Origin of the sequence: Hymenobacter sp. 15J16-1T3B (genome assembly GCF_020711235.1) — a bacterium.
In the GTDB taxonomy this organism is placed as follows: Bacteria; Bacteroidota; Bacteroidia; order Cytophagales; family Hymenobacteraceae; genus Solirubrum.
Genome location: NZ_JAJFAV010000008.1, coordinates 54,272 through 169,614, shown reverse-complemented (window position 1 = coordinate 169,614; position 115,343 = coordinate 54,272). Strand labels below are relative to the sequence as shown.

General features: G+C 66.3%; 78 protein-coding genes (2 of these 78 running past the window's edge). 50 read left to right on the top strand and 28 right to left on the bottom strand.

Annotation, left to right across the window (positions count from 1 at the left end):
- The 5 genes from LJ737_RS15110 to LJ737_RS15090 form a co-directional block, all read right to left on the bottom strand.
- A protein-coding gene (locus LJ737_RS15110; protein WP_227767160.1) for a quinone-dependent dihydroorotate dehydrogenase crosses the window boundary here: on the bottom strand, positions 1–589 show its 5' portion. 446 nt of this gene lie to the left of the window's left edge; 589 of the gene's 1,035 nt are visible here — the first part of the coding sequence; its start codon is at positions 587–589; its stop codon lies off the left edge, out of view.
- Positions 590–957: 368 nt separating this feature from the next.
- Positions 958–2,001 carry a LacI family DNA-binding transcriptional regulator gene (locus LJ737_RS15105; RefSeq protein WP_227767159.1) on the bottom strand — a complete coding sequence of 348 codons (1,044 nt, stop codon included), beginning with the start codon at positions 1,999–2,001 and terminating at the stop codon, positions 958–960.
- A gap of 613 nt (positions 2,002–2,614) precedes the next feature.
- A complete protein-coding gene (locus LJ737_RS15100) occupies positions 2,615–3,352 on the bottom strand; it encodes an SDR family NAD(P)-dependent oxidoreductase (protein WP_227767157.1) in 738 nt (245 codons plus the stop codon).
- A gap of 184 nt (positions 3,353–3,536) precedes the next feature.
- Positions 3,537–4,853, bottom strand: a complete 1,317-nt coding sequence (locus LJ737_RS15095; protein ID WP_227767155.1) for a family 1 glycosylhydrolase — start codon at positions 4,851–4,853, stop codon at positions 3,537–3,539.
- A 431-nt stretch (positions 4,854–5,284) separates the two neighbouring features.
- Entirely contained in the window at positions 5,285–6,211 is a 927-nt protein-coding gene (locus LJ737_RS15090; RefSeq protein WP_227767153.1) for a pirin family protein, read from the bottom strand.
- A gap of 501 nt (positions 6,212–6,712) precedes the next feature.
- Here LJ737_RS15090 and LJ737_RS15085 point away from each other — a divergent pair.
- Positions 6,713–8,161: a carbohydrate-binding protein gene (locus LJ737_RS15085; protein WP_227767150.1), complete on the top strand. Its 1,449-nt coding sequence runs from the start codon at positions 6,713–6,715 to the stop codon at positions 8,159–8,161.
- 100 nt (positions 8,162–8,261) lie between these two features.
- Here LJ737_RS15085 and LJ737_RS15080 read toward each other — a convergent pair whose 3' ends face one another.
- Positions 8,262–9,440, bottom strand: coding sequence for a LacI family DNA-binding transcriptional regulator (locus tag LJ737_RS15080; protein WP_227767148.1), 1,179 nt, complete (start codon positions 9,438–9,440; stop codon positions 8,262–8,264).
- 340 nt (positions 9,441–9,780) lie between these two features.
- Here LJ737_RS15080 and uxuA point away from each other — a divergent pair, with 340 nt between their 5' ends.
- The 34 genes from uxuA (at position 9,781) to LJ737_RS14910 (ending at position 68,180) form a co-directional block, all read left to right on the top strand.
- Positions 9,781–11,046, top strand: coding sequence for a mannonate dehydratase (gene uxuA, locus LJ737_RS15075; RefSeq protein WP_227767145.1), 1,266 nt, complete (start codon positions 9,781–9,783; stop codon positions 11,044–11,046).
- A 91-nt stretch (positions 11,047–11,137) separates the two neighbouring features.
- Positions 11,138–13,261, top strand: a complete 2,124-nt coding sequence (locus LJ737_RS15070; RefSeq protein WP_227767144.1) for an alpha-glucuronidase family glycosyl hydrolase — start codon at positions 11,138–11,140, stop codon at positions 13,259–13,261.
- Between the two features lie 41 nt (positions 13,262–13,302).
- A complete protein-coding gene (locus tag LJ737_RS15065; RefSeq protein ID WP_227767142.1) occupies positions 13,303–14,139 on the top strand; it encodes an SDR family NAD(P)-dependent oxidoreductase in 837 nt (278 codons plus the stop codon).
- A gap of 55 nt (positions 14,140–14,194) precedes the next feature.
- Complete coding sequence (locus LJ737_RS15060; protein ID WP_227767141.1) at positions 14,195–17,353, top strand: SusC/RagA family TonB-linked outer membrane protein; 3,159 nt, start codon at positions 14,195–14,197, stop codon at positions 17,351–17,353.
- Between the two features lie 42 nt (positions 17,354–17,395).
- Positions 17,396–19,168 carry a RagB/SusD family nutrient uptake outer membrane protein gene (locus LJ737_RS15055; RefSeq protein ID WP_227767139.1) on the top strand — a complete coding sequence of 591 codons (1,773 nt, stop codon included), beginning with the start codon at positions 17,396–17,398 and terminating at the stop codon, positions 19,166–19,168.
- Positions 19,169–19,237: 69 nt separating this feature from the next.
- Entirely contained in the window at positions 19,238–21,187 is a 1,950-nt protein-coding gene (locus LJ737_RS15050) for a sialate O-acetylesterase (RefSeq protein ID WP_227767137.1), read from the top strand.
- Between the two features lie 462 nt (positions 21,188–21,649).
- On the top strand, positions 21,650–23,851 hold the full coding sequence (locus LJ737_RS15045) for a glycoside hydrolase family 3 N-terminal domain-containing protein (protein WP_227767135.1): 2,202 nt from the start codon (positions 21,650–21,652) through the stop codon (positions 23,849–23,851).
- A 98-nt stretch (positions 23,852–23,949) separates the two neighbouring features.
- Positions 23,950–25,845 carry an endo-1,4-beta-xylanase gene (locus tag LJ737_RS15040; protein WP_227767133.1) on the top strand — a complete coding sequence of 632 codons (1,896 nt, stop codon included), beginning with the start codon at positions 23,950–23,952 and terminating at the stop codon, positions 25,843–25,845.
- A gap of 128 nt (positions 25,846–25,973) precedes the next feature.
- Positions 25,974–27,509, top strand: a complete 1,536-nt coding sequence (locus LJ737_RS15035; protein ID WP_227767131.1) for an alpha-N-arabinofuranosidase — start codon at positions 25,974–25,976, stop codon at positions 27,507–27,509.
- 167 nt (positions 27,510–27,676) lie between these two features.
- Positions 27,677–28,780 (top strand): endo-1,4-beta-xylanase, encoded by a 1,104-nt coding sequence (locus tag LJ737_RS15030; RefSeq protein WP_227767129.1) that lies wholly within the window; start codon positions 27,677–27,679, stop codon positions 28,778–28,780.
- 234 nt (positions 28,781–29,014) lie between these two features.
- Entirely contained in the window at positions 29,015–31,654 is a 2,640-nt protein-coding gene (locus tag LJ737_RS15025) for a glycosyl hydrolase 115 family protein (protein ID WP_227767127.1), read from the top strand.
- A 171-nt stretch (positions 31,655–31,825) separates the two neighbouring features.
- On the top strand, positions 31,826–33,397 hold the full coding sequence (locus LJ737_RS15020) for a GH39 family glycosyl hydrolase (protein WP_227767125.1): 1,572 nt from the start codon (positions 31,826–31,828) through the stop codon (positions 33,395–33,397).
- A 471-nt stretch (positions 33,398–33,868) separates the two neighbouring features.
- Entirely contained in the window at positions 33,869–38,257 is a 4,389-nt protein-coding gene (locus LJ737_RS15015; protein ID WP_227767124.1) for a carbohydrate-binding protein, read from the top strand.
- 84 nt (positions 38,258–38,341) lie between these two features.
- Positions 38,342–40,243: a cellulase family glycosylhydrolase gene (locus LJ737_RS15010; RefSeq protein ID WP_227767121.1), complete on the top strand. Its 1,902-nt coding sequence runs from the start codon at positions 38,342–38,344 to the stop codon at positions 40,241–40,243.
- A gap of 218 nt (positions 40,244–40,461) precedes the next feature.
- Positions 40,462–42,537, top strand: a complete 2,076-nt coding sequence (locus tag LJ737_RS15005; protein WP_227767119.1) for a 7TM diverse intracellular signaling domain-containing protein — start codon at positions 40,462–40,464, stop codon at positions 42,535–42,537.
- A 516-nt stretch (positions 42,538–43,053) separates the two neighbouring features.
- Positions 43,054–46,158, top strand: a complete 3,105-nt coding sequence (locus LJ737_RS15000; protein WP_227767117.1) for a SusC/RagA family TonB-linked outer membrane protein — start codon at positions 43,054–43,056, stop codon at positions 46,156–46,158.
- 78 nt (positions 46,159–46,236) lie between these two features.
- A complete protein-coding gene (locus LJ737_RS14995; protein ID WP_227767115.1) occupies positions 46,237–47,718 on the top strand; it encodes a RagB/SusD family nutrient uptake outer membrane protein in 1,482 nt (493 codons plus the stop codon).
- Between the two features lie 21 nt (positions 47,719–47,739).
- On the top strand, positions 47,740–49,035 hold the full coding sequence (locus LJ737_RS14990) for a PKD domain-containing protein (RefSeq protein WP_227767113.1): 1,296 nt from the start codon (positions 47,740–47,742) through the stop codon (positions 49,033–49,035).
- A 36-nt stretch (positions 49,036–49,071) separates the two neighbouring features.
- On the top strand, positions 49,072–49,950 hold the full coding sequence (locus tag LJ737_RS14985; RefSeq protein ID WP_227767111.1) for a glycoside hydrolase family 16 protein: 879 nt from the start codon (positions 49,072–49,074) through the stop codon (positions 49,948–49,950).
- Positions 49,951–50,023: 73 nt separating this feature from the next.
- The gene (locus tag LJ737_RS14980; RefSeq protein WP_227767109.1) at positions 50,024–50,824 is read left to right on the top strand and encodes a sugar-binding protein; all 801 of its coding nucleotides are present in this window, start codon (positions 50,024–50,026) and stop codon (positions 50,822–50,824) included.
- A 13-nt stretch (positions 50,825–50,837) separates the two neighbouring features.
- Entirely contained in the window at positions 50,838–51,704 is an 867-nt protein-coding gene (locus tag LJ737_RS14975) for a glycoside hydrolase family 16 protein (protein ID WP_227767107.1), read from the top strand.
- A gap of 51 nt (positions 51,705–51,755) precedes the next feature.
- The gene (locus LJ737_RS14970) at positions 51,756–53,078 is read left to right on the top strand and encodes a sugar MFS transporter (RefSeq protein ID WP_227767106.1); all 1,323 of its coding nucleotides are present in this window, start codon (positions 51,756–51,758) and stop codon (positions 53,076–53,078) included.
- Between the two features lie 4 nt (positions 53,079–53,082).
- Positions 53,083–53,544, top strand: a complete 462-nt coding sequence (locus LJ737_RS14965) for a helix-turn-helix domain-containing protein (protein WP_227767104.1) — start codon at positions 53,083–53,085, stop codon at positions 53,542–53,544.
- A gap of 80 nt (positions 53,545–53,624) precedes the next feature.
- On the top strand, positions 53,625–56,015 hold the full coding sequence (locus LJ737_RS14960; RefSeq protein ID WP_227767101.1) for a glycoside hydrolase family 3 N-terminal domain-containing protein: 2,391 nt from the start codon (positions 53,625–53,627) through the stop codon (positions 56,013–56,015).
- A gap of 411 nt (positions 56,016–56,426) precedes the next feature.
- Positions 56,427–57,824, top strand: a complete 1,398-nt coding sequence (locus LJ737_RS14955) for an exopolysaccharide biosynthesis polyprenyl glycosylphosphotransferase (RefSeq protein WP_227767099.1) — start codon at positions 56,427–56,429, stop codon at positions 57,822–57,824.
- Between the two features lie 234 nt (positions 57,825–58,058).
- Complete coding sequence (locus LJ737_RS14950; RefSeq protein ID WP_227767097.1) at positions 58,059–58,832, top strand: WecB/TagA/CpsF family glycosyltransferase; 774 nt, start codon at positions 58,059–58,061, stop codon at positions 58,830–58,832.
- Between the two features lie 186 nt (positions 58,833–59,018).
- On the top strand, positions 59,019–59,909 hold the full coding sequence (gene rfbF / locus LJ737_RS14945) for a glucose-1-phosphate cytidylyltransferase (RefSeq protein ID WP_317206655.1): 891 nt from the start codon (positions 59,019–59,021) through the stop codon (positions 59,907–59,909).
- Between the two features lie 98 nt (positions 59,910–60,007).
- Positions 60,008–61,105, top strand: coding sequence for an NAD-dependent epimerase/dehydratase family protein (locus LJ737_RS14940; protein ID WP_227767095.1), 1,098 nt, complete (start codon positions 60,008–60,010; stop codon positions 61,103–61,105).
- 109 nt (positions 61,106–61,214) lie between these two features.
- Entirely contained in the window at positions 61,215–61,757 is a 543-nt protein-coding gene (gene rfbC / locus LJ737_RS14935) for a dTDP-4-dehydrorhamnose 3,5-epimerase (RefSeq protein WP_227767092.1), read from the top strand.
- Positions 61,758–61,814: 57 nt separating this feature from the next.
- On the top strand, positions 61,815–63,086 hold the full coding sequence (locus LJ737_RS14930) for a class I SAM-dependent methyltransferase (protein ID WP_227767090.1): 1,272 nt from the start codon (positions 61,815–61,817) through the stop codon (positions 63,084–63,086).
- A complete protein-coding gene (locus LJ737_RS14925) occupies positions 63,052–64,410 on the top strand; it encodes a DUF4910 domain-containing protein (RefSeq protein ID WP_227767089.1) in 1,359 nt (452 codons plus the stop codon). The genes LJ737_RS14930 and LJ737_RS14925 overlap by 35 nt, the downstream gene beginning before the upstream one ends.
- A 37-nt stretch (positions 64,411–64,447) precedes the next feature.
- A complete protein-coding gene (locus LJ737_RS14920; protein ID WP_227767086.1) occupies positions 64,448–65,680 on the top strand; it encodes a class I SAM-dependent methyltransferase in 1,233 nt (410 codons plus the stop codon).
- 65 nt (positions 65,681–65,745) lie between these two features.
- A complete protein-coding gene (locus tag LJ737_RS14915) occupies positions 65,746–66,666 on the top strand; it encodes a hypothetical protein (RefSeq protein ID WP_227767084.1) in 921 nt (306 codons plus the stop codon).
- Between the two features lie 137 nt (positions 66,667–66,803).
- Positions 66,804–68,180, top strand: a complete 1,377-nt coding sequence (locus tag LJ737_RS14910) for a glutamate-1-semialdehyde 2,1-aminomutase (protein WP_227767082.1) — start codon at positions 66,804–66,806, stop codon at positions 68,178–68,180.
- Positions 68,181–68,582: 402 nt separating this feature from the next.
- On the opposite strand, the gene LJ737_RS14905 is transcribed toward LJ737_RS14910, so the two are convergent.
- The 19 genes from LJ737_RS14905 to LJ737_RS14815 all read right to left on the bottom strand — a co-directional run bounded on the left by LJ737_RS14905 (position 68,583) and on the right by LJ737_RS14815 (position 95,824).
- On the bottom strand, positions 68,583–69,866 hold the full coding sequence (locus LJ737_RS14905; RefSeq protein ID WP_227767080.1) for a UDP-glucose dehydrogenase family protein: 1,284 nt from the start codon (positions 69,864–69,866) through the stop codon (positions 68,583–68,585).
- Positions 69,863–70,981 (bottom strand): NAD-dependent epimerase/dehydratase family protein, encoded by a 1,119-nt coding sequence (locus LJ737_RS14900; RefSeq protein WP_227767079.1) that lies wholly within the window; start codon positions 70,979–70,981, stop codon positions 69,863–69,865. The genes LJ737_RS14905 and LJ737_RS14900 overlap by 4 nt, the downstream gene beginning before the upstream one ends.
- A gap of 130 nt (positions 70,982–71,111) precedes the next feature.
- Positions 71,112–72,443: an NAD(P)H-dependent oxidoreductase gene (locus tag LJ737_RS14895; protein WP_227767077.1), complete on the bottom strand. Its 1,332-nt coding sequence runs from the start codon at positions 72,441–72,443 to the stop codon at positions 71,112–71,114.
- Between the two features lie 58 nt (positions 72,444–72,501).
- Positions 72,502–74,508, bottom strand: a complete 2,007-nt coding sequence (locus LJ737_RS14890) for a glycosyltransferase family 2 protein (protein WP_227767075.1) — start codon at positions 74,506–74,508, stop codon at positions 72,502–72,504.
- Positions 74,509–74,568: 60 nt separating this feature from the next.
- A complete protein-coding gene (locus LJ737_RS14885; protein ID WP_227767073.1) occupies positions 74,569–75,816 on the bottom strand; it encodes a glycosyltransferase family 61 protein in 1,248 nt (415 codons plus the stop codon).
- 39 nt (positions 75,817–75,855) lie between these two features.
- Positions 75,856–76,818 carry a GDP-L-fucose synthase family protein gene (locus LJ737_RS14880; RefSeq protein ID WP_227767071.1) on the bottom strand — a complete coding sequence of 321 codons (963 nt, stop codon included), beginning with the start codon at positions 76,816–76,818 and terminating at the stop codon, positions 75,856–75,858.
- A 121-nt stretch (positions 76,819–76,939) separates the two neighbouring features.
- The gene (gene gmd, locus LJ737_RS14875) at positions 76,940–78,052 is read right to left on the bottom strand and encodes a GDP-mannose 4,6-dehydratase (RefSeq protein WP_227767069.1); all 1,113 of its coding nucleotides are present in this window, start codon (positions 78,050–78,052) and stop codon (positions 76,940–76,942) included.
- A 300-nt stretch (positions 78,053–78,352) separates the two neighbouring features.
- Entirely contained in the window at positions 78,353–81,391 is a 3,039-nt protein-coding gene (locus tag LJ737_RS14870; RefSeq protein ID WP_227767066.1) for an Ig-like domain-containing protein, read from the bottom strand.
- Positions 81,392–82,158: 767 nt separating this feature from the next.
- Positions 82,159–83,367, bottom strand: a complete 1,209-nt coding sequence (locus LJ737_RS14865; RefSeq protein ID WP_227767064.1) for a hypothetical protein — start codon at positions 83,365–83,367, stop codon at positions 82,159–82,161.
- Positions 83,368–83,393: 26 nt separating this feature from the next.
- Entirely contained in the window at positions 83,394–84,293 is a 900-nt protein-coding gene (locus LJ737_RS14860) for an O-fucosyltransferase family protein (RefSeq protein ID WP_227767062.1), read from the bottom strand.
- A gap of 184 nt (positions 84,294–84,477) precedes the next feature.
- Entirely contained in the window at positions 84,478–85,317 is an 840-nt protein-coding gene (locus tag LJ737_RS14855; protein WP_227767059.1) for a glycosyltransferase family 2 protein, read from the bottom strand.
- Between the two features lie 35 nt (positions 85,318–85,352).
- Positions 85,353–86,657 (bottom strand): glycosyltransferase family 4 protein, encoded by a 1,305-nt coding sequence (locus LJ737_RS14850; RefSeq protein WP_227767056.1) that lies wholly within the window; start codon positions 86,655–86,657, stop codon positions 85,353–85,355.
- Positions 86,654–87,703 carry a nucleotide-diphospho-sugar transferase gene (locus LJ737_RS14845; protein WP_227767052.1) on the bottom strand — a complete coding sequence of 350 codons (1,050 nt, stop codon included), beginning with the start codon at positions 87,701–87,703 and terminating at the stop codon, positions 86,654–86,656. Before LJ737_RS14845 ends, LJ737_RS14850 begins: the two co-directional genes overlap by 4 nt.
- Before the next feature lie 21 nt (positions 87,704–87,724).
- Positions 87,725–88,405, bottom strand: coding sequence for an acyltransferase (locus LJ737_RS27145; protein WP_317206654.1), 681 nt, complete (start codon positions 88,403–88,405; stop codon positions 87,725–87,727).
- 12 nt (positions 88,406–88,417) lie between these two features.
- The gene (locus LJ737_RS14835) at positions 88,418–89,611 is read right to left on the bottom strand and encodes a glycosyltransferase family 4 protein (protein ID WP_227767050.1); all 1,194 of its coding nucleotides are present in this window, start codon (positions 89,609–89,611) and stop codon (positions 88,418–88,420) included.
- A 34-nt stretch (positions 89,612–89,645) separates the two neighbouring features.
- The gene (locus LJ737_RS14830) at positions 89,646–90,935 is read right to left on the bottom strand and encodes an O-antigen ligase family protein (protein WP_227767047.1); all 1,290 of its coding nucleotides are present in this window, start codon (positions 90,933–90,935) and stop codon (positions 89,646–89,648) included.
- Positions 90,932–92,512 carry a lipopolysaccharide biosynthesis protein gene (locus LJ737_RS14825; RefSeq protein ID WP_227767043.1) on the bottom strand — a complete coding sequence of 527 codons (1,581 nt, stop codon included), beginning with the start codon at positions 92,510–92,512 and terminating at the stop codon, positions 90,932–90,934. The genes LJ737_RS14830 and LJ737_RS14825 overlap by 4 nt, the downstream gene beginning before the upstream one ends.
- Before the next feature lie 80 nt (positions 92,513–92,592).
- Positions 92,593–94,971, bottom strand: a complete 2,379-nt coding sequence (locus tag LJ737_RS14820) for a polysaccharide biosynthesis tyrosine autokinase (RefSeq protein WP_227767042.1) — start codon at positions 94,969–94,971, stop codon at positions 92,593–92,595.
- A gap of 58 nt (positions 94,972–95,029) precedes the next feature.
- A complete protein-coding gene (locus tag LJ737_RS14815; RefSeq protein WP_227767040.1) occupies positions 95,030–95,824 on the bottom strand; it encodes a polysaccharide biosynthesis/export family protein in 795 nt (264 codons plus the stop codon).
- A 305-nt stretch (positions 95,825–96,129) separates the two neighbouring features.
- Here LJ737_RS14815 and LJ737_RS14810 point away from each other — a divergent pair, with 305 nt between their 5' ends.
- The 8 genes from LJ737_RS14810 to LJ737_RS14775 all read left to right on the top strand — a co-directional run bounded on the left by LJ737_RS14810 (position 96,130) and on the right by LJ737_RS14775 (position 103,367).
- A complete protein-coding gene (locus LJ737_RS14810) occupies positions 96,130–96,807 on the top strand; it encodes a response regulator (RefSeq protein WP_227767037.1) in 678 nt (225 codons plus the stop codon).
- Positions 96,808–96,907: 100 nt separating this feature from the next.
- Positions 96,908–98,293 carry a HAMP domain-containing sensor histidine kinase gene (locus LJ737_RS14805; RefSeq protein WP_227767035.1) on the top strand — a complete coding sequence of 462 codons (1,386 nt, stop codon included), beginning with the start codon at positions 96,908–96,910 and terminating at the stop codon, positions 98,291–98,293.
- A gap of 219 nt (positions 98,294–98,512) precedes the next feature.
- The gene (locus tag LJ737_RS14800) at positions 98,513–100,126 is read left to right on the top strand and encodes a SulP family inorganic anion transporter (RefSeq protein ID WP_317206653.1); all 1,614 of its coding nucleotides are present in this window, start codon (positions 98,513–98,515) and stop codon (positions 100,124–100,126) included.
- Positions 100,127–100,233: 107 nt separating this feature from the next.
- Positions 100,234–101,040: a carbonate dehydratase gene (can, locus tag LJ737_RS14795; RefSeq protein WP_227767032.1), complete on the top strand. Its 807-nt coding sequence runs from the start codon at positions 100,234–100,236 to the stop codon at positions 101,038–101,040.
- Positions 101,041–101,183: 143 nt separating this feature from the next.
- A complete protein-coding gene (locus LJ737_RS14790) occupies positions 101,184–102,248 on the top strand; it encodes a winged helix DNA-binding domain-containing protein (protein ID WP_227767028.1) in 1,065 nt (354 codons plus the stop codon).
- A gap of 157 nt (positions 102,249–102,405) precedes the next feature.
- Positions 102,406–102,546 carry a hypothetical protein gene (locus LJ737_RS14785; protein ID WP_227767026.1) on the top strand — a complete coding sequence of 47 codons (141 nt, stop codon included), beginning with the start codon at positions 102,406–102,408 and terminating at the stop codon, positions 102,544–102,546.
- A gap of 12 nt (positions 102,547–102,558) precedes the next feature.
- Entirely contained in the window at positions 102,559–102,666 is a 108-nt protein-coding gene (locus LJ737_RS14780) for a zinc-binding dehydrogenase (protein WP_227767024.1), read from the top strand.
- 125 nt (positions 102,667–102,791) lie between these two features.
- A complete protein-coding gene (locus tag LJ737_RS14775) occupies positions 102,792–103,367 on the top strand; it encodes a hypothetical protein (RefSeq protein WP_227767022.1) in 576 nt (191 codons plus the stop codon).
- Positions 103,368–103,429: 62 nt separating this feature from the next.
- On the opposite strand, the gene LJ737_RS14770 is transcribed toward LJ737_RS14775, so the two are convergent.
- The gene (locus LJ737_RS14770; protein ID WP_227767020.1) at positions 103,430–104,788 is read right to left on the bottom strand and encodes a T9SS type A sorting domain-containing protein; all 1,359 of its coding nucleotides are present in this window, start codon (positions 104,786–104,788) and stop codon (positions 103,430–103,432) included.
- Positions 104,789–105,017: 229 nt separating this feature from the next.
- Between LJ737_RS14770 and LJ737_RS14765 the strand changes: the two genes are divergently transcribed.
- The 4 genes from LJ737_RS14765 (at position 105,018) to LJ737_RS14750 (ending at position 109,534) form a co-directional block, all read left to right on the top strand.
- Complete coding sequence (locus LJ737_RS14765; protein ID WP_227767017.1) at positions 105,018–107,582, top strand: type IA DNA topoisomerase; 2,565 nt, start codon at positions 105,018–105,020, stop codon at positions 107,580–107,582.
- A 64-nt stretch (positions 107,583–107,646) separates the two neighbouring features.
- Complete coding sequence (locus tag LJ737_RS14760; protein WP_227767016.1) at positions 107,647–107,982, top strand: hypothetical protein; 336 nt, start codon at positions 107,647–107,649, stop codon at positions 107,980–107,982.
- Between the two features lie 131 nt (positions 107,983–108,113).
- On the top strand, positions 108,114–109,226 hold the full coding sequence (locus tag LJ737_RS14755; RefSeq protein WP_227767014.1) for a transglutaminase domain-containing protein: 1,113 nt from the start codon (positions 108,114–108,116) through the stop codon (positions 109,224–109,226).
- A 77-nt stretch (positions 109,227–109,303) separates the two neighbouring features.
- Entirely contained in the window at positions 109,304–109,534 is a 231-nt protein-coding gene (locus LJ737_RS14750; RefSeq protein ID WP_227767012.1) for a DUF2905 family protein, read from the top strand.
- Between the two features lie 37 nt (positions 109,535–109,571).
- Here LJ737_RS14750 and LJ737_RS14745 read toward each other — a convergent pair whose 3' ends face one another.
- On the bottom strand, positions 109,572–111,434 hold the full coding sequence (locus LJ737_RS14745; protein WP_227767010.1) for a prolipoprotein diacylglyceryl transferase family protein: 1,863 nt from the start codon (positions 111,432–111,434) through the stop codon (positions 109,572–109,574).
- A gap of 165 nt (positions 111,435–111,599) precedes the next feature.
- A complete protein-coding gene (locus LJ737_RS14740; protein WP_227767009.1) occupies positions 111,600–113,096 on the bottom strand; it encodes an SDR family oxidoreductase in 1,497 nt (498 codons plus the stop codon).
- A 183-nt stretch (positions 113,097–113,279) separates the two neighbouring features.
- On the opposite strand from LJ737_RS14740, the gene LJ737_RS14735 reads away from it, so the two are divergent.
- The 3 genes from LJ737_RS14735 to LJ737_RS14725 form a co-directional block, all read left to right on the top strand.
- On the top strand, positions 113,280–113,498 hold the full coding sequence (locus tag LJ737_RS14735) for a hypothetical protein (protein WP_227767007.1): 219 nt from the start codon (positions 113,280–113,282) through the stop codon (positions 113,496–113,498).
- 337 nt (positions 113,499–113,835) lie between these two features.
- A complete protein-coding gene (locus LJ737_RS14730; RefSeq protein WP_227767006.1) occupies positions 113,836–113,985 on the top strand; it encodes a hypothetical protein in 150 nt (49 codons plus the stop codon).
- A gap of 49 nt (positions 113,986–114,034) precedes the next feature.
- On the top strand, positions 114,035–115,343 hold the 5' portion of the coding sequence (locus tag LJ737_RS14725; RefSeq protein ID WP_227767004.1) for an ArnT family glycosyltransferase. The gene runs 365 nt beyond the window's last position; only the first 1,309 of its 1,674 coding nucleotides appear in the window; its start codon is at positions 114,035–114,037; its stop codon lies beyond the right edge, outside the window.

Here is a 115,343-nt window from a genome sequence, read left to right as displayed (position 1 = left end):
TCAGGGGCTCTTTCTCCTGCAGCTGGCGCAGGTTGGGCGTGTTGGGCGACGACACGTTGACCACGAAGTAGTCGACTTGCTCCGCCAGCGCCTCAAAACAAGCCACGTAGTCCTCGGCGGCCCGTTCGTTGGGCGTGTCTTTGTTCTTGCCAATGTTGCCGCCGATGATGAGCTGCCGGTTCTGGCGCCTGGCCAGCCGCGCCGCCACAGCCGCCGCGCCGTCGTTGTTGAAGCCCATGCGGTTGACCAATGCCTCGTCCTGCGGCAGGCGGAACAAGCGCGGCTGCGGGTTGCCGGCCTGGGGCCGGGGCGTTACCGTGCCAATTTCCACAAACCCGAAGCCCAGCGTCGCCAGCTCATCCGTCAGGGCCGCGTTCTTATCAAACCCCGCCGCCAAACCCACCGGGTTGGGGAACTTGAGCCCGAACACCTCCCGGACCAAGCTCGGGTGCTGCACCTCGTAGAGGCTGCGTAGCAGGGCTTTGGTTCCCGGCACGCGGGCCGCCCGCCGCAGGTTGTCGAACACAAAGTGGTGGGCGCGCTCGGCGTCGAGGGTAAACAGTGCTGGTTTGACGAGTGCCTTGTACATGGGTGACGGTAGCCGGCCCTGCCCGCGCAGTGTAGGCGGCCGTAGGGGGGACATAGCCCCCGGGTGAGCCGGGTGAAGTTGCGGGTGAAGGTAGCCGGGTTTTCTGGTGTTGGGCAGAATGAGGTGGACAAGGGCGCGGGCTGGGCGGCAGGCGAGGAGCCAAACGAGCTGCTCGGGTTGGCCGCGCCCTACTCTGGCGAAGTTGGAAAAGCGCAGGGAACGACGAGGCGGCTAATGGGCGCAATAGCTGCTACATCCTGGCGCCAGCAGCTCGGTCTTTCACTGCTTGGGCCCGCCCGTGTGGCATGCGCATTTGCGGCCGGCCACGGGTTCGAGCTCCGCTGCGCGAGCGTGGCACCCGACGCGGGCTACTCGCGCGGCTTGCGCAAGGACGACTCGCGCACCAGCAATTGGGGCTTGAGCACCACGTTGCGGGGCTGCGGCTGGCGGTGCTCGGCGGTGGTGTGCAGCATTTGCTGCAGCAGGCGCACGGCCGATATGCCCATGGTTTCGCAGCCTTGGTCCACGGAAGTCAGGTTGGGTTCGGTGAGCGTGGTGAAAGTTTCGTTGCTGAAGCCGGCCACGGCCACGTCCTGGGGCACGCGCAGCCCGGCCGCTTTGGCCACGCGCATGGCGCCCACCGCCGCCAGGTCGTTGGAGGCAAACACGGCGTCGGGCGGCGCCGGCAGCTCGCGCAGCAGTTGCTGCATGGCCGCCGTGCCCCCGGCCTGCGACTGTTCGCAGTGCACGATGAGCTGCTCGTCGAGGGGCAGGCCGTGGGCCTGCAGGGCGTCGCGGTAGCCTTGGTGGCGGTTTTTGTGGATGTTCATGTGCAGCGGCCCGGTGAAGTGCGCAATCCGCCGGCAGCCCTGCTCGATGAGGTGCGAAGTAACCTGGTAGGCCCCGGCGTGGTCGTCGAGCACCACGGCCGAAACGTTGGTGCCGCGGAAGTCTTCCACCACGCGGTCGAAAAACACCAGCGGCACGCCTTGCTGGCGCAGCTCCTCGAAGTGGCTGAAGTCCTGGGTGGTGTTGGCCAGCGACACCAGGATGCCCTCTACCTGGTTGTGGCGCAGCAGCTCGATGTTCTTGCGTTCCTGCTGCGCATCCTCGTTGGATTGGCAGATCATCACCGTGAAGCCGGCCCGGCTGGCCTCGGTGGCAATGCCGTGGACCACCTGCGGGAAGAAGTGGCCGGTGATGTGCGGCACCAGCACGCCCAAGGTGTTGCTGCGGCCCCGGCGCAGGGCGGCGGCCAGCTGGTTGGGTTGGTAGTTGAGCGCGCGGGCCAGTTCGCGCACCCGCACTTTGGTTGCCTCGCTCACCTCGCTGTGGTCGGCCAACGCGCGCGACACGGTGGAGGGCGAGAGGTTGAGTTGTTTGGCCAGTTCGGTCAGGGAAACCCGCTGCATCGTCGTCGTTCGTTAAATCAGGACCGCCCGGACCCGGAGGCGGCGCCGAAGAAAGTGCGGCGGCCGCGGCCCGGGGCAAGTTACCGCCCGGCGCCCGATTCTCGGCAAGCCGAGCGTTGGAGGCCCCGGAAGAGAGCCGGCCCAGCGGCGCAGGGTCTAGTGTCGGTCTGTCGATTACACCGTGCCGAAGAACAGCACGGCGAAACGGACTTCTCCGGGCAGCCTGCCGCTGCGGGGCCGAAATGCGCTGCGCATCATCCTCGCGCAGTTCCTAGCTACTCATGCCGAACCAGGGGCCAGCCCAGCGCACCCAAAACGCTGGTCCGAGGCGCAGCTGAACCGCAAGTCGACGTAATCCAGAATCTGGCTCGTGCGCCGCCCCAACAGAAAAGCGCAGCCCCGCCGCCCGTTCATCCGGGCCGTGGTGGCTGCGCTTTTCTGGTTGTTGCTGGTTTACCGCACTGGCAGTTGGCGGCTAGGTCTGCGTTGGTGGTGCAAGGCTTGAGGATGGTCCTTGACTCGGTCGACCTGCGGTTTGCGGCGCGTGCACCCGCTGCAGGTGGCATTCTGGGTATCTACCTCGACTCCTATGCGGGCTAGTCAGGCAGACCGGCTAGAGCCGGTCCAGCCGGCCGCCGTCCACGCGCACTTCCGCGCCTTGCACAAAGGCCGCGTCGTCGGAGGCGAGGTAGGCCACGGTGGCGGCCACGTCCTCGGGGCGGCCCACGTCAGCCTTGTCGATGGTTTCCACGCCGCTTTTCACGTTGGGGTTGTCCCAGAGCATGGGCGTGTCGATGGCGCCGGGCATGACCACGTTGACGCGGATGCCCTTGGGCTTGCCTTCCAGCGCGGCGGTGCGCGTGAGCGAGTTCACGCCCGCCTTGGCCGCCGCGTAGGGCGCCACCAGCGGAGAGGTTTCGATGGCGTGAATGCTCGACACGTTGACGATGGTGCTGCCGGGCTTCATGCGCAAAAAGCCCTGCTTGATGAAGTAGAAGGCCCCGAGCAAATCCACGCTGAGCACGCGCAGCCAGTCGTCGCCGGTCAGCTCCTCAATGGTTTTAAAGAGCATCAAGCCGGCGTTGTTCACGATGATGTCGAGCCGGCCGAAACGCTCCAGCGTGCCCTTCACGGTGGCTTCCACCTGCGCCTCCACCGACACGTCGCACACGCTGCCCCACACCTCGGGCGCGCCGGCTTGCTTGACCTGCTCGGCGCCATCCGCGAGCTGCTTTTCGTTGCGCCCCACGAGTACGAGGCGGGCGCCTTCCGAGGCCAACCGCTTGGAAATGGCCAGCCCGATGCCGCTGGCACCGCCGGTAACAATGGCAACTTTATCCTGAAAACGCATCTGTGGGCAAAGGTGAAATGGTGAAGTTGTGAAGTGGTGACATGCGCGGAAAGCGGCCGGTCTGAGGCGTAACCGAACCAAGGTGCTTACAACGGCCCCGCTGGCCGTGGGGGCACAGAGTAGGCTTATTTCTCTGTAAAAGCCATGAAGGCTGACCTGTGCTGGGCGCAGAACCACGCCCAGCCTACGCTTCGGTGGAGGCAGTATTGGCCGCCACGGTCGATTTGTCGTGCTGCTGGGCTTCGGCCTGGTCCTGCTTGTGCTGGGCCCATTGCTGATTGGCCTCGTGCGGCATCACGATGGGCATCTGCAGGCACACGCTCTGGGCGGGCAGCACCTGGCACCAGTCCTGGATGAGCTGCTTGTAGGCCTCGCCCACGGGGCGGATGTTGCGGTCCAGGTCGTAGAGGCCCAGCGGGTTGACGATGCCGCGGTCCTCGCGCAGGGCCGAGTCCCAGTCGACCTGGTCGGTGAGCGAGTACCAGGTGAAGCCCACGATGGGCACCCCGTCGTTGCGCACGCGCAGCACGTTGGCCCATTCTTTCCAGAGCCAGTTCACGGCCTCGTCGCCGCAGGGGCCCTGCCAAAGGTTGGTTTCGGTGTGCATCACGGGCAGGCGGTACCGGTCGTGGTACTGGCGGGTGATGACGTGGTAGCCGAAGACTTCGCCCGCGGCGGTGGTGCTCCCGTCGGCGCGCACGCGGTGCTCGTTGGTTTTGTAGTAGTCGTTACCCATGATGCACTGGTGGCGGCGGTGATTCTTGAGGAAGAAGTGGTACTCCTCGCGCGTCATGCCGTTGTCGAGCAGGTACTCGTACATCTCCGAGTCCACGCGCCGGCCGTAGTTGAGGTCCAGCGAGAGGAAGCGGCGGGCGTTCATCAGCTCGGCGGGCTTGATGGCCGCCGGGTTTTCGGCGTGGAAGTACTCTGACGACTCGCTCTGGATAAACAGCGCGTCGGGCCGCACGTCGCCGATGACGTGCATGGCCAGCACGTTGGCCTTTACGATGTGCTTGAGCGCCGTCACGAAGCCCTGGTCGGTGGTCAGCTGCTCGTTCCACCAGCCGTACAGGGCCGAAAACTGCGCGCAGATGAACATTTCGTTGACCGGGGTGTAGAGCTGCACCCAGGGAAACCGCTCGGCAAACGCCCGGGCGTAGTCGGCAAACAGCTGCGGGAAGTCCGGGTTCTGGAAGTTGCCAACCCAGTCGGGCACGCCGAAGTGGCAGAGGTCGACGATGGGGGAAATGTTGCGGCGGCCCAGGTCGTGGAAGGTTTCGTCGGCGAAGCTCCAGTCGTACTTGCCCGGGCCCAGCCAGGTGGTGTGAATGGGCGGGCCGTAGCGCAGAAAGTGAATACCCAGCTCCTCAACCAGGTCGAAATCCTTCTGCCAGAACTCGTAGTGGCGGCACTTGGCCATTTCATCGATGCGCACCCGGCCGTTCTGAATGGTCGGGTTGCTGTTTTCGATGCCGGTGGCGAATAAAAACTGCGGAATCATGCGGGGAAGCGCGGGCGCGTCGGCCGAGGGGCCGGGCGGCGCGGCCGGGTCCGGATAAATACTGCGTTCGGCCGCGGCGCGTTGCCGGGCCGGCCCGGCAGATGCGAAAAAGCCCGCCGCGGCGCCCCACGCAGGAGCGCCGCGGCGGGCTCAACGGCAAGGCCCGCGGCGCGCCGGCGCGGCACTCAGCCGCCGAAGCGTTCCAGCAGCCACATCAGCACCAGGGCCACCAAGACCACGATGATGACGTATTTCGAGTTGGCCGGCGGCAGCATCCGGCGCGGGCGGGTGGGGCGTTCCATGACGACAGGAAAAGTGGAAGTGAATACTACTCTATACGGGCGGGCCGCCGCGCAGATAACGCGCCGCTGCGCCCCCTTAAGCTGCAACGCGGCCGGCGCGCGAGAAATTTCACCCGCCCGCGGCCGGCCTTACGACAGGGCCTGCGGGGCGGGCGCCGGGCCGCCCGAGCCCGCCGGCCGGCTACGGTCCTGGGGCAGGGGCACAAACTCGGCGTTGTCGTTGGGCGGCAACTCGATGCGGCCGGCCTGCCAGTCGGCTTTGGCCTGCTCGATGCGCTCCTTGCGCGAGGACACGAAATTCCACCAGATAAACCGCTCCCCCAGCGGCTCGCCGCCCAGCAGCATCAGCGTCGAGGCTTCCAGCGCCACGATGACTGGGTCGATGCTAGGCGTGAAGACCAGCAGCTGCCCCGGGCCGTAGCGGTGCCCGCCGACTTCCACCAGGCCCTTGGCCACGTAGGCGCCGCGCTCGGGGTAGCCGCGCGGCAGCCCGAAGCGGGCGCCGGGCTGCAGCAGCACGTGCAGGTAAAACAGCGGGGAGTGCGTGCGCACCGCGTTGCCGAGGCCGTAGGCGTCGCCGGCAATCAGGCGCATCCACACGCCGGTATCGGTGAAGACGGGCAACTCGTGGGGTTGGTAGTTCACGAAGCTCGGGGCGCTTTCCTCGGCCGCTTCGGGCAGGGCCACCCAGGTCTGAATCATTTCCAGCTGTCCGCCGGCCAGCGTGGCCGGGTCCTCAAACCGCTCGGAGTGCGCAATGCCGCGGCCGGCCGTCATCCAGTTTACCTCGCCCGGCCGGATGATTTGCTCCACGCCCAGACTGTCGCGGTGCGTGACCTGCCCGCCGAACAGGTAGCTCACCGTGGAAAGGCCGATGTGGGGGTGGGGCAGCACGTCGAGGTCGTGCACTTGCTCGGGCGCTACCTGCACCGGGCCGGCGTGGTCCATAAAGATGAACGGTCCCAGCATCCGGCGCAGCCGGTAGGGCAAGATGCGGCGCACGTTGAAGCCGGGGCTGATGGCCGCTTGGCGGGCGTCGATAACGAGGTCGAGCATGGAGAACAGGGAAAAGCTTCCGAAACAGGGTGCGGCGGCACTTCGAACCGCTTAAGCAATGGCCGCCGCAAGCACTACCGCCCCGGGTGCGGCTGGTTTGGCGCGGCGTGGGTTTCCGCCGGGGTACCAAGTATAGCAAGTGGCGGCCGAAGCGTCACAAGTGACGGGTCGGCGGGGCAGGCAAGGAAAAATGTAGCCAGTCCGAGGCCGTTTTTCACGTGTTTTTTATCCGCACGCCGGGGCGGCTGGCTATGGTTCGGGGGCCGGTTGCGCGGCCGTTCCGCGTGTGCGCTACGTGTACGCTAGCCGGGCTGACAAGCGTACAAAGGCGTTTTTTGGGGGCAGGGTGCGCGCCGTCAGGACTTGCATTTTAGGGAAGGAAGTATAAACATTAGGGTACTGCAGCCGCGGATTTTTCCCGATTCCGCCGCCTCGGCTACCGCCGCCCGGCCTCGCCGCCGCTCCGTTCCCGACCCAACCATTCCCAACCCAAAACACCTTATGAAAAACCTGTTTACCTCCCTGCTGGGCGCAGGGGCTGCGGCCTTGCTGTGCCTGGCCGCGCCCACCCACGCCCAGGCCCAAACCTACCAGCTCGTGTGGGCCGACGAGTTCAACGGCAGCATCAGCCCGGACTGGGTATTCGAAACCGGCGGGGGCGGCTGGGGCAACAACGAAAAGCAGTACTACCAGCGCGCCAACGCCACCGTCACCAGCACGGAACTGCAGATTACGGCCCGCAAGCAGAGCGTGGGCGGCATGCCCTATACCTCGGCCCGCATGAAAACGCAGGGCACCAAGCAGTTCACCTTCGGCAAGATCGAGGCGCGCATGAAGCTGCCGCTGGGGCAGGGGCTGTGGCCGGCGTTCTGGATGCTGGGCGCCAACATCGGCTCAGTGGGCTGGCCGGCCTGCGGCGAAATCGACGTGATGGAGCACATCAACGCCGAAAACAAGGTGTACGGCACCGTGCACTGGGACAGCAACGGCCACGCTGAGTACGGCGGCAACACCATCACCACGCCCGAGGCTTACCACGTGTACGCGGTGGAGTGGGACGCCAGCTACATCCGCTGGTTTGTCGACGGGGTGAAGTACCACGAAATCCTGATTCAGGGCGGCACGGGCAGCACCGAGGAGTTTCAGCGGCCGTTTTTCCTGCTGCTGAACCTGGCCGTGGCCGGCAACTGGCCCGGGCAGACGGTGGACGAGAGCAAGCTGCCCGCCACCATGGCGGTGGACTACGTGCGGGTGTACCAGAAAACGACTTCCGCGCCCAGCTCCGTCACCCTGCAGGCCGAAAGCTACTCGGCCATGAACGGCGTGCAGGTGGAAGCCTGCTCCGAGGGCGGCCAGAACGTGGGCTACATCGACCAGGGCGACTGGATGGCCTACAACAACGTCAATTTTCCCACCTCCGGCAGCTACTTGATCGAGTACCGCGTGGCCAGCCCCTCGGGCGGCACCCTCTCCTCGGATTTGAACGCGGGCGCCATTCAGCTGGGCAACACGGCCATTCCGGCCACTGGCGGCTGGCAGAATTGGACCACCGTGTCGCGCACTGTCAACGTCAACGCCGGCACCTACAACTTCGGCGTCTTTGCCCAAACCGGCGGCTGGAACCTGAACTGGGTGCGCATCACGCGCAGCGGTGCCGCCCGCGCCACCGCGGACGCGTCGGCCCCGGCCGCTACCAGCCGCTTGGACGAGCACGCGGCGCCGCTGGAGCTGTACCCGAACCCGGTGCAACACACGCTCAACGTGAAGCTGCCGGGTGGCCAGCCCCAGCAGCTTACCGTCACCAACCTGCTCGGCCGGGTGCTGCTGCGGCGGCAGGCGGGCCCCGAAACCGCCGCGCAGCTCGACGTGAGTCCGCTGCCCAAAGGCGTGTACCTGCTGCTGGTGGAAGGCGCGGGCTCGGTGCGCACCCAGCGCTTCGTGAAGGAGTAACCAGGCGGTGCAACAAAAACGAAGGCCCGGCGTGCAGCACGCCGGGCCTTCGTGGGTTTATACCAGGATGAGTTGCGGCCCGCGGTACCCGGCCGGGCGCTCAGATGCCCAGGGCAAACACGCCGCCCTGGCCTTTGAGCGAGGATTTGCGGATGACCAGGTCGCCGCTGACGACGAAGGTGCGGGGCTGAAACTTCTCTTTCTGCTGCACCTGCTCCAGAAACAGGCGTGCTGCCTGTTGGCCCAGGCGGTAAGGGTGCAGGTTGACGGTGGTCAGGGCCGGCTCGATCATGGCCGCCAGAAACTCGTCGCCGTAGCCGACCACGGCAATGTCCTCGGGAATGCGCAGGCCGCGCTGCTTCAGGGCCTGCATGATGTCGAAGGCGTTGCGGTAGTTGATGCAGAAAATAGCGTCGGGCGGCTCGGGCAGGGCCAGCCACTGATCCAGGGCGGCCAGGGCGGCTTCGGGCTGGAAGTTGCTGTGCACCTGCAGGGCGGGTTCCACCGGCAGCTTGTAGTGGTGCAGGGCGTTGAGGTAGCCGCCCAAGCGCTGCCGGCTGATGAGCAAGGACTCGGGGCCGGCCAGGATGGCAATGCGCCGGCAGCCCTCCTGAATCAGGTGCTCCACGATGGCGAAGGCGCCGCCCCAGTCGTCGAGCACCACCTGGGCGCTGTTTACCTCGTCGCACACGCGGTCGAAGTGCACGATGGGAATACCCTTGCTGGCGTGCTGCTTCACGTGGTCGAAGTTTTCCGTCTCGCGGGCGTGGCAGATCAGCAGCCCGTCGACGCGCGAGGCCAGTAGCGCCTGCACGTTGCTCACTTCCATTTCGTACGACTCCTTCGACTGGCAAATCATCACGCGGTAGCCGGCTTCGGCCGCCACCTGCTGAATGCCGCTCACGCAAGTGGCAAAAAACGGCCGCTCGATGTCGGGGATGACCACGCCGATGGTGTGGGTGGCGCTGCTCTTCAGGCTCTGGGCCAGCAGGTTGGGCTGGTAATCGAGTTGCCGAGCCACTTCCAAAATGGCCTGCCGGGTGTTGGTGTTGATGTCGGCGTGCCCGTTGAGCGCGCGCGACACGGTGCTGGGGGCCACGCCGAGCACTTTGGCCACGTCGCTGATGGTGGTCTGGTGGCTGCGGCGCTCGGGCGTGCGGGGCAGCTTCTGGTCAATAAAGTGGTAGTCGCAGAGCTTGCAGAAGTAACGCTGCCGGCCGCGAATAAAGCCGGCGCGCTGCACTCCGTCGGGGGAGTTGCATTTGCTGCACTTCATCATAGCGTGTGGGGACTGGGAATGGGATTTTTTGAAAATCCGGGTCGGAGAGGGCGAGAACAAGGCCTCGTACGGCCTTTGATTATTTGAAGATAATCCTAGGAAATTTTTTTCGGTGGCCCGTTCTCAAATATACCTATCGGAACCGTTTTCGAAAACGTTTCCGGTATTTTTATTTCGAAATCAGGGAGTTGAGGCGGTTTACGGGCTGGCTTTTCCGAAAGTCGTTCACCTATCTTCGACCAGAAGTCAGCACTCACCCACCCCGGCAACATTCCCACACACGTTGCGGTGGAACGATGGGTAGGTAGCTGGATAATTGTACTTTCTCCCCAGCACGCGTATGCTTCCCACCATGCGCTGGTTCGGTCCGTCCGACCCGGTCCCCTTGTCCCACATCCGCCAGGCGGGCTGCGCCGGCGTCGTCACAGCCCTGCACCAGATTCCGGTGGGGGAGGTGTGGCCGGTCGAGGCTATTCGGGCCCGGCAGCAGCTCATCGAAGCCGACAATAGTGAGTACTCACCGCTGCACTGGCTGGTGGTGGAAAGCCTGCCGGTGCACGAGGCCATCAAGAAGGGCCTGCCGGCGCGGGAACAGTACATTGAGAATTACAAAACCTCGTTGCGCAACCTGGCCGCCTGCGGCCTGCGTACCGTCTGCTACAACTTCATGCCGGTGCTCGACTGGTCGCGCACCAACCTGAGCTTCGAGATACCGGACGGCTCGCGGGCCCTGCGCTTCGTGTGGCAGGACTTTGCCGTGTTCGACCTCTGCATCCTGCACCGCCCCGGCGCCGCGGCCGATTACGAACCCGACGTGGCCACGGCCGCCCGCGACCAGTACGCCCGCATGAGCGAGCCGGAGCGCCAGCACTTGACCAACACCGTGCTGCTGGGCCTGCCCGGCTCGGAAGAAGCCTTCGAGCTGGCCGGGTTCCAGCAGCTGCTCGACGAGTACGCCGCCATCGACGCGGACACGCTGCGCGCCCACCTGCACTATTTCATCCAGCAAGTGGGCCCGGTGGCTGCTGAAGTGGGCGTAAACCTCTGCATTCACCCCGACGACCCGCCGTACCCACTGCTGGGCCTGCCCCGGGTGGTGAGCACCGAAGCCGACCTGGCCGTCCTCATGGCCGCCTACGACCACCCCAGCAACGGCATCACCTACTGCACCGGCTCCTTGGGCGTGCGCCCCGACAACGACTTGCCGGGCATCGTGCGCCGGCTCGGGCACCGCATCCACTTTGTGCATTTGCGGGCCACCAAGCGCGAGCAGAACCCGCGCAACTTCCACGAGGCCGACCACCTCACCGGCGACGTGGATATGTACGCCGTGGTGCGCGAGCTGGTGCTGCAGGAGCAGCGCCGGCAGCGCAAGGGCTTCGGGCAGCCCCAGTTGCCCATGCGCCCCGACCACGGCCACCAGATGCTCGACGACCTGCAGAAGAAAACCTACCCCGGCTACTCCGCCATCGGCCGCCTGCGCGGCCTCGCGGAGCTGCGCGGCCTGGAGCTGGGCATCCGCCGCTCCCTCGAAATCGACGCCGTGCCCGCCGGACTGGCGTCGGTCAGCCCGGCGGCCCACGCCGCGGCCCGGCTGCTGAGCTAAGCTCCGACTGTTGCGCCCGCGCCGCTGCGCGAATCCCCCGCTGGCCTCCCCAGGCTGGCACCCTGCCTCCGCTTCCCCGCATTCCCACACGATGATGTTCCTGCGTACCTGCCTGCTCTTGCTGTGCCTACTCGTCAGCGCCGCCACCCGCGGCGTGGCCGACGACGGCTACCGGCTGTGGCTGAAGTACGACCTGATTCAGGACGCGGGGCAGCGCAAGCAGTACCAGCAAGCGGCGCAGTTTGTCAGCGCCCCGGGGGCGTCGGCCACGCTGGAAGCGGCCGCCGAGGAGCTGCAAACCGGCCTCAGCGGCCTGCTGGGCCAGTCCGTGCCGCTCATCGGCGACGCCAAAGGCAGGAAGGGCGGCATCGTTCTGCGAGTCGAGGCTACCGCAGCCGACAACGCCGGGCTGGGGGAGGAAGGCTACCGCATCTTCCCCGAGAAAAATAACCTGATTATCAGCGGCCGCCGCGACGTGGCCGTGCTCTACGGCGCCTTTGCCCTGCTGCGGCAGGTGCAGACGCGCCAGCCCATCGACGGCCTGAAACTCAGCAGCGTGCCGAAGATTCAGCACCGCCTGCTCAACCACTGGGACAACCCCAACGGCACGGTGGAGCGCGGCTACGCGGGCTCTTCGATCTGGAAGTGGTACGAGCTGCCGGAAACGGTGGACCCGCGCTACCGCGACTACGCCCGCGCCAACGCCTCCGTGGGCATCAACGGGGCGGTGCTCAACAACGTCAACGCCTCGCCGCGCCTGCTCACTACCGAGTACCTGCACAAGGTGGCTGCCGTGGCCGGCGTGCTGCGGCCCTACGGCATCCGGGTGTATTTGTCGGTGTTCTGGGCCGCGCCCAAGGTCATCGGCGGCCTGCCCACGGCCGACCCGCTCGACCCGCAGGTGCGGCAGTGGTGGAAAGCCAAGACCGACGAGATTTACCAGCTTATCCCCGACTTCGGTGGCTTCTTGGTGAAGGCCAACTCGGAAGGGGAGCCCGGCCCGCAGGACTACGGCCGCAACCACGCCGACGGCGCCAACATGCTGGCCGCCGCGCTGGAAGGCCACGACGGGCTGGTGATGTGGCGGGCCTTCGTCTACAAAGCCGACCCGAAAGGGGACCGGTTCAAGGCCGCCTCCGAAGAATTTTTGCCCCTCGACGGCAAGTTTGCTCCGAAGGTGCTGGTGCAGGTGAAGAACGGGCCGATTGACTTCCAGGCCCGGGAGCCGTTCCATCCGCTGTTCGGGGCCATGCCGCGCACCCCGTTGGTGCTGGAAGTGCAGCTCACGCAGGAATACCTGGGCTTTGCCACCCACGCCGTGTACCTGGCCCCGCTCATCAAGGAGTGCCTGGATTCGGACACCTACGCCCGCGGCAAGGGCTCGACGGTGGCCCGCGTGGTCGACGGCTCGGTGGATAAGCACGCGGTGAGCGGCATGGCGGGCGTGGCCAACATCGGCGCCGACCGCAACTGGACCGGCCACCCCATTGGGCAGGCCAATTGGTACGCCTTCGGCCGCCTGGCCTGGGACCACACGCTCGGCTCGAAAGCCATTGCCGAGGAGTGGACCCGGCAGACGCTCACGACCGACCCGCAGGCGGTGCAGACCGTGGCCGCCATGATGCAGCAGACGCGCAGCATCTACGTGCGCTACACCACGCCGCTGGGTTTGCACCACATCATGGGCGAGAGCATCCACTACGGCCCGCAGCCCTGGCTGGAGCGCAGCGCCCGCCCCGACTGGACGGCCATCTACTACCACCGCGCCGACTCTGTGGGGCTGGGTTTCGACCGCACGGCCACGGGCTCGAACGCGCTGGCCTTGTACAAGCCCGAGGTGCAACAATTGTGGGGCAACGCGCAAACGATTGCGCCGGACTACCTGCTCTGGTTTCACCACGTGCCTTGGCGCCGGCAACTCAGCACCGGCCGCACCCTCTGGGACGAGCTGTGCACCCGCTACTACACCGGCGCCGACTCGGTGCTGTGGCTGCAGCGGCAGTGGGCCGCGGTGCAGCCCCGGGTGGACCCGGCCCTGCACGCCGACGTGGCCGCCCGCCTGCTCACCCAGCACAAGGAAGCCCTCTGGTGGCGCGACGCCTGCGTGCTCTACTTCCAGACCTACGCCCGCCGGCCCATTCCGGCGCCTTTCGCCCCGCCCCAGCGCACCCTCGCCGACGTGAAGCGGCTGGTCGACCTCTACCAACTGCGCTAACCCTTCCTCCTCCGACTCAACCCTCCTTTTACCGCTTACGCATGGAAAATATCGTCGAACTTCTCAGCCAAAACGGCCGCCGCGACGAACCGGGACCGAAGACCACCGGGCAGGTGGCCCACGAGCAGGCGTTTTCGCTGGCCGGGCGCCTGGCCCTGGTGACCGGGGGCGGCAGCGGTATCGGGCTGGAAATAGCGCGCTGCATGACGCAGGCCGGCGCGACGGTCATCATCACCGGCCGCCGCGAGGAAGTGCTCAAAGAAGCCAAGCAAGCCCTGGGCGAGCGGGCCCAGTACCTCGTCAACGACGTGTGCGACCTGGCCTCCATCGACGGGCTGATCGAGCACATCGAAACCACCTTCGGCCCGCTCGACGTGCTGGTCAACAACGCCGGCATCAACATGAAAAAGCCGGCCCTGCAGGTCACCGACGAGGAATTCGCCCGCATCATCAACACCAACCTCAACTCCGTCTTTGCCCTCACCCGCGCCGCGGCCCAGCGCATGGTGGCCCGGCGCCGCGGCGTCATCCTGATGATTTCGTCGATGGCTGCCTACTACGGCATCGACCGCGTGGTGGCCTACGCGGCCTCCAAGTCGGCGGTGGAGGGCATGGTGAAGGTGCTGGCCTCCGAGTTTTCGGCCCACGGCGTGCGCGTCAACGCCATTGCGCCGGGCTTTATCGAAACGGAGATGAGCCGCACGGCCATGAACTCCGACCCCGACCGCAAAAGCCGGGCCCTGCGCCGCACGCCCATGGGCTCCTTCGGCCAGCCCGAGGACATCGGCCGGGCGGCCGTGTTCCTGGCCAGCGACGCGGCCCGCTACATCACCGGCGCCTCGCTGCCCGTCGACGGCGGCAACTCCATCGGCTTCTAGCGCGGCCGGGCCCCCTCTTGACTCCTACCTTTCCACAATTCCCACTCTCACTTCCATGACTACACCTTTACGCAGAACGGCCCTGCAGCTCAGCTGGCCGCTGCTGACGGCCGCGGCCCTGCCGCTGGCCTTTGCCGGGGCGCCGCTGAGCGCCGTGGCGCAAACGACCCAATCGGTATCGGGGCGCGTGACGGGCGCCGACGGCAACGGCCTGCCGGGCGTGAGCGTGGTCGTGGCCGGCACCACCCAGGGCACCACCACCAACGCGGAGGGCGTGTACAACCTGCAGGGCGTGCCCGCGGGCGCCACGCTCACCTACTCCTTCGTGGGCTACGCCACCCAGCGCGTGGCCGTGGGCAGCCGCAGCTCGGTGGACGTGAAGCTGCTGGAAGACGTGCAGAACATCAACGAAGTGGTAGTGGTCGGCTACGGGGTGCAGAAGAAAAGCCAGGTGACGGGGGCCATTTCCTCGGTCGACGAGCAGCAGCTGCGCGACGTGCCGGTGGCCAACATCGGCCAGGCCCTGCAGGGCCGCGCGGCGGGCGTCAACATCAGCAGCGCCAACACCACCCCCGGCCAGGCCCCGGTTATCCGCATCCGGGGCAACCGCTCCTTCGCCGGCTCCAACGACCCGCTGCTGGTGGTGGACGGCGTGCCCTTCGACGGCAGCCTGAACGACCTAAACCCCGACGACATCAGCTCGCTGGAAGTGCTGAAAGACGCCTCGTCGACGGCCATTTACGGGGCCCGCGGCGCCAACGGCGTTATCCTCATCACGACCAAGCGCGGCAAGGCCGGCGCCCCGCGCGCCACTTACAGCGCCTACTACGGCGTGAAGAAAGCCTACGGCCGCTACGACCTGCAGAACGGGCAGGAGTACTTCAACTTCCGCTCGGAGGCCTTCCGGGCCGCCGGCCTGGACCCGAACACGGCCGCCGGCTTCCTCACCGACGACGAAAAAGCCAACCTCGCCGCCGGCCGCGACTTCGACTACCAGGACCTGCTGTACCAGAACGGGCGCATTCAAAACCACGCCCTGGGCCTGAGCGGCGGCACCGAGCAGACGCAGTACTCGGCTTCGCTGGGCTACTACGACGAAACCGCCATTGTGCCGGTGCAGGGCATCAAGCGCTACTCCCTGCGCGGTACCCTCGACCAGCAAGTGGGCAAGCGGGTGAAAGTGGGCCTGAATACCCTCAATAGCTTCACTCAGCAAAAAGACCCGGGCCTCAACAATATGTACAACATATTGACGTCGAGCCCGCTGGCTACGCCCTACAACGCCGACGGCACGCCCAAGCTCTACCCGGTGGACGGCGAAACGGCTTACTCGAACCCGCTCACCAACTACATCAAGGACGGGCGCCTGGACCAGCGCCGGCGCATCCGCACCTTCAACAGCCTGTACGCCCAGGTAAACCTGCTGAAGGGCCTGGATTACCGCTTCAACCTGGGCCTGGACGCCCGCGCCGAGTTCAACGAGGGCTTCGGGGCCAGCGGCACCACCGGCCGCGGCAACCAGCAAAGCGCCGCGTCGCGCTCGACGAGCACCGCCTTCAACCTGCTGGCGGAAAACCTGCTGATTTACAACCGCACGTTTGCCGAAAAGCACGACGTGAACTTCACCGGGCTCTACAGCTGGCAGGGCTTCCGCAACGACGGCTTCGGCACCGGCTCCCAGAACCTGCTGGCCAACTACCAGCTGGCCTCCAACCTGGGCACCGGCACGCCCACCTCGGCCACCAGCTTCGAGGGCCGCTGGGACATCATTTCCTACATGGGCCGCCTGAACTACGCCTTCGACAACCGCTACTCCGTGACGGGTACGGTGCGCGTCGACGGCTCCTCGCGCCTGTCGAGCAACATCTACCGGGCTTTCCCCTCGGTGGCCGTGGCCTGGAACCTGGCCAACGAGTCGTTTATGCAAAGCCAGGGCTGGATCAGCAGCCTGAAGCTGCGCGCCAGCTACGGCCGCACCGGCAGCACCGCCGTGAACCCCTACCAGACGAAAGGCTCGCTCGGGACCGGCCTGGGCAACGGCTACTACAACTTCGGCACCACCGGGGTGGCGGGCGTGCGCCCGGCCAGCATTCCGAACCCCAACCTGGGCTGGGAATACACCGGCACCACCAACTTCGGCCTGGACTTCGGCTTCTTCGACAACCGCGTGTCGGGCTCGATTGAGGTGTACCAGCAGCGCACCAACGACCTGCTGCTGCCCGACGCGCTGCCCACCACCAGCGGCTACGGCTCGTTTACGAAGAACATCGGCAAAACCCAGAACCGGGGCGTGGAAGTAAGCCTGACCACGGTGAACGTGCGCACGGACAGCGGCTTCGAGTGGTCGTCGGACTGGAACTTCACCATGAACCGCGAGAAGGTGCTGGACCTGGGCCTGGGCAAGGACGAAAACGGCAAGCAGCGCAGCGACATCAGCAACCAGCGCTTCATCGGCCAGCCGCTCTACGTGTTCTACGACTACAAGTACGACGGCATCTACCAAACCAACGAAGCCGCCGCCGCTACCAAGGCCGGCACCAAGGTCGGGCAGGTGAAGATTCAGGACCTGAACGGCAACGGCGTGGTGGACGCGGGCGACCGGCAAATCATCGGCTCGCGCCAGCCCAAGTTTGAGGCCGGCACCACCCAGCGCTTCCGCTTCAAGGGCTTCGACCTGAACGCGGTGGCCCTGACCCGGGTGGGCGCCACCATCGTCGACCCGGTGCTGTACTCGCCCTCGTACTTCACCACCTTCAGCGGCCGCCGCAACCAGGTGAATCTGCCGTACTGGACGCCTTCTACCCCCGATAACCGCTACCCGCAGCCCAACCAGAGCTACTTCGGCGACTTTGTGCCCAACGCCCAGTCGCTGGCCTACCTGAGCGGCACGTTCATTAAAGTGCGCAGCATCGACCTGGGCTACACCCTGCCGCAGAGCGTGGTGGGCAAGGCCAAAATGAGCTCGGCCCGCATTTACGTGCAGGTGCAGAACCCGCTGATCTGGTCGCCGGAGGAATACTTCAAAAAGAACAAAGCCATCGACCCGGATGCGCTGTCCTACTCCACGCGCTTTAGCGGCAGCACCTCCGTCAACGGTGGGGTGGCCTTCGCCGAGGGCGACCTGAACAGCGCCGTGAACAACGGCCTGGCCGGCCGGGGCGTGAACTATCCCACCACGCGCGCCTTCATCGTGGGCCTGAACGTGGGCTTCTAATTCTTCCCTCAACTCTTCCGGCGCTGCGGCGCCTCCTTTCCGATGAAAAAGATTCTGTTTACCGGCTCGGCCTTGGCACTGCTGCTGGCCACCGCCGGCTGCGATAAAGACACCCTGGTAGAAGACCCGCGCTCGGTGCTGGTGCCCGGCTTCTTCGGCACCCCCGACGGCATTCAGGCCGGCCTGGTGGGCGTGTACTCGGGCCTGCGCAACGTTACCTCCGACCAGGGCGGCTCGAACTTCATGTCGCAGGGCACCGATGAGTTCATGCGCGGCTTCGGTGCCTCCGACGGCTTCGAGGACTACAACGCGGGCCAGATGAGCTCCACCAACGGCACGGCTACCAACCTCTGGACCGCTTTCTACGGCAACATCAACACGGCCAACGGCGTGCTGCAGTACGCCGGCACGGTGCAGGGGCTGGCGCCGGCCACCCTGAACCAGATTGTGGCCGAAGCCAAGATCCTGCGCGCCTGGAACTACTTCTACCTGGTGCAGTCCTTCGGCGACGTGCCGCTGATGCTCAAGTTCGTGGACTCGCCCACCAAGGACATTGCGCGTGCCCCGGTGGCCGACGTGTACGCCGCCATCGTCAAGGACCTGAACGAAGCCCTCGACCCGGCCACGGGCATTGCCAACACCAACCCCCAGCAGGGCCGCGTCACGCGCGCCACGGCCCTGCACCTGCTGGCCAAGGTGCACCTGACCCGGGCCACTTCCTCGGCCCGCGCCGCCGACGACTACGCCAAGGCCGCCCAGTACGCCGAGGAGCTGATTCGCGACGCCACCACCAAGTACAACAAAGGCCTGGAAGCCGACCCGGCCCAGGTATTTGCCGAAGGCAACGAGAACGGCAAGGAGGTGCTGATGAACGTGCAGTTCAACAACGACCCCGTCTTCACGGGCATTTCCGACAACGGGGCGGGCGGCGCCGGCCAGAACCAGACCAACTTCCTGTTCCGCGTCCGCTACGACCTGCTGCCGAACATGGCCCGCAGCGTGGCCTATGGCCGTCCGTTCGGGCGCCTGGGCTCCACGCCCTACCTGCTCGACTCGTACAAGCTGGCTTCGGAAACCTCGCCGCGCCAGTGGCGCACCACCGACACCCGCTACGCCAAGTGGTTCTCGACGCTGTGGCTGGTGAATTCGCCGGGCGGCAACGGGGGCACGGCCTTTAACCCCCGCGCCGTGGTGGGGGACACGGCCGCCTGGTACGCCGGCCGCGAGCTGACGGCCGCCGAACAAACCCGCATCAACAACCGCCCCAACGGCCGCTACGTGGTGGGCACGCCTAGCACCTACACCACCAACTTCTCGCCCTACATCAACAAGTACGACGACGCCACCCGCGCGGCCGTCAACAACAGCTCCGACCGTCCGCTGATTTTCTACCGCTTGTCGGAGACCTACCTGATTGCGGCCGAGGCCAATATGTACCTGGGCAACACCTCCCGGGCCGTGGATCAGATCAACACCATCCGCCGCCGGGCCGCGGCCCCCGGCCGCACCAGCCAGATGGAAATCACCGCCTCGCAGCTCAACATCGACTTCATCCTGGAAGAGCGCACCCGCGAGCTGTGCGGCGAGTTTACGCGCTGGTACGACCTGGTGCGCACCGGCAAGCTGGTGGAGCGCGTGAAGCGCTACGTGCCGGCCTACGTGGGCTCCAAACCCTCGCCCATCCCCGGCGGCACCGACCAGTACGGCTCGAACGCGGCCGCTAACATCCAGCCCTTCCACGTGCTGCGGCCCATTCCGCAGCAGGAAATCGACCGGACCGGCGGCAAAATCACCCAGAACCCCGGCTACAACTAACCGCTGAGGCGGCGCCGGCGGCCCCGTAGTGGCGGCCGCCGGCGCTGGCCCCGGGCGTTTGACTTTGCTATGAACCCTAACCTGTCGCTTCGAACCATCTGGGCCCTTGGCCTGAGCGCGCTGGCCGCTGCCCCCGCCAACGCCGCCGTGCGCCTGCCCCGCCTCATCAGCGACGGCATGGTGCTGCAGCGCGGCACACCCGTGCGGGTGTGGGGCTGGGCCGACAAGGGCGAGGCCGTGGCCGTCACGTTTCAGGGCAAAAGCTACCGCGCCACGGCCGGCCCAGACGGCCGCTGGCAGCTGCTGCTGCCCGCGCTCAAGCCCGGCGGGCCCTACGTGATGAGCCTCAAGGCCAGCAACCAGCTGGAAGTGAAGGATATTCTGGTGGGCGACGTGTGGCTGGCCTCGGGCCAGTCGAACATGGAGCTGCCGATGGCGCGCGTCAAGGACAAGTACCCCGACGTCATTGCGCAGTCGACCAACGCGCAGATCCGGCAGTTCGATGCGCCCACGCGCTACAGCCGCTCGCGCCCGCAGGCCGACTTGCCGAGCGGGCGCTGGACGGCCGCCGACCCCAAATCGGTGCTGCAGTTCTCGGCCGTGGGCTACTTCTTCGCCAAGGAGCTGCACGCCAAGTACAAGGTGCCCATCGGCCTGATCCGGGCGGCGGTGGGCGGCTCGCCGGCCGAAGCCTGGCTGAGCGCCGACGCCCTGAAAGCCTTTCCGGCCTACGAGCAACGCGCCCGGCAGCTCCAGGACAGCCTGTACGTGGCCGGCGTGCAGCAGCAGGAGCGGGCCCGCGACGTGGCCTGGTACCGCAACCTGCGCCAGCAGGACCAGGGCTTCGCCAAGGGCCAAACGCCTTGGTACGCCCCGGACCTAGATACCCGCGACTGGAAAACCATGACCATCCCCGGCTACTGGGCCGACCAAGGGCTGGGCCCCATTAACGGCGTGGTGTGGCTTCGTAAGGAAGTGGACGTGCCGGCCGCTATGGCCAGCCAGCCCGTGCGCCTGAACCTGGGCACCATCGTCGACGCCGACTCGGTGTACCTGAACGGGCGCTTCGTGGGCACGACGGCCTACCAGTACCCGCCGCGCAAGTACGAGCTGCCGGTGGGCGCGCTCAAGCCCGGCAAAAACGTGCTGGTGGTGCGCGTCATCAACAGCGCGGGCCGCGGCGGCTTCACCCTCGACAAGCCTTACGAGCTGCGCGCCGGCGAGCAGGCGGTGGATTTGCGCGGAGCCTGGCAAGTCAAGCTCGGCGCCAAGAGCGAGCCGCTGGCCGCGCCCACGTTCTGGCAGTGGCAGCCCGGCGTGCTCTACAACGGCATGGTGGCCCCGCTGGCGCCCTATACCGTGAAGGGCGTCATCTGGTACCAAGGCGAGGCCAACACCAAAGCGCCCAAGGAGTACCTGCCGCTGATGAGCAGCCTGATCGGGGACTGGCGCCGCGCCTGGAACCAGCCCGCTATGCCCTTTCTCTACGTGCAGCTGGCCAATTTCATGGCCGTGAAGGAGCAACCCACCGAAAGCAGCTGGGCCGAGCTGCGCGACCAGCAGCGCCGCACCCTGGCCGCCGTGCCGCACACCGCCATGGCCGTGGCCATCGACCTGGGCGAGTGGAACGACATTCACCCACTCGACAAGCAGTCGGTGGGCCACCGCCTGGCGCTGGCGGCCGAGAAGGACGTGTACGGGGAAAGCGGCCTCGTGGCCTCGGGGCCGCTGTACCAGGGCATGAAAGTGAGCGGCAACAAAATCACGCTCTCGTTCACGGGCGTGGGCGGGGGCTTGGTGGCCAAGGGCGGGGGCGAGCTAAAGCAGTTTGCCATTGCCGGCCCCGACCAGCAGTGGCAGTGGGCGCAGGCCCGTATCGAAGGCGACAAGGTCGTCGTCTGGAACGAGCAGGTGCCCAACCCCGTGGCCGTGCGCTACGCCTGGGCCGACAACCCCGAGGGCGCCAACCTCTACAACAAAGCGGGGCTGCCGGCCTCGCCCTTCCGCACCGACCACTAAGCAGCCGCGCCGCCCGCGGGCGGCGCACTCCGACTTACCGGCCCGCAGCTACGGACCGGTGAACGGCCTTCGGGACCGGGGCCGCTCAGGCCGACGACGGGCGTGGGAACTCGCCGCCGGCCGTGCACGACTGACGCGCCTGTGGGCGCGTTGGGGAACAGGGGAATACGTGTAGCGGCGGCCGGTGCTCAAGGCCCCGGCGCCGCAGCGAGGGGCCCCGCGCCCGAGGGACCGTGCCGCCGCCGGGGCGAGAGACCTGGCGGGCTGGCTGCCGGCAGCTACTGCTATTCTGAGTGAGGAAAGCAGCAGCTGCCGGCTTTGCCGGCGGCACCCGCGCCGCCCGGCCATTGCTGAATTGCTGCCTGACCTATCTGAAGGCGCTGCCCCAACCGGCGGCGCCCGCCGGCCCGCCCATGCGGCGCGCCGCCGACGAATACCCCAACCACCGACCCGCTCAAACCCATGCCCGCCAAGTCTTTGCTGCGCCTTGCCCTGCTACTGGCCGCCCCCGCGGCGCTGGCCCAGGCGCCGGCCTCCGTGGCCCCGCTCTACCTCGACGCCCAGCAGCCGCTGAACCGCCGCGTGCAGGATTTGATGGGGCGCATGACGCTGGAAGAAAAAGCCAGCCAGATGATGGACTATAGCGTGGCCATTCCGCGCCTGAACATCCCGACCTACAACTGGTGGAACGAGGCCCTGCACGGCGTGGGCCGCTCCGGCGCGGCCACGGTGTTTCCGCAGGCCATTGCCCTGGGCGCGGCCTTCGACGAGGACCTAGCCCTGCGCGTGGCCACGGCCGTATCCGACGAGGCGCGGGCCATGTACAACGCCGCCGCGGCCAAGGACTACCGCCTGCGCTACGGCGGGCTCACCTTCTGGACGCCCAACGTGAACATCTTCCGCGACCCGCGTTGGGGCCGCGGGCAGGAAACCTACGGCGAAGACCCCTACCTGACCTCGCGCATCGGGGTGAACTTCGTGCGCGGCCTGCAGGGCCCCGACCCGCAGCACCTGAAGGTGGCGGCCTGCGCCAAGCACTACGCCGTGCACAGCGGCCCCGAAAAGCTGCGCCACGAGTTCAACGCCCAGGCCTCGCCCCAGGACTTGCGCGAAACCTACCTGCCAGCCTTCCGGGCCCTGGTGCAGGAAGCGGGCGTGGAGTCGGTGATGTGCGCCTACAACGCCACCAACGGCGAGCCGTGCTGCTCCAACAAGTTTCTCCTGCAGGATGTGCTGCGCAAGGAGTGGGGCTTCCGTGGCCACGTGGTGACGGACTGCGGCGCGCTGGAAGATTACTTTTCGGCCTCGGGCCACCACGTGGCCAAAAACGCCGCCGAGGCCTCGGCCATGGCGGTGAAAATGGGCGTGAGCCTCAACTGCGGCACCGAGTACAAGAACTTGGCCGACGCGGTGAAGCAGGGCTTGGTGACGGAAGCGCAGGTGGACAGCGCCTTGGCCATTCTGCTGCGCACTCGCTTCAAGCTCGGCCTCTTCGACCCCAAGGGCAGCTCGCCCTACGACAACCTGCCGGTGTCGGTGGTCAACAGCGAGAAGCACCGCGCGCTGGCCCGGGAGGCGGCACTGAAGTCGGTGGTGCTGCTCAAAAACAACGGCGCGCTGCCCCTGCGCAACGACCTGCCCAAGTACTACGTGTGCGGCCCCAACGCCACCAGCCTCGACGCGCTCATCGGCAACTACTACGGCGTGAACCCGCGCATGACAACCATCCTGGAAGGGCTGGTGGGCGCCATCGAGCCGGGCAGCCAGATGCAGTACAAGCCCGGCATCCTGCTCGACCGCCCCAACGTGAACCCCGCCGACTGGACCACCGGCGACGCGAAGAAGTCGGATGCGACCATCGTGGTGCTCGGCATCACCGGGCAGATCGAAGGGGAGGAGGGCGAGTCCATTGCCTCGGCCCACGCCGGCGACCGGCTCGACTACAACCTGCCGCAAAACCAGATTGACTTCCTGCGCAAGCTGCGCCAGGGCAACACCCGCCCCATCGTGGCGGTGATTACCGGTGGCTCGCCCATGAACCTGGAGCAGGTGCACGAGCTGGCCGACGCGGTGCTGCTGGCCTGGTACCCCGGCGAGGAAGGCGGCGCGGCCGTGGCCGACATCGTCTTCGGCAAAGCCGCGCCCTCGGGCAAGCTGCCGATTACCTTTCCCAAGAGCCTGGACCAGCTGCCCGCCTACGACGCTTACGGCATGCGGGGGCGCACCTACCGCTACTTGGCCGCCGAACCGATGTATCCCTTCGGCTACGGCCTGAGCTACGCCAAATTTGAGTATTCGGGGCTGAAGCTGCCCAAAAAAGCCGCCAAGGGCAAGCCTGTGGCGGTGGAAGCTACCGTCACCAACCGCGGCGCGGTGGCGGGGGAGGAGGTGGTGCAGCTCTACCTCGCGCACCAGCCGCAAAAGGGCGCCCAAACGCCGCTGTACTCCCTGAAAGGCTTCCGGCGCGTGCAGCTCGCGCCCGGCGCCAGCCAGACAGTCAAGTTCACCCTCACGCCCGAGCAGCTGGCCCGCATCGATGCGCAGGGCTGCGCGGTGGCGCCCAGCGGGCCGCTGACCGTGTGGGTGGCCGGGGCCGCCCCCAGCCCGCGCAGCCAGCAGCTCGGCGTGGCCGCGCCCGTCACGGCCCAGCTGGCGGTGAAGTAACCCGGCCGCCCGGCTCCGGGCAGGTTTGCCAACGGCATTTTTCTATTACGCTATTACCACCACCCGGGCCGCCGCGGCGGCCCGCATTTCCAACACCAATGAGCCAAAACGCTACCCTATTTCTGAGCCTGCTCGGGCTCTTCACCCTGGGCGCTATGCCCATCGCGCGGGCGCAAAACGCGCCCGTCACGCAGCAGGCCGAGGCGGGCACACTGGGCGCCGACTGGACGACCCCGCCCGCGCAGGCCGGCGTGCAGTACGTGACCATCACGCCCACGGCCACCATCAACGCGCAGAACCCCGGCACGGCGGCCCGCGTGATAAGCTACGCCGTGACCTTCCCCGGCGCGGGCTCTTATGACCTCTACGCCCGGGTGCGCGTGGGCCCGAACGGGGCCAACGACGACAGCTTTTACTACGCCAACGGCTTCGGCCAGAAGCTGCCCGCCGACGACACGAACTGGATTACCGTCAACAACCTGAACGCGGTGGGTTACGTGAGCACCGCCGGCAACGTGGCCGTGGACGGCGCGGGCGGGGCCGGCACCGGCGTGTGGAAGTGGATCAACCTCTCCAAGTTCAACGGCGGGGAGGCGCCCGTCACCTTCGCCGTGGCCGCCGGCGCGCTGGCGCAGACCTTCCAGCTCGGCGCCCGCGAAGACGGCCTCGACATCGACAAGCTGGTGTTCGGCCAGACCGGCATCTACTTCACCCCGGCCCAGCTCGACGCGGGCCAGCAGGGCAGCAGCACGCCGCCCGTCACCTTCGTGCCCACCGGCCCGCCCATGGCCCAGGGCAAGCCCAAGTATTTGGGCGGCGTGTGGAGCACCCCGCAGAAGCCGTTTTTCAACAAGTACTTCAACCAGGTGACGCCCGAAAACGCGGGAAAGTGGGGCTCGGTGGAGGGCACCCGCAACCAGATGAACTGGGCCGAGCTGGACTCGACCTACGCCCTGGCCCAGCGCAACGGCATTCCGTTCAAGATGCACACGCTAATTTGGGGGCAGCAGCAGCCGATCTGGATTGAGACGCTGTCGGACGCCGACCAGCTGGCCGAAATCAACGAGTGGTTTCAGGCCGTGGCCCAGCGCTACCCCAACATTGCCCAGATCGAGGTGGTGAACGAGGCCCTGAACGACTTGCCGCTCAACGGTTCGACCGGCAACAACGGCCCGAACACGCCCGGCAGCGGGGCCGGCAACTACTACAACGCCCTGGGCGGGGCCGGCACTACGGGTTGGGACTGGGTCATCACCTCCTTTACGCTGGCGCGGCAGTACTTCCCCAACGCCCAGCTGATGATCAACGACTACGGCGTCATCACCAGCAGCACCAACACCCAGCGCTACCTCTCGCTGATCAACCTGCTGACGGCCCGCAACCTCGTGGACGGCGTGGGCATTCAGGGCCACGCGTTCGAGACGCGGGGCATTCCGGCCACCACGCTGGCGGCCAACCTGACGACGCTGGCCTCGGCCGGCAAGCCGCTTTACATCACCGAGCTGGACATCGACGGGGTGGACTCCGGCAACAACCTCGACGACGCCATTCAGCTGGCCGAGTACCAACGCGTGTTCCCGACCTTGTGGACCCACCCCGGCGTGAAGGGCATTACTCTCTGGGGCTACCGCCCCGGCCACTGGCGCACCGCCCAGGGCGCCTACCTGGCCAACGCCGACAACTCCGAACGGTCGGCCTTCGTGTGGCTGCAGAACTACGTGCGCACCACCGTGCTCGGCACCAAGGCCGGCGCGGCCGCGGCCCGCGTGCAGCTCTTCCCGAACCCGGCCCAGGACGGCCGTTTCACCCTCACCGGCACCGCGGCCCTGACCCATCTGCGCATCACCGACCGGCTGGGCCGCGTGGTGCACGAGCAGGCGCTCAACCGCCAAGCCTCGGTGGAACTGCGCCTGCCGCTGCCCGCCGGCCTCTACGCCGTGCAGCTGCTGGATGCCCAGGGCGGGCAGGCTACCAGCAAGCTGCTCCTCGAATAAGCCCATCCGCGGGGGCGGCGTCGCGTCGCCGACCCCGCGGATGAATTCTGCCACCACAACCTTCTTCGCGCCAGCTTCGGCGGGCTAGTCCGCTCGGGGCAGCCGTTGCTTCATTACCGCTTTACCGCATGCGTCTTCGCCTTTTCGCTTGTTGCTTGCTTACTGCCACTGCTGCCCGGGCCCAGCAGCCGCTGCCGCTGACCGTGCAGCCCGGCAACCCCAAGCTCACCATCAGCCGCCACATCTACGGGCACTTCGCCGAGCACCTGGGCCGCTGCGTGTACGACGGCTTCTGGGTAGATCCGGCGCTGAACGTGCCCAAGCAGGGCCGCATCCGGCTGGACGTGGTGCAGGCCTTGCAAAAAATCAAGGTGCCGAACCTGCGCTGGCCCGGCGGCTGCTTCGCCGATGCCTACCACTGGCGCGACGGGGTGGGGCCCGCGGCCCAGCGCCCCAGCCGCCTGAACGTGTGGTGGGGCGACACGCCCGAGGACAATAGCTTTGGCACCCACGAATTCCTGGAGCTGTGCCAGCTGCTCGGCACCGAGCCGTACATGGCCGCCAACGTGGGCAGCGGCACGGTGCAGGAAATGGCCGACTGGGTGGAGTACCTTAACGCCAGCGGCACCACCCTGGCCCGGCAGCGCGAGCAAAACGGCCACCCGGCGCCTTACAAGGTGAGCTGGTGGGGCGTGGGCAACGAAAGCTGGGGCTGCGGCGGCAACATGACTGCCGAGCACTACACCGACGTGTACCGCCGCTACGCCACCTTCGCCCACAACTTTCCGGGGGCGCCGCTCAAGCGCATTGCCAGCGGGGCCAACGGCGACGACGCGCACTGGACCGAAACCTGCATGAAGCAGATTCCGGCCGAGCTGATGTGGGGCCTGACGCTGCACCAGTACACCCTGCCCACCGGCAGCTGGTCGGGCAGCAAAGGCGCCTCCACCGGCTTCGGCGAGGACCAGTACTTCAGCACCCTGCGCAACGCCCTGAAAATGGACCAGGTGGTGAGCCGCCACGCGGCCATCATGGACCGCTACGACAAGGACAAGAAGGTGGCGCTGCTGGTGGACGAGTGGGGCGTGTGGACCGACCCGCTGCCCAACAGCAGCGCCCTCTACCAGCAAAACACCCTGCGCGACGCCCTGGTGGCCGCCACCACCCTGAACATCTTCAACAACCACTGCGACCGGGTGCGCGGGGCCAACCTGGCCCAGGCCGTCAACGTGCTGCAGGCGCTTATTCTCACTGACAAGGAGAAGATGCTGCTCACGCCCACCTACCACGTCTTCGACCTCTACCAAGTGCACCAGGATGCCGAGTGGTTGCCGCTGCAATTCCAGAGCCCAGACTACGCCTTCGGCTCCGAGAAAATTCCGGCCCTGAACGCGTCGGCTTCCAGGGACAAAACTGGCGCGGTGCACCTCTCGCTGGTCAACCTCGACCCGGGCAACGCGCTGACGCTGGAGGCGGCCCTGCCCGGCGTAACCTGGAAAACGGTGACCGGCCGGGTGCTGACCGCGCCCAAGGTGAACGACTACAACTCCTTTGACCAACCCGCCGTCGTGCAGCCGGCCGCCTTCAAAGGGGCCCAGAAGCGCGGCGACAAGCTGCGCGTGACGCTGCCGCCCAAGTCGGTGGTGGTGCTGCAGCTGACCTGAGCGCGCCCGCCGGCTTTTCCCCGACCACAACTTTTTTCGTGCGCGTCCCGCCGAGCCCGTCGAAGCATCTTCACTTCAGTACTCCGATGCTTTTGGTGAGTGAATGGGTCCGACGAAGCAGTGGAGCTGCTTCGACTGGCTCGGCCGGACGCTTTCTTGTCTCCTCCATGCGTACGCTCAATTCGCCCGCCCGCCGGGGCCGCCGCCTGCTCGTCGCGGGCTTGCTCGCCGGCAGCACCACCTTGCTCAGCAGCCAGCGCCCCGCCGCCGACAAAGGCCTGAAAGACTACTACAAAGACTACTTCCCCGTGGGCGTGGCCGTCGGGCCGCAGTCCTTGCAAGGCGAGGAGGCCGCGCTGATCAAGGCCCAGTTCAACAGCGTGACGCCGGAAAACGCCATGAAGATGGGGCCGATTCACCCGGAGGAAAACCGCTACTTCTGGCGCGACGCCGACGCCATCGTAAGCTTTGCCCAGGCCAACCAGCTGCGCGTGCGCGGCCACAACCTGCTCTGGCACGAGCAGACGCCCAAGTGGCTATTCAAGGACGCCGCGGGCAAGCCCGTCAGCAAGGCCGTGCTGCTGCAGCGCCTCAAGGACCACATCGAGACCGTGGTGAAGCGCTACAAGGGCAAGATTTACGCCTGGGACGTGGTCAACGAAGCCATCAGCGACAACCCGCAGGAGTTTTTGCGCAACTCGGAGTGGCTGCAGATCTGCGGCGACGAGTTCATTGCCAAGGCCTTCGAGTACGCCCACGCCGCCGACCCGCAGGCCGTGCTCTTCTACAACGACTACAACACGGAGCGCCCCGAGAAGCGCGAGCGGGTGTACCGCCTGCTCAAGCAGCTCGTCGACGCGAAAGTGCCGGTGCACGCCGTGGGGCTGCAGGGGCACTGGTCGCTGCAGGAACCCACCGAACAGGAGCTGCGCGCGGCCATCGAGCGGTACGCCTCCCTGGGCCTGAAAGTACAGGTTACCGAGCTGGACGTGTCCATCTACCCCTGGGAGAAAGAGCGCCGCGCCAAGCGTGCGGGCGAGTCGGATGCCTACACGCCGGCGCTGGAGCAGCAACAGACCGAGCAGTACCGCATGTTCTTCCGCGTGTTCCGTGACTACAAAAACGTGCTGACCGGCGTCACGTTCTGGAACGTGTCGGACCGCTACACCTGGCTGGATACTTACCCCGTAGCGGGCCGCAAAAACCACCCGCTGCTCTTCGACCAGAACCTAAAGCCGAAAAAGGCTTTCCAGGCGGTGGTGAATTTCTAAAGCAGCCCAAAGCATAAACCAGGGTTAGAACGAAGGCTAGAAACCAGCCCCTCCTCAGAGGAGCGGGGGCTCGAAATTAAATGGCCCATTGAGCACGTCAGGTCGAGCGTGTCGAGACATCTCGCAGGCTGACGTGGGGTGGTTTCCCGCTCTGATCTTTCAACCACCCCAGCCCCTCCTTAATCTAAGGAGGGGAGCTAGTTTTAGCCTTGCGTTGGCGCATTTCGCATTTCCATGACCGTACCCCGTTCTTTTTATTCGCTTCGTCTGAGCTGGCTGCCCGTGCTGCTCGTCTGGCTGCTGACGGCCGCGCGGCCCGCGCTGGCCGGCCCCGCCGTGCCCGGCGCCGATACCTACGTGTCGGCCGACAAGGGCAAGGGCCGCTTTCCGCTGGTGGCGGGCGGGCAGGCCGCCCCGCTTTTTGCCAGCGCCGCGGACTGGCCCGGCGTGTTGCGCGCCGCCCGCGACCTGCAGGCCGACATTCAGCGCGTCACGCAGCGGCAGCCCGCGCTGACGACTGATCAGGCGCCGAGCGGCAAGCAGGTCGTCATCATCGGCACCGTGGGCAAAAGCCCGCTCATCGACGGGCTGATTCAAGGTAAAAAGCTCGATGCCAGCGGCCTGACCGGCAAGTGGGAAACCTTTGTGGTGCAGGCCGTGGACAATCCCCTGCCGGGCGTGGAGCAGGCCTTGGTGGTGGCCGGCAGCGACAAGCGCGGGACCATCTACGGCATCTACGACCTTTCGCAGCAGATGGGCGTTTCGCCCTGGTACTGGTGGGCCGACGTGCCGGTGCCGCCGCAGAAGGCGCTGTACGTGCTGCCCGGCCGGCACACCCTGGGCGAGCCGGCGGTGAAATACCGCGGCATCTTCATCAACGACGAGGCGCCGGCCCTGCAGGGCTGGGCCCAGGAAAAGTTCGGCGGCGTCAACTCGAAGATGTACGCCCGCATGTTTGAGCTGATCCTGCGGCTGAAAGGCAACTACCTCTGGCCGGCCATGTGGGGCAATATGTTCAACGTGGACGACCCGCAAAACCCCGTGCTGGCCGACGAGTACGGCATCGTGATGGGCACCTCCCACCACGAGCCGCTGACGCGGGCCCACGCCGAGTGGCAGAAGGGCGGCAAAGGCCCGTGGAACTACCAGACCAACGCCGAGACGCTGCGCGAGTTCTGGCGCGGCGGCATGCGCCGCATGGGCCAGCGCGAAAACATCGTGACCATCGGCATGCGCGGCGACGGCGACGAGCCCATGAGCGAGCAGAGCAACATTGCCCTGCTGGAGCGCATCGTGGCCGACCAGCGCCAGATCATTGCCGACGAAACCGGCAAGCCCGCCGAGCAAACGCCCCAGCTCTGGGCCCTTTACAAGGAAGTGCAGGACTACTACGACCGCGGCATGCGCGTGCCCGACGACGTGACCCTGCTGCTCTGCGACGACAACTGGGGCAACCTGCGCAAGCTGCCCAAGCTAGGGGAGAAGCCCCGCCGCGGCGGCTACGGCATCTACTACCACTTCGACTACGTGGGCGGCCCGCGCAACTACAAGTGGCTGAACACGAATCCGCTGCCGCGCATCTGGGAGCAGATGCACCTAGCCCACCAGTATGGGGCCAACCAGATCTGGATTGTGAACGTGGGCGACCTGAAACCCATGGAACTGCCCATCAGCTTTTTCCTCGACTACGCCTGGAACCCCGCCAAACTCGGCGCCGACCAAGTGGCCGACTACGCCCGCGGCTGGGCCCGGCAACAGTTCGGCCCGGAGCACGCGCCGGCCATCGGCGACATGCTGAGCCGCTACGCCAAGTACAACGCCCGCCGCAAGCCCGAACTGCTCGACGCCACTACGTACAGCCTCACCAACTACGCCGAGTGGCCCGCGGTGATGGCCGAGTGGCAGCAGCTGCGGCAGCAGGCCGAGGCGCTGCAGGCAAAGCTGCCCGCTGCCCAGCGCGACGCGTACTTCGAACTGGTGCTGCACCCCATTCTGGCCTGCGCCAACCTCAACGAGCTGTACTACACGGTGGCCCGCAACCGACAGGCGGCGGCCAGCGGCTGGAGCACCGCCAACGTGCTGGCCGAGCAGGCCCGGGCGCTGTTTGCCAAGGACGCCGAAATCAAGCAGCGCTACCACGCGGTAGCGGGCGGCAAGTGGAACCACATGATGGACCAGACGCACATCGGCTATACCTACTGGCAGCAGCCGCCGGTGGATAAAATGCCCGACGTGGTGACCCTGCCGGCCGACAAAATCACGGCTCTGGTGGAGCCGACCACTGCCGCCGCGGTGACCCGGCCGCCAGCCGCTTCCGCGGCGGGAGTTTTCGTCGAAGCCGACGGCTACGTGAGCATCGAGGCCGAGCACTTCAGCCAAGCGGTGCACGGCAGCGGCCTGAGCTGGCAGGTACTTCCGGACTTGGGCCGCACGCTCTCGGGCGTGACGGCGCAGCCCGCCACCGCGCCCGCCCAGAGGCCGGGCGCCGGCAGCCCGCACCTGCAGTACCAGGTGCAACTCAGCGGCCCCGGCCCCGTGACGGTGCACGCCTACCTGGCCCCGACGCTGGACTTCACCAACCAGGGCGGCCTGCGCTACGCGGTCAGCTTCGACGACGAAGCCCCGCAGCTCGTCAACCTGCACACCGGTTTGGTAGCCGACAACGGCAACCGGCCCTGGGAACAGGCCGTGGCCCAGAACATCATCGTCAAGACGTCGCAGCACCAGCTCACCACGGCCGGGCCGCACACGCTCAAGTTCTGGGTGGTCGACCCCGGGGTGGTGCTGGAAAAACTCGTCCTCGACCGCGGCGGGCTCAAGCCCAGCTACCTCGGTCCGCCGGAAAGCCCGCGGGGCGGGGGCAGAAACCCGTAGTAGCTGCCCGCGCAGTTGAGCGGTAAGCACTTCACGTGGGTGGGGCGAAGAGGGCCGCAAAAAATGCTTGCTGCCCAGTAGCAGGCACGCCCAAAAAGTACCGACTTCTACCTACGCGTTGGGCTAATTGGCTACCGGTCATGGTTACTTCTGATTTTCAACGGCTGCCCCATGCGTTTGCTTGTCACCTTGTTATTGGCAGCCTGGCCGCTGGGCCTGGCTGTGCGGGCGCAGCCCACTCCCCGCGTCATTCGCGTCGATGCCCGCCAGGCGAAAGGCCCGTTGAGCCGCTCGTTCGAGCTGTGCGTGGGGGCCGGCCGGGCCCACGAAGGCCTGCGCGCCGACTGGCAGCGGCAGTTGGCCCGGCTCAAACAGGAATGCGGCTTTCGGTACCTGCGCTTCCACGGCCTGCTGCACGACGACATGGGCGTGTACCAGGAGGACCGCGCCGGCCGCCCCGTCTACAACTTTCAGTACATCGATCAGCTCTACGACTACCTGCTGAGCATCGGGGTGAAGCCTTTCGTGGAGCTATCGTTCATGCCCGCCGCCCTGCGCAGCACCGATAAAACCGTGTTCTGGTGGCGGGCCAATGTGTCGCCGCCCAAGGACTACGCCAAGTGGGAAGCCCTGGTGGAGGCGCTGGTGCGGCACTGGGAAGCGCGCTACGGCCGGCGGGAGGTGGAAAGCTGGTACTTTGAAGTGTGGAACGAGCCGAATTACCCCGCTTTCTTTTCCGGCACCCAGGCCGATTACTTCTGCCTGTACGCCGCCACGGCCCGGGCCATCAAGCGCGTGTCGGCCACGTACCGGGTGGGCGGGCCGGCTTCCTCGGGCGTGGGTTGGATTGACGAGACGCTCAGCTACTGCGCCCACCAGCAAGTGCCGCTGGATTTCGTCAGCACCCACGACTACGGCGTGCGGGAGGGTGGCCTCGACGAGTTTGGGCAGGGCCAGCAGCAACTCGGCGACCCGAACGGCATTGCGCGCAACGTGCAGGCCGTGCGCCGCAAAATCGAGGCTTCGGCCCGGCCCCAGGCCGAGCTGCACATCACGGAGTGGAGCACCTCGTACTCCTCGCGCGACCCGGTGCACGACTCCTACCATAGCGCCGCTTACCTGCTCAACACACTCAAACAGACGGAGCGGGCGGCCACCAGTATGTCGTACTGGACGTTTACCGACATCTTTGAGGAGGCCGGGCCGGCCCCCACGCCGTTCCACGGCGGCTTTGGGCTGCTGAATCTGCAGGGCATCCGCAAGCCGGCGTATTTTGCCTACAAGTACTTGCACCAGCTCGGAACCACCGAGCTGCACAACGCCGATTCCGCCTCTTGGGCCACCCGCGACGCGCAGGGCGGCGTGCAGCTGCTGTGCTGGAACTTCGCGCCCCCGGCCCTGGGCAGCAGCACTGATCAGGTCTACTTCGGGCAGGAGCACCCGGCCGGCAATCCGCGCACGGTGCAGCTGCTGATAAGCCACCTGGCACCCGGCGCTTACCGCTGCGCAGCCTACAAGGTGGGCTACGACCAAAACGACGCCTACTCGGCCTACCTGCGGCTGGGGCGCCCAACCGAACTGACGCGGCAACAGGTAAGCACGCTAGCGGCGGCCACCGCCGACCAGCCGCTCTGGCAGAAAACCGTGCAGGTCAGTCAGGGGGCCGTCCATGAGCAAGTGGAGCTGCGTGACAACGACGTCGTGCTGCTCAAGCTGACGCCGTTGCCCAGGGCCGGCAAGTAGGAGGGGGGCCGTCGACGGGGAATTTCATCCGCGGAAAAAGTGGGCCATTTGCCCACTTTTTTTATTGTTTGTTATCCGTTGTGCAAACGTTTGCAGTGGCTGATTTGCGGGCCATCAAGCGGCAAATACGTGACAAACTCGTGTGCGTTAAGCGTACACACGTAAGCGTAAAACGCTGTTTTTGGCTATTTATGCAGGATTTTGCGCTTGCTTTTGCCTAACAACGCGCCTAGCTTTGACCAACCCGAGCCGCTGAGGGTGAGCCTTAACGGTCACCGCACTTCGCCTCTTCCCCAACACGGCCGCGCTCGGGCCCTTCCTGCTCTTCTCGTCCCACGCCGGTGCGGCCTGCTACCAAGCTAGCGGTGCGCCGGCGGCCGGTCGGCTTCACCCGCCGGTCGTGGTTGTTGCCCTGCTTGCGGGGCGGACAGCCGGCTAATGCCTGCTCATTCCCCAACCTCCACAACCAGTATGACAACACCTCTACTTTCCGGCCGCGCCAGGCAGTGGCTCCGCCGCAGCGCCTACGGGCTGGCTGCTGGTGCGGGCCTCGCCGTGCTCAGCCCCACTCTGGCTCAGGCTCAGTGCAATCAGCTGGTCTGGCAGGACGAATTCACCACCGCCGGCGACCTGAGCAAATGGCGCGTGTACGAGGGCGACGGCTGCGCCGAGGGCAACTGCAACTTCGGCAACGCCGAGCTGCAGGCCTACCGTGCGGCCAACGCCGCCGTGGCCGGGGGCTACCTCACCATCACCACCCGCTACGAGCCGAGCACCGTGGGCGGGCGCAACTACAGCTACTCCTCGGCCAAGCTGTTTTCCAAAACGGCCGCCGGCGCCCTGCAAACCTTCAAGTACGGCCGCATCGAAGCCAGCATCAAGCTGCCCTCGGGGCAGGGCGTGTGGCCTGCGTTCTGGATGCTGCCCGACCCCGGCAACTGGCCCAGCACCGGCGAAATCGACATTATAGAGGCCAAGCACAAAAACCCAACCTCCGTCGCCGGCACTATTCACTACGACGACAACGGCTGGCACTTTACCGGCCGCGAGTACGCGGGCACGGTGGACTTGAGCACCGGGTTTCACACCTACGCGGTGGAGTGGAGCCCCAACCAGATTAAGTGGTTTATCGACAACACGCTCTACCACACGGCCTCGCCCAAAACCACCTCGGGCGGCGCCTGGCCCTTTAACGACGGCAACTTCTACCTGATGCTCAACGCCGCGGTGGGCGGCCCTGGCACCGGCTTTACGGGGTACACCAACCCCAATCCGGCCGACTACCCGACCACCATGCAGGTGGATTTCGTGCGCGTCTACAAAGGCACGTACAACTACGCCGTGCTCGGCGACGAGTCGGTGTACCAGAACGATACGGGTAAAACCTACCGCCTCGACGCGGTGACCGGGGCCACTTATACTTGGTCGGTGCCAGTCGGCGCCACCATCACCGCCGGGCAGGGCACCAACGCCATTCAGGTGAACTGGGGCTCGTCGGCGGGCGGCAACGTGGCGGTGAGCACCGCCGTGAGCGGCTGCCCCACGGGCACGTACTCGCTAGGCGTCACCGTCGGCCCGGCCCTGCAGCTGGAGAAGCTGTACGAGGATTTTGAGGCCAACCGCTTCGTGACCTACGCCTCGGCTACTGGTACGCTCACCCAAGCCCTGGCCAACCCGGTGAGCGGGGGGCAAAATACCTCGGCCAAAGTCGCTAAGTACGTGCGCAACACCACGGAGCAGTACGACGTGATTTCGCTGCGCAACGTGGCCATCGGCAACGCCAACGACTTCGTGGCGGGCCGGCGCAAAATCTACCTCGACGTGTACTCCACCGCGCCGGTGGGCAGCAAGGTGACCCTGCAGTTGGAAAACAGCGCCGTCACGACGGCTACCAACTTCCCGCTGGGCCGCCACAGCGCTTACCGGGCCTACACCAGCCGGCAAAACGCCTGGGAAACCCTGGAATTCGACCTGGAGCGCAGCATCGACGCGGGCACCAGCATCTACAGCATCGACAACGTGACGCTGCTGTTTCAACCCGCCACCAGCTCCGGCGCCACGTTCTACTTCGACAACCTGCTGGTGAAAAAGCAGGCCGATCAGCCCATCCTGAGCACCGACGTGCTGATCAACTACGACGGCACGGCCCGCATCACGCAGAACGCGGCCAAGACCAACGGGGCCTACACCGCCAACTTCGCCAACCCCGCGGCTACCGGCGTGAATACTTCCGCCAAAGTGGCCAAGTACGTGCGCAACCCGGCCGAGCAGTACGACGTGCTGTTCTTCGACGCCGGCCCCGCGGGCACCATCGTCGAGGACGCGGCGCTGTTTAAGAACCAGACCTACCAGATCCAGGCCGATGTGTACACGGCCGCGCCGGTGGGCACCGCCGTGCTGCTGAACCTGCAGAACAAAGCTGCCGCCGCTAATACCTACCCGGCCGGGCGCAACAGCACCTATGAGGCGCGCACGACGGTGCAGAACCAGTGGCAGACGCTGACCTTCAATTACGTAACTTCGCCCGACGGCGGCACGGCCAACGTGGCCATCGACGAGCTGGCGTTTCTGTTTGGCAACAACTCCCTTACCGGCGACACCTACTACGTCGACAACATCCGCATCGTGAAGCGGTCCGCCGCGCCGACTTACGCGGCCGGTACTACCTTCGAGAACTACGACGCGACGCGCAACCTGACCTTGCTGAGCGCCAACGGCGCCTACGCAGCCGTGGTGAACAACCCCGCGGCCACGGGCATCAACACCTCGGCCAAGGTGGGGCAATACACCCGCAACGCCAGCGAGCAGTACGACGTGCTGGCCTTCCGCAACCTGCTGACCAAGGACGGCGCGGCCTACAAAAAGGGCGACAAGGTGTTTGCCCTGGACGTGTACACCTCGGCTCCGGCCGGCACCGTCGTTTCCTGGCAGCTGGAGAGCAGCGCGGCCTCGCGCCCGCAGAACTACCCCACCGGCCGCCACAGCATCTACCAGGCCGTGGTGAAGCAAACCAACGCCTGGCATACCCTCATCTTCACCTTCGCCAGCGCCCCCGACCCCGGCACGCCCGATTCCGACGTGGACAACTCGGTGTTTCTCTTCGCGCCCAACTCGCTGACGAACTACACGTTCTACCTCGACAACCTGCGCAGCCTGACCAAAAACGGCGCGGCCAACGCGGCCCCGAGCGTCAGCCTGACCTCGCCCGCCAGCGGCACCTCGTTCACGGCGCCGGCCAGCATCAGCCTGGCCGCCAGCGCCGCCGACGCCGACGGCTCGATCAGCAAGGTGGAGTTCTTCAGCGGCACCACGCTGCTCGGCACTGCTACCAGCAGCCCCTACAGCTACACGTGGGCCGGCGTACCGGCGGGCACCTACAACCTCACGGCCAAAGCCACCGACAACGCCGGCGCCGCCACCACCTCGGCGGCCGTCAGCGTGAGCGTAGCGGCGCCCACGGCCCAGGCCATTCCGGGCAAGATCGAGGCGGAAAGCTTTAGTACGCAGTCGGGCACGGACAAGGAAACGACCACCGACACCGGCGGCGGGCAGAACGTGGACTGGTTTGAAACCGGCGACTGGCTGGACTACAGCGTGAACGTGGCCGCGGCCGGGCCGTACGCGGTGGAGCTCCGCGTGGCCTCGGCCAACGGCGGGGCTACCCTGCAGCTGCGCACCAGCGGCGGCGCGGTGCTCGGCAGCATCAACGTGGGCAACACCGGCGGCTGGCAAAGCTGGCAAACCATCGGCACCACCGTGACCCTGCCCGCGGGCGCCCAGACGCTGCGGCTCTACGCCTCGGCTTCGACGGGCTGCAACGTCAACTGGCTGAACTTTACGGCTGCTGCGGCTCCCAACCTGGCCCTGAACAAGCCCACCTACACCTCGTCGACGGAAAACGCGGGCACGCCCGGCGCGGCCGCCGTCGACGGCAACGCCACGAGCACCCGCTGGAGCAGCGCCTTTGCCGACCCGCAGTGGCTGTACGTGGACCTGGGCGCCAGCTACAACGTGAGCCGGGTGAAGCTGACCTGGGAAGGCGCCTACGGCAAGGATTACCTGGTGCAGGTGTCGGCTGATGCGGCCACCTGGACCACCATCAAAACCGTCGCGGGCAACGCTACGCTCGTCAACGACCACACCGGCCTGAGCGGCACCGGCCGCTACGTGCGCATGTACGGCACGGCCCGCGGCACCGCTTACGGCTACTCGCTCTACGAACTGGAAGTGTACGGCTCCGCGGCCGGCGGCACCACCCCGGGTGGCAGCGCGTGCACCGGCACCGCCGCCAACGGCGACTACAGCTACGAGGTGTCGACCACCAACGGCACGGTAAACTGGAAGTTCGTGCCGCTGGCACCCATTGCCGGCAGCTCGCTGGCGCTGATTTACCTTAAAACCGGAACCGGCGGCTACGCGGGGTACGCCATGACGGCGGCGGGCAGCAACTTCACCTTCAGCCAGGCGCAGGCCGCTGGCGCGGCGCTGTCGTTCTACTTCACCTACCGCGTGGGCACGACCACGGCCGAGCGTAACTCCAGCGCCACCCCGCACAGCTACACCGCCGGCAGCACGTGCACCAACAGCCGTGGCGCCCTGGCCAGCAAAACGGCCGCGGCGTCGTCCGCGCCGCTGGCTTACCCCAACCCCGTAGGCGAACAGCTCACGGTGACCCTGCCCGCCGCCGAAGCCGCCACCGTCACGCTGAGCGACGCCCTCGGCCGGGTGGTGCTCGCGCGGCAAACCACCGGGCAGCAGGCGGCGGCCACGCTTAGCGTGCAGCCGCTGCGCCCGGGCGTGTACCAGCTCACGGTGCGCAGCGCCTCGGGCGTGCACACCCAGAAAATCATCAAGGAATAACCCATTGAAGTGAGTGAATGCGAGGGCAACAGGGCGGGGCTTCCCTGCCCTGTTTCTCGCTTTTGGGCGCTTCCGGCTTTGGCTATGAATCAGCTTACCCCGCCTGTTACCCCTCGTTTTCTCGTGCCCCGCCGGCTGCGCGCCGGCACCCTGGCCCTGCTGATAATGCTGTTGGGCCTGCTGCGCCCGGCGGCGGCCCAGCAGCTAAGCTGGCTCACGGCCCAAGGCACCCAAGTGGTTGACGCGCAGCGCCGGCCGGTGGTGCTGCGCGGCTGCAACGTGGGCGGCTGGCTCTTGCAGGAAAGCTACATCCTCAAAACCGACACCTTGGGTTGCCAGCGCCGCATTCAGCAGGGCCTGCTGCGGGTGATGCCCGAAAAAGACGTGGAAGCGTTTTACCGCCAGTTCCGCGCCGGCTTCGTTACCAAGGCCGACATCGACTGGCTGGCCCGGCAAGGCTTCAACTGCGTGCGCCTGCCGTTTCACTACGACCTGTTTCTGACGGCCAAGCAGCGCCGGGCCCGCACCGCGGCCCTGCAACACCCGAAAAGCGACGCTGCCGTGCACGCTTACGTGCGGGCGCTCAGCGGCTGGTACGAGGCAAACGAACTGTTCACCGCCGACCCCCAAACGCTCGACGGCTTCCGCTACCTCGACCAGGTGCTCGACTGGTGCGGGGCCAACCACATGTACGTGGTGCTCGATCTGCACGCGGCCCCCGGCGGTCAGGGCACCGACGCCAACATCAACGACAATTTCCGCCCCCTCGACCTCTGGAAGCGCCGCGACGCCTGCGGGCGCCTGATTTATCAAGATATGACCGTGCGCCTCTGGGAGCAGCTGGCCAAGCGCTACCGCAACGACCCGCGCGTGGCCATGTACGACCTGCTCAACGAGCCGCACAACCTCAACCCCCAGCACGGCCTCTCGGCCGACAATCAGGAGCTAACCGCACTTTACAGCCGGCTGATTGACGCGGTGCGGGCGCAGCAAGACCGGCACTTGCTGCTGCTGGAAGGCAACGGCTACGGCAACGAGTACACCAACCTGACCCCGGACAAGCTGAAGGTCAAAGACAACACCGGCCTTGTGTACAACGCCCACCGCTACTGGTGCCCCAACGACGCGGCGGCCCTCGACCCCAACCCGAACCAAATCAATCTGGTGAAAAACCTGGTGGCGTTTCGGGACCGGTGGCAGGTGCCGGTGTGGGTGGGGGAGACGGGCGAAAATTCCAACGAGTGGTTTGCCGCCGCCGTGCAGCAGCTCAACGGCCAAGGCATCGGGTGGTGCCACTGGAACCTCAAGCGCGTGGATGCCGGCAGCAGCCTGCTGCGGGTGAAGCCCTACGGCAGCATCCTGACGGCCGCCGGCCGGGAGGTGCTGCTGCGCAACGCCCAATTCGCCAACTGTGCGGTAAACCGCGACGTCGTTTTTGCCCTGACCCAGCCCGCCGCGGCCCGACAGCCCTTTGCCGCCCACTCGCTGCCCGGCACCATCCGGGCCGCCGACTACGACCTGGGCCGCGAGGGCGTGGCCTACCACGACACCTACAACGCCCGCACCGACTACCGGGAGTTGAAGCCCACCAACAGCGGCAACGCTTACCGCAACGACGGCGTGGACGTGCAAGCCATTTCGGATGCGGGCGGCACCGGCTTCGGCGTGGGCCACACCGAGGCCGGTGAATGGCTCAACTACACCGTGACGGTGCCCAAAGCCGGGACCTACGCCCTGCAGCTGCGCGCCACCAACGCCGGCGCGGTTCCGGCCCGGCTGCGGCTGACGCTAAACGACTCCGCGCTCGGCACGTTCACCGTGGCGTCCGCCGCCTCCGAAGACGCTGGTTGGCAGACCGTCAGCGGGGGCACCGCGACCCTGCCGGCGGGCACGCACACGCTGCGGCTGCTGGTAGAGCAGCCCGGGGCGGTACTCGGCTGGCTGCGCTTCACCGACACCAAAGCCGCTACGCAAGGCGGGCAGTAAGGGCAGCCTCGGAGGCAGCTATTGGCAGGTTGCGCGGGGGGCGGTACCAGTGAGCTAACACTTACTTTTGAAGCATACACCGCTCTGCTTATCCATTGGATATATGGCAAGTTGCTAATTACGAATACACTACGGTTTGCCCGCCGCGCGGGCCGGCCCCTGTGCTGATTCGGCCGGCTGCGCCCGCTGCGGGTAGTTTCCCTAACTTGTAGACTACCATGCGCCCCACTTTCGCCATTACCAACACGTTCTTTCGTTCGGCCTGTTCTGGCTCCTGGCGCTGGGTAGGCGCCGTGTTGTGCTGCCTGCTCTGGGCCCAGGCCACGGCCACGGCGCCGCCCGGTCCGGAAAAGCCGTTGAGCGTCAGTGCCCGGCAGGAGGAAGTCCTGATACTGCCGCCCAACTACAGCGTGCTCGAAGACCCCAGCGGCCGCATGACGCTGACCGACGTGCAACTGGGCGTGAATGCCGCCCGCTTCGTGGCCGGTTCCTCCATTTCCACCAACATGCAGCACACCGGCGCGGCCTACTGGCTGCGCCTGACGGTGCAGGCCCGCGGCCCGCTGCCCCAGCACTGGTACCTGGAGCTCTACGACTCCCACCTGAGCGAGGTGGTGTTTTTTCCCGATCCGGCCGACCCGGCCAGCGCCGTGCACACCGGCGCCGACCGCTCGTTTCTCTCGCGCCCCTACGGCTACAAGAACTTCCTGCTGCGCCTGCCCCTGCGCGCCAACGAGACGCAGACCTATTACCTGCGCCTGCAGGCCAATTCCAAGACCAGCTTCCTCGCCCGCCTGCGCACCGAGCAGGGCTTGGTGGAGCGTTTTCAGCAGGAATACGGCCTGCTGGGCGGCTTCTACGGCATCTTGCTCATCATGGTGGTGTACAACCTATGCCTGTACTTCTTCACCCACGAGCAAACCTACCTGCGCTACGTGCTTTACGTGCTTAGCTGCAGCCTCGTGTTCCTCTCCGAAGACGGCCTGGGGTTTCAGTACCTCTGGCCCGACCACCCCTGGTTCAACCAGCTGGTCATCATCAGCTCGGCGCCCCTGCTGCTGCTCACCTTCAGCTACTACGCCCGCCACTTCCTCGACGCCCCGCAGCGCCTGCCGCACTACGACCCCTGGGTGCGCAACGTGGTGCTGCTCAGCGCGGCTGCCCTGCTGCTCGACGCGCTCTGGTGGCAGTCGGACCTGAGCTTTTGGCTGTACTTGTTGCCCTACGGCATGCTGTTCGTGGCCGCCATGCGGGTGTGGCGCGGGGGCTTCCGGCCGGCGCGGTTTTTCCTACTGTCTCACACGCTGGTAGTGGTCAGCGTCGGCTTCCTCATCCTGCGCAAGCTCGGCATCGACACCTTCACCAACACCTTCACCGTGTACAGCATGAACGCCGCGTTTGTGCTGGAAGTGGTGATTTTGTCCTACGCCTTGGGCGAGAAAATCAAGGGTATTCAGGACGCAACGCTGCGGGCCCAACAACGTCTGGTGAAGCAGTTGCGCAAAAAGCACGAGGTGCAGGAGCAGCTGGTAGAGCAGCTGCGGCAGAACGATGAGCTTAAAGACCAGCTCAATACGGAGTTGGAAAACCTCGTGGCCCAGCGCACCGAGGAGCTGCGCCAGCAGGGCGAAACCATTGCCGCCCAGAACCGTGAGCTGCTGCAGGCCAACGGCCTGTTGGCCCTGCAATCGGCCGCCATCGAGAAGCTCAACGGCGACCTGCAGCGCGACCTGCAGAAGGCCCAGGCCGCCCGGGTGCTGGCCCAGGAAGTGGATTTCGGCGAGTTCAGCCAGATCTACCCCGACAAGGAAGCCTGCCTGAGCTACCTGGCCGACCTGAAATGGGCCCAGGGCTACCGCTGCCGCAAGTGCAGCCACGACAACTACTGCGAGGGCCGCGAGCCGCACTCCCGCCGCTGCACCCGCTGCCGCTACGTAGAATCGGCTACGGCCTACACCCTGCTGCAGAAGTGCAAGTTCCCCATTACCAAAGCCTTTTATGCCGTGTTTCTGCTGCACACTCACAAGGGCAGCTACTCGGCTCAGGAACTCTCGCGCGTGCTCGATTTGCGCCGTGCTACCTGCTGGAGTTTCAGCCAAAAAGTGCTCGACGCCATGCGCCGCCAGGCCGGCGAAGCCACTGAAGACGACAGCTGGACCGACCTCTTGCTCGACGATACGGCCGCCGAGACGGACGAAATAGGGGAGGAGGAAGCCACCATGACTCCGGGGCTAAGCCGGAAAGTGGAGACTTGGGCTGGTAAAGCAAAAACTAGTGAAAAAAAGATGGGCTAACCGCCCACTTTTTTTGGTGTTTTTTACCCGTCAGTGCCGTTCGGGGAGAATGTTGCAAACGATTGCAGTAGCCCTATTATTAGCGAAAAAAGAGGGTGCCGTAAGCGTACAGTTGATTGTGCGATGTAAGCGAAAATCCTTGTTTCTGGCCCGTTAGCGCATTTTTGGGGCTTGATTTTTCAGAAACAACGCCGGTATATTTGGCCATTCTCAACCCGCTGCCAACCCCGCGCTGCTTAGCCCCGCTGCCTTGGCCTCTGCTCGTCGGACTTGCCGTTCGCTCGGCGGCCCCGGGGCGCCACTCCCGCACCCCCGGTGCGTGCCTGCCCCGGCTAATTAGGTAGGCGCCCGCTGCGCTCCTAGCCTGTTCGCACTAGGGCCGTGTTCCCTTGCTGCTCCCCGCCCGTTCCGGACCGTTGCCGTTCGGAGCCCGGCTGCTCCTTTGCCTTGCCGTAGCCCGCTGCGGTCTGGCGCCGATTGCCGAAAGACACCTCACTCAACCACATCCATTCCCACATGAGCTACCACTTTTACCCGCATTCCTTCCTGCGGCGGGCGGTGCCCCTAGCAGCCAGCGGCCTGCTGACGCTAGCCGGTCCCGCACTGGCCGCCGCTCCGGGCGCCGCGGCTGCCCCCCGGCTTCGCGCCGCCGTGGCCGACGTGCCCGTCTCGGGCCGCGTGACGCAGGCCAACGGCGCGCCCATGCCGGGCGTGACGGTTATTGTGAAGGGCACCACGCTGGGCACCAGCACCAACGCCGAAGGTGTCTTCTCGCTAAACGTGCCCGAGAACAGCACGCTGGTTATTAGCGCGGTGGGTTTCGTGAAGCAGGAAGTCCCGGTGACGGGCGCTACCTCCGGCCTCGACGTGAAGCTGCAGGAAGACCTGCAGGCCCTCGGCGAAGTAGTGGTGGTGGGCTACGGCACCCAGCAACGCAGCAGCGTGACGGGCTCGGTGGCCTCGGTTTCGGGCCCCGAAATCCGCCAACAACCCATTTCGGACCCCACGCAAGCCCTGCAGGGCCGCGCCGCCGGCGTGACGGTGACGCAAAACTCGGGCGCCCCGGGCGGGGCGGGCGGCACCTCGGTGCGGGTGCGCGGCGTAACCTCGGCCGGCTACAACGCGCCGCTGTACGTGGTCGACGGCTTTCCGCTGCCCTCCGGCGATGAAAACCAGCTGAACGCCATCAGCCCGAACGACATCGAGAGCATCGACGTGCTCAAGGACGCCTCGGCCACGGCCATTTACGGCGTGCGCGCCGCCAACGGGGTGGTCATCATCACCACCAAGCGCGGCAAGTCGGGCAAGGCCAGCATCAACTTCGACGCCTACCGCGGCGTGCAGCAGGTGTGGCGCAAGCTGGACATGCTCAACGCCCGTGAGTACGCCGTCATCAACAACGAAGGGCGCATTGCCGCCGGCCAGGCCCTGCTGCCCAAGCTGCAGGACCCGCAGTCCTTGGGCGAAGGCACCAACTGGCAGGACCAGATTTTCCGCCGCGCGGCCATTCAGAACTACTCCCTCTCGGCCACCGGCGGCAGCGACAAAGCGCGCTTCGCCGTGTCGGGCAGCTACTACAAGCAGGACGGCACGGTGGTCGGCTCGCACTTTGAGCGCTTCACGTTGCGCGCCAACGGCGACCTGGACATCAAGAAGTGGCTGCGCATCGGCAACAGCCTCTCGCTCACGAACCTGAACGACCGGCAGGTCAACACCACCGACGAGTTCAACGGCATCGTGACGCTGGCCCTGCAGATGCCGCCCACGGTGCAGCCTTACAAGGCTGACGGCAGCTGGAACATGCCCGACCCGGTGGCCGACGGCTTCTCGGAGCCCAACCCGCTCATCGAAGCCCTGCTCGACAAGAAGAAGTTCACCCGCAACCGGGTGCTCAACACCTTCTACGCCGAGGTGGAGCCGGTCAAAGGACTGCGCTTCCGCACCAACGTGGGCGTGGACCTGATTTTCGACTACAACCGCTACTTCCGCCCGGGCCTGCCCGACATTCCGAAGTACGCGCTGCGCACGGCCAACTCCGGTTCGACCTACTCGCCGAGCTTCCTCATCGAAAACACGGCCACCTACGACCGCCTCTTCGCCGACAAGCACCAGCTGACGCTGCTGCTGGGCCAGTCGGGCCAGCAGTTCAACAGCTACAACGTGGGCGGCGGCCGCGGCGGCTACGTGCGCCCCGACCTGCAGGAACTGGACGCCGGCCCGCGCAACGACCAACTTTACAACTACGGCACCAGCAAAGAAACCTCGCTGGCCTCGTACTTCGGCCGCCTCAACTACGAGTTTGCCGGCAAGTACATCCTCTCTGCCACGGTCCGCTACGACGGCTCGTCGGCCTTTAAGAAAGGGGAGCGGTTTGGCTTGTTCCCGGGCGTGTCGGCGGGCTGGCGTATCTCGGAGGAGGGCTTCCTGCAGGAAAACCGCCTCATCAGCAACCTGAAGCTGCGCGCCGGCTACGGCGTAGTAGGCAACCCGGCCAACGCCGGCCAGTTTGCCTCGCTGGCCACCATCAACCCGGGGCTGATTTACCCCTTCGGCGACCAGGGTCAGGTGGTCAACCAGGGCTCGGGCCCGACCATCCTGCCCAACCCCTACCTGAAGTGGGAGAAAAACCAGCAGCTCAACGTGGGCCTGGACCTGGGCCTGTGGGAAAACCGCGTCGAGGCCTTTATCGACGTGTACAACCGCAAGTCGCCGAACCTGATTGCGGGCGTGCCGCCGTCCCTGGTGTCGGGCACCTACGAGTCGCCGCCCACCAACGCGGCCTCGGCCTACAACCGCGGCCTGGACCTGGCCCTGACCACCCACAACGTGGCCAAGGGCGACTTTACCTGGTCGACCACGCTGAACTTCTCGACCTTTAAAAACGAGCTGACCTCGCTGGGCTCGGGCCTGCCCTACGACGGGCAGACGTACCGCAGCGGCGCGGTGGTGCGCTACGACAAAGGCCACCCCTTCGGCTTCTTCCGCGGCTACGTGGCCGACGGCCTCTTCCAGACGCCTGAGGACGTGCGCAGCCACGCCACTCAGACCGGCGCCGCCCCCGGCGACATCCGCTTCAAGGACCTGAACGGCGACGGCGTCATCAGCGACAAGGACCGCACGCAGATCGGCAACCCCAACCCGGACTTCACCTACGGCCTGATCAACAACCTGAGCTGGAAGGGCTTCGACCTGTACCTGTTCCTGCAAGGCTCGCAGGGCAACGACGTGTACAACCTGAACCGCTTCTACACCGAGGGCGGCCTGAACGGCAACGGCAACTCCACCACCCGCGTGCTGGACCGCTGGACCGGCCCGGGCACCAGCAACACGGTGCCCCGCGCCGTGGCCGGCGACCCGAACCAGAACCTGCGCGTGAGCAGCTACTACGTGGAAGACGGCTCCTACATGCGCATCAAGACGCTCACGCTCGGCTACGCCCTGCCCAAGCAGTGGCTCGGCGCCATCGGCGGGCAGCAGGTGCGGGTGTACGTCTCGTCGCAGAACCTGCTGACGCTGACCAAGTACTCGGGCTTCGACCCGGAGGTGGGCGGCAACGCCGTGGACCGCGGCACTTACCCGCAGGCCCGCACCTTCCTCGGCGGCGTCAACATCGGCTTCTAGCAGTAGTCGGCCGGCCGGGCGCCCCTCGCGGCGGGCCCGGTCCCGGCTCCCCAGTTCCCTTTCCAGCCTCTCATTCCCATGCTACATACCAAACGTTTTCTGGGCACGGCGCTGCTCGTGAGCCTGCTGCTCAGCGGCTGCGGCGACAAGTTCCTGGACCAGTCGCCCACCGACCGCCTTACCGAAGAAACCTTCTACAAAACCGAAACTGACGCCATCGAGGCCACCAACGCGGCCTACGCGGTGCTCCCGCAGCAGGGCCTCTACAACGGCTCGCTCTGGGGCTTCGGCGACATCATGTCGGACAACTCCGAAACCGGCGGCGGCGGCGGCGGCGACGGGGCCGAGTACGTGCAGCTCGACAACTACACCATCGCGGCCACCAACCCGCTCATCTCGGCGCACTGGGGGGCTTGCTACGTGGGCATCGGCCGGGCCAACATCGTGCTGGAGCGCGTGCCGGGCATCACCATGACGGAGGCCATCCGCAAGCGCTGCCTGGGCGAGGCGCAGTTTCTGCGCGCGCTCTACTACTTCCACCTCGTGCGCATTTACGGCGACGTGCCGCTGATTACGACCCCGCCGAAATCGGCCGCCGAAGCCCTCATTGCCCGCTCGCCGCAGGCCGACGTGTACAACCAGATTGTGCAGGACCTGACCGCCGCGGCCACCAACCTGCCCGAAGCCTACACCGGCGCCGACCTGGGTCGGGCCACCAAGTGGGCCGCCGTGGCCCTGCTGGCCAAGGTGGAGCTGACGCGCGGCAACATGCCCCAGGCCGCCGCCGCGGCCCGGCAGGTGATTAACTCCGGCAAGTACCAGCTCTGGACCGACTACGCCAACAACTTCAAGGTGGCCACCGAAAATGGGCAGGAATCCATCTTCGAGGTGCAGTTCAAGTCGAGCGTGACCACCTGGAACGACAACGGGGTGGGCTTCAAGGGCAACGAGTTCTTTGCCCCGCGCGGGCAGGGCCTGACGCCCAACAGCGGCTACGGCTTCAACGTGCCCATGCTGGAATTCTCGCAGGGCTACGAAGCCGGCGACACCCGCCGCCCCGTCACCATCTGGCGCCCCGGCGACCCGTACCCCGCCGGCACGGCCGCGGGCACCCAGCAGCCCAACTCCTTGCCCGGCTCGCCCAACGGCCTGAACGTGAAGAAGTGGTTTGTGGGCCGCGCCAACAACTGCTGCCACGACTCGGAGCTGAACATTCCGGTGCTGCGCCTGGCCGAGATGTACCTGATTCTGGCCGAAGCCTCCGGGCCCAGCGCCGACGGCTTCGACAACCTGAACATCGTGCGCCGCCGCGCCTTCGGCGACAACAACCACGACCTGACCCCGGCCAACACGCCCGACTTCCAGGCGGCCGTGCTGCGCGAGCGGCGCTACGAACTGGCCTTCGAAGACGACCGGTGGTACGACCTGAAGCGCACCAACAAGCTCGTCTCGACGATGCGCGCCCGGGGCAAGAACATTCAGGACTTCAACGTGCTGCTGCCCATTCCGCAGTCGGAGCGCGACATCAACCCCAAGCTGGTGCAGAATCCCGGCTACTAACCTCCTTTCCGCGTCATTCCCATGCATTTCGATACGCTATTCCCGTTGCGCCGCCCGGCCCTGACCGGTAGCGCGGCCCTGCTGCTGACCGGCGCCCTGCTGCTCGGCGGCTGCCAGGACAAAGACCCCGACGGCCTCGACGGCCCGGTGCCCACGGCCACGTTCAGCTCCCAGCTCAACACCACGCAGTACCCGGTGGAGGTGACCTTCACCAGCAGCAGCCAGGACGGCTTTCTGGAGCAGTGGAACTTCGGCGACAACTCGCCGCTGGAAACCCACACGGCCGGCGAGGTGGTGAAGCACACTTACACCCGCGCCGGCGCTTACCAAGTGAAGCTGACGGCCGCTGGCCGCGGCGGCACGGCCATTTCGCCGGCCCAAACGGTGACCATCCCCTCGCTCTGCGGCGACGCAACCTTTAACGCCCTGACCGCCTGCAGCGGCACCGGCGCGGCCTCCTGGCGCCTGAGCGACCAGCCCGGCGCCATCAAGCGCCTCTCGGCCAGCGGGGCGGTCATTTCGTCTTCAGCGGCGCCGCTGCCCGTTTGCCAGGGCGACGACCAGTTTTCCTTTGCCAACACCTTCGCCTACAGCTACGACGCGGGCGCCGGCACCTACAGCGCCGGCACCTGCGGCGCGCCCCGCACCGCCAACTCCGGCTTCGTCTACAAAGCCGGCAGCGGCAGCGTGCTCGGGCAGATCATCCTGAAGGGCAAAGGTGCCTTCATCGGTCCGGCCGACTCGGTGGTCAACAAAACCTACGACATCGTGGAGGCCTCGGCCAGCCGCCTGCGCCTGCAGGGCACCAACCCCGACGGCACCAAGACCGAGGTGACCCTGCTGCCCCAGCTCTCGGCCCTCGACATCGTGAAGCAGAAGCTTACCGGCGGCTCCTCGCGTACCTGGGTGCTCGACAACACCCAGGCCGCGGCCATCATCGTGGGCCCCGACGACGCCAACCCTGGCCAGTGGTACGGCGGCGGGCCGGCCGGCTCCCTGCCGCCCTGCCAGGCCGACGACGAGTTTACCTTCAGCACGGCCAACGTGTACACCTACGACGCCAAGACCCAAACCCTCGTGGCCGGCGGCGTGGGCTGCTCGGCGCCGCTCTCGGGTACCTCGAACTTCCTCTTCGGCCCGGCCACCGGGGCGGGCGTGGCGCAGTTTGAGCTCAGCCGCACCGGGGCTTTCATCGGCGTGACGGACGCGCCGGACCTGGTGTACCGCATCATTTCCATCACCGACCAAACCATGGTGTTGCGCGCCGGGCGCCCCACGGCGGGCACCGTCTTTACCATGAAGCTGCGCGTGAAGTAACTTACGCCACGCCGCTAGTTTCCTTTCCTTCGCCTGATGAGTACCGCTTTTGATTACCTGCGCCGCACGTGGTGGGCCGGCGCCAGCCTCGGGCTGGCGCTGAGCCTGGCCGGCTGCACCGAGGAGCCCGCCAAACCCAAGCCCACGCCCGCGCCCACCACGCCGGCGCCCAACGCCGCCGCCCGGCCCTTTGCCGACTACACCCGGCCGGTGGCCGCCAACAGCGACGACTTCGGCGGCGGGGCCCTGGACCAGCAGAAGTGGAGCTTCGAGGTGCGCGACAGTTGGTTCAACGACGAGAAGCAGGCCACCACCAACTCGCCCAACAACCTGTTTCTGGACGACGGCAAGCTGCACATCGTGGCCCGGCGCGAAGCCTACAACGGCAAGCCGTTCACTTCGGCGCGCATCGTCACCAAAAACAAGATGAACTACGGCTTCGGCCGCCTCGACGTGCGCGCCAAGCTGCCCAAGGGCCAGGGCATCTGGCCGGCCATCTGGATGCTGGGCGTCGACGACGCCACGGCCGGCTGGCCGGCCTGCGGCGAAATCGATATTATGGAGCTGCGCGGCTCCCAGCCCGACGTAAACGTGACTTCCGTGCACTACGGCCCCAGCGCCACCGCGCACCTCGTCAAAACCGCGAACTGGCGCCTGCCCACCGGCGACTTCTCCCAGGATTTTCACACGTTCAGCCTCATCCGTAGCGAAAACCAGATCCGCTGGTTTGTCGACGGCACGGAAATCTACTCCGTGAATTCTTCGCAGCTGGCGCCCTACCCGTTCAATAACCCCTTCTACGCCATCCTGAACGTGGCCGTGGGCGGCGACTTCGGCGGCGACCCGTCGGCTACCGAACCCTTCCCCAAGGAAATGGTGGTCGATTACGTACACTTCTTCCAGTACCCGGAGTAGGGGAATAGGGCTCAGCCCGGCGGCGCCGCTTCGCAGCCCTCCGAAACCTGAGCACCTGCTAACCACGCAATACATGCAGCAATCAATGTCCTTTGGGGCGGCCCGCGGCAAACGAATTTGGAATGCGCTGGTTGTGGGACCGGCCATTCTGGGAACAGGGGCGTTTGTCGGGGCCGCACCCGCGGGCCACCCGTACCAGGCCCCGCAGGCCACCACCGCGCCCGTGCTCGATGGCCGGGCCGACGACGCCTGCTGGGCCCGCGCCGAGTGGCGCCCGCTCGACCAGCGCTGGGTGGGCCCGCCCACCACGGCCGCCGATTTCAGCGGCCGCTACAAAGTCGTCTGGACGCCCGCGCGGCTCTACGTGCTGGCCGAAATCACCGACGATAAGGTGACGGACACCCACGCCGATCCGCTCGACAAGTGGTGGGACGACGACTGTCTGGAAATCTTCGTCGACCCGGACCATTCCGGCGGCGGCCACCAGTACAACTACAACGCCTGGGCCTACCACGTGGCCCTCGACGGCCACGTGGTGGACATGGGGCCCGACCAGAAAGGCCACCTCTTCGACTCGCATGTGCAGAGCAAGCACCGCCGGCAGGGCCAGGTAACCACCTGGGAAACCTCGGTGGCCCTGTATGCCGACACCTACAACGACCAGCACCCGGCGGCGAACAAGCCGCTGACCATCCGGGCCGGGCAGCCCATCGGCTTCGCCCTGGCCTACTGCGACAACGACAACAGCCCCGAGCGGGAAAACTTCTTCGGCAGCGAAGTGGTGGCCGGCGACGACAAAAACCGGGGCTGGATTGACGCCGGCATATTCGGCACGCTCGTGCCGGTAGCGGCCCAGGCGAATCCGCGGCGCTAACTCTTTCTCTGCTATGCAATACGACTTTTGGCACCCCCGTTTCGGGGTGGCCCTGGGCTTGCTGTTGGCTTTTGGCAGCCTAGCTGCTACTCAGAAAACTTCCCCGCCCGCCGTCAGCCGCGCGCCGCGCTACTCTTTCAAGGAGCTGATCTGGCGCGAGGAGTTCAACTACACCGGCCTGCCCGACTCTAGCAAGTGGGGCTACGACGTGGGCGGCCACGGCTGGGGCAATAAGGAGCTGCAATTCTACACCAAGGCCCGCCGCGAAAACGCCCGCGTCGAGAACGGCCACCTCGTCATCGAGGCCCGGCGGGAGGCGCTCAATGCCCAGAACCCCTACACCTCGGCGCGGATGGTGTCGAAGGCCAAGGGCGGGGGCAGCCTCGCCTACGGCCGGGTGGAAGTGCGGGCCCAGCTGCCAGCGGCCCGGGGCACTTGGCCCGCCATCTGGATGCTGCCCGACGACTGGAAGTACGGCGACAAAGGCTGGCCCGACAACGGCGAAATTGACATCATGGAGTACGTGGGCTACCGGCCGGGCATTGTGCAGGCCTCCACCCACTGCCGCAAGTACTACTTCCGCACCAACAACCAGAAAACCGACTCCGTGGCCGTGGCCTCGGCCCCCACGGCCTTCCACGTGTACGCCCTGGAGTGGACGCCCGAAACCATCACCGCCTTCGTCGACAACCAGCCTTACTTCACCAGCCGCAACGAGCACTCGGGCTGGCAGGCCTGGCCCTGGGACCACCCGTTCCACCTGCTGCTGAACGTGGCCGTGGGCGGGGAGTGGGGCGGCCGCAAGGGCATCGACGAGGCGGCCTTCCCGCAGCAGATGCTGGTGGATTACGTGCGCTACTACCGCCTCAAACAAGACTAATCCGCGCCGCCCCGGCCGTTGATTCTATTCTTCTTCCCCTCCGACTTCGCTATGGCTGCTCCCATTGTATCCGCTGCCGCGCCGCCCGCCGCGCCCCTTGCGCCCGACGCGCCCCGGCCTAGTTACGCCCCGGCGCTGGCGTCCTTGACGGTGCTGTTCTTCATGATGGGCTTCATCACCTGCCTGAACGACATCCTGATTCCCTACCTGAAGGGCCTCTTCACGCTCGGCTACGCGGAGGTGAACCTGGTGAACTTCTGCTTTTTCGGGGCCTACTTGGTCATGGGCGTGCCGGCCGGGCTGCTGGTCAAGCGCTTGGGCTACAAGGGCGGCATGCTCGTGGGTTTTGTGGTGGCCGCGCTCGGGGCGGGGCTCTTTTTCCCGGCTGCCGAAGGCCGCACCTTCGGCCTGTTCCTGGCGGCTTTGTTCGTGCTGGCCACCGGCATCGTGACCTTGCAAGTGGCCGGCAACCCGTACGTGGCCATCCTGGGTCCGCCCGAAACGGCCTCCTCGCGCCTCTCGCTCACCCAGGCCTTCAACTCGCTGGCCACCACCATTGCCCCGGTCTTGGGCGCCCGGCTCATCCTCTCGCACCTGCCCGACCTCAAGCTCCTCACGCCCGCCCAAGCGGCGGCGCTGGACGTCACCTCGGTGCAGTACCTCTACCTGGGCATTGCCGCCGTGCTGCTGCTCATTAGCGGCTTGCTGCTGTTTCTGCGGCTGCCGCGCATCGAGCACGCCCCCGCCGCGCCCGAGGACACGCGCCGGGCCTGGCACTACGGGCACCTGCTGCTGGGCTTGGTGGGCATTTTCACCTACGTCGGGGCCGAGGTGGCCATCGGCTCGCACATCGTGAGCTACCTGCAGCAGCCCGAGGTGGTCGGCCTCAGCGCCCAAGCCGCCGGCTACCAGGTGGCCTACTACTGGGGCGCGGCCATGGTGGGGCGCTTCGTCGGCATCTTCCTGCTGCGGGCGGTGCGGCCGGGCCGGGTGCTGGCCGCCAACGCAGTAGGCGCGGTGGTGCTGCTGCTGATTTCGATTAACACCACCGGGGCGGTGGCCATGTGGAGCCTGCTGGCGGTGGGGCTGATGAACAGCATCATGTTCCCGGTCATCTTCACCCTCGCGGTGGCCGGGCTGGGCCGCCACACCGAAGACGCGTCGGGCTTGCTCTCGGCCGCCATCGTGGGCGGGGCCGTCGTGCCCCCGCTCTTCGGCCTGGTGGCCGACAGCGCCCTGGGCGGCGGCGGCGTGCACGCCCTGCGCCTGGCTTTCCTGCTGCCCGCCGCCTGCTACCTCTACATCTGCTGGTACGGCCTCAAAGGCCACCGCCCGGCCGCCGAAGCAGTAGCCGTACCCATCCAAAGCGTCTGACGCCATGGGCCGCCACCGTGACCCGCTTCGGCTGACGGCTGCCCAGCGCGCGGCCCTCCGCCACTGCCTGGCCCAGCCCGAGCTGGACCCGCGCCAGCGCAACCGCGCCGCAACCCTGCTCGACTGGGACGCGGCCCGCCCCGTGGCCGACACCGCCCGGCGCCTGGGCATGACGGTGGGCCGGGTGTACGCCCTGCGTCGCCTCTACCGCCTGCAGGGGCTGGAGGCCTACCTCAGCGCGCCGCCCCAGGGCGGCGCGCCCACCAAGCTCACCCCGGCCGTGGAAACCGCCCTGGCCGCCCTCATTACCGGCCTCGAAGCCGACGAGGCCAGCCACTGGCCCCTGCGGCGCCTCGCCGCCTACCTCGTGGAGCAGGGCTGTACCCGCTCCATCAGCCCGGCCACCGTGGCCAAAGCCTGGCAGCGGTTGCGCAGCCTGCTGCCGGCCGAAGCCGCGGCGCGGTAGCCGGCCCCAGACCAGTAGCCTTGCGCCTGACGACCTCCGTCCCAACACCTTCGAATTCTCACTTTCCTGATTACCCGGCGATGCATCTTTCCCGAATTGCCCTGCTCACGCTGCTGTCCGGCGGCCTCGCGCTCAGCGCCCAGGCCCAGAAGCAGAAAGTAAAAGTTAAAACCAAAGCCGGCCAAGCCGCGCCCGCCGCGCCGTCCGCCGCCGACCTCGACCGGCGCGTGGAAGCGCTGCTGGCCCAGATGACGCTGGAAGAAAAAGTAGGGCAGATGGCCCAGGTCACGCTCGACGTGGTCGGCAAGGGCAAGACGCGCTTCGCCAGCGACGAACCCTTCGCCCTGGACCCGGCCAAGCTGCGCGACGCGGTGGGCAAGTACAAACTGGGCTCCATCCTGAACGCGGCCAACAACCGGGCCCGCACCCCGCAGGTGTGGGAGGGCATCATCCAGCAGATTCAGGACGTGGCCACTACGGAAACCCGCCTGAAAATCCCAGTGCTCTACGGCATCGACGCGGTGCACGGCGAAACATACACGGCCGGGGCCACCATGTTTCCGCAGCAGATAGCCCAGGCCGCCGCCCGCAACCGCGCCCTGGTGCGCCGCGGGGCCGAAATCACGGCCTACGACACCCGCGCCTCGGCCATTCCCTGGGTGTTTTCGCCGGTGCTCGACCTGGGCTCCGACCCCCGCTCCCCGCGGCAGTGGGAAACCTACGGCGAAGACCCCTATTTGGCCGCCGAGCTGGGCCGGGAAGTGGTGAAGGGCTACGAGGGCGAGCAGAATACCGTGAACGACCAGCTGCACGTGGCCGCCTGCATCAAGCACTTCATGGGCTACCAGGTGCCGCAGTCGGGCAAGGACCGCACCAACGCCTACATCCCGCTGGAGTCGCTCTACGAGTACCACCTGCCGGCCTTCAAGGCCGCCATCGACGCTGGGGCGCACTCCATTATGATCAACTCGGGGATGATCAACGGGGTGCCCATGCACGCCAACTACGACATCCTGACCAAGCTGCTGCGCGAGCGGCTGGGCTTCCAGGGGCTCATCGTGACGGACTGGGGCGACATCGACAACCTCTACAAGCGGGACCACATCGTCGGCAACGTGAAGGAGGCCATTGCCTTGGCCATCAACTCGGGCATCGACATGGGCATGCTGGCCTACCAGTACGAGGAGTTCTGCGACAACCTGGCGGCTAATGTGCGAGAAGGCAAGGTGCCGCAAGCCCGCGTCGACGACGCGGTGCGGCGCATCCTGCGGCTGAAAATGCAGCTGGGTTTGTTCGAGCAGCCCGTCACGCGCACCAAGGATTACCCCAAATTTGGCAGCCCCGAGCACGAAAAGGCCGCCTACGACATGGCCGCCGAAGCCATTACCCTGCTCAAAAACCAGAACGGCATCCTGCCGCTGAAGAAAACCAGCAAGGTGCTGCTGGCGGGCCCGAATGCCAACTCCATGCGCACCCTCAACGGCGCCTGGACCTACTCCTGGCAGGGCGAAAAGGTGGAGGACTTCGCCGCCCAGTACAACACCATTCTGGAGTCCTTGCAGCGCGAAATCGGGGCCCCGAACGTGCGTTACGTGCCCGGCGTGAGTTACAACCCCAAGCAGGACGGCAAATACTACGACGAGACGGTGGACAAGCTGGACGAGGCCGTGGCCGCCGCCAAGGACGTGGACGCCATCATCCTCTGCCTGGGCGAGAACAGCTACGCCGAAAAGCCCGGCGACCTGAACGACATGACCATTTCGCCCCTGCAGATTGAGCTGGCCAAGCGCCTGGCGGCCACCGGCAAGCCCGTGGTGCTGGTGCTCAACGAAGGCCGCCCGCGCGTCATTTCGGCCTTTGAGCCGCAGATGGCGGCCGTGGTGCATACCTACCTGCCCGGCAACCACGGCGGCGAGGCCCTAGCCGACATCCTGTTCGGCGACGTGAACCCCTCCGGCAAGCTGCCTTACAACTACCCGCGCTACCCCAACGCCCTGGTGAGCTACATCCACAAGTACGCCGAGGAGCAGAAGCGCGGCGACGGGGTGTACAACTACGAAGCCGACTACAACCCGCAGTGGGAATTCGGCCACGGCCTGAGCTACACCAGCTTTAAGTACGCCAACCTGGAGCTGGACCGCACCTCCCTGACCAAGGACGGGCAGCTGACGGTGAAAGTGCAGGTGACCAACACCGGCCCGCGCGAGGGCAAGGAAGCCGTGCAGCTCTACTCCAGCGACTTGGTGGCCGCCCAAATTGCCCCCGACGTGCGTCGCCTGCGTCGCTTCGACAAAATCACGCTCAAGCCCGGCGAAACAAAGACTGTCACGTTCACCCTGCCCGCCCAGGAGCTGAGCTACACCGGCCGCGACGGTGAAAAAGTGCTGGAAGCCGGCGAGTTTGAAATCCGCATCGGCGACCAAGTGAAAAAAGTTACCCTAGCAGATTCTGGCTCGGCTTCGGCGAACTAAGCAGTTGAGAGGCCAGGTCGTCGGGCGTGATTCCGCGTGTCCCGCGGGCTGTGTTCGGCGCGACGTGCGCCCCGATGCTCGGACTCACAAGCCGTAACGCGGCTCAGCACCCCCCAACGGACCTTCCGGCCGCCGTTCTAACTCTGCAGTTGGAGCGGCGGCCGTTTTTTTGTGCCCTAGCTGAACTGCTAAATGACTTGCGGAAGGGCGCAAATAATTGAGGTACAAACAGATTAGTAATGCCTGGCAGAACCATTGCATTGCACAATCCTTATTTAAGTATGACTATTTATAAATTAAGTATAAATAAATATTGTTTAAAGTCTAAATATTCCTTCCTTGGATACCGAAAGGCAGTCACCCGCAAGTCGCTGCCAGAGTCCAGTCCCTGTAGCTCCTCTCCGCCAGCTTATGGAACGCTACCGTCACTATTCCGATGCCTCTCGCATCGTGCTGCCCGTGGTGGATGTGCTGCTCATTTTGGGCGCCTTCCGTCTGGCCGGGTACATCACCGCCGGTTACTGGTCCTTTGATGGCTTGTATCCGGCCCTATACGCGGTGTTTGCCATGCTGTGGTGGATCCTGTCGGGCCACTACGCCAACATCTACCGCGTCGACAAGCTCATCACCTACCCCGAGAAGCTGCTGTACCTAGTGCGCACCTTCCTGCTGCACGCCGTGCTGCTGATGGCCGGGGCGGTGCTGCTCGACCAGTACTGGGTGCCCGCACGCTACTTGCTCTCGGTGTACTCGCTGTCGATGCTGGCCGTGGTGGGTGGGCGCTTCCTGCTCACGTTCGGCTACCGCCAGTACGTGCAGTACCTCTCGCGCCCCGTCAGCCGCTACGTCATCGTGGGGGTGGGGGAGAGCGGGCAGAGCCTGTACCGCTTCCTGACCTCGCACGACCCCGACGGCAACGAATTCGCCGGTTTCTTCGCCGACGAGCCCGTGCCGGGCGGCCTGCGGCCCCTGGTGCGCGGCAACCTGGCCGACCTGAAGAGCTACTGCCAACGCAGCCACGTCGACGAAATCTACTTCTCGCTGCCGCTCGACCGCCGCGACCTGATTGAGGACCTGTCGGGCTTTGCCGACCAGCACTTTCTGGCCTTTCGCATCGTGCCCGATTTCAGCGGCACCGTGCGCAAAGACGTGAGCGTGTACTTCTACGACCACCTGCCCATCCTCACCATCCGGCACGAGCCGCTGGGCATCCGCACCAATCAGCTGCTCAAGCGCCTGTTCGACATTGGTTTTTCCCTGACGGTCATCCTCACCGTTTTCCCCTTCATCCTGCCCATTCTGGCCCTCATTATCAAGATTGACTCGCCCGGCCCCGTGTTCTTCAAGCAAATGCGACCCGGCAAGCGCAACCAGCTGTTTCCGTGCTACAAGCTGCGCACCATGCGCACCGACCACGGCCGCACCGAGCTGCAGGCCACCAAAAACGACGTGCGCATCACCCGCGTGGGAGCTTACCTGCGCAAGTACAACCTCGACGAGCTACCGCAATTCTTCAACGTGCTGCTCGGCCACATGTCGGTGGTTGGCCCGCGGCCCAACATGATTTCGCAGCTGGAAGAGTACAGCAAGCACATCAGCCAGTACCAGCTGCGCCACGCCGTGCCCCCCGGCATTACCGGCTACGCCCAGGTCAACGGCTACCGCGGCGAAACCCGCGAAGCCGGCACCATGGAAAAACGCGTGGAGTACGACCTGAAATACATGGAAAACTGGTCGTTCGGGCTCGACATGAAGATTATCGGCCAGACCGTGTGGAACATGGTCCGCGGCGAAAAGAATGCCTACTGACAAAGGTGAAATTGTGAATTCGTGAAATGGTGAGTTTGCTGTTCGGGAGCCAGTACTGCGCAATTCGCGCAGGCAGAACGACACTCACAATTTCACCACTTCACAACTTCACAAATCGAAACCCCGGAGGTGGACCGGGGTACCAACGTTCTGACTGATGGCGCCTTCGGGCGTCCGGACGCCAGGACGTTGGTCCCCGGCCGCTCCGTTTTCGCACCACACCGATTCCGAGCCGTGCTACCGCGCTACCCCGTCCTCTCGTCCCTCATTTCCACCGGCCCGGCGCCGGCCTTCGTCGATGCCGTGCTGCGGCTGGGGGCGGCCCGCTCGTCGTCCTACGTGTGCTTTGCCAACGTGCACATGGTGGTGGAAGCCCACCGCCAACCCGCGTTTGGGCAAGTCGTCAACCGCGCCGCCTTGGTAGCCCCCGACGGCAGTCCGGTGGCGGCGGCCGTGCGCTGGTTTGGCGGCCCCGCCCAGCCCCGGGTGGCGGGCATGGATGCACTGCCCCTGCTGCTGGCCGAAGCCGCCCGGCGCGGGCAGTCGGTGTATTTCTACGGTACCACGCCCGAGGTGCTGGCAGCCATCGAAGCCCGCATCCGGCGCGAGTTGCCCGATTTGCGCCTCGCCGGTCTGCACGCGCCGCCCTTCCGGCCGCTCACGCCCGAGGAAGACGCCGCCGACGTGGCCCGCATCAACGCCGCCGACCCCGATTTGCTGTTTGTGGCCCTGGGCTGCCCGCGGCAGGAGCAGTGGATGGCCGCCCACCAGGGCCGCATCCGCGCCTGCATGCTGGGGGTCGGTCAGGCGTTCATGACCTACGCCGGCCTGGAAAAGCGCCTGCCCACCTGGGCCCGCCGACTCTGGCTGGAATGGGCCTACCGGCTGTGGCTGGAGCCGCGCCGGCTGTGGCGGCGCTACCTCGTCACCAATTCGCGCTTCGTGTGGCTGATGCTGCGCCATGCGGCAGTTCAATGGCGCGGTACGGCAGATATCAGCACACAATAGCACGCTTTTTTATAACTATTACCACTTGCATTAGACTTTTGAAAATATTTAGTCTATATTTTTGTTGATAAATTATAATTAAAAATACCTTTAGTTATACTGAGAGCAGTGCACGAAGAGGGGCTGCTTTAGCTGATTTCCTTCTCTGACCGCGTCGTTTTTTCCACCCTTATTTCATTCTGCGCGATGAAAGCAGTTCTACTCGCCGGGGGCTACGGCACCCGCATCAGCGAAGAAAGCGGCATCCGTCCCAAGCCCATGGTCGAAGTGGGCGGCAAGCCCATTCTGTGGCACATCATGAAGATCTACGCCCACCACGGCATCCGCGACTTCGTGGTGTGCTGCGGCTACAAGGGCCACCTGATCAAGCAGTATTTCGCCGATTACTTCCTGCACAGCGCCGACGTGACGTTCCGCATGGACCGCAACGAGATGCAGGTGCACCGCCACCACGCCGAGCCCTGGACGGTGACGCTGGTGGATACCGGCCAGGAAACCATGACCGGCGGCCGCCTGCGCCGCGTCCGGGAGTACGTGGGCGACGACACCTTCTGCCTGACTTACGGCGACGGCGTAGGCGACGTGAACATCCGCGAAGCCATCCGCTTCCACCGCCAGCAGGGCGTGCTGGCCACGCTCACGGCGGTGCGCCAGCCTGGCCGCTTCGGGGTGTTCAACCTCTCGGACGGCTCGGGCACCGTCAATTCCTTTACCGAAAAGCCCGAGGGGGGCGAAACGCCCTGGATCAACGGCGGCTTCTTCGTGCTGGAGCCTGGGGTGTTCGACTACCTCGACGGCGACGACACGGTGTGGGAGAAAGCGCCGCTGGAGCGCCTGGCCGCCGCCGGGCAACTGGCCGCCTACCGCCACCAGGGCTTCTGGCAACCCATGGATACGCTGCGCGACCGAAACCTGCTGGAAGAACTGTGGCAGAGCGGCAAGGCCCGCTGGAAAGTGTGGGACGACCAGCCCGAACCCGCCCACGAAGACCCCGTGCTGGCCGAAATCCTGACCTCGCCGGTGCAGGCGCCCCAGGGCCAGCGCGTGGCCGGTCCTACCGTGTTACCGATTGATTAAGTGAGCTGTCCGGCAGGGCAGTCTGGCGCCTAGCTAGCTAGCGGGCAACCCGATCATTCCCGGCCGACAACCATATTCTCCCAACACACTTCCACCACATGAAACGCATCCTGATTACCGGCAACATGGGGTACGTGGGGCCGGGCGTCGTGCGCCGCCTACGCCAGGCCTTTCCCGGTGCCGAGCTGATCGGTTACGACCTGGGTTTCTTCGCCCACTGCCTCACCGGGGCCGATTGCCTGCCCGAAATTCGCCTGGACCGCCAGGTGTTCGGCGACGTGCGCCGCCTGCCGCTGGATTTGCTTTCGGGCGTCGACGTGGTGGTGAACCTCGCCGCCATCAGCAACGACCCGATGAGCCACGCCTTCGAGGACGTGACGCTGGCTGTAAACCACCGCGCCGGCATTGAGCTGGCCCGTCGGGCCAAGGCCGCGGGCGTGCGCTCCTTTGTGTTTGCGTCGTCGTGCAGCATGTACGGCGCCGGCGCCGACGCCCCGCGCACCGAGTCGGCGGTGCTGAACCCGCTCACCGCCTACGCCCGCAGCAAGGTGCTCAGCGAGCAGGACCTGGCCCCGCTGGCCGACGAGCACTTCCGCGTGACCTGCCTGCGCTTCGCCACGGCCTGCGGCTGGAGCGAGCGGCTGCGCCTAGACCTCGTGGTGAACGACTTCGTGGCCGGGGCCGTGGCCACCGGGCGCATCAATATCCTCAGCGACGGCACGCCCTGGCGCCCGCTCATCCACGTGCAGGACATGGCCCGCGCCATCGAATGGGCCGTGGAGCGCCCGGCGGCCAATGGCGGCGCCTTCCTGGCCGTGAACGTGGGCGCCGACGCCTGGAACTACCAGGTGCACGAGCTGGCCACGGCCGTGGCCGCCGCTGTGCCCGGCACCGAGGTCACGCTCAACCACGAAGCCCCGCCCGACAAACGCTCGTACCGCGTCGATTTCAGCTTGTTCCGCCGGCTGGCGCCCTTTCACCAGCCCCAGCGCACCCTGCCCGACACCATCGTGGAACTGCGCGACCAGCTGCAGCACATGGGCTTTCACGACGCCGAGTTCCGGGTTTCGCAGCTGATGCGCCTGCGGGTGCTCACGGCCCTGCGCGAAGCCGGCCGCCTCAACGAGGAGCTGGAGTGGCAGCGCAGCGCCGTGGCCCGCCCCCTCGTGGCCGCCGACCCCGAGCTGGTGGCCTGATAAGGGCTCTGGCGGCAGATATACCCCGGCCGGGTGCCCGCCTCGAAACCCGCACCGGCCCGCTACCCGCTTCCTGATACTACCTACCGACTACCCAATCCCCACCGCCATGATTTTCACCGAAACCGAACTCGCCGGCGCTTTTATCATCGACGTGGACCGCATGTCCGACGAGCGGGGCTTCTTTGCCCGGTCCTGGTGCGAAGACGAGTTTGCCGCTCACGGCATCCTTACGCCGCCGGTGCAAGCCAACTTATCCTCGAACCCCCGGCGCGGCACGCTGCGCGGCATGCACTACCAGCTGGAGCCCTACGGCGAAACCAAGCTGGTGCGCTGCACCCGCGGCGCCATCTACGACGTCATCGTGGACTTGCGCGAGGAGTCGTCGACCTACGGGCAGTGGCTGGGCGTGGAGCTCACGGCCGATTCGTTCCGCATGCTCTACGTGCCGGCCCGCTTCGCCCACGGCTTCCTCACCCTGCAGGATAATACCGACGTGTGCTACCAAGTGTCGGCCAAGTACGCGCCGGGCTACGAGCGCGGCTTGCGCTGGAACGACCCGGCCATAGCCATCGAGTGGCCCGCCGTGCCGACGCTGATTTCCGATAAAGACCGAAAACATCCCGATTTCCAGCTGCTCGTGTCGCACTGACGCTCGGCCCTGCAGCCCTTATTCCTCTTTTCCACCAGCCCCTGACTCCCAAGCGCCATGAACTGCCGTCACTGCGGAACCGAGCTGACCCACGTGTTTGCCGATCTGGGCCATTGCCCGCCCTCGAACTCCATGCTGAGCGCCGCGCAGCTGGAAGAGCCCGAACAACACTACCCGCTGAAAACCTACGTCTGCGACAACTGCTGGCTGGTGCAGATCGGGGAGGTGAAAAAAGCCGTTGAGATTTTTGGCGAGGAGTACACCTACTTCTCCTCGTACTCGACCTCTTGGCTGGAGCACGCCCGCCGCTACGTGGAGATGATGATGGAGCGCTTCGAGTACACCGAGGACTCCCTCGTGATGGAAGCCGCCTCCAACGACGGCTACCTGCTGCAGTATTTCCATCAGCGCGGCGTGCCGGTGCTCGGCATTGACCCGACGGCCAATACCGCCCGCATTGCCGCCGGCCGCGGCGTGCGCACCCTGGTGGATTTCTTCACCACCCGCCTAGCCCGCGAGTTGGTGGCCGACGGCCAAAAAGCCGACCTGCTGATCTGCAACAACGTGCTGGCCCACGTGCCCGACATGAACGACTTCGTGGGCGGCATGCAGCTGGTGCTCAAGCCCGGCGGCGTGGCCACCCTGGAATTTCCGCACCTGTTGAACTTGGTGGAGGACTGCCAGTTTGATACCATCTACCACGAGCACTTCAGCTACCTCTCGCTGAGCACCGTGGCCCGCGTCTTCGCCGCCCAGGGCCTGACGGTGTTCGACGTGCAGGAACTGCCCACCCACGGCGGCTCCCTGCGCGTCTTCGCCCGGCACTCGGCCGACCGCAGCAAGCCCGTTACCGACGCGGTGCGCGAGCTGCTGGCGCGGGAGCGGGCCGCCGGCATGCTGACGCTGGAGTACTACCAGGACTTCCAGCCGCGCATCGAGACGGTGCGGGCCGAGTTTCTGGAGTTTCTGCTGGAGCAGCGCCGCGCCGGCAAGAAGGTAGTGGGCTACGGCGCCGCTGCCAAGGGCAATACCCTGCTCAACTACTGCGGCATTCAGGGCACCGATTTGATGCCCGTCGTGGTCGATGCCTCGCCCTACAAACAGGGCAAGTACCTGCCCGGCTCGCACATTCCGGTATTGTCGCCGGAGGCCATCCGGGAAGAAAAACCCGATTTCGTGGTCATCCTGCCCTGGAACATCAGCGCCGAGGTGGCCGATAACCTGAGCTACATCCGCACCTGGGGCGGGCAATTCGTGACGGCCATTCCGAGCCTGCACATTTTCAGTGAAGGCCATGCAAGCCGCGCCCGCACCGCCCCCGTTTTCTGAGCCGGCGGTAGCCGCGGCCCCCGCGTCGGGGCGGGGCGCCAGCCTGCACGCGCTGCTGCGCGAGCTGTACCCCGTGCCGCGCAGCCTCACCGGCGACGGCGTGCGCCAGACGCTGCAGCTGCTGCAGCGGCGCCTGCTGCCCGGCCTCGTCCTCCACGAGGTGCCCAGCGGCACCCCGGTGCTCGACTGGACCGTGCCCGCCGAGTGGCGCCTTCGCGACGCGTACGTGGCCACGGCCGAGGGGGAGCGGATCATCGACTGGCACGCGCACAACCTGCACGTGCTCGGCTACAGCCAGCCGGTGCAAAGCTGGCTGACCCTGGACGAGTTGCGCCCGCACCTGCACGCGCTGCCCGCCCAGCCCGAGTTGATTCCGTACCGCACCTCATACTACCACGCCAACTGGGGCTTCTGCGTCTCGCAGCGCCAGCTCGACGCGCTAAACGAGCCGCTCTACGAAGTCTGCATCGACGCCGAGCTGGACCCCACGGGCAGCCTGACCTACGGCGAGCTGCTGCTGCCCGGCGAAGTGGACGATGAAGTACTGATTTCCTGCCACATCTGCCACCCTTCGCTGGCCAACGACAACCTCTCCGGCCTCGTGGTGGCCGCGCACCTGGCCGCGGCCTTGGGTCAGCAGCCGCACCGGCTCTCGTACCGCTTTCTGTTCGTGCCCGGCACCATCGGCTCCATTACCTGGCTGAGCCGGCAAACGCCCGCGAGCTTGGCGCGCATCCGGCACGGGCTGGTGGCCACCCTGCTCGGCGGCCCCGGCGCCTTTACTTACAAGCGCACCCGCCTGGGCCGGGCCGATATCGATAGGGTAGTGGCCCAGGTGCTGCGCCGCGGCGGCTACCCCCACGAGCTGCGCGACTTTGTGCCCTACGGCTACGACGAGCGGCAGTACTGCTCCCCGGGCTTCGATTTGCCGGTGGGCTGCCTTTCGCGCACCCCGCACGGCGAATTCCCGGAGTACCACACCTCGGCCGACAACTGCGACTTCGTGCAACCCGATCAGCTGGCCGAGTCGCTGCAGCTCTACGAAGAGGTGCTGCGGGTGCTCGAAGGCAACCAGCGCTACCAGAACCGGCAGCCCTACGGCGAGCCGCAGCTCGGCCGCCGCGGCCTCTACGGCGCCGTGAAAGGCCAGGGCAACCCCCGCCAAGCGGAAATGGCTTTGCTCTGGACGCTCAGCTACTCCGACGGCCAGCACGACCTCCTGGCCATTGCCGAGCGAAGCGGCCTGCCGTTCGAGGTCATCCGCCGCGCCGCCGATCAGCTGCAGGCCGCCGACCTACTCGCTCCGCTGCCGGCTACCGCTTGAGCGCCGGCTTTCCTCCACCAACCATATTCTCAGCTCCATGGAAACCGAACTGCTTGCTCCCGTTACCGCGCCGCCGGCCGCTGCTACCCAGCCCTGCCCGGTGTGCGGCTCCGCGGCCGGCGAAGTGTTTTACGAAGCGCACGGCGTACCCACGCAATCCGGCATCCTGTGGCCCACGGCCGAGGCCGCCCGCCACGCGCCCACCACCGACATCCGGCTGGTGTTTTGCCCTCACTGCCACTACATGCACAACGAGGCCTACGAGGCCGGCAAAATTACCCACACCCGCAACGACTTCTCGCTGGAGTTTTCGCCCTCGTTCCGGGCCTTCACCCTGGGCCTGGCCACCGACCTAGTGGAGCGCTACAACGTGCGCGGTGGCCGCATCGTGGACATCGGCTGCGGCGACGGGGACTTTCTGCGCACCTTGTGCCGCCTGGGCGGCAACACGGGCCTGGGCATCGACCCGGGCTACGCCTCGCCGCCCGGCCTGCCCGCGGGCACCAACGAGGCCCTGGGCGTGACCTTCGTGAAAGACTACTTCGGCCCGGCCACCGCGCAGGTGCTGGAGGGTGCCACCTTCATCAGCTGCCGCCACATGCTCAACGTGCTGGCCGGCCACGTCACACAGTTTGTGCGCGACCTGCGCGCCGCCATTCCGGCCGGGGCCACGCCCACGGTGTACGTGGAAGTGCCCAACGCGCTCTACGACATCGGCGAGCAGGTGGTGTGGAACATCGTCAACGAGCACGCCTCCTGGTTTACGCCCGCCTCGCTCAGCTACCTCTTCCGCAGCGCCGGCTTCGAGGTGCTCGACGTACAGCCCTGCTGGCACGGCGAGTACATCGGCCTCACGGCCCGGCCCACAACTATACCCGAGGCGGCTACGCTGGCGCCTACCGACGACCCCGACACGCCCGCCGCCGTGCGCGCCTTCGGCAGCTCGGCCCGCCGCGTGATAGGGGAGTGGGCCGAGCGCGTGGACGAGCTGCGCCGCAGCGGCCGCCGCGTGGTGGGCTGGGGCGCCGGCTCCCGCGCCATGAGCTTCCTGACCACTTTCGATTTGGCTGACACTGTGCAGGCCGTGGTCGACATCAACCCGCGCCGGCAGGGGCAGTTCTTGCCGCTCACGGCTCACCCGGTCATTGCGCCGGAGCAGCTACTGAGCTACCAGCCCGACCTGCTGCTGATAACCAACCCGACCTACGCCGCCGAAATCCTGGCCCAGGCCCGGCAGCTCGGCTTCGCCGGGGACAGCCTCGTGCTCTGAGCCCGCCGGCCCCGCGCCGCATCCGCCGCTTTCTGCTCCTGACCACTCTAACCCCAAGTAGCTATATGAATACCGTGTACTTCGACTCGCCCATGTCCGACGACCAGCGGCGGGAGCAGCTTTACCAAGGGCAGTTGTTTGCCTTCCAACCCCGGCCCAGCGTGCTGGCACTGGTGGAATTCGGCCGTGAATTTGTGCGCGAAGCCTTCGGCGACGTCGACCCCGCCCTGGCCCAGCACATGATGAGCCCCGAAGCCTACAACGCCATCCTGGCCGACTTCAAGCCGCGCTTCATCAACCACGAGAAGTCCAAGCAACTCGTGCAGCAGCTGCTACTCGACTTCGGCTGCGACCCGGAGAAGACCTACTTCGACGTGCCCCGCATGCGCACCGTGACCAGCCACAACTTCCTGACCCACGGCCTGGCCTACCGCTTCGACACGCACCGCGACACGTGGTTTTCGGCCCCGCTCAACCAGCTGAACTGGTGGTTTCCCATGTACGAGCACGAGTCCGGTAATGCTTTGGCGTTTCACCCGCACTACTGGGACCGGGGCGTGGCCAACGGCTCCGAAAACTACCACATGCACGAGTGGTACGCCGAGGGCGCCCGCCTGGCCGCCACCGGCGAGCCGGACCGCCGCGAGCGGCCCCGCGCCTACGACGAGCTGGACCAGCTCGACCCGCAGATCCGCCTGGTGCTGCCCCCCGGCGGAGTGACCATCTTCTCGGCCGCGCAGATGCACTCCACGGTGGTCAACTTCACCGGCCGCACCCGTTACAGCATCGATTTTCGCACCGTGCACGTCGACGACGTGCGGGCCCACCGCGGCGCCCCGAACCACGACTCCGCCAGCACCGGCACCAATCTGATTGACTTCTTCCGCGTCTCGGATCTGGCCCGCTTGCCCAAGGAGCTCACCGACGAGTACGAGCCCGGCACCCCGCTGCTCGACCCGGCCGTGATGCAGCCCGTCCCGGCTTAGTCCGGCGGCCAACCCTGCCCGGCGGGGCAACGAGCCGAGGTCTGCCACGCTTCGGCTCCTCGTTCCGCCGCTCTTAACTACGCTAACTGCTTGCCAGTTGCCGGCCCCGGCCGGCCTCGCTCTCCACCTCCTCGCTCATGACGCTTACTACTTCCACGTCGCCCCCGGCCTGCCAGCCCCTCGCGGCCCCCGACCTGCTGCCCCGCCGCTTTACGGCCTCGCAGGCGTTGCAGGAACGCTTCCACGCCGCCATTCCGGGCGGCAGCCACACCTACGCCAAGGGCGACGACCAGTTTCCCGAGGGCCTGGCCCCGTACCTGGTGCGCGGCCGCGGCTGCCGCGTGTGGGATGCCGACGGCAATCAGTTCGTGGAGTACGGCATGGGGCTGCGCGCCGTCACGCTGGGCCACGCCTACGCCCCGGTGGTGCGGGCCGCCCAGCGCGAAATCAGCCGCGGCACCACCAACGTGGGCCGGCCCACCGTGCTGGAGCTGCGCGCCGCCGAGGATTTCCTGGCCACCACCGGCGCCGGCGACATGGTAAAGTTCGCCAAAAACGGCTCCGATGTGACGTCGGCGGCCGTGAAGCTGGCCCGCGCCGCCACCGGCCGCGACTTGGTAGCCCTGTGCCAGGACCACCCGTTTTTCTCCTGCGACGACTGGTTTATCGGCACCACGGCGGTGCGCGCCGGCATTCCGCAGGCCGTGCGCGACCTGACCCTGACCTTCCGCTACAACGATTTGGCCTCGGTGGAGCAGCTGTTTCGGGAGCATCCCGGCCAGCTGGCCTGCCTCATTCTCGAAATCGAGAAGGACGTGCCGCCCGCGCCGGAGTTTCTGCCCGGCCTGCGCCGGCTCTGTTCGCAGCACGGCACCGTACTCATCTTCGACGAAATTATCAGCGGCCTGCGCTGGCACGTGGGCGGCGCTCAGGCCTTCTACGGGGTGCGCCCCGACCTGAGCACCTGGGCCAAGGCCCTCGGCAACGGCTTCAGCGTGGCGGCCCTCGCCGGCCGGCGCGAGCTGATGGAGCTGGGCGGCTTGCGCCACGACAAGGAGCGCGTGTTCCTGCTCTCGACCACCTACGGCGCCGAAAGCCACGCTCTGGCCGCCATGCGCGAGGTACTGGCTACCTACCGCCGCGAGCCCGTCATCGAGCACCTGCACCAAGCCGGTAGCTACCTGCGCCGCCTGCTCAACCAGTCCATCGCCGAACACGGCTTGGCGGGTTATTTCGGCCTGCAGGGGCCGCCCCAGTGCCTGATCTACAGTACCCGCGACGAGGCCGGGCAACCCTCGCAGGGCTTCCGCACTCTGTTTTTGCAGGAAACGCTGCGCCGCGGCCTGCTGCTGCCCTCGCTCATCGTGAGCTACGCCCACCAGCCCGCCGACATCGAGATGACCGCCGAACGAATCCACGAGGCCCTGGGCGTGTACCGCCGCGCCCTCGACGAAGGCCTCGACAAATACCTGCACGGCCGCGCTGTGCAACCCGTGTACCGGGCGCGAAACTGAAAGGTGGAGCAGTTTCCGTTCAGGTGCCGCGCCGTCGGCCTCGTAAGAGGTCGGCGGCGTTGTTATTTCGGGGTGGGCGAGGGGGGTAGTGGCTGTTCAATGACTTGATTATTTGCGCTCTAATTCGGTTGTTATCCCGTATCTGGCGTCCGCACAGCGCAGGACCTTCCTCGCCCCGCACTAACTAAAAAGCGCAGCTACCAACGCCCTATTGTCCGGGCCGTAGTGGCTGCGCTGTTGCGTTTAGCTGATCAACGCTTGAGCATTGGCATCGGCGGTGCTGCAAGGAAGGTCCTTCGCGCTGCTCAGGGTAACGAACGGCTTGACCCACTGCTGCTACACAAAAGCGCCGCCTTCCTTTCGGAAAGCGGCGCTGGTAACGACGCGAAGACCTCTCCGGACTCAGCGCGCCACGGGCACGTGCTGCGCCTGCGGCTCGGTCAGGGCGTAGCGGAAATCGAACAGCGGCTTGGTGGCCAACAGCTCGCGCTGCTGCCGAAACTCGGGCCAGCTGGTGAGCAGCACCAGCGCGTCGACTTGCTCCACCAGCTCGGGCAGGGTGTCGGCGTAGGCAATGGGCAACTGGGTTTCGCGGGCAAAGACTTCGTTAGCCAGTGGGTCGTAAGCCACGATGCGGGTGTAGCCGCGGGCCCGCAGCTTCTCGATGATGGCCCGGCTCGGGCTCAGGCGCACGTCGTCGGAGCCGCTCTTGAAGGAGAGACCGAGAATGCCGATGCGCTGCTGCGGCGTGAGCTGCGCGGCCAGCTGCGCCACCACGAAGTCCTTGATGTCCTCGTTGATCTGCAGGTTCGCGGGCAGCATTTTGGGCTGGTAGCCGTGGTTCTGGGCAATGCTGTTGAGGGCGGCCGTGTCCTTGGGCAGGCAATAGCCGCCGTAGCCGCAGCCCGGAAACACGTAGCTGGCCATGGCCGCCGGCGTGCCCGACCAGCGCCGGTCCTGGTGCAGCAGCTGAAAAGCCGCCGGCACGTCGATGCCGCCGATGTGGTGGGCAATCATGGCCATTTCGTTGGCGAAGCTCACCAGCGTCGACAACAGCGTGTTGGAGAGGTACTTGACGAATTCGGCGGTGCTAAAGTCCACGAAGTGCACCGGCGCGTTGAACGGCAGGTACAATTCATCCAGCACTTCCTTGGCCGCCTCGTCCTGCACGCCCACCACCACGCGGTCGGGATGCATGAAGTCGTTCCAGGCGTGCCCCTCGCGCAAAAACTCCGGGTTCGAGGCCAGGCCCAGCTGCCGGCCGTACTGCGCGCTCAGCTCGGCCACGAAGGGCTGCACTGCGCGCGCCACCGTGGAAGGCGGCACCGTCGATTTCACGACCAGTACGCGGTAATCGGCGTCGCTGACCTCGAACACGGCGCGCACTGCATCGAGCAGGTAGCTGAGGTTGGCCTGCCCGTCGGGCAGGCCGGGCGTGCCCACGCAAATGATGACGGCCCGGCTGTCGTTGACGGCCTCCTCCAGCGAAGCATCCACCACGAAGTTGTGGCCCAGCTCCTCACGCAGCGCGTCTTCCAGGTGCGGCTCGTAGAAGGGCACCTCGTAGCGGCGGATGCTCTCCACCCGCGCCGCGTCCACGTCGATGCCGTAGACCTTGAAGCCTTTCTTGCTGAAGCCCAGGGCCGTGGTCAGCCCCACAAAGCCCAATCCGAGTACGGTAATCATGAGGCGCTACGGGTAAGGGAATGGTGGAGAAACTGCAGGTAGCGGCGGATGCCCGTGGCCACGTCGACCGTGGGCTGGTAGCCCAGCACCGTGCGGGCCTTGGTGAGGTCCGGGCAGCGGCGGTTGGGGTTGTCAGTAAGATACTCTTTATCAGTGGAAACCTGAAACGTGATGCGGCCCGGGTAGCCAAAAATGTCGCGCCCGGCGGCGGTAAACAACTCCGCAAACGCGCGCACCGACAGCTCGGGCTGGTCCTGGCCGATGTTGAACACGTCGAAGCGGCCGTGCAGCAGCACCTTCAGGTAGCCGCTGATGGCGTCGGCGATGTAGCAGAAGGTGCGCGTGGGCGAGCCGTCGGAGAGGATTTCCAGGTCGCGGCCCTGCACCACGGCCTGGGCAAAGTCGGCCGGCAGGCGCTTGTCGTTCAGGTTCATGCCCGGGCCGTAGTTGTTGAAGGGCCGGGCTATGCCAATCGGCATCCCGTATTTCTGGGCGAAGAGGTAGCAGAGCGTTTCGCCGAAGCGCTTGGCCTCGTCGTAGCAGGCGCGCGGGCCGATGCTGGCCACGTTGCCGCGGTAGTCCTCGGGGGTCGGAATAAATTCCGGCTGCGGGTCGCCGTAAATTTCGCTGCTCGAAAAGAACAGGAAGCCGCGCAAAGGCCGCTCGGCGTAGTAATCGAGCAGGCGGCGCAGCCCGGTCACGTTCGCGTCGACGGTTTCGAGCGGGTAGATGCGGTAAAACGTGGGCGAGGCAATGGAGGCAAGGTGAATGACCAGGTCGGCCTCGGCCGCGCCGGGCACCGCGGCCACGTCGTCGGTGATGACGTTGAACTCGCGCAAGTCAATCAGTTCAGGGTGCCGGGCGGTCAGCTCGTCGAGCCAGTCCTTGGTGCCGGTCAGGAAGTTTTCCAGGGCCACCACCCGCCGCAGGCCCAGCTCGGGGGCGTATTCGGCGAAGAAGTGCATGAAGAAATACCCCAGAAAGCCCCCGCACCCGGTAATAAGCACGGTGGCGTCTTGAAATTTGGCTCGCTCGGCGGCGGTGAGCGTGGCGTATACCGCCGCTAGGTCTTCGCGGAGGATGCGGTTGTCGGTGGTGGTGGCTACAGCTTCCATGGTGGAGAAGGAGGCCTCTGCCGCGGCTTCCTCGCCGCGCGGGCAGGAGCGCCGGGGCGCCGGCAGTTAAGAAGGAGGTTGGAGAAGAAGGCAAAAGCGGCCCGGCGGTGGCGCGCAGCCAGGGCGGCGGTTACGCCAAGGCGGCGGCCGTGCTGCTGGGCTGCGGGGTCGGCACCTGCGGGAAGAAGCGCGCCTGCTGCTCGCGCCAGAGGCGCTGCACCAGGTTGTCGTCGGGCAAGATGACGTCGTCGAAGGTCAGCGGGGTGTCGCGCGCTACGTCGCGGCGGAGCACGCAGCCCTCGGCCAGGCCCACGGGCAGCAGGTTTTCCTGCCGGGCGGTGCCGGCATTTTCGCACTGCCCGTAGGTGTCGTAGCCGCCGAGGCCGTCGAGGCGGTGGCCGGCCGGCAGCGGCGTTTTGGCCAGGGTGATGACCTCCACCACGGGCGCGCCGAGCGGGGCCATGGTCACGTCCTGCAGCAGCACCAAGCGGGCAATGGAGTGCGGAATTTCGGCGTAAATCAGGTGGTAGGGCTGGTAAAACGAGTACAGCGGCCCGGGCCCGAGCTTGCCGTAGGCCAGGTAGTGCTTGGATTTGGGGTCGTCGGTGGTGGCGTACACGAACACGCCGGGGCCGGGCTTGGGGCCCACCACGTAGTCCACGATGCCGCCCAGGCGCTTGAGCTCCTCGATGTCGTACCAGGAGGTCATGTCGTCCACGTGGCCGTCGTGGCGGTAGCCGTACATGCCGCGGCGGGCTACGCCCATGCCGGTGGCGTTGGCCACGGTGGCCTGCTCGATGCTGATTTTGGTGCCGTCGGCAAAGCTGGTCACCATTTCAGGCGTCAGGTGCCACTGCGCGGCGAAGCCCGCCTGGGTGGTGGGGTTGCGGTAGTAGTCTTGCAGGCCCTTGATGTTGCCGCAGAGCAGCGGCGTGAGGCCCATGCCCTGCACGAAGCGGTACAAATCGAGGATGCAGCCGGGCTGGTCGCCGGAGCAGCCGCTGAGCAGCACCCCGGCGCGGTCGGCGTACACCTTCAGGATGGGCCCGATCAGCGCATCGACTTCGGGGTTGAAGAGCAGTACGTTGCGCCCGTTTTCAATGGCTTTCATAATTAGCCCCGCGGCGTAGTGAATCGTGCCGGTGCACTCCACCAACAGGTCCAGCCCGTCGACTTCGCAGAGCAGCTCCCCGTCGTCGACCACCGCCAGTTGGCCCGCGTCGAGGCAGGCCTGCAGCTCGGCGCGGCTGCTGCATTCGCGGGCCACGTGGCCGGTGTAGGCGTAGGCTTGGTGGGCTTTGCTGAGGGTGCGGTTGGCAATGACGCTGACTTCCATGCCGGGCGTGTAGCGCATTACCTGGTTGACCATGCCCTGGGCCATTTCGCCCGCGCCCCACAGGCCCACCCGAACGGGGCGGCCGGCGCGCTGCCGGGCTTCCAGCAGTTTGTCGATAATAATCATGAGGAAGCGGTTGTTGGTGGAGAAGTCGGTTGCAGCAGGCCGGTGAGGAGTAATGGGCTTAGTGGGCCGTAGCGGGTGTGGCAGTAGATGAAGCGGAGCGGGCCGCGGTGGGCGGGGCCGAGGTGCCGGACCCGGGCAGCCGCGGCGTGCCGCGCAACAGGGCCGTGAGGCCCAGGCGGGCTGGCGCCCAGCGGGCCGGCACGGCAAGCGGGCGCAGCGCGGGCAATTCGAAGAGCTGCAACACCTGCCGGGCGGCGTCGGCGTCGTGCTGCTGCAGGCTGCGGTAGGCCCCGGCGAGGATGAACTGGTGAAAGAAGTGCGCCCGTGCCCGGCGCAGCCGCGGCTCGGGCAGCAGCCCGGTGGCGCGCACCTTCTCGAAAATGCGCAGCAGGTTGTCGACGGTAGCGGGGGTGAACATGCGGGCCGTAATGGCTCCGGTGTGCACCGTGTAGGCCGCCGTGCAGGCGGGCACGCGCAGCACGCCGTGCCGGGCAAACACCCGGGCCCATAGGTCCGTGTCGGCGGTGCTGCCCTGGCTTTCGTCGAGGCCCCCGGCTTCGGCGTAGGCCGCCCGGCTCACCACAATGGCCGGAATGCGCACAAACGAGGAATTGGTCAGCAGCTGCTCCACGGCTTCGGCCGGCGGTAGGTAGCTTTCCTGGCGGGCGCGCTGGTAGCGCAAGCGCTGCTGCTGCATGTCCACCACCTCCACGCCGAAGAGCACGGCCGCGTGGGTCAGCTGCACCCGCCGCAGCGTGCTGAGCATCTGCTCCAAGCCGTTGGGCAGCAGGTAGTCGTCGTCGTGCAGGTGCAGCACGTAGCGGCCGCGGGCCCGCTGCAGGCACAGGCGAAAGTTGTCGACGGCGGTGCTGCCGGCGGGGTTGCGGTAGTAGCGCCACTGGGCGGCGGGCTGGGGCACGAGCAGGCGGTGGGCTGCTTCCTCGCAGGCGTCGTCGGCCACGGAGTTGTCGGAAACGATGACCTCCACCTCGGCCGGCAGCGGGCCAATGGAGGCCAGCGCCCGGCTCAGCAGCTCGGGGCGGTGGTAGCAGGGCACGCAAATGCTGAGCAGGGGCGGGGTAGGCAGGGGCTGCTCGGGCGGCGGAGGCCAGCCCTGGTGGGCGCGGGTCTGCACCCGCTGCCGCGACGCCCACAACGCCCGGCGGTGCCGCCACACGTAGCGGTAAGCCGTCAGGGAGCGGGGTTCGCGCAACACCAGGAACAGCAGAATGGCCAGCTGCCGGGGCAAGGCGCGCAGCCAAGTGCGCAGCGCGCGGCCCGCGGGGGCGTTCTTGATCAGCAGCAGCAGTTGGTTCTTGACCGCGTCGGCCTTGATGGCGCCGTTCAGTCGCTGGCGCAGGGCCCAGTTGCCGGGCCGGAACACGCGCGGGTGCACGGCCCGGCAGCTCGGCTCCAGCCAGGTGCGCCAACCGTACAGCTCGCCGCGCCAGGCCACGTCCCAGTCTTCTTTGTGGGCGAAAAACCGCTCGTCGAAAAACTGTCCTTCCACCCGCAAATCGTTGATGAAACGGCGGCGGTACAGGGGCAGGGCCCCGTCGGCGCCGGCCACCCAGCCGGGCTGCACGTTGGCTTGGCTTAGCAGTTCGTTGTGGTGGCGCAGGCCGTAGCGTCCGCCCGCCAAGGGCAGCAGCCCGGCCGAGTCGATGCGCGGGTCCGCGTCGTGGCTTTGCACCAGCAGCCCGCACACGGCCCCGATGCGGGCGTCGCGCTGCATGGCCGAGAGGGCGCGGGCGAGGTAATCGGGCGCCATGTCCACGTCGGGGTTCACCAGCAGCACGTAGTCGGTGCGGGTGCGGTCGAGGGCGTAGTTGTGGCCGCCGCAGAAGCCAGTGTTCTGCGGCAGGCGGTGCAGGCGCACGCGGGCGTCCTCGGCGGCCAGGGCGGCCACGCGGGCGCAGGTGTCGTCGGCCGAGGCGTTGTCGACCACCCACACCACGAAGTCGCGGTAGCTCTGCCGCAGCACCGAGCGCAGGCAGGCTTCGATGGTGGCGGCGCTGTTCCAGCTCACGATGGACAGCAAAACGGAAGGAGTGCTAGCACCCATGACTGGCGGAAGTCAGAGAAAAAAACAGGCCGGAGAGGTGGCGCCCCGCGGCCGCGGTCGTCAGGGGGCCACCGCCCCGGCCGACTGGCCGAGCAGGTGGGGAAGGCAGGAACGCAGCGCGTTCAGGTCGACGGTAAGGTGCTCCCGACGGGCGTCGCCCAGGTTGGTGGCGGCCTGCGGATTCGGGCACACCAGCCAGTGGTACGCCAGCCCGAGCCGGTAGCTCAGCTCCATGAAATCGGGTACCACGAAGCCCTGGGGCAGCAGCTCCAGCACCGGCGTATCCGTCGGGGCAAAGACCAAATTGCTCAGCCCGGCGCCCACGGGCGCCACAATGGCCTTGGCGCCGCCAAACAGCGCCACTTTTTCGGCGAAGGAGAGCTGGCTGAGCACGTAGGTGCGGAAGCCGTAGGGCCGCAGCAGCTCTTCCACGGCGGCCTCGTTGAGCACGTGGCGGGCGTCGGCGTCGCGGCGGCTGATGTAGACGTAGGGCGAGAACTTGCGCGCCTCCACCAGGCCTGGATCGGGCGGCAGGTAGCTGCGGCGCAAAAAGTCGCAGGCCCACTCCGGCGTGTGCGCCCCGGTGCCGCGCACCGGCGAGGTCACCAGCAGGCGGTCGGCGCGCAGGTGCCGGTGGGTGCGCACGTCGATGATTTGCTCAGGCCGGATGCCCAGCGGCGTGAGCGTCTGCTGCACGAAGCGCCAGTCGCGGTTGTACACCAGAAAGTAGTCCACCTCGCGCAGCAGCCCGGCGGCCTGCAGCAAATGCAGGCGCGGCACCGAGTCGATGAGCCAGTGGTAGAAGTTGCCGATGGCCGCCCCGCCGCCCGCCAGCAGGCTGCACACGGTGCCGCGCACGGGCACTGGCTCCAGGAAATAAGCCTGCCGGAAGATGTTGTTGTCCTCGGGCCGGATGGTTTCCCAGGTTTTGTTGGTGTACTGAAACGAGGCGTCGCCCACCAGCCGGTCGTCGGCGGCCACCACGGCCACCGAGTCGTTGTTGTCGGCGTAGAGGCGCCCATCATGTAGCTCCAGCACAAAGGCGGCGGGCACTTCCTCGGTGCGCGGGGGCTTGCTGTGCAAGTGCCCGCCGTAGGCCGAGGCGGCTTCGTAAAACGCGGCCGGAATATCGGTCTGCGAGGTGTGGGCCGCCACCACTTCGTAGTACGTAGCAGCGGCGCTGGGCACCTCGGGCAGCGCCCGGCTGCTGGGGTGAATGCCCACCGGACGGTAGTGCAGGTTCAGGGGGACCCACTCGCGCAGCAGGCGGCCGGCGCGGCGTTGGGCTCGTTCGAGTAGCTGGTGCATGGGCCAAGCAGGGGGTAGAGGGTGGAAACTCGCCCGGGCTCAGGCCGCCAGCATCGGTTCGGGTTGCGGGGCCAGCAGGTGGCGCCACTCGGCGTCGGCGATGGTGCGAACCAGGCCCTCGCGCAGGCTGATCCGGTGGTGCCAGCCCAGGCCGTGCAGGCGGCTCACGTCGAGCAGCTTGCGCATGGTGCCGTCGGGCTTGCTGCTGTCGAACACAACCTGGCCGCGGAAGCCCGTCAGCTCGGCCAGCAGGCCCGCCAACTCGCGGATGGTCAGGTCTTCGCCGGTGCCCACGTTCACCGGCTCGCGGCCGTCGTAGTGCAGCATCAGGTGCAGGCAGGCGTCGGCCAAATCGTCCACGTGCAGAAACTCGCGGCGCGGCTCGCCGCTGCCCCACACGGTCACCTCGGGCAGGTTCAGCTCGGCCGCTTCGCTGAATTTGCGCAGCAGCGCGGCCATGACGTGCGAGTTCTGCAGGTCGTAGTTGTCGTGCGGGCCGTAGAGGTTGGTGGGCATCACCGTGATGAAGTTGCAGCCGTGCTGGTCGCGGTAGGCTTCGCACATCTTCAGGCCGGCAATCTTGGAAATAGCGTAGGGCTCGTTGGTCGGCTCCAGTTGCCCGGTCAGCAGGTACTCCTCGCGGATGGGCTGCGGGGCCAGCTTGGGGTAGATGCAAGAGGAGCCCAGGTACAACAGCTTCTTCACGCCGTGGCGGTAGGCCTGGTCGAGCACGTTGCCCTCAATCATGAGGTTGTCGTACAGAAAATCGGCGCGGTAGGTGTTGTTGGCGTAGATGCCGCCCACTTTGGCGGCGGCCAGCAGCACGTACTCGGGCTGCTCCTCGGCGAAGAATGCCGTCACGGCTGCCTGGTCGCGCAGGTCCAGCTCCTTGGAGGTGCGCGTAACGATGTTGGTGTAGCCGGCGCGGCGCAGGCGCCGCACGAAAGCCGAGCCCACCATGCCGCGGTGGCCCGCCACGTAGATTTTGGCGTTCAGGTCCATGTTTGGAAAGGTGAAATTGTGAGGGGGTGAGCCGGTGAGCTGGATGGGCTGGTGGCGCGCACCGCGCAGCTTGCGCAAGCGGAACGTCAACTCACCAGTTCACCCCCTCACCAGGTCACGGCTATTCGTAGTAGTTGAGCACGCGGTGGCCGGCTTCGAGCAGCACCGCGTCGCGGCGAAATACTTCCAGGTCGGCCTGCATCATGTCTTGCACCAGCGCGGGCAGATCGTAGCGGGGCGTCCAGCCCAGTTTCTGTTGCGCTTTCGTGGGGTCGCCGATGAGCAACTCCACTTCGGTGGGGCGGTAATAGGTGGGGTCCACGGCCACCACTTCCTTGCCCAGTGGCAGCTGGTAATCCGAATTGTGGCAGGCCACCACGTGGCCGGTTTCGTCGGCGCCCTCGCCGAAGAAAGTCAACTCTACGCCCAGCTCGGCAAAGGCCATGCGCACAAAGTCGCGCACGGTGGTCGTTACGCCGGTGGCAATGACGAAGTCCTCGGGCGTGTCCTGCTGCAGGATGCGCCACATGGCCTCCACGTAGTCTTTGGCGTGGCCCCAGTCGCGGCGCGCGTCCAGGTTGCCCAGGTAGATTTTGTCCTGCAGGCCCAGCCCGATGCGGCTCACTCCGCGGGTGATTTTGCGGGTGACGAAGGTTTCGCCGCGCAGCGGGCTTTCGTGGTTGAAGAGGATGCCGTTGCAGGCGTACATCTGGTACGCCTCGCGGTAGTTGACCGTAATCCAGTAGCCGTAGAGCTTGGCCACGGCGTAGGGCGAGCGGGGGTAAAACGGCGTGGTTTCGCGCTGCGGCACTTCCTGCACCAGCCCGTACAGCTCCGAGGTCGAAGCTTGGTAGATGCGCGTCTTGTGCGTCAGGCCCAGGATGCGCACGGCCTCCAGCAGGCGCAAGGTGCCGATGCCGTCCACGTCGGCCACGTACTCGGGCGTGTCGAACGACACCTTCACGTGCGACATGGCGCCGAGGTTGTAAATCTCGTCGGGCTGCACTTCCTGCACGATGCGGATCAGGTTGGTCGAGTCCGTCAAGTCGCCGTAGTGGAGCTTGAAGCGCACATCCGATTCGTGCGGGTCTTGGTAGAGGTGGTCGATACGGTCGGTATTGAAGAGCGAGGAGCGGCGCTTGATGCCGTGCACTTCGTAGCCTTTGCTGAGGAGCAGTTCAGCCAGGTAGGCTCCATCCTGGCCGGTGATACCGGTGATGAGGGCGCGCTTCATGGGCGGAGAAACTATAATTGGTGGAAATTCTGGAAAAGCAGCACTCTAGAACTTTGCCAGCAAATAATTGTATTTGAATTGGTAATTGCAATGGTTGTTGTAGGAAAAATTATTTAATTGAGCGGAATAATTCTATATGTGGGGGCTAAGCACAAAAAAGCCCGCACCACGGGGCGGGCTGGGGAAAGGAAAATCTATTTCTGCTGGTAAGCGGGCGCCGATTTGCCCCGCAACGGGGCTATAACGCAACAGCGCCCGGCCTTGCAGGGCCGGGCGCTGTACCGAGGAGCTGGTGGAAATTTACTGGACCTTGTAGATTTCTAGGCCCGAGAGGTTGGCGTAGCCGCCGTTGGTTTGCAGCAGGATCTGGCCGTTGCTGACCGTCACCCGAACCGGGGTGGTCTTGCGCCAGGTGCCGGCCGGGCCGCTGTTGTAGTTGGTCAGCACCGCTTGCCCGTTCACCGTCGCGCTGAAGGTCTCCGCGGCGTTGTCTTCGAAGAAGTAGTAGGCCACGTCGTAGGTGCCGTTGGGCACGTTCGTCACGTTGTAGCGCAGGTTCTGGCCGTACACGAAGGAGCGGAGCATGCCGGTGCGGGCGGCGTCGGTGGCCGGGTTCGGCGTCACGTTGGGCGCGGTGAGGCGCGTGCCGTTGGTGCTGACGTTGGCCGGGGTAGTGCCCGCCTCAAAGTTCAGCCCGTCGATGGTCGTGGCCGAGCCGTTCACGTTGATGGCGCGGAAGAGCGTGCTCGTCGTGGGCGTGGTGGTCGGAGGCGTCGTCGGGGTGGTGGTCGTCGTGCTCTGCTTCCAGATTTCGATGCCCGAGAGGTTGGCGGCGCCGCCCTGCAGGTCCACCGAAACGTTACCGTCGGTCACGTTGGCCGTGAAGGGGCCCACGCGCTGCCAGCTACCGGCCGAGCCGCTGTTGAAGCCCGTGCGCACTTTCTGGCCCTCCACCGAGATGTCGTAGGTTTCGGGGTTGTTGTCTTCGAACACGTAGAGGTACACGGCGTAGGTGCCGTTGGCCACGTTGCCCACCGAAGCCGTCACGTGGTAGCCCCAGATAAAGGAGCGGATCAGGTCGGTGCGCGAAGCGTCGGTGCTCGGGTTCAGCGCCACGGTGCTCGTCAGCGGCGAGCCGCCGCTGTAAGTCACGTTGGCGGCGTTGCTGCCAGCCTCCCAGGTGTTGCCGTCCAGGGTCATGGCCGAGCCGTTCACGTTCAGGCCGCGGAAGAAGGTGTAGCCCGTCGGACCGGTGGTGCCGCCGCTGGTGGGCGGGGTAACCACCGTAGCCGCGCCTACCGTTACGCTCACGGCCGTCGAGGTGGCGGTGCCGCCGGCGTTATCCGTGGCCTTGGCCGTCAGCGACAGCGTGCCGGTGGTCGTGGGGGTGTAGCTCAGCGTGAAGGGAGCCGAGGTGTCTTCGCCAAGCTTGGTCGTGCCGTTGAAGAATTCCACCTTGGCCACGCTACCGTCGGCGTCAGCGGCCGTGGCCGAAAGGGCCAGGGCGGTGTTCACCGTCACGGTGCTGGCGGCCGTCAGGGTCACGGTCGGGTTCTGGTTGGCCACCGTGCTCTGCTTCCAGATTTCGATGCCCGAGAGGTTGGCGTCGCCGCCCGAGGTAGCCACCGAGATGGTGCCGTCGGTCACGTTGGCCGTGAAGGGACCCAGGCGCTGCCAGCTGCCGGCGGCGCCGCTGTTGAAGCCCGTGCGCACCGTCTGGCCCTCCACCGAGATGTCGTAGGTTTCGGCGTTGTTGTCTTCCCACACGTAGAGGTATACGCCGTAGGTGCCGTTGGCCACGTTGCCAACCGAAGCCGTCACGTTGCGACCGTACACGAAGTTGCGAATCATGTCGGCGCGGGCCGCGTCGGTGTTCGGGGTCAGGGTCACCGCAGGGGCCGAGTAGGGCGTGGCGTTGACAGATACGCCGGCGGCGCCGCTAGCGGCTTCCCAGTTGTTGCCGTCCAGGGTCACGGCCGAGCCGTTCAGGTTCAGGCCGCGGAAGAAGGTGTAACCGCTCGGGCCGGCCATCGGCGTGCTGCCGGTGTTGCCGCTACCCGTGGTGCCGGTGCCGGTCGAGGGGGCGGTCGGCGTGGTCGGCGTGGTGGAGCCGGGGCTGGTCGACGGCGTGGTGGGGTTCACGCCGCTGGCGCCGATGGTGATGCCGTTCTGCTGCAGCTTCTGCTGCCACAACACGAACTCGTTGTCTTCGGTGGCCAGGGTGATGGGGTTCGGCAGGTGCGTGGTGCCCGTGCACGGGGTGCAGTTGCCGTAGCTCAGGTCGTGGCGGTCGGGGTACGGAATGTTGTAGCCCACGCTGCGGAAGCCGATGGTGTTGTTCTCCACGCGGTTGCCGAAGAACACGTTGCTCGGCATCTGGTAGGAGTTGAAGATCGAAGTAGCGGCGTACACGGCGCGCATCGGCGAGCCGTCGGGGAAGTACGAGCTGGTAATCAGACGGTTGTCGTGGTAGTAGTTGTCGTGGCCGGCGGCAATGTTCATCGACGCGTTCGAGGTGGCCAGGAACTGGTTGTTGTACGCTTCCACGTAGGCCGTGGTCGTGCTCGGCGAGGAGCCGTCCCCGTCGGTGGTCATGCCCGTGCCCGAGTAGCTGGTGCTGGTAGCCGGGTAGGGGTAGGCGCCCTTGATGAAGTTGTCGTGCACCCGCACCGGGCTCGAAGCCGTGCCCGAGGCGTTGTAGAAGTTAATGATGTCACCCGTCGAGCTTTCGTTGGGCGTGTTGATGACCTGGTTGAAGGCCACCTCCATGTTGGCTACGCCCTGCACGGTGTTGAAACCGATGAAGCTGCCGTTGTATTCCTGCGCGCTGCCCGAAATCTGGTTCCGGAAGCGCCCGTCAATGTTCGTAGCTTGGTTGTAGCGCACGCGCACCGTCTCCGAAGTCGAGCCGTTGCCCGTCCAGCGGTACACCACGATGCCGCAGGTGTGGTCGAGGTAGTTGTTTTCCACCACCAGATTGCGTCCGTCGCTGATGACGATGAAGCGGCCGCGCGGCACGTTGTCCATCGTGGGCGTCAGGCCGTAGCCCTGGCTGTTGCGAATCGTGACGTTGCTGCCGCCCCCCGCGCGGATCAGGTCGCTGGCGCTGGCGATGATGCAGTTTTGGAGCACTACCGGCTGCGTGGTACTAATGGTCACGGCCGGAGTACTGGAGTCATTGCTGCGGTAGTTACCAGTGTAAGTACCGCCTTGAGTAATGTTGATGGGCCCTTGAAATGACACATTCGGAACGTTCTGGGCCGAGAGCGGCAGCGCCAGGAAGTTCATTACCAACAGCACGAGCGCCACCAACGGCAGAAAGCGTGCACCAGAGGACATTTCACGGTCAAACCGCGGCCGGATGTTTCCAGAGGTTTTTTGCATTCTGTTTTTGTTTATGAGAAACCCTATATAGGGTTTGTTGAGTGCTTAACCGGATGAGAAGTCAATCCGTTCCGGTGAGCTGATTTTTTTTGTGCAATTATTCCCAAAGTGGTCAGATGTTCCCGTTTTGCGCCGTGTCGGCGCGAGTTTCCCGGGATAGGCCAGCCCGACTCGGTGTCGGGCAGCGGACCTAGGCGCAGAACGCCTTAGGCCGGAGGAACCTTGAAAAGTTGCTTTTCAGCAGTAAATGAAGCCATTGTCTTTCTGCGCTTGTCCAACATCACTCAGCTTCTGACCACACTGGCCCCGAGAGCCGCTCCGTTCTCATAGTCCAACTGCAAAGGCCGTTTCGCGGCAAATAAGCGGACGTTTGAGCGTTAAGCTGCCTTCGTTAGATTGAAATAATTCAATTTATCTCGGGCCGGCTTACTGCAAATGTATAAAAAAATGTCAGAAGGCAATACTTGCTGAAAAAATCATTATTTGTGTTTTATTAATATATAATTGATCAAATAGTGCTTCGAAATGCGCGCCCTGAATTGCAGATATCTTTTACGGCTACCGCAGAATGGGCACAAAAAAGCCTCCCGAAGGAGGCTAGGAGGTACTTACGGCTGGCTGGGCCACCGGTCCGGCGGGAAGCAGCAGTACCTTCCTGTAAGTCAGGTAACTACTGCGTAACCATCCCGGCTATTTAGCGGAGGCACGCAGCGAATGAATTCTTAACGCTGGGCCAAGGGGCGAAACGGGGGGTGCCTTGCCTGGGCGGACGGCAAGCGGATGCCCCGGCGCTGGAGCTTGTGCTGCCAGCGCTGCCACTCCTGCTGCTCGGTAGCGAGGGTAATGGGATTGGGCAGGTGCTCGTTGTCGGTGCAGCCGGTGCAATTACCGCTGCTCAGGTCGTGGCGGTTGGCGGCGGGCACCTGGTAGCCGGGCTTGGCGTAGCCGATGACGTTGTGGTCGACGCGGTTGCCGAAAAACACCGTCTTGGGCTGGCGGTAAGCGTTGAAAATGGACGTGGCGGCGTACGTCGCTTTCAGGACTTGCCCGTCGGGCAGCAGGCCGCTGGTCACCATACGGTTGTGGTGAAACCGGTTGTGGTGCCCGGCGGCAATGTTCATGGCCGCGTTGCAGGTGCTCACAATCTGGTTGTAGGCCGCCTCCACGTAAGCCGTGGTGGTCAGGGCCGACACCCCGTCGCCGTCGGTGGTCAGGCCGGTGCCGGTGTAGTGCGGCGCCGTAGCGGGGTAGGGGTAGGCGCCCTGGATGTAGTTGTGGAAAAAGCGGATAGGGCTGCGCGCGGTACCCGAGGAGTTGTAGAAGTTCACCACGTCGCCGGTGGCGCACTGGTTGGGCTCGTTCACCACTTCGTTGTAGCTGATGTCGATGCCGGCCACGCCGCGCACTTGGTTCAGCCCCAGAAAGCTGGCCGTGGCGTCGGCCTCGCCGTTGCGGTAGCGCCCGTCGATGTTGCGCACGCGGTTGTAGCGCACGGTTAGGGTTTGCGCGACGCTGCCGTCGCCGCCCCAGCGGTACACCAGGATGCCGATGGTGTGCTCAAAGTAATTGTGCTCGACGCGCAGGCTGCGGGCCTCGGTGGCCGACAGAAAGCGGCCCCGGCTGATGTTGTCGGCGCTCGGGGTGAGGCCGTAGCCACGGCAGTTGCGCACAGTCAGGCGCGCACCGGGCTCGGCTACAATCAAGTCGCCGGCCCCGTGCAGTGTGCAGCCGTCCAGCACCACCGGCTCGGCAGTTTTGATGAGCACGCAGGGAACGGCTGAGTTGGGGCTGGTAAACCGCCCGGTGTAGCGGCCACCGTGCCGCACCACCAGCACCTCGCCGCCCAGCTGGGCACCTGACTGGGAAGAGGGCAGCAGCAGGCAGGTGCCGGGCAGCAGCAGGGTGCAGAAATGGGCAAGGCGCAAAATCATCAGCACGGGAAAAGGCGGGAAGGGGCTTAGTCGTCGGAATACACCTGGAACGCGGCCAGCGGCACGGCCTGCCCGGGCGTTTCGAGGTGCAGCAGGGGCACTTCGCCGTAGAAGGAGGCCCACATGGAGTAGGAACTGGGCGGGCCCATCAGGTAGTCGCAGCCGGCCAGGGCGTACATATCTTCCACGAAGTGACCGGGGGCGAAATGCACCTGCACGCCGGGAAAGGCCTCGACGGGCGGGGCGGCTTCGGAGCAGGCCACGAGAAAGGCCACGCGCCGGTCGGGCGGAAACTGGGCCGCCACGGCCTGCATGAAGTGGGCGTAGGTCGCGTCGTCGTAGTAGTAGCGGCCGTCGAGGTAGGTGGCGTAGTCGCTGCGGCGGATGTGCACGCCCACCAGCACGTCGGCGTGGCGGCGGGCGGCGCTCAGGCATTCCGCCACGGCCGTGCGGTGCGGCTCGATGAGCTGAAACAGCTCGCGGATGAGCGGGGCGTGCTTGCGCAGGTTAGGCCGGTCGCGGAAGCACCAGCCGTGCAGCAGCACGGGTTTCTGGCTGCGGGCCAGCGAGAGGTAGTCGGGCTGGTTGAGGTCGTAGCCGTGGTCGTCGTCGAGGTAAAGCAGTTCGGGCAGGGCCGGGGCGGGCAGCTGCCGCCGCAGCCGGTGCAGGGCCCCGAACACGGCCGGGCGCTGCACCAGATTAAAGAGCCGCTCCAGCCAACGCTCCGAGCGGGAGCCCAGCAGCACGTTGACGCGGATGGGCAGACCGCCGAAGTCGCCGGTGGCCGGGGCCTGGAAGTACCGGGCGTAGCCGTTGAAGCTCGGGTTGGCCAGGGCGTAGCCGTGTTCGGCGGCGTTGGCCACCAGGTGCGCAAAGAGGAATAAGCGGTTGCCCAACTGGCCGAAGCGCTTGATCAAGATAACCATCGGTGGCGAGATGGTGAGGTGAAGTGAAAGTGGCGAGCTACTGCAGGCCGTCATGTCGAGCTTGTCGAGACATCTTGCTCGGTAGTAATTCCAATCAGCAGGATATTGCTTCCCAGTGTCAGCCCGCGAGATGTCTCGACTTCGCTCGACATGACGTTCTTCTCCGGTGTTGTAACGAGGTAACTCAGTGCAGGAAATAACCGCCGAGGCGGCGCACGTAGCCGTTGAGCAGAAAGGAGGGCAGCAGCAGCGGCGGGCAGTTCTTCAGGGCGAAGTGCGTGAAATTGACCAGGTTGCCCCCGCCGCGGATGCCGAACAGGTGCTGGTAGTAGCCGCGCAGGCTGCGCTGCTTGCGGGTTTGCTCCTGCCCGCTCTCGTCGGGGTAGGTGAGCAGGTGCGCGTCGTAGTTCAGGTACACCGGGAAGCCGTGGCGGCGCGCCACGCTGGTGTAGTCGTAATCGGCCAGGTAGTGGGGCAGGCGCTTTTCGTCGAACAGGCCGATGGCGGCTACCACCTGGGCCGGAATGAGCAGGCCGCGGCCCGGCAGGTAGGTGACGGGATGCAGGCCGCGGCGCTGAGGCGGGCTGAGCTTGGTCAGCAAGTCCTCGCTGCGGTGGGTGAGCCAGCTGAACTGCTCGCCGCCGTACACCGGCTGCCCGGTGTGCACGTCCAGCTCCAGGGCGCCGAGCAGCGCGTCGGGGTAGCGCTCGGCCCAGTGCAGCATGCGGGCCACGAAGTCGGGCGCGGCCACCACATCGTTGTTCATGGTCATGAGGCGGTCGGCGCCTTCGGCCAGGGCCCGGCGCAGCCCGGCGTTGACGCCGGCCGTCCAGAACAGCTGCCCATTGCCGGGCACGACGATGACTTCGGGGTATTCGCGGGCCAGCACCTCGGCGGTGCCGTCGGTGGAGCCGTCGTCGACGACCACCGTACGGAACTGCTGGGCGGTCTGGCCGCGCAGTGCGTCGAGGCAGGCCCGGGTGTACGCCAGGCGGTTGAACACCGGAATGACGATATACAGCATCGGTAAGCAGGTAAGGTGGAACGGGAAGAGCCGGCTCAGCCGGCGGCCAGCACGGCCGGCTGCGCGGGGGCCGCCGGCGTGGGCAGGGCCACGGGCGCGGTCAGGGGTTGCCGCAGGGCCAGCGGGCCGAGCAGGGCCCGGAACCGGGCGGCGCGGGCGGGCCAGGTTTGGGTCAGGGCATATTCGTAGGCGGCGCGGCCCATGGCGGCGCGGCGCCGGGGCGCGGCGGCCAGTTGCTCCACGGCCCGCGCCAGGGCGGCCGAGGTGGCCTCGGGCGTGGTGACGGGCACTTTGATGGCGGCCGAATCTGGGATAAAGTCGCGCGCGCCCTGGTGGTTCAGGGTGATGATGGGCAGGCCGCAGGCCATGGCTTCGAGAAACTGCGAGGCAAAAGAGTCGCGCAGGCTGCCGAACAGAAACACGTCGTGGGCCAGCATTTCGCCCTGAATCAGCGGCCAGGGCACTTCGCCGCGCCAGGTTACGCGGTCGGTCAGGCCGTACTTGGCTATCCAGCCGGGCACCAGGGGCCCCAGCGGCCCGTCGCCGATGACGGTGAGGTGAAACCGGACCCCCGGCGCTACCTGGGCCAGGGCTTCGAGCACCAGCGGCAGGGCCTTGCGCGGGTAGAGACGGGCCAGCCAGAGCAGGCGCAGCTCGGGGCCGGCCGCGCGCTCCGCGTACTGCCGGCCGTAAAACGACTCCGGCAGGCCCGTGTCGAGAAACAGCTCGACGCGGCGGGCGCCGAGGCGGCGGGCCAAGTCGGCCGTTTCGCGGTTGCCGGCCAGCACCAGCGCGGCGTGGCGCAGGGTTTGGCGGGCGTTGGGGCTCAGCGTCATCAGCAGCCAGCCGATGGCGTCGCGCATGGTTTCGGTCTTGAACCAGCCGGGCATGTAGCGGCGGAAGGCTTTGGGGGCCCGCTGCCCCCCGCCCACGGGCCCGAAAATCAGCGGCTTGCCCAGGCGCCAGAGCTCGGAGCCCATCTGCAGGCTGCCGTAGGTGGCGTGGTGCACCAGGTCGAAGTTGACTTCGCGCTCGAGCAGGCGGGCTTGGCGCAGGGCTTGGTGCTGCCACACGAGGTAGTGCAGGTACACGCCGAACTGCCAGCGGTAGAGAAACAGCACCCAGGCCGCCACGCTCACATACACCACGTGCAGGCGCTGGGCCACCGGGTCGTGGGCGTGCTCGGCCAGGTAGGAGTCCAGGTCCTCGCGTTCGAAAGTGCTTACTAGGCACCACACTTGGTGGCCCTGCTGGGCGTGTTCCCAGGCCCAGTGAAAGCCGTTGCCACTTTCGCCGCCGTGGCGCGGGTTGCAGGCATACGCCGAGAGCAGCACATTCATGAGCGGGCAAGTTGGATGGCGGAGGAAGTCAACTGCGGGGCCGCGGCGGGCGGCAGGGGCGCCACCGCGGGGGGGGCCGGGAGGGCGGGCTGTTCGGCGCCGGGCAGCAGGCGGCGCAGCAGGCGCTGCACCTGGGCCGCCACGCGCTCCAGCATGAATGCGCGGAAGCGGCGCCGGTCCCGGGCCCGGTCGCGGAGCACGGCCGGCGGGTGGCGGAGGGGCCAGGGCAGCGCGGCCGTGGGCACGTCGGCGTGGGCGTCGCCCGCGTCGAAGGTGTGGGTGGCGTCGGCGCCGAAGCCGATGTTGCGCACCAGGTTCACGGCCGGCACGATGCACAGACCCGAATGGGCGGCCACGGCGAAATGCCACTGGTAGTCCCAGATGTCGGGCGGCGCGGGGGCGGCGTGCAGGGCGGCAAACTTGGGCAGCCAGTAGCGCCGCTCCAGGGCCGAGGGGTACAGCTGCTGCAGCTGGCCGCGCCGCGCCAGCTCGGGCCAGAGGCGCAGGTGAAAGTCGAACAGGTGCCAGGCGCGGCGCCAGGTGGCCCAGCCCCAGCTGTTGACCTGTCCCGAGAAGTAGTAGGAGTCGGCGCCGGCGGGCAGGGGGCGGGCGGCTTCGCGGGCGAAGTTGTTGCCGCCGATGTGCATCACGCGGGTGTCGTGGCGGTAGCGGGCCAGCAGCTCCTGGCAAAACGGGAAGAACTCCGGGGCGGGCACGCAGTCGTCTTCGAGGATGATGCCCTCCGACTCGTGGCCGAAAAACCAGCTGATGGCCGTGGCCGGCCCCACGCCGCAGTTCAGGTTCACGTCCTGGTAGAGCGTGTGCAGCTCGCAGGGCCAGTCGACGGCCGCGCGCACCAGCTCGCGCACCTGCTGGCAGAGGGCCGCGTCGGCGGGGCGGTGGGGGCGGGGGCCGTCGGCGGCTACGTAGAGGCGGGCCGGCCGGACCTCGCGCAGCGCGTCGAGCACGCGGCGCGTGGGCTCGGGCCGGTTGAAAACCAGCAGCAGCACCGAAGTCGGAAACGGGGCAGTAGGCGTGGCGGTCATGGAAGAGAGGAAAGGAGGAACTTAGGCAAGGGGCGCCGCCACCGCGGGCAGGGCCGGGGCTGGCACACCCGCGACAGATAGCTCTGGCGCGGCGTCGGGGCGGGGCGCGTCGGCCGTGAGGCGGCGCACGAAGCGGGCCGGGTTGCCCGACCAGATTTCGTTAGCCGGCACGTCGCGCGTGACCACGCTGCCCGCGCCGATGACGGCGTTCTGGCCGATGGTGACGCCCTTGAGAATGATGCTGTTCATGCCGATGAACACGTTGTCTTCGATGACCACCGGCCGGCTGCGGATGCCGTCGAAGTTGAAGCGGCGGCTGTCGGTGCCCAGCGGGTGAAAGTCGGTGTCGGCCACGAAGGCGTTGGCGCCCATCATCACGCCGTGGCCGATGCGCACCTCCGTCTGCACGCAGATGCCCCCGCCGCTGATGCCGAAATCGTCGCCGATGGTGAGCCGGGCTTCGGGGCTCATCAGCCGGATCATCACCGGGTGGTTGACGCCGGGCTGGCTGAAAAACGAGTCCGATATCAGCCAGGCGCCGCGCCCGATGCGGATGTTCTGCCAGTTCTCAACTTCCAGCAGCGGCAGGCCAAACACCTGCACCGCGTTGCCGAGGCGGCGGGCGTAGCGGGCGTTGAACCAGGCGTTGAGTAGCAAATGCACGGCCTTGCGGACGCCCCAGATACGAAACAAAGGATTCATGGCGGAGGAGAGTTAGGCGTAAGCAAGAGGCCGGGCCATGGGCCCCACGTGGGCCTGTTGCACCGTGCGGTAAATGGCGAGGGTGCGCTCCAGAATGGTGCCCGGGTCGTGGCGGCGGCGCGCGACGTCCTGGGCCGCGGCGGCGAGGCGTCCGGCCAGGCCGGGCTCCTGGTACAGGCGCAGCACCTGCGCGGCGAGGTTGGCGGGCGTGAGGTCGGAGAGCAGGCCGGTGTGCTCGTGCTCAATGAGCGAGGAGACGCCGCCTACGTCGGAGGCCACCACCGGCAGGCCGGCCACCTGGGCCTCGCACACGCTGTTGGGGCTGTTGTCGATGTAAGAAGGGTGCAGCAGGCAGAACGACTGCCCGAACAGCCGCAGCAGCTCGGTGGTGCTCTGGTAGCCGCGGCAGTCCACGTCGGCGGGCTGCACGTGGCGCAGCCCGGCTTGGCGGATATACTGGGTTATTTCTTCGGGGTGGGAGTCGCCGACCAGCACCATCCGGGCGGGCACTTGCTTCCGCACCAGATCAAAGGCCTGCATGGCCTCGCGGAAGCCCTTCATGCGCTGGGTGCCGCCCATGAACAGAATCTGCGGGGTGGCGGACGTGTGGGCGGGGCGCTGGGCCCGGAAAAATTCCGGCCGCAGCATCTCCCAGTTGTGGTGAATGTGGGCGCCCGGGCTCAGGCGGTTGATGCAGGCCTTGTCCCAGTGGGTGCGGCAGGAGAAATGGTGGATGCCCGGCAGGTGCCGCCGCTCGTAGTAGCTGGCCAGCGTCCAGAGGGCCCGGCGCATGGTCAGCCGCTCGGGCAGGCGCTGCAGGCACTCCGACACCAGCCCCTGCACCGACAGCAGGACGGGCACCTCGAGACCCGCCACGGCGGCTTGGTACTGCAGCTCCGAGCCGTGCACGTGTATCAGGTCGAAGCGGTGGTGGTGCTGGCGCAGGAACTCCGCGGTGCGGGCAATGCGGCGGGTGTAGAGTGTCAGAATATCGGCCCGGTTGCGGGGCGTGCGCAGGAAGATGAAGCGCAGCCCGTCGTGCTCGAACTCTTCGACCGGCGCGGTTTGCTGCTCATCCCAGTTCAGGATGGTCAGCTCGAGGTCGGGCTGGGTGACGAGGGCGCGGGCCAGGGAGGTGAGCCAAGGGGCGGGGTGCGTGGTGCTCCGGTGCGGATGGGGGAACGGGGCCAGCCAGAGGATGCGCATACAATAAGGAGAAGAGGTGGAGCAAGCAGCGGCGTTAGCAGGTAAGCGCCGGCGGAGCCGGCTCCGGGGACGGAAGGACGCGGGCCGCCGGCCGCAGCCGGGCCGAGGCGGCCACCGGGGTCGAGGCTTGCACGCCGGCCAGCATCAGGCCCACCAGGGCGTAGTAGTAGGCTGGCCAGTCGTAGGAAATGGCGTACACCACCAGGGTGGCGCAGCTGGCCATCAGCGCCGCGGTTTCGCCCGGAATGGGCCCGGGCTGGAGCAGGCGCTTCGCCACCACGTAAATCGGCATCAGCAGCACCAGCAGCACGCCCACGATGCCGAAGTAGAACAGGCGGTCGAGGTAAAAACTGTGAAAGTGGTGGCCGGTGAAGTTTTCCCAAATCGGCGCGTCGGTTTCGTCGCTGTAGAACTGCACCGGCAGCTCGAAGCCCTCGATGCGCCAGCCGAGCACGGGCCGCTCCTTTAAGACGGGTTCGTAGGCTTCGTACTGCTTCATGCGCCAGCTGCCGGTGCCCTGCTTGTCGGGGTTCTGAATGTCCTCGATGCTGGCTTCCAGGCGCTTGATGACGTTGGGGTTGTCCAGAATGGCTGCCACCCCGCCCACGCCGCCCACCAGGGTCGGCAGCAGGCCCAGGATGAGCAGGCGCTGGGGCGAAAACCGCACGCCCGGCACCCGGCGCAGCAGCAGCAGGTTCAGGGGCAGGGCCACGGCCGTGCTCACCCACACCGTGCGGTGCTGCAAGAACACAATCATGGCCATGCACACGAAGAAGAGGCAGGCGTACAGCAGGTGGCCGCGCTGCAAAAACCAATTCAGCGTCAGCAGGCCCACCACCAGGAACAGGTAGGCCGAGGTGGTCACGAAGCCCCGCTCGTTGTTGAGAAAGGCGTTGAGCGACAGGGAGTCGCTGTTGAAAAAGGCGAGGTTGATGCCCAGGCCAAGCAGAATCAGCACCACCAGCGGGCCGAAGGGCGGCTGGCCCACGCGGCGGTAGTAGGCGTAGGCCCCGAAGATGTGCAGCAGCACGGTGAGCTTGCTGAACACGTGCGGGTACACCATCCAAGTGCCCCAGCCCTGGTACGACTCCAGCGCCAGCAGCCCCAAGGAGGCCACCACCGCCCAGAACCAGCGCCGCATGCCCACCGACATGTAGCGCAAATTCAGCAGGCTCAGCGCCAGCGAGAAGCCCACCAGCAGGTAGTGGTATTTGTTGAGCAGCGGGTCGTCTTCGCGCTCGAACAGCAGCTGGTTGAAGCCCCGGTCGGTGACAAGGATGGCCACGAATACGCCGAGCACCAGGAAGCGCAGGTTGATTTTCATGGCACCAGCACGCTAGCGGTGGAATCGGATACGCGCGCCGCGGCGGCCTGGTGGCGGCCCAGCCAGGCCTGCAGCCCGGCGGTGCCCGGCACTTCCAGGTGGCCCAGGTGGCGGGCTACTTCGGTCTGCAGTTCCCGCAGCGGCAGCAGCAACGCCAGGCCGCCCAGGCTCACGGCGCCGGTGGCCAGCTCGGCCGCGAAGCGCAGGGCCAGCGGCCAGTGCCCCTGCTGCCCGAGCCAGGCCACGGCCGCAATGCTCAGGGCCACGCCCGCGCTCAGCAGCAAGGCCGGCCCGTAGCAGGCCAGCACCCGCAGCGGGGCCACGTCGAGCACGCGGCGCATCAGTATCACGTAGAAGACGGTGCGCAGCACCTCGCCCAGCAGCACGCCCACGGCCACCCCGATCAGCCCGAAGCCGCGCAGCAGCCAGAACAGGCCCAGCAATGCGCCGGCGTGGGCCAGTGTCAGCCAGAACTTGCGGCTGAGCGTGGCCGTGGCGTCGGCCACGGTGGCGGCAAACATATTCATCATGCTCAGGGCAAATACCCCGCACACCAACCGAAACACCGGCACGGCGTCGAGCCACTTGGCCCCCAGCATCACTTGCACCACTTCCGGGGCGGCGGCGGCGGCCCCCAGGCACACCGGCGGAATCACGCTGCCGATGAGCACCAAGCTGCGCAGGTAGGCCGCCCGCAGCCGCGGCCGGTCGTGCTGCACCTGGCTGAAGGAGGGCAGGGCCACCCGCGCCACGCTGGAGGACAGCGTGTAAATCGGAAGGCCGATGAGCATCCAGGCGCGGGAGTACAAACCCACGGCGGCGGCGCCCCACAGGCGGCTGATGCTGAGCTTGTCCAGCTCGCCGGTCATGTACTCGCAGAAGCTGATGACCGAGGACCAGCCGCCGTAGTGCACCAGCGGGCGGTAAGTGGCCCAGTCGAAGAGCGGACGCACGGCGTGGCGGGTGGCCGCGTAGGCCAGCACCGTCAGCACGGTGGCCTGGGCCAGCTGGGCACCCACCAGGCTCCAGACCCCGTAGCCGCGCCAGGCCAGCACAATGCCTACGCCCGCGTAGCCCACCACAAAGGCCAAGACTTCCACCGTGGCCAAGCTGCGGAAGCGCATCTGCCGGCGCAGCAGGCTGATGGCGGTGGCGTGCAGCCCCACCATGACCAGCCCGCACGCCATGGCGCGCACCACCGGCACCACGGCCGGCTGCTCCAGCAAGTGCCCGCCCACCGGGGCCAGCAGCATCAGCAGCCCGGCAAACACCGCGCTCAGCCCCACCGAGCAGGTAAAGGCGGCGCGCACGTCGCGCTCGGTCAGTTCGGCTTTCTGGATAATGGCCTGCTCCATGCCCATCTGGGCGAAGTAGGAGCCGAAGCGCAGCAAGATGCCCGCCAGCGCTACCAGCCCGAAGGCCTCCGGGGTGAGCAGCCGCGCCATGACGGCGGTGTAGCCCACCTGCAGCACGGAGGTGGTCAGCGTGGCCGCGGTGGTCCACTTCACGCCGTGGACGGCGGCCTTGGTCAGGCTTTGGGTTTCGTCGGCGGGGGTTGGGGTAGGAGAGGAAGCCATACGCGCGGGGGGCAGGGGTGGAGAATAGGCGGCGCGGCAGGGATAAGCGGGTGGCGGGACGGTGGTCGGCGCCCCGCCGCTTAACTATAGCCGTAGGCGTAGGCGTTTTTCTTGTAGCGGTATTCGTAGGTCTTGTTGAAGTGCATGTCGTTGATAATCATATACACGTGTTTGATTTTGCCCTCGGCGTACAGCTCGTTGATCTGCGTGATAAGCGAGCGGTCGGTGTAGTTCTGGCGCACCACGTAGATGTTCGCGTCGAGGTAGCGCAGCAGCACGAAGTACTCCGACACGTAGCCCACCGGAGGGGTGTCGAGCAGCACGTAGTCGTACTCGGCGCGCAGCTGCTCTAGCAGCGAGGCCATGCGCGGGCTTTCCAGCAGCTCGGTGGGGTTGGGCGGCACGCTGCCGCAGATGAGCACGTCGAGGTTGGCAATGCCCGAGGCGCGCAGGCAACGGCCCAGCGGCTCCAGGTTGGCCAGGTAAGCGGCCAGGCCCGGCGCGTCGCGGTCCAGGTCGAAGTAGCCGGCAATGGTGGGGCGGCGCAGGTCGGTTTCCACCAGCGCCACGCGGCGGCCCGAGTGGGCCAGCTCCGCGGCCAGGTTCACCGCGCAGAAGCTTTTGCCCTCGCCCGGTACCGACGAAGTGACGCCCAGCACCTTCTTGTCGAGGCCCGCCGAGAGGTACTGCAGGTTGACCCGGATGGAGCGGAACGACTCGGCAATGGGGCCTTTGGGGTTGCGCAGCATGCCGGCCCGCTCGGCTTTGTTGCCGTGGGCCACCACGCCCAGCATCGGAATGTCCGTCACGCGCACCAGGTCTTCCTTGCTCTGGATGCGGCGGTTGGCCTTGTCGAGCAACAGCGCCAGGCCCAGCGGCCCGAGCAAGCCGGCCAGCATGGCTATCAGGCCCACAAACATGGGCCGCGGGGCCGAAGGGCCTGCCCCGCTCATGGTGGCCGCGTCGATGACTTTCTTGTCCGTGGAGTTGGTGGCCAGCGTAATGGCGGCTTCGGCCCGCTTCTCCACCAGGAAGTTGTAGTTCTTGTCGTTGAAGTCCGATTTGCCCTTGAGCACGGCCAGTTCCCGCTCATTTTCGGGCATGCGGCTCATGTCGGCCCGCAGCTTGCCCAGCTGCCCGCCCATGTCGGCCAGCTGAATGTCCATGTTGCGGATCATGCTGGCCAGGTTCTGCTCCAGCGAGGCTTTGGTGGTTTTGATGCGCTCATCGAGCACCGTCACCAGCGGGTTGTTCACGCTGGCATTCACCACCAAGCCGGCTTTCTGGTTCGAGAGGTCGGCCAGCTGCAGAATCAGGGAGCTGAGCACCCCGTCCGACACGCCGGCGGCCGAGGCGGCCGTCACGGTGCGGTCGGCGCGCAGCTGGGCCAGCAGGTTCTGGTAGTAGCTGCGCTGCGAGGTCAGGCGGCTGCGTTCCAGTTCCAGCCCGGCCGTCTGCTGAATGCCCGCCGTCGACTGCGCATTCACGTCCACCACGCCGCGGGCGGCCCGAAAGGTGCTCAGCGCCGCCGCCGACTGCTGCCGGGCCTGGCTGAGCTTGCGGATTTCGCCGTCGAGGAAGGCCACCGTTTTCTGGCCCGTCAAGTTCTTTTCGCGCAGGTCCTCGGCGATGAATACGCTCATCAAAGTGTCGAGAAACTGCTTTTCCTTGGCCGGCACCGTGCCCTTGGTTGTCAGCTCGATGATGCGCGACTCGTGGTCGACGGAGCGCACCTGCAGGCGGCCCTGGTAGTCGCCGGCCACGCTGCCCAGGTCGTTGAGGGTGAAGTAGTACCGTTCCTTCGGGTCGGGTGCCACGCCGGGTTCCGGCTCGATGGTGAGGCTCAGCAGCGGGTGCTGCAGGGGCTGGCCGGCGGCCACGGTTTGGTCCAGGTCCACGTCGAAGACCTCGCGCACCAGCTCGCCGGTGGGCAGGCTGGTGAGCTGCCCGCGCTTGGCCTGGGCCGTGAGGCGAAACTTGCCGCCGGGCAGCGGCTGCACCTGCACGCGCAGGCCGCTGAGCTGGGCCGCGGCCGCGTCGGGCACCACGCGGAAGGGAACCGAGCCCAGGGGCCGCTCCCGCAGTTGCAGCAGGCGCACTTTGTTGAGCCAGTTGTCGGGGGCGGCGTAGTAGCTCACCTGAAACTCGGGCAGGCGCTGCACGGCCTGGCGCACCATGCCGGCCGAGCTGATGAGGCCGATTTCGTCCTCCATCTTGATGCCGCGGTCCTTGACTTCCAGCAGGTTCAGCAGCTCCTGGGCCCGCTTCGAGCCCGAGCTCTGATTGCCCAGCAGCATGGTGGCCCGGAAGTCGTATACCGGCGCTTTGGTCTGCAGGTAGAGCCAGGCGCATGCCCCGGCCAGCACCAGCCCAACCAGAAATAGGGGCCAGCGGGCCCGCAGCTTGAAAAACAACAGGTGCAGGTCAAGCTCGTCGGAGGCAGAGGTGCGTGGTTCCATAGTCAGGGCAGATTTTCGAAAGCGGCCGGGCGGCGCGGAGCATGCCCGGCCGCCGTGACTAATTGGTTATTTTGATGTAGTTCAGAATCAGCACCAGCGCCGAGATGCCCGAGAAGAGCAGGGCGAGGTTGCCGGCGTTGGCGCGCCGGGTGCGGGCCGCCAGCGGCTCCACGTACAGCGCGTCGTTGGGCAGCAGGTAGAAGTAGGGCGAGGTGAGCAGGGCCGGGTCCGTCAGGTCCAGCAGCACCACCTCATTACCCTGGGGCGTGGGTCGAATCAGCTTGATGTTCTGACGGTTGCCAAACTCGGTCAGGTCACCGGCCAGGCCCAGGGCCTCCAGCACGGTGGCCTGCCCGTTGTACACGAAGTAGCGGCCCGGACTGCGCACTTCCCCCAGCACGGTTATCTTGAAGGAGAGCAGCTTCACCAGCACGTTGGCGTCGCGCACGAAGCGGCTCACTTGCTGCTGCACCAGCGCCTGCGCCTCGTCGATGGTCAGGCCCTGCACCTTCACCTTGCCCACGGTGGGCAGGTTGATGGTGCCGCCCGCATCCACGTTGTAGCCGGCCAGGAACATGTTGCCCGGGTCGCCGGCCATTACGCTGCGCGAATCGGTGACGTTGAAGATGTCGTTGAGAGCCGGCTGCACGCTCTGCACCCGCACCGAAAGCACGTCGTTGGGCTGCAGGCGGTAGGGTTGGGGCGCGTTGACGGCTGTCACGGGCGTGCGGGTCGAGTACGTCGAGCCCTGCAGGTAGGGCAGCTTGCGCTGCGAAATACAGCCGGCCAGCCACAGCAGCGGCAAGCACAGCACCGCCAGTCGCAGGCGGTTGATCCAGGAAGGGTAAGCCATGGTGGTGGAGAGGTTGGCTTATACCGATGGACATCCGAAAGGCAGGCCCCCAGTGGCGCGGGCGCCTACTTCAAGAGGTCTATCAGCTAGAAAAGCGTTGAAGAATCATAGTGATGTAATTTTTCCTTAAACATATAGGACTTAACTTTAAGAGTCAAGTTATTTTTTACTTATTCCGGTAATTATTTGTAATAGTTTTTGTTGCTGTCGAGTTGCTTGCTTGGTGTTAAAGCCGTATTAAATTGCTTAGGGCGGTTTGGATGCGCGGGCAACTGCCTACCTTCGGCTGCGTATTCCTTGCGCGTATGAAGATTCTCTTAGTTGAAGACGAGCCCAAAGTGGCTTCCTTCCTACAAAAAGGCCTGAGCGAGCAGACCCACGCCGTGGACGTGGCTGCCGACGGACTGCTGGGCCTGCGCCAAGCCCTTTCCACCTCCTACGACCTGATCATTCTCGACCAGCTGCTGCCCGGCCTGAGCGGGTTGGAAGTGTGCCGGCAGGTGCGCGCCCACGACCCCGCGGTGCCCATCCTGATGCTCACCGCCCTGGGCGAAACCGACGATAAAATCCGCGGCCTCGACGCCGGCGCCGACGACTACCTCGTCAAACCCTTTGCTTTTCAAGAACTGCTGGCCCGCATCCGGGCCCTGGCCCGCCGCCGGCAGGAGCAGCCCGCCCAGCCCCAGCTGCGCCTGGCCGACCTCACGCTGGACCCCGTCAGCAAAGTCGTCACCCGCGCCGGACAGCCCATTCAGCTCACCGCCCGCGAGTTTGCCCTGCTGCACTACCTGCTGCGCAACCAGGGCCGCGTCGTGTCGCGCGTCGACATTCTGGAGCACGTCTGGGAAACCTCCTTCGACACCGGCTCCAACGTCATCGACGTGTACATCAACTTCCTGCGCAAAAAAATCGACAAAGACTTCACGCCCAAGCTCATCCATACCCTCGTGGGCATGGGCTACGTGGCCAAAGTCAACGAATAAGAGTGAAGTTGTGACCTTGTGAAGTTGTGGGCAGGCAACTAATCGGGCAGGCTAAGTACGATTTCACAACTTCACCTTTCACCATTTCACCACTTGCCCTATGTCGATTCGTCTGCGGCTGGCGCTGCAGTACATGGCCATTGTGGCCGTGACGCTGCTGCTGTTTTCGGCGCTGATTTACGGCTTCACCTACTACTCGCGCAGCCAGTTTTTTGCCGAAACGCTGCACAGCCGTGCCCAGGTGGTCGGCCACGTGTACTTCGACGGGCAGCACCCGCGGGCCGACGAGCGGCACCGCGCCGCCTACACCCGCTACCTGCGCCAGCTCTACCGCACCCTGCCCGACGAGGAAGTGCGCATTTACGACATGGCGGGGCGCGTGGTCTTTCGCGAGGGCCGAACCACCCGCCGCCAGGTGCCTGCCGGCTGGCTCACGTCCATCGCCGAACCGCTGCTGCGCCGCGACGCGGGCTGGCACTACACCCTCGGCCTGCACCACCAAGCCCCCGACGGCGGCCGCTACCTGGTGGTGGCCTGGTCGGTGGATACCGACAGCCAGCGGCAGCTGGGCACCTTGCGCAACGTGCTGGGCATCGGGCTGCTGGTGGTCATGGGGCTGACGGGCATCGGCGGCTGGGTGTTTGCCGGGCAGGCGCTGAGCCCCATGCGCCGCGCCGTGCAGGAAATGGCCGGCATCACGGCCTCCGACATGCACCGCCGCCTTTCTGGGGCCGAGGGGCAGGACGAGGTGTCGCAGCTGGCGCGCACATTTAACTCCCTGCTCGACCGGCTCGAAACGGCCTTTGCCGGGCAGCGTACCTTCGTCCGCGACGCCTCGCACGAGCTGCGCACCCCGCTCACGGTGCTCATCGGGGAGCTGGAAGTGGCCCTGCTGCAGCCGCGCACCGCCGAGGGCTACCAGCAAGTGCTGCGCAACACCCTCGACGCGGCCCGCCTGCTCAAGGACCTCGCCAACGGTCTGCTGCAGATTGCCCGTGCCTCCGACGACCCCTCGCAGGTGCCGCTCAAGCCCCTGCACCTCGACGAGCTGCTGCTGCAGGCCCACGAGGAGCTGCAGCGCCGCCACCCCACCTGCCGCATCGACCTGGAATTCCACCTGCCCCCGGAAGCGCCCGACGCGCTGGTGCGCGGCAACGAAGCCCTGCTGCTCTCGGCCGTGCTCAACGTGCTCGAAAACGCCTGCAAGTTTTCGCGCGGGGCCGCGCAGCCCATCATGGCCACCCTCAGCAGCTGGCCCGGCCGCGTGACGCTCGACGTGCAGGACCGCGGCGTGGGCATGAGCGAAGCCGACCGGCAGCAGGTGTTCGTCCCGTTTTTCCGCGCCGACAACGCCCGCGGCGTGCCCGGCCACGGCATCGGCCTGCCGTTGACCCACAAAATCATGGAGCTGCACAGCGGCTCGGTGCGCGTGGAAAGTACGCTGGGCCAGGGCACCCGCGTAACGCTGGAGCTGCCCCGGGCCTGAGCCGGGCAAGCGCCCCCGTGGTCCTGCGGTTGCGCCGTACGCTAGATAAAAGAGGGAGTTGAAGCCGCTGCAGACGCCTTGCGGGCCTTTTAATGACCTTTTAATACCCTTTTAACGGGAGCTTAAGACGGGGAGGGAACCTTAGGGGCTAGAATCGGAAAGTATGCCTGGCTTGCAGCGCAGCAGGCGGCATGGCTGGCCCGTTCCGGATTTCTCCCTATGGAAGCATTCAAAGTTGTTCCGGACGCGAAGCCGCACATGACGGCCAACGCGCCCCAGCCCAAGGGCTTGGGTTCCACCATCGGCAAAGACTTCCCGGCCGGGGTAGTGGTGTTTTTGGTGGCCCTGCCGCTGTGCCTCGGCATTTCGCTGGCCTCGGGCGCCCCGCTGCTCTCCGGCTTGATTGCCGGTATCGTCGGCGGGTTGGTGGTGAGTTGGATCAGCGGCTCGCAGCTGAGCGTGAGCGGCCCGGCGGCCGGCCTGACCACCATCGTGCTGGGCGGCATTCAGAAAATGGGCAGTTACGAGGCATTCCTGGTGGCCGTGGTTATGGCCGGGGTGCTGCAGTTCGGGCTGGGCCTGCTCAAAGCCGGGGTTATCGGCATGTACTTCCCCACTTCGGTGATTCGCGGGATGTTGGCCGCTATCGGTATCATCTTGCTGATGAAGCAAATACCGCACTTTCTGGGCGGGCGCGAAGACTTTTTCAAGGACCTGGACCTTTTCGAGTCGGAATTTGTGGGGGCGCTGGACAAAATTCAGCGCGCCGCGGCCAAGCTGCAGCCCGGGGCCATGCTCATCGGCGTGATTTCGCTCTCGGTGCTGCTGATCTGGGAGCAGCCGTTCATCAAGCGCGTGCCGGTGCTCAAGCTGCTGCCCGGGGCGCTGGTGGTGGTGCTGGCCGCCATCGGCATCAACGAGCTGCTGGCCGTCGTGCGCCCCGAGTGGCAGGTGCAAACCGCCCACCTCGTGAACCTGCCGAGCATCAGCGGCCTGGACGACATCAGCAAGGTGCTGCGCTTCCCGGATTGGTCGGTGCTCACCAAAGGCCCGGGCGTGTACGTGTTGGCGGCCACCATTGCGGCGGTAGCCTCGCTAGAGTCCTTGCTGAGCGTGGAAGCTGTCGACAAGCTCGACCCGCTGAAGCGCCGCACACCCACCAGCCGCGAGCTGCTGGCCCAGGGTGCGGGCAACACCATTTCGGGCCTGCTGGGCGGCTTGCCGCTGACGGCCGTTATCGTGCGCTCCTCGGCCAACCTCGGCGCCGGCGCCCAGTCGCGCCTGTCGGCCTTCATCCACGGCGTGCTGCTGCTGCTGGCGGTGCTCTTCCTCGAAGACGTGCTCAACCTAATTCCCCTCTCGGCCCTGGCTGCGGTGTTGCTGCTGGTGGGCTACAAGCTCACCAAGCCGGCGCTGTACTCCTCGCAGTGGCGCCTGGGCGCGGCGCAGTTTCTGCCCTTCGTGGTAACGGTAGCGGCCATCCTGGCTTCCGACCTGCTCAAGGGTGTGGGCGTGGGCTTGGCCGTGGCCGCCTTCTTTATCCTGAAGGCCAACGCCGAGTCGGCGCTGTTTTTTCACTACGAGCCTGACCACCTGCCCGGTACGGTGCACCTGAAGCTCTCCGAGCACGTGACTTTCCTCAACAAAGCTGCCATCACCACCACGCTGGACCGCTTCCAACCCGGAACCCGCGTAATTTTGGACGGTTCGGACTCCGTCACCGTCGATTACGATGTGCTCGAAGCCATCGAAAATTTCCGCCAAAGCGCCGCCGACCGCGGCGTGCAGCTGGAGCTGCGCAACGTGCCCCAGGTGCAGCTGGTGGGCCATTAAGATGTCTGACGGGCTGAAGACCGCGTACACTAGTCATCTGCTTTCTTCCCCGTTTTCATCTACTGAACACCGCTGCCATGGACATTCCCAAGACCACACCTCTCCACATGAAACGAATCCTCGAGGGCAACCGCCGCTGGGTAAAAGATCAACTCGCCAAAGACCCCCAATACTTCGAAAAGCTGGCGCTGGGCCAGAAGCCGCGCTACCTGTTCATCGGTTGCTCCGACTCGCGCGTGCCCGGCTCGGGCATCACCGGTACCGGCCCGGGCGAAATGTTTACCCACCGCAACATCGCCAACCTGGTGGTGCACACCGACATGAACTTACTCTCGGTGCTGCAGTACGCGGTGGAAGTGCTGGAAGTGGAAGTCATCATGGTGGTGGGCCACTACGGCTGCGGCGGCGTGGCCGCGGCGGCTTCCAACAACCAGTACGGCCTCATCGACAACTGGCTGACCAACATCCGTGACGTGATTCGCCTGCACGAGACGGAGCTGCTGCGCATCAAGGACGACGAGGAGCGCCTGCGCCGCTTGGTGGAGCTGAACGTCATCGAGCAGGTGCGCAACCTGGCCAAGACCACCATCATTCAGAACGCCCGCAAGCGCCAGAACCCGCCCAAGCTGCACGGCTTGGTGTACGACATCCGCGAAGGCATTCTGAAAGACCTGGAGGTGAGCACCGAGGACCTGAACGAGTTCCAGCACATCTACCAGCGCGACAAAGCCGTGCTGACCGCCGGCACCCAGGTGCTGCTGGAGAAGCTGCAGCAGGAAGACAACGACTACCAAGCGCCGGCCGCCCAGCAGCAGGAGGAGCAACCCCAGCCCCTGGCGGCGGACGCCTCGCAAGAAGAACCGGCCGAGCTGGCCCTGAACAGCAACGGCAAACAAACCGGCCGCCGCGCTTAAGCTGCGGCCTCACGATAGTGCCGGCGTGGGTTAATAGCTCACCCACCCAGCCCGGAAACCTCCGATGCCCTTGGCGCGGAGGTTTTTTTCGTTTCGGGCGAGCCGCCCGGCCGCGTACTTTGCAGGGCCGTTTGCCGCTGCATATGCTCCCCGCCGCCCTGCTGCCCCTACGTCTGCTCAACCACGGCCTGCTCGTTCCCGCCGCCCCGTCGCCGGCCGCCTTGCTGGGGCACCTGGGCCCGGTGCAGGCCCAGGACTACGCCCACTGCCTGTGGGCCGTGGGCGTGCGCCTGCCCGGCAGCTCCGCGGCTGCGGTGGAGCAGGCCGTGGCCGAGCGCCGCCTCGTGCGTACTTGGCTGCTGCGCGGCACGCTGCACCTGGCCGCGGCCGACGACGTGCGCTGGCTGCTGGCTTTGGTGGGGCCGCGACTGATCCGGGCCGGCGCCGCCGTGTACCGGCAGCGCGAGCTGGACGCGGCCACCCTCGGCCGCGCCCTGGCGGTGCTGGAGCGACTCTTGGCGGGTCAGCCGCCGCAGCCGCGCCGCCGACTCGCCGAGGCGCTGCAGCAGGCCGGCATCCGCACCGACGAGCAGCGGCTGTACAGCCTGCTGCACCGCGCCGTGCTGGAAGGCGTTATCTGCCCGGCTGGTCGGCAGGGCGCTGAGCCTACCTTCGCCCTGCTCGACGACTGGCTGCCCCCGGCGCCGGTCCTGGCGCCGTCCGAAGCGGTAGCCGAGCTGGCCCGGCGCTACTTCCGCAGCCACGGCCCCGCTACCCTGGCCGATTTTGCCGGGTGGGCCGGCCTGCCGCTGGGCCTGGCCCAGCAGGGCCTGGAAGCTGCGCAGCCGGGCCTGGTGGCCGCTACCAGCGGCGGCCACACCTACTGGCTGCCCCCGCCGCCCGCCGCGGTGCCCGAGCCCCCGCTGGGGCTGCTGCTCCCCGGCTTCGATGAGTACCTGCTGGCCTACAAGGACCGCAGCCCCGTGCTCGACCCCGCGTTTACCCGGCAAGTACTCACCATCAACGGCATCTTCCGGCCGATAATCGTGGTGAAAGGGCGAGTGGTGGGCACCTGGCAACGGGGGCTGGGCAAAACTGCGGGCGTAGCGCTGAGGCCGTTCGGGGAGCTGCCGCCGGCGGCAGCAGAGCCGCTGGCCGCGGCGCAAGCGGCAGTTGAGCGGTTCTGGGATACTGCCGGCGAAGCTTAGCATCCGGCGTGTCTGCGGCGGGCTAGCGGGGTGACGCCGAGGGCCGCGCCGGGGCGGCAGTAGCGGGGCTAGGAAGGCGCCTGCAAGGGTTCTTTGCGGCAGTAGCAGCGCGTCGTTTGGCGCCGAACGAGCGTATTGCCCTTGACCTCAACGCCGCGTGTCGCCCCATGAAAGCCATTTCGCCGAGTACGCCTCTGTTGACGTGCTGCAGTACGGCGAGCTGCCCACGCCCGACCCCAAAGCCGACGAGCTGCGCGCGTGCACGCCAGCAGCGTCAACCCTGCCGACTGGAAGCTGATGGCGGCCCCCTGTGCCCCCCGGCATCGACACCACGTTTGCGCTGGCCGATACCGCCGCGGCGCAGCGCTACAGCAAGCAGGGCCACGCCGCCGGCAAAATCGTGCTGACGGCGCACTGAGCAGGGCGCGAAAAGTCAGGTGCAGCGCGGCATTGTTGGGGGCGAAGCGGCGGCGGTGGTTATCTTCAAGCTCGCGTCCGCGGCCCGGCGGCGGGCGCGGGCCTTCGGTTACTTGTCTTGCTTCGATGAAACGGCTATTCGCCTTTCCTTTCTTGTTCGTGTCGGCTGCGGGCTTCGGCCAAAGCCTGGCGGCCCCCGAAACCACCGGGTGGGCGCTGTTTCGCAGCTACGCGCCGCTGCTGGCCGTGCTCATTCCGCTGGTGACCTACCTCACGGCCCAGTACAAGGACTGGCGCTCGGCCCAGGGCACGCTCAACAAGGCCTTTCAGGGCGAAAACGACGCGGTGGTGTACATGACCCACAAGGTGCAGCACAACGAGTGGAAGCGCCGCATGAAGCGCGCCCCCGGCTTTCGGCGCGAGGTCATCACGGCCCTGTGCCTGGCGTGGTCGGTGCAGCGGCTCGATTACATCAAGGCCCTGATTTTTGATGCCTTGCTGTGCGTGGGCCAGCAGGGCTACGCCGATGAAACGCAGTTCGTGCTCGACAAGCTGCTGCGCCAGTACCACCAGTACCACGAGCGGTTCGCGGCGGCGCAGTTTTCGGGCGTCATCGACGGCATGGAGCAGCTGAAGGTAGCCCTAGCGGCGGGCGAGGAGGAGCGGACCGCCAAGCAAGCAGGGCGACTGACTTTCCCCTGACGCTGGCTTAGCGGTCAGCTGCAACCGGGGCTGCCTGACGCCTCAACTACCCGCGGCCGCAGTTAGCGGTTTATCAGAAGCGTGCGCTGCAAGGGGCCCGCGTCGGTTTGCACGGTCAGCGAGTACACGCCCTGGGCTTGCCCGCTCAGATCAAGCTCTTGCCCGGCGGCCAGGGGCTGGGCGCAGTATACCTCGCGGCCCAGGGCGTCGAGCACGCGCACGGAGCGGATGCGGGGTCCGGTGGCGGGTACGTGCAGCGTGAAGCGGCCGCTGGCACTGGGGTTGGGGTAAACCTGAAGGGCCGCGGCCGCCGGGGAAGCATGGCGCGTTGCCAAGACGGCGCCGGTGTAGCGGCCAATGGCGCCGAAAGTAGCTATGCTGCCCAGCGGGTCGAAGTCGGCTTGCAAATACCAAGCGGCATCGGGGGCCACAAAGCGGATGGTGGCGAAGGAATTGCGGTTTTCCAGCAGCGTCCAGGTGCGGCCGTCGTCGTAAGTAATGGCGGAGCCCTTGGGGCCGGTGTTGTTCAGGTACTGGTACGAGAAGGCCCCGGCGACGTACGCGGCGGTGCCGGGCACCGGGCTGAAGGCGGTGTACTGCTGAAACGGCGGTGCGGCCACGGCCGTCCAGCTTTGCCCGGCATCGGCCGTGCTCCAGAGCTGGCCAGCCTGCACCGTCAGGGCGTGCTGGGCATCCCGGAAAACGGGCAGGCCCGTCAGCGCCGCCGCGTTGAGCTGCAACAGCTGCCACGTCAGCCCGCGGGTGGTGCTGACCCAGTGCGTGAGCGGGGTGCTGCTGCCCGTCGTCTGGCTGTAGAGCGTGAGCACCCCGCCCGATTCGTACAGCTGCATGTTGGCGGCCGAGGCTGGCAGCGCCGGCAGCGTGGGCACCGGCTGCCAGCTCAGGCCCCCGTCGGTGGTGCGGTACAAGGCCCGGGCGTGTTGGCTAAACAGCACGCCTTCGCTGCGGCTAAACCAGTGCAACGACAAGGAGCCCGTAGCAAAATCCGGCGCCGGCAAGCTCCTGAGCGCCCAAGTCGCGCCGCCATCGGTGGTGCCGAGCATCTGGTTGGTGTAGGGGCCGCCGCTCGTGGCCGACGAGGCAACCACGGCCCACGCCTGCTGGTTATCGACCGCCTGCAGGTCTTGAAAATAGTGGTAGTGGCTGCCGGCCAGCGCGGGCGACACGTTTTGCCAGGTGCGGCCGGCATCACTTGTGCGGTACACCTCCGGCACGCCCGGGGCACTGGGGGCCGCCGGCCGGGGCGCGTAGGCAAACCACGCGGTTTGTGCATCGACCGGCTCCACTTTGGCAAAACTGTAATTGCGGACCGCAACCGGGTCGGTAACGGGTTGCCATTGGGCCCGGGCCGAAATGCTAGTGCCGAGGCAGCACAGCGAGAGGAATAAAAGGGTGCGCATGAAGCATCAGATTGGGTAAATAAATAATTATCAGCCACTACATGACCCGGCCGGGACGCAGAAAGTTGGAAGAGGCTTGCTGGAAAACCCCAGCTCGGATTTTCGGCCTGCGTGGCCCGCAACTTCCGCCGTCCCGACCGACTTTTTCTCCGGTTATCTTTGTTGATTCAACGCCGCTGATGCCCCCGCCGTCAGCGCCAGCAAGCGAATCAGCGGGAAGCTGTCAGTAGTGAAAGTCTGCATTGCCGAAAAGCCCAGCGTGGCCCGCGAAATTGCCAACGTGCTCGGCGCCAACCGCCGCATGGACGGCTACTTCGAGGGCAACGGCTACCAGGTCACCTGGACGTTCGGCCACTTCTGCACCCTCAAGGAGCCACAGGACTACCATCCCGAGTGGAAGCGCTGGAGCATCCACGATTTGCCCATGCTCCCCGACAACTTCGGCATCAAGCTGATGGAGGACGACGGCGTGCGCCGGCAGTTTGCCGTCATCAAGCGCCTGCTGGCCGAGGCCGAGGAAGTCATCAACTGCGGCGACGCGGGCCAGGAAGGGGAGGTGATTCAGCGTTGGGTGCTGACGGAGGCCAAGTACCGCAAGCCCTTCAAGCGCCTCTGGATTTCGTCGTTGACCGAGGAGGCCATCCGCCAGGGCTTCCAGAACTTGCGCGACGGCAAGGAATTTGACCGCCTGTACATGGCCGGCAAGAGCCGCGCCATCGGCGACTGGCTGCTGGGCCTGAACGCCACGCGCCTCTTCACGCTTAAGTACGCCCAGGGCCGCGGGCAGGTGCTCAGCCTCGGCCGGGTGCAGACGCCCACGCTGGCCCTGCTGGTCGACCGCCACCACGAAATCCAGAACTTCCGGCCCGAGCCCTATTGGGTGCTGCGTACCGAGTACCGCGGCACCATGTTCAGCCACGTGGCCCCGCCCAAAAAAGGCAAAGCGGAGGACGACGAGCCCGACGAAAAAGCCCGCCTCAAGGCCCGCGGCTACTTCGTGAGCCAGGAGGAGGCCGACAAGGCCATGGCCGCCGTGAAGGACGTGCCGCTGGTTATTACCGGCGTCGAAATCAAGAAGGCGCTGGAGTCGCCGCCCGCGCTGTTCGACCTCACGTCGCTGCAGGTGCAGTGCAACAACCAGCTCGGCCTCTCGGCCGAAGACACCCTCAAGACGGTGCAGGGCCTCTACGAGAAGAAGGTGGTCAGCTACCCGCGCGTGGACACTACCTTCCTGCCCGACGACCAGTACCCCAAGATTCCGGGCATTTTGCAGGGCATCAGCGGGCCGTATCATAGCTTGGTGCAGCCGCTGCTGGGCAAGCCGATTCGCAAGTCCTCGAAGGTTTTCAACAACAACAAAGTCACCGACCACCACGCCATCATTCCCACCGGCAACGCGCCCGGCGGGCTGAGCACCTGGGAGTCAAACGTGTACGACATCATCGTGCGCCGCTTCCTGGCGGCGTTTTACCCCGACTGCGAAGTCTCGAACACCACCGTCACGGCCGCGGCGGCCGGCTACCCCTTCCGCGTGCGCGGCCGACAGATTCTGAACCCCGGCTGGCGCATCGTGTACGGCGACCCCACGCAGCAGCAGGCCCCGAGCACGGCCAAGGCCGGCGAGGGCGACGACGATGTGGTGAATACCGTGCTGCCCTCGTTCGTGAAGGACGAGTCGGGCCCGCACAAGCCCAAGCTGGACCAGAAAATGACCCAGCCCCCGCGCGAGTACACCGAAGCCATGCTGCTGCGCGGCATGGAAACCGCCGGCCGCAACGTGGACGACGAGGAGCTGCGCCAGGCCATGAAGGAAAACGGCATCGGCCGGCCCTCCACCCGCGCCGCCATCATCGAAACCTTGTTCAAGCGCGGCTACATCCAGCGCGAGAAAAAGCGCATCGTGCCCACGCCCACCGGCGTCGAGCTGATCGGCCTGATTCGCAACCCCACGCTGAAATCGGCCGAGCTGACCGGGCAGTGGGAGCGGAAGCTGCGCCAGATCGAGGCCGGCAACCTGGAATCCGACCAGTTCCTGGCCGAGCTGAAGGCGCTGGTGCAGGAAATGGTGCTGGAAGTCAAGCAGGACCGCGCCCGCATGACCGCCCTGCCGCCCACCGCGGCCGATGCCGCGGCATCGGCGGCCAAGAACGGCGGCAGCAAGGCCCCCGCGAAACCGGCCGCCAAACCCGCCGCAGCCAGCACCGCTGCGCCCGCGCCCGAGGGCGCCTTCGGCACCTGCCCGGCCTGCGGCAAAGGCCACGTGCTCAAGGGCAAGACGGCCTACGGCTGCTCGGGCTGGAAAGACGGTTGCAAGTTCCGCCTGCCGCTGGTGTTTGAGGGCAAGAAATTCACCGACAAGCAGTTGTCGGCCTTGCTCACCAAAGGCCGCACGCCCGTCATCAAGGGCTTCGTCGACGACGTGGGCCAGAAGTTTGACGCAGCCATTGCCTTAAACGCCAAGCACGAGCCGGAGCTGCTGCGCGCCGCCGAAAGCAAGCCTGCTGCCGAAGACAAGCCCCAGCAGATTCCCTGCCCGGTGTGCCGCCTGGGTACCATGCTCAAGGGCAAAACCGCCTGGGGCTGCTCCCGCTTCCGCGAAGACTGCCAGTTCCGGGTGCCCTTGGAGCTGTGCGGCCGCCAGCTCACCGACGCGCAAGTGGCCAAGCTGCTGCGCCGCGGCAAATCCGACGTTATCCGCGGCTTCACCTCCCAGCGCACCGGCCAAAAGTTCGAGGCCGCGCTGGAAGTCACGGCCGAGGGCGAGGTGAAGTTCGTGTTCGAGAAGAAGGCGTGAGGGCAGGAGCAACCTCTGTGCGACTGTGGGTGCTGAATAGGCTCCCAAGCTTCAACTTTTGACCATGCCTAAGAAACCCTCCAAACGTCCCGCCACCAAACCCACGCTGGCTCCCGCACCCGCCGTTCAGCCCGCTGCCCTGTTTCGCGCCCGGCTGCTGGGCTACTTAGTGGGTCTGCTGCCGCTGCTGGCCCTGCTGCTGATGTTTCGGCAGGTGCTGCCCAGCAACGTGGCCCTGGCGGTGGTGTTCGTCGGTTTCATGGCCTCGGTGTGGCTGCAGCAGCGCATCCGGCAGCGCTTTCCCTACGACTTCAAGCAGCGGGCTGAGTGGTGGGCACTGGGCACCTACGCGCTGCTGGTGGTAGCCGTAACGGCGGTGTTTTTGTCGCTGGTGCGCTAAGCCGGAGTAAGGGCTAAGGGTATGAGAGTTCGGGCGTAACCAGCTGGCGGCGGCAGAAAAACTCCTTGTCAAGGCAACGGTGGTGGATTTTTGGCCATCTATGCGGCCAAATGAATATTTCCCCACCCGCTATGAAAATACTCGTATTGCCCGGCCTGCTGCTGGTCGGCGCCAGCGCCCTGGCCCAAACCAACACCTACCAGGGCCTGCCCGTCATCAACGCCCACGAGCTGCGGGCCGATTACCGCTTGGGCCGGGAATGGGTGCGCGGCAGCTGGCGCATCGACCCCAGCGCCAGCCCCGATGTGCTGATGCTGCCCCTGCACGCGGCCACGGAAACCGTGACCTTCCGCACCGACGTGGACTCGGTGCGCTACGCGCTGAAGCCCGGCGACGCCCAGCGGTTTTACGTGCGGCTCGACGACGGCCGCTACGCCCTCACGGAGCTGCGCGCCACGGCCTTCGCCGCCGAGCCGCTGCGCTTCGACAAAGCCCCCAAAACCCCGCCGTTTGCCTTCCGCTACGAAACCGCGGGCCGCGACAACGCCTACCTCGCGCAGCTGCGCCGGCAGTATAACCTCGACGCGGTGGTGCAGGGCGCCCAAAACGACACCGAGCGGGCCCTGCGCCTGCTGCACTGGGTGCACCAGCAATGGGACCACAACGGCAGCAACGAGCCCGTGAAAAAGGACGCCATTTCCATCCTGGAGGAGGTGAAGCTGGGCAAGCAGTTTCGCTGCGTGGAGTACGGCATCGTGGCCACGTCTTGCCTGAACGCCTACGGGCTGAAGTCGCGGGTGCTGGCCCTGAAAACCAAGGACGTGGAAACCACCACGCTCGGCGCCGGTCACGTGCTGCTCGAAACCTGGCTGCCCGACCAGCAAAAGTGGGTGCTGCTCGACGGGCAGTGGGACGTGATGCCCGTGCTGCGGGGCAAGCCGCTGAACGCGGTGGAGTTTCAGCAGACCATTGCCCGCAACTACCCAGACCTGGAAATCCGCAGCCTGTCGGGAACGAGCAAAATGGGGTACGTGAACTGGATTACGCCCTACTTGTACTACCTGGACGTGAAGTTCGACAACCGTGAAGGCCTGGATTTGACGCGGGCCCAGGTGAGCGGCAAGAGCAGCTTGATGCTGGTGCCCGCCGGCGCTAAGGAGCCCAAGGTATTCCAGAAGGAAAGGCCCATCGACTACTGCGTGTACACCCGCTCGGTAGAAGCATTTTACGCCAAGCCTGAGTAACGACGCCGAGCCTAGCTCCCCAGTGCACCCGTTTGGCGCGCCCTTGCGTACCCAACGGGTGCACTGTTGCGTCGGCCATGACTCCTCAACTCGGCAAACTCCTCGTCATCCTGGGCCTTGGCCTGGCTGCGCTCGGCGCCGTCGTCTGGCTGGGCGGCGGCTCGTTGTTGAGTTGGTTCGGCCGCTTGCCCGGCGACATTCGGGTGGAGCGACCTGGGTTCCGCTTGTACGCCCCGCTGGCGTCCATGCTGCTGGTGAGCTTGCTGCTGAGCGCCGTGCTCTGGCTGATTCGGCGGCTGAGCGGCTAGTCCTGGGGCATCTGCACGTGCCGCCGTACGCGGCGCGCTAGGGCTTGCGCCGGTCCAGCGGCAGGTTGTAAAACAGCTGCCCGCTCACTTGGTAGAAGCGGCCGAAGTTGGTGGCCGCATACGGCTCCAGCACCAAGCCGGTGGCGCCGAGCCGCAGGCGCCCGCTGACAAACCCCATTGCCCCGTGCGGGTAGTTGCGGGCCCCGCCGATGCCGGCCATGACGTAGTTGCTGCGCGCCGAGCGCAACCCCGTGCCCACGCCTAGGCGGGCCGAAAAATTGCCCACCGCCGCGGGGCCGTAGCCGGTATCCATCTGCCCAAAAAAGCCCCCGGCCTTGCCGGCCCGCAGCAGCATGTCGGGAAATACGTACGCAGGGCGCAGCTCAAATGACTTGTTGCGGTGCGGATACGCCAAACGGCCGATGTGCAGCCCGAGACGGTAATCCATGTAGAACAGACCCTTGGGGCTCGTTTCGTGGAATTCGATGTACGGATTGACGGAAAACAGCCGCCGCGTCGTAGTGCTGTCTGGGGAGCCTGTTAGGAACGGCCCGCTGGGCGTGAGGGCCCGCACGCCCTGGTGCTCGGGGCCAAGCCACACGCCCACGCCGGCGCCGGCAAAGTCGCGGCGCGGGTTATCTACCGTGTACGCCACGCTCCCGCCGTGCGCGGCGTAGCGGTGGTAATAGGCGTTGCGCAGCGTGGGGCCGCCCGAGCCCGAGCAGCCCGACGGGGGCACCACCGTGCGGTCTTCGTCGTAGCCGCCCGCGCTGCTGCCCAGGCTCAGCGTGAGGTAGTGGCGGCCCGCCGCCGAATCGACCGGGGCGGGAGCTTGGTTGGTAAAGAGCAGCACCACCGACGCCAGGCCCAGCGGCACGCTCAGGCGGTGCGGTCCGGCTTCGGCGCGGCGGCGCACCAGGGCCACGGCTTCAGCGAGGAGCACCACCGTCAGGCCGGATTTTATCACTAGCACCTCGGGCAAGGTGAAGGCGGCCGGGCCCAGCAGGGCCGTAAGGCCGAGCATAACCGCCACGCCCAGCAGAATGCGCACCGATTGCTGCGCAGGCACTGCCTCGGGCGCCGGGGCTGCGGCCCGCGGCCGGGTGCGCCGCCACCACCCCCAACCCGCCAGCAGCAGCAGCGGTAGCAGTGCCCATTGCACTTGCTTCAGGGCTATGCCGCCCACCGCCGTCAGGCCAGCGCCCACCTGCTCGCCGGCCGGGTCGCGCCAGAACTCGATTAGAAAACGGCCGGCCAGCAGCAGCGCCACCTGCAGCAGGCGCCAGCTGCCGCCCGGCCAGGGCCGGTGGCGCAGGTGCCACAGCAGCCCGCCTACGCCCAGTACCAGCAACCCCGCCACCGCCTGCGTGGGCAGCACCGGCAGCGAGTGAGCCGCCGTGGCCGGAATCAGGCCGCGCTGCACTTGTACCAGAAATGGAAGAGTACCGGGCGCGTAGCTCACGCCCCACTCGGCCACGTGACCGAAGCAGCAGCCGGTGAGCAGGCAGCCGACGCATTGCACGGCGTAGGCCGCTGCCGTGGGCAGGCAAAAGGCGTCCAGCGCGTGCCAGCTGTAGCCCAGCCAGCGCCGCAGCACCAGCCCTGCCACCGCCGCGCCGACGGCCCCGCCCAGCACCGAGCGCGCCGTGCCGGCCGGCCACTGCCCATGCTGCCACAGCGCGGCCCAGTCGGTGCCCGGCGCGGCAATGAGCTTGGTGCCCACGATAAACGCCAGTGTGACGCCGGTGGTCAGCAGCAGCCAGGAGCGCAGCGGGTAGCCGCGCCGGTAGCCCACCCAGAGCAACAGGGCCTGGTTGAGCAGAAAGGCCAGCACGTAAAACGTGGTGTAGTACTGGTGGCCGACGGGGGAAGGAAGGAGAAGCGAGGAAAGGTGCGGCATACGCGGCGGGACTAGCGGGCTACCGGGCCGGTAGCAACTGCGGAAGGTACGGTTGCGGCGCCCCACCTAGTCCCGCAATGTCGGCCCTAATCAGATGCGGGAACTGGCGGGGAAGCAGTTATAATATATTGATTTTTAAAGAATAAACCCGATGGCAATTAGACTTTACGCGGCCTCCGGTGCAGGCGAGGCCGCGGTGCTTCCTTCCGACTTGGCGGGATACTGTCCGATGTTTTCAATCATGCCCCGAAAGATGATGAAATGAAACGGCACCAGCGCGTACCAGTACAGCCGCCCGGCCAGCCCGCTCGGCCGAAACGCGGCCAGCTGCTCCAGGGTATGCGAGCCATCCGCGTTGTCGCAGATGCGGAACTGCAGCCAGGCCTCGCCGGGCAGCTTCATTTCGGCATAGAGCAGCAGGCGCCGCCCGGCGCGGTCGGCCACGAGCACGCGCCAGAAGTCCAGCGGGTCACCGGGGCGCAGGTCGGTGGGGGAGCGGCGGCCGCGGCGCAACCCCACGCCGCCCACCAGCTTGTCGAGCACGCCGCGCACCCGCCACAGCCAGTCGACCTTGTACCAGCCGCGCTGCCCGCCGATGCGCCAGATGTTGTCGAGCACCTCGGCCACGGGACGGGTAAAGGGCAGCGTCTGCCGGTCGAAGAACATGCCGTGCTGCGGAATCTGCACGTAGTCCATGTAGTTCTGCCGGGCCACGCCGCTGCTCGCCGCGTCCTTCCAGCTGCTCACCACCTCGTTTTGCTCAATGCGCTGAAAGGCGAGGCGCAGGGCTTCGTCGTAGCTCATGCAGCGGTGCGGGAGCACCCGCGCAATGCTTCGCTCGGCCGCCGCCACCGTGTCGTTGCGCAGCGAATCGACCAGGCTGCGCGCCAGCGAAAACGAGGTACGCGTGACCAAAAACAGCCACCACGACGAGAGCCGCGGCGTGAGCACCGGCACCGTGATGATGGTGCGCCGAAACCCGCGCTGCCGCGCAAAGCCTTCCAGCATCTGCCGGTAGGTCAGCACGTCGGGCCCGCCGATGTCGAAGGTCTGGCCCAGGCAATCGGGGCGGTCGAGCACCGCAGTGAGGTAGTACATCACGTCGCGCACGCCGATGGGCTGGCAGCGCGAGTTCAGCCAGCGCGGGCCCACCATCACCGGCAGCTTCTCCACCAGGTCGCGGATAATCTCGAAAGAAGCCGAGCCCGAGCCGATGATGATGCTGGCGCGCAGCACCGTGAGCCGGGCCCGGGCGGCGCGGCGTAGCTCGTCTTCCACGCCCTGCCGGGAGCGAAGGTGCGCCGAGAGGTGCTGGTCGTTGACGATGCCCGAGAGGTAAATCACCTGACGCACCGCGCTGCCGTCGAGAAACCGGCGGAAGTTGCGCGCCGACTCCTGCTCCACGCGGGCGAAGTCGCGGCCGTTGGTGCTCATGGAGTGCACCAGGTAGTAGGCCACGTCGAAGTCGGTGGGCAGCGCCTGCAGGCTGGCGGGCTGGCGCAGGTCGGCTTGCACCACCTGCACCCGCTCGCGCAGCGGGGCCGGGGGCTCGAAGCGGCGCGGGTCGCGCACCAAACAGGTCACGTCGTGGCCGGCCTCGACCAGCAGCGGCAGCAGGCGCTGGCCGATGTAGCCGTTGGCGCCGGTGAGCAGGATGCGCATGGGGCAGAATGAGGTATGAAATCCCCTGACTTCAAGCGGATTTGGTTGGTTGTAATACCATGCTCTACGCAAACGCCGCCGTAGCAGCCAGCCTCTTGCGCCTGATTTATTGGACGCGCCATTACAACCTTTGCCCGTAGTGACCCCTCAGAAATGGTGTCGTTATGATCAGACCAATCACATATGAGACGATTTGCTAGGATCAACCCTTGGCGCCTGGTGTTGAGCCCGTTGCTGGTAGGCGGCTGCCGAAAGCACACCCCCGAGCCGGCCTATTACAAATTCAGTGCGGATGACCGCCGCTGGATGCAGCACCGCGTCGGCGACGAGTGGCGCTTTCAGAATGGCCGGGGCCAACAACGGGTGTACCGGGTGGAGCGGGTATTTGAAGATGCGAAGTAGTCCTATTCCTGCTGCCCCGTAGCCGGGCCCGCGCTGTCAGTGCTAAGCAGCGGCCAACCCACCTACTACTACGCCCGGTGGACCAGGACCTTTCAGCGCATTGATTCGGCGGGCCGCTCCAGCGGCTTCATCGGGTTCCGGCGCCCCGTCTCACCCGACTTCCTGCTGCCGGACAAAGCGCTCAGCACCGGGGGGGTGGGCGCGTCGGAGGAGTGGGTAGAGTACATCGGTGGCCCTGATCAACTGGAGAGCCCGGCGTGCTTCGCGCTGGATAGGCACTCCGATACCACCGACGTGAACCGGCTGCCGCACGCCCCGCTGGCAGCGCTACGAGTACGTGCTGACTTTTACCGCCGGCGGCACCACGGCCGCCTGCACCGGGCCGGGCCTGCCGCGCCCGAAGTTTAGCCGCGTGTTCTACGACCGGCAGAACGGCATCGTGCGCATGGAATCGGTGACGGGCGGAGTCTGGGAGCTGGTGCGCTAGCGTGGGCCGGTTTTGGGCTATTTTTGCCCGCTATAACCGCCTTCCGCCTATGCCTGCTTTGCCCCCGATGTCCTCGCGCCTGTGGTTGTGGCTGCTGCTTGCCGTGCTCGGCGGGGCCTTCCTGCTGAACCTCAACGCCTGGGGCGTGCTGGAGAGCAGCGAGGCCCGCTACGCCGAAATCGGGCGCGAGATGCTGGCGGGCGGCGACTGGCTGCACCCGCGGCTGCTCGGCATTCAGCACTTCCACAAACCCCCGCTCACCTACTGGCTCACGGCCGTAGGCTTGGGCCTGTTTGGCGGCACGGCCGGGGCGGTGCGCCTGCTGCCGGTGCTGGCGGTGCTGGCGCAGGTGGCCCTGGTGTACGCGCTGGGTCTGCTCGTCTTCGCCCGCGACCGGCGCCGGGCCCTGGCCGCCGCCGTGGTCTACGCCACGCTGCCGGTGGTGCTGATTTCGGCCCTGAACGTCACCACCGACGCCTACCTGGCTACCCTGGAGCTGCTGGCGGCCTACGCCTTTTTGCGCTACCACTGCACGCCGGCCGGCCGCCCCGCCGCCCGCTGGCTGTACCTGGGCTGGGTGGCGCTGGGGCTGGGTTTTCTCACCAAAGGCCCGGTGGCCGTGGTGCTGCCGGCCATGGTGGTCATCGGCCAGCACCTGACCAAGGGCAGCCCGCGCCGCGCCTGGAACTGGCACCACCTGGCGGCGGGCCTGCTGTTCGCGCTGGTAGGCCTGAGCTGGTACTTGGTGCTGGTGGCCGATAACCCCGCCTTCGTGCGCTACTTCCTGTTCGAGCACACCGTGGAGCGTTTCGCCAACGCGGCCACCTTCAACCGCGCCAAGCCCTGGTGGTTTTACCTGGTGCTGGCGCCGGTGGGTGCCCTGCCGTGGTCGGCGGCGCTGATAACCGAGCTGGTGCGCACCGGCTGGCGCGGGCTGGGCCGGCGCTGGCAACCGGTACTGCTGTGGTGGGTGCTGGTGCCGCTGCTGTTTTTCTCGCTGTCCAAGTCCAAGCTGCTGCTCTACGTGCTGCCCATCTTCCCCGGCGTGGCCCTGCTCACGGTGGAGCTGCTCGGTCGCCGCACCGACGCCGTGCTGCTGCGCTGGTACGTGGGCTTCATGGCCCTGTTCGGGCTGCTGCTGGGCGGCCTGTGCCTGCTGCCGCTGTTGGGCGTGGGCTACGGCCTGGTTGTGGCGCCTTGGACGGCGCTGTGGCCGGCGGCGGGTCTGCTGGTGCTGCTGTTCACCCACATGTTCTGGGACGAGGTTCGCGTGGCCCCGCGCCTGTTGGTGCTGACGGTGCTCTTCACCGCGGGCCTGCTGGCGGCGGCCAAGCCGATTCTGGGCCAGATCGAAGCGC

Excerpts from the sequence above, each read along its gene's own strand:
- LJ737_RS14740 (WP_227767009.1), bottom strand. The coding sequence starts at position 113,096 with ATGCGCATCCTGCTCACCGGCGCCAACGGCTACATCGGCCAGCGCCTG.
- LJ737_RS14845 (WP_227767052.1), bottom strand. The coding sequence starts at position 87,703 with ATGACCGCCACGCCTACTGCCCCGTTTCCGACTTCGGTGCTGCTGCTG.
- LJ737_RS14790 (WP_227767028.1), top strand. The coding sequence starts at position 101,184 with ATGCTCCCCGCCGCCCTGCTGCCCCTACGTCTGCTCAACCACGGCCTG.
- LJ737_RS14810 (WP_227767037.1), top strand. The coding sequence starts at position 96,130 with ATGAAGATTCTCTTAGTTGAAGACGAGCCCAAAGTGGCTTCCTTCCTA.
- LJ737_RS14835 (WP_227767050.1), bottom strand. The coding sequence starts at position 89,611 with ATGCGCATCCTCTGGCTGGCCCCGTTCCCCCATCCGCACCGGAGCACC.
- can (WP_227767032.1), top strand. The coding sequence starts at position 100,234 with ATGAAACGAATCCTCGAGGGCAACCGCCGCTGGGTAAAAGATCAACTC.
- LJ737_RS15050 (WP_227767137.1), top strand. The coding sequence starts at position 19,238 with ATGAACCCTAACCTGTCGCTTCGAACCATCTGGGCCCTTGGCCTGAGC.
- LJ737_RS15080 (WP_227767148.1), bottom strand. The coding sequence starts at position 9,440 with ATGATGAAGTGCAGCAAATGCAACTCCCCCGACGGAGTGCAGCGCGCC.
- LJ737_RS14870 (WP_227767066.1), bottom strand. The coding sequence starts at position 81,391 with ATGTCCTCTGGTGCACGCTTTCTGCCGTTGGTGGCGCTCGTGCTGTTG.
- LJ737_RS14910 (WP_227767082.1), top strand. The coding sequence starts at position 66,804 with ATGACGCTTACTACTTCCACGTCGCCCCCGGCCTGCCAGCCCCTCGCG.
- LJ737_RS15100 (WP_227767157.1), bottom strand. The coding sequence starts at position 3,352 with ATGCGTTTTCAGGATAAAGTTGCCATTGTTACCGGCGGTGCCAGCGGC.
- LJ737_RS14820 (WP_227767042.1), bottom strand. The coding sequence starts at position 94,971 with ATGGAACCACGCACCTCTGCCTCCGACGAGCTTGACCTGCACCTGTTG.
- LJ737_RS14880 (WP_227767071.1), bottom strand. The coding sequence starts at position 76,818 with ATGGACCTGAACGCCAAAATCTACGTGGCGGGCCACCGCGGCATGGTG.
- LJ737_RS15065 (WP_227767142.1), top strand. The coding sequence starts at position 13,303 with ATGGAAAATATCGTCGAACTTCTCAGCCAAAACGGCCGCCGCGACGAA.
- LJ737_RS14905 (WP_227767080.1), bottom strand. The coding sequence starts at position 69,866 with ATGATTACCGTACTCGGATTGGGCTTTGTGGGGCTGACCACGGCCCTG.
- LJ737_RS14755 (WP_227767014.1), top strand. The coding sequence starts at position 108,114 with ATGAAAATACTCGTATTGCCCGGCCTGCTGCTGGTCGGCGCCAGCGCC.
- LJ737_RS14865 (WP_227767064.1), bottom strand. The coding sequence starts at position 83,367 with ATGATTTTGCGCCTTGCCCATTTCTGCACCCTGCTGCTGCCCGGCACC.
- LJ737_RS14760 (WP_227767016.1), top strand. The coding sequence starts at position 107,647 with ATGCCTAAGAAACCCTCCAAACGTCCCGCCACCAAACCCACGCTGGCT.
- LJ737_RS14850 (WP_227767056.1), bottom strand. The coding sequence starts at position 86,657 with ATGAATGTGCTGCTCTCGGCGTATGCCTGCAACCCGCGCCACGGCGGC.
- LJ737_RS14920 (WP_227767086.1), top strand. The coding sequence starts at position 64,448 with ATGGAAACCGAACTGCTTGCTCCCGTTACCGCGCCGCCGGCCGCTGCT.
- LJ737_RS15060 (WP_227767141.1), top strand. The coding sequence starts at position 14,195 with ATGACTACACCTTTACGCAGAACGGCCCTGCAGCTCAGCTGGCCGCTG.
- LJ737_RS14990 (WP_227767113.1), top strand. The coding sequence starts at position 47,740 with ATGCATTTCGATACGCTATTCCCGTTGCGCCGCCCGGCCCTGACCGGT.
- LJ737_RS14860 (WP_227767062.1), bottom strand. The coding sequence starts at position 84,293 with ATGGTTATCTTGATCAAGCGCTTCGGCCAGTTGGGCAACCGCTTATTC.
- LJ737_RS14770 (WP_227767020.1), bottom strand. The coding sequence starts at position 104,788 with ATGCGCACCCTTTTATTCCTCTCGCTGTGCTGCCTCGGCACTAGCATT.
- LJ737_RS14885 (WP_227767073.1), bottom strand. The coding sequence starts at position 75,816 with ATGCACCAGCTACTCGAACGAGCCCAACGCCGCGCCGGCCGCCTGCTG.
- LJ737_RS14985 (WP_227767111.1), top strand. The coding sequence starts at position 49,072 with ATGAGTACCGCTTTTGATTACCTGCGCCGCACGTGGTGGGCCGGCGCC.
- LJ737_RS14745 (WP_227767010.1), bottom strand. The coding sequence starts at position 111,434 with ATGCCGCACCTTTCCTCGCTTCTCCTTCCTTCCCCCGTCGGCCACCAG.
- LJ737_RS15095 (WP_227767155.1), bottom strand. The coding sequence starts at position 4,853 with ATGATTCCGCAGTTTTTATTCGCCACCGGCATCGAAAACAGCAACCCG.
- LJ737_RS14805 (WP_227767035.1), top strand. The coding sequence starts at position 96,908 with ATGTCGATTCGTCTGCGGCTGGCGCTGCAGTACATGGCCATTGTGGCC.
- LJ737_RS15040 (WP_227767133.1), top strand. The coding sequence starts at position 23,950 with ATGAGCCAAAACGCTACCCTATTTCTGAGCCTGCTCGGGCTCTTCACC.
- LJ737_RS14915 (WP_227767084.1), top strand. The coding sequence starts at position 65,746 with ATGAATACCGTGTACTTCGACTCGCCCATGTCCGACGACCAGCGGCGG.
- rfbF (WP_317206655.1), top strand. The coding sequence starts at position 59,019 with ATGAAAGCAGTTCTACTCGCCGGGGGCTACGGCACCCGCATCAGCGAA.
- LJ737_RS15020 (WP_227767125.1), top strand. The coding sequence starts at position 31,826 with ATGCGTTTGCTTGTCACCTTGTTATTGGCAGCCTGGCCGCTGGGCCTG.
- LJ737_RS14890 (WP_227767075.1), bottom strand. The coding sequence starts at position 74,508 with ATGGGTGCTAGCACTCCTTCCGTTTTGCTGTCCATCGTGAGCTGGAAC.
- LJ737_RS14960 (WP_227767101.1), top strand. The coding sequence starts at position 53,625 with ATGCATCTTTCCCGAATTGCCCTGCTCACGCTGCTGTCCGGCGGCCTC.
- LJ737_RS14830 (WP_227767047.1), bottom strand. The coding sequence starts at position 90,935 with ATGAAAATCAACCTGCGCTTCCTGGTGCTCGGCGTATTCGTGGCCATC.
- LJ737_RS27145 (WP_317206654.1), bottom strand. The coding sequence starts at position 88,405 with ATGAATCCTTTGTTTCGTATCTGGGGCGTCCGCAAGGCCGTGCATTTG.
- LJ737_RS15105 (WP_227767159.1), bottom strand. The coding sequence starts at position 2,001 with ATGCAGCGGGTTTCCCTGACCGAACTGGCCAAACAACTCAACCTCTCG.
- LJ737_RS15005 (WP_227767119.1), top strand. The coding sequence starts at position 40,462 with ATGCGCCCCACTTTCGCCATTACCAACACGTTCTTTCGTTCGGCCTGT.
- LJ737_RS14940 (WP_227767095.1), top strand. The coding sequence starts at position 60,008 with ATGAAACGCATCCTGATTACCGGCAACATGGGGTACGTGGGGCCGGGC.
- LJ737_RS14955 (WP_227767099.1), top strand. The coding sequence starts at position 56,427 with ATGGAACGCTACCGTCACTATTCCGATGCCTCTCGCATCGTGCTGCCC.
- LJ737_RS14895 (WP_227767077.1), bottom strand. The coding sequence starts at position 72,443 with ATGATTATTATCGACAAACTGCTGGAAGCCCGGCAGCGCGCCGGCCGC.
- LJ737_RS15015 (WP_227767124.1), top strand. The coding sequence starts at position 33,869 with ATGACAACACCTCTACTTTCCGGCCGCGCCAGGCAGTGGCTCCGCCGC.
- LJ737_RS14965 (WP_227767104.1), top strand. The coding sequence starts at position 53,083 with ATGGGCCGCCACCGTGACCCGCTTCGGCTGACGGCTGCCCAGCGCGCG.
- LJ737_RS15045 (WP_227767135.1), top strand. The coding sequence starts at position 21,650 with ATGCCCGCCAAGTCTTTGCTGCGCCTTGCCCTGCTACTGGCCGCCCCC.
- LJ737_RS15000 (WP_227767117.1), top strand. The coding sequence starts at position 43,054 with ATGAGCTACCACTTTTACCCGCATTCCTTCCTGCGGCGGGCGGTGCCC.
- LJ737_RS14735 (WP_227767007.1), top strand. The coding sequence starts at position 113,280 with ATGAGACGATTTGCTAGGATCAACCCTTGGCGCCTGGTGTTGAGCCCG.
- uxuA (WP_227767145.1), top strand. The coding sequence starts at position 9,781 with ATGCTTCCCACCATGCGCTGGTTCGGTCCGTCCGACCCGGTCCCCTTG.
- LJ737_RS14775 (WP_227767022.1), top strand. The coding sequence starts at position 102,792 with ATGAAACGGCTATTCGCCTTTCCTTTCTTGTTCGTGTCGGCTGCGGGC.
- LJ737_RS14925 (WP_227767089.1), top strand. The coding sequence starts at position 63,052 with ATGCAAGCCGCGCCCGCACCGCCCCCGTTTTCTGAGCCGGCGGTAGCC.
- LJ737_RS14970 (WP_227767106.1), top strand. The coding sequence starts at position 51,756 with ATGGCTGCTCCCATTGTATCCGCTGCCGCGCCGCCCGCCGCGCCCCTT.
- LJ737_RS14980 (WP_227767109.1), top strand. The coding sequence starts at position 50,024 with ATGCAGCAATCAATGTCCTTTGGGGCGGCCCGCGGCAAACGAATTTGG.
- LJ737_RS14825 (WP_227767043.1), bottom strand. The coding sequence starts at position 92,512 with ATGGCTTCCTCTCCTACCCCAACCCCCGCCGACGAAACCCAAAGCCTG.
- LJ737_RS15010 (WP_227767121.1), top strand. The coding sequence starts at position 38,342 with ATGAATCAGCTTACCCCGCCTGTTACCCCTCGTTTTCTCGTGCCCCGC.
- gmd (WP_227767069.1), bottom strand. The coding sequence starts at position 78,052 with ATGAAGCGCGCCCTCATCACCGGTATCACCGGCCAGGATGGAGCCTAC.
- LJ737_RS15090 (WP_227767153.1), bottom strand. The coding sequence starts at position 6,211 with ATGCTCGACCTCGTTATCGACGCCCGCCAAGCGGCCATCAGCCCCGGC.
- LJ737_RS15035 (WP_227767131.1), top strand. The coding sequence starts at position 25,974 with ATGCGTCTTCGCCTTTTCGCTTGTTGCTTGCTTACTGCCACTGCTGCC.
- LJ737_RS15055 (WP_227767139.1), top strand. The coding sequence starts at position 17,396 with ATGAAAAAGATTCTGTTTACCGGCTCGGCCTTGGCACTGCTGCTGGCC.
- rfbC (WP_227767092.1), top strand. The coding sequence starts at position 61,215 with ATGATTTTCACCGAAACCGAACTCGCCGGCGCTTTTATCATCGACGTG.
- LJ737_RS15025 (WP_227767127.1), top strand. The coding sequence starts at position 29,015 with ATGACCGTACCCCGTTCTTTTTATTCGCTTCGTCTGAGCTGGCTGCCC.
- LJ737_RS15070 (WP_227767144.1), top strand. The coding sequence starts at position 11,138 with ATGATGTTCCTGCGTACCTGCCTGCTCTTGCTGTGCCTACTCGTCAGC.
- LJ737_RS14995 (WP_227767115.1), top strand. The coding sequence starts at position 46,237 with ATGCTACATACCAAACGTTTTCTGGGCACGGCGCTGCTCGTGAGCCTG.
- LJ737_RS14975 (WP_227767107.1), top strand. The coding sequence starts at position 50,838 with ATGCAATACGACTTTTGGCACCCCCGTTTCGGGGTGGCCCTGGGCTTG.
- LJ737_RS14900 (WP_227767079.1), bottom strand. The coding sequence starts at position 70,981 with ATGGAAGCTGTAGCCACCACCACCGACAACCGCATCCTCCGCGAAGAC.
- LJ737_RS14855 (WP_227767059.1), bottom strand. The coding sequence starts at position 85,317 with ATGCTGTATATCGTCATTCCGGTGTTCAACCGCCTGGCGTACACCCGG.
- LJ737_RS14750 (WP_227767012.1), top strand. The coding sequence starts at position 109,304 with ATGACTCCTCAACTCGGCAAACTCCTCGTCATCCTGGGCCTTGGCCTG.
- LJ737_RS14815 (WP_227767040.1), bottom strand. The coding sequence starts at position 95,824 with ATGGCTTACCCTTCCTGGATCAACCGCCTGCGACTGGCGGTGCTGTGC.
- LJ737_RS14930 (WP_227767090.1), top strand. The coding sequence starts at position 61,815 with ATGAACTGCCGTCACTGCGGAACCGAGCTGACCCACGTGTTTGCCGAT.
- LJ737_RS15030 (WP_227767129.1), top strand. The coding sequence starts at position 27,677 with ATGCGTACGCTCAATTCGCCCGCCCGCCGGGGCCGCCGCCTGCTCGTC.
- LJ737_RS14800 (WP_317206653.1), top strand. The coding sequence starts at position 98,513 with ATGGAAGCATTCAAAGTTGTTCCGGACGCGAAGCCGCACATGACGGCC.
- LJ737_RS15085 (WP_227767150.1), top strand. The coding sequence starts at position 6,713 with ATGAAAAACCTGTTTACCTCCCTGCTGGGCGCAGGGGCTGCGGCCTTG.